The following is a 109,752-nucleotide window of genomic DNA, read 5'->3' as shown; positions in this document are numbered from 1 at the left end:
ACCCACCGAACGCGACGCGAAAGTCGATGCCCTGTTGCAGCGGATCGTCCGCCTTGGCGAACACTGCCACGATAGCGGTCTGTTCACGGGCGAGCCGATGCTCTCGGCGGGCGGCTCCTCGCTGTTCGATCGTGTCGCCGAAACATTCGGCGCCGCGCGGAAAGAACGACCGTTTTTCGTGCTGCTGCGCAGCGGCTGTTACCTCATCCACGACAGCCATTTCTACAAGCAGCTCATCGACCAGCTCGAGGCGCGCTCGCCGATCGCTGCAAGCCTGGGCGAAGGACTGCGCCCTGCGCTGGAAGTTTGGGCCTATGTTCATTCGCGGCCCGAACCGACACGGGTGATCGCGGGCCTCGGCAAGCGCGACATCGGGGAGGACGTCGCCCGCCCCACCGCGCTCGCATGGGCTCACCCCGGAGCCGATGCTGCGCCGCTGCCACTCAGCGAAGCACACCGTGTCGTCCGGCTCGACGACCAGCACGCCTATCTCGACGTTCCGGCGGAATCATCGCTGCAACCAGGCGATCTCATCGGCTTCGGCATCTCACACCCCTGCACGACCTTCGACAAATGGAAGCTGCTTTACATCGTCGACGATGCGCTGGTGGTGACGGGGTCGATACGGACCTATTTCTGAACCGCTCCGTTTGATCGGAGTCATGGAACGGGCGTGACGCCCGGTGCAAAAAACTTGTGCCGGACGCTTGCGTTGCAAAACTGCAACACCATATCGCGCTCGGTCCATGATTGCCCGCCAAGGGGGATGTAAACGGTATGAATATCGAGAAATTCAGCGACCGCGCCAAGGGATTCCTGCAGTCCGCGCAAACCGTCGCGATCCGCATGAGCCACCAGCGTGTGGCGCCAGAGCATCTGCTGAAGGCGTTGCTGGAAGACGATCAGGGCATGGCCTCGGGGCTCATCCAGAAAGCAGGCGGCGACGCGCGCGCAGCCGTGCGCGAGGTCGATCAGGCGCTGGCGAAGCACGCGCAGGTTTCCGGCGGCGGCGCGCAGGGCGTGCAGTGGGACAACGACACCGTGCGCGTGCTGACGCAGGCCGAGGAAATCGCGAAGAAGGCGGGCGACAGTTTCGTCACCGTCGAGCGGCTGCTGCTGGCGCTGACGCTGGCCAAGGAAACCGCCGCTGGCAAAGCGCTCGCCGCCGCGGGCGTCACGCCGCAGGGCCTGAACAGCGCTATCGAAGAATTGCGCCAGGGCCGTACCGCTGACACGGCGGGCGCCGAGGACCGCTATGACGCGCTGAAGAAGTTCGCGCGCGACCTGACCGAAGCGGCACGCGCGGGTAAACTCGACCCCGTAATCGGCCGGGACGAGGAAATCCGCCGTACGATCCAGGTGCTTGCGCGGCGAACAAAGAACAACCCGGTGTTGATCGGCGAGCCGGGCGTCGGCAAGACCGCGATCGCGGAGGGGCTGGCGCTACGCATTGCGAACGGCGACGTGCCGGACGGAATCAAGGATCGCACGGTGATGGCGCTCGACATGGGCGCGCTGATCGCGGGCGCGAAATATCGCGGCGAGTTCGAGGAACGTCTGAAGGGTGTGCTCGACGAGGTGAAGGCCGCCGAGGGCGACATCATCCTGTTCATCGACGAGATGCACACGCTGATCGGCGCGGGCAAGTCCGAGGGCGCGATGGACGCCTCCAACCTGCTGAAGCCCGCGCTCGCGCGCGGTGAACTGCACTGCATCGGCGCGACCACGCTCGACGAATATCGCAAGCATGTGGAGAAGGACCCTGCCCTGCAGCGGCGCTTCCAGCCCGTGTTCGTCGGCGAGCCGACCGTGGAGGATACGATCTCGATCCTGCGCGGGCTCAAGGAGAAGTACGAGCTTCACCACGGCGTGCGCATCACCGACGGCGCGCTGGTTTCCGCCGCGACGCTTTCGAACCGCTACATCACCGACCGCTTCCTGCCGGACAAGGCCATCGACCTGATGGACGAGGCCGCATCGCGCCTGCGCATGGAGGTGGAATCGAAGCCCGAGGAGATCGAAAATCTCGACCGGCGCATCATCCAGCTCAAGATCGAGCGCGAGGCACTGAAGAAGGAGACCGACACGGCCTCGAAGGACCGGCTCGCCAATCTGGAGCGCGATCTTGCCGATCTCGAAGAGCAATCGGCGGGGCTGACCACGCGCTGGCAGGCAGAGCGCGAGAAGATGCAGTCCGAGACGAAGCTGAAGGAACAGCTCGACGCGGCGCGCATCGAACTGGAGCAAGCGCAGCGTTCGGGCGATCTCGGGCGCGCGGGCGAGCTCTCCTACGGCGTCATTCCCGGTCTCGAAAAGCAGCTTGCCGAGGCCGAAGGGGCCAGCAAGGGCGCGATGGTGCGCGAAGAGGTGACGGCCGACGACATCGCCGCCGTCGTTTCGCGCTGGACGGGGATTCCGGTCGACCGGATGCTCGAAGGCGAGCGCGAGAAGCTGCTGCAGATGGAGGCGCTGATCGGCAAGCGCGTGATCGGGCAGGAAGACGCGGTGAAGGCCGTTTCCGCCGCCGTGCGCCGCGCGCGCGCAGGGCTTCAGGATCCGAACCGGCCACTCGGCAGCTTCCTGTTCCTCGGGCCGACCGGCGTCGGCAAGACCGAACTCACCAAAGCGCTCGCCGAGTTCCTGTTCGACGACGCGGGCGCGATGGTGCGCATCGACATGTCGGAATACATGGAGAAGCACTCGGTCGCGCGGCTGATCGGCGCGCCTCCCGGCTATGTCGGTTACGACGAGGGCGGCGTGCTGACCGAGGCGGTACGGCGCAGGCCCTATCAGGTCGTGCTGTTCGACGAGGTCGAGAAAGCGCACGCGGACGTGTTCAACGTGCTGCTGCAGGTGCTCGACGACGGACGGCTGACCGACAGCCAGGGCCGCACGGTGGACTTCACCAACACCATCATCATCCTCACCTCGAACCTCGGTTCGCAGTACCTCTCGTCACTGCGCGACGATCAGACCGTGCACGATGTCGAAGACGAAGTGATGGCAGTGGTGCGCGGACATTTCCGGCCCGAGTTCCTGAACCGGCTGGATGAGATCATCATGTTCCATCGGCTGGCGCAGGCGCACATGGGACCGATCGTCGATCTGCAACTGGCGCGCGTACAGACGCTGCTCGCCGACCGCAAGATCAGCATCGACCTCACCCCCGCCGCCCGCGACTGGCTCGGCCGCGTCGGCTACGATCCCGTCTACGGAGCAAGGCCGCTGAAACGCGCCGTACAGAAGTATCTGCAGGACCCCCTCGCCGACAAAATCCTCTCCGGTGAGATCGGCGACGGCACGGCCGTGAAGGTCGATGAAGGCGACGGGGCGCTGGCATTTCAGGTGTCGTGACATCGGGCGGGGACATGGCTAGCAATGACCCATGTCCCCGCCAGCAACGCACTTCGCGCTTAATCCAGATCTCGATACCGTCGCGCTTGCCGAAACCTTTGCGCGTGACGGACAAGTCTCCATCGATGGTTTCCTGACATCGGAATCGGCGAAGGTGCTCGCCGCATATCTGAACAGCCGCGATGACTGGACCGAGGTGCTCAACGCCGGGGAGAAGGTCTACGAAATACCGCAGCAGCGACTCCCCGAACTCGACGCTGCCGCACAGGCACAGCTCGACCGCTCCGTGAACGATGCCGCACGGCACGGCTTTCAGTATCGCTACCGCGCGATCCGAACCGATGATGACCCTGCCGCGCGGACCCGGTCCGGAACACCGCTCGACATGTTTGCGAATTTCCTCTGTTCGGAGACGGTCATATCGTTCTTCCGCACGATCACAGGCACAACACGCATCGATTTCGCGGATGCACAAGCGACGGCATACGGGCCGGGTCATTTCCTGACACGCCACGACGACGACGTCGCGGGAAAGAACAGGTATGCCGCCTATGTCTTCGGCCTCAGCGACGGCTGGCGTCCGGAGTGGGGCGGTCTGCTGATGTTTCACGATGAAAACGGCGGCGTCTCACGGGTGCTGACACCTGCGTTCAACAGTCTGCGTGTGTTCGCCGTGCCTGTGGCGCACAGCGTCAGCTATGTGGCGCCTTTTGCCGGAAAACAGCGCGTATCCGTTACCGGATGGCTGAGAGCGCAGACAGCGCGCTAGCGCGGCACACCTACGTCGAAAGCGACCGTCATGCGCTCGCCCTCACTGAAAGGCGTGGTGCCGTGCCACATGGTTGAAGGAAAGAGCGTGAGATGCCCCTCCTTCGGCTGGATCATTCGCACAGGTGGCAGATCGAGCCCAAGTTCAACCTGCGGCTGGCCAAATGTGAGCCAGCCAGCCTTGCGTGCTGTGTCCGCCGTTTCCGGCGGCACAACGAGATAGAGTGCCGAACTGAGCCACCCGCCGGGGTGGACATGATTGGTATGGTAGCCTGCACCCTGCAACCGGATCGACCATGCCCCGGTAAACCGTATACGCCGATCGCGGCGCGGCGCGAGCAGCGGATGGCCCACTTCTGGCGGCGGAAGCTGCGCAACATGCTCCGCCACAGTTTCCGCAATCGTTTGACGCAGCGCGCAGATTTCCGGTTCGATGCGGGAAAAAAGCGGTCCATCCGTCTGCGTGCCGCCGCGAACGGATTGTTCGAGCGGCTGTCCGGCCGTCACGTGAAGAGCGCGCAAGGTTTCCGCGAGTTTCGGCCAGCAATCGATTTTTTGCCGAAGATCATAGGCACGGACGAAGCGATCATCGCCTTCGAACCAGGCGAAGCGCGGATCGCCGAGCAGCCGCCATATGATCGAGAGGTAGGGCATGATCATGTGCGCATCGCCGCGCTTCATCAGCGGTTCCGCACGCGCAGCGGCCTCCTCGGGCCGCTGCAAGCGCAACAAATGGCGGACCGCGTGGATCGCGACCGACATGTCGCTGGTACGCGGAAGCGCCGCGAAAGCGCGTTCCGCCGCGTCGAGTTGCCAGCTTTCCGTAAGGCAGGCAGCCTCATCGAACAGGAAAGCGGTATCCGGGCCGGCAGCTGCACGCGCACGATCAATGACAGCCAGAGCCTGCTCATGCAGGCCGCCATGCATCAGGATAAATATGTACTGACGCCAATGCACGACACTGCGCGGTGCGCGCTTCACCGCAGCCTCGATCGATGCCGCGAAACCGTCCCGATCTCCCTCGGTCCAGCGCAGTCTTGAGAGCAACCAGTGGCCAACAAGCCAATCAGGGTTCACGCGAAGTTCGGCATGGAGCCTGTCGATTGCAGCGCTGGGACCATTCTCGACAACGAGTGCAGCGGCAATACCCTGCACGACCGGCCCGCGATCCTTCGCTAGCGTAAGAGCGCGTTCAAAGAGCGGCGCAGCGGGAAGCCCAGCTTCGAGGGCAGCGTGGGCATGGCCATGCGCAATTGTCGCGTCCTGCGGTGCAAGCGTAGCAGCGCGCGCGAACGCAACGACCGAGGGCGCAAGCTCTTCCAAGGAACGGTGGAGCAGCGCCTTGACCTGCCAGAGCCGTGCATCATCCGGTGCCGTATCGAGCGCTGCATCGAGAAGGGGCAGAACTTCGATTTCATCCCCTGTATCAAGCGCCCGGAGGCCAGCTCGATAGGCAGCGTCGGCATCAATCTTCAACGCGGCTGCGTTCAAATCCCCGCCCCCTCATTGCCTCCCACGGGCAATACGGGACCATAGCCCAGTTTTTCAGCCCACGGCGACAGAATGGGAAGGACATCCTGCAGGTGCGCACGATAGCGTTCCCAGCGCCCTTTCGCCCGCGAATAAACACGCTCTGTGACCTGCGCATAGCTCGGCGTGCGGATATAGCCGCGATCTGCCGCGGTACGCTGATAATCAAGCACCCGGTCATCCCACGGCAAGCCGAGGAAATCGATGAGCGCGCGTACCTCCACTTCCATATCGGCCACCATAGATTCATAGCGGACGATATGGACATTCAGCGGAAACACGCGCTGACACTGATCCCAATAACCCAGCGTGCGGTCGTAGAAGAGGCTGGCGTTGCGGATATCCAAAAACGTCGCCATTGCCTGGTTGATCTTGAAGTTCTGCATGAAGCAGCTGAGCACCGCATCACAGGGATGACGCGCGGCAAAGATGAATTTCGCGTCAGGAAACAATCGATGGATGAGCGGCGTGCGCAGGATATTGAGCGGCAGTTTGTCGATAACGAGTTTGCCGGGCGCGGCAGGAGAAATCGAATCGAGTTCCTCGAAATAGCGGCTGCGAAGCGCGTTCGCTTCATCCACGCCCACGTCGTGCAGACGTTCAATGCCGCCAAGCATGTCTCGCACGCGCGCAAGCAGTGGTTCTTCCTCGAGCACGTGCGTGTCCGGGTGCCCCATGAGCACAGTATCGAGAAGAGTTGTTCCCGATCGCGGAAAGCCCACCAGAAAGACCGGCGTTGAGGGTGTGGATTCAAGGCTTAGCTGCGGCCAGCGCGCATACCATTCCGGCGTCGTTACCGCCGTCAGGCTTTCGACAAACCGTGTATGTTCCGTTCCATCGAACGGGAGCGCCGCCGGATCACGCGCCATTGCCCGGTTCATGCTGGTAAAGGCCGCAAATGCCGTATCGGCATCGCCAAGCCTATCCGCGAGTTGACCGATGAGCTGTTCGCGCACCAGCGTGTCGATGCTCTCGCTATCCGTCGATTGCACTGCTTCGAGGGCTTCCCTGAATTGCCCCTTCCGAAACTGCGAGAGTGCTTGGAGGTAGGTCAGTTCATCCCGCGCGATGCGGCTGACTTTGGCGGTGGCGATCAACTGGTCGAGCTGGTCTACGCGATTGCTTTGCTCAAGGAGCAGGCCGAGGTTCACATAAGCCTGCGCAAAAGATGGATCAGCCTCGATCGCGAACCTGTAGGCTTGCTCGGCCCGGTGTATTTCTCCGAGTTGCGCAAATGTAAGGCCGATGGCGACAAAAACCTCTGGATTTTTGCGATCGAGTCTGGCCGCACTCCCAAGGAGCGCGAGCGCCTCGTCGCTCTGCCCAGCACGGTTGAGCAGCCGCCCAAGCTCCAGCAGTGCATTCGTATCCTGAGGCGCAATCTCCACTGCCTTTTGAAGCTCGGCAATACTTTCCGGATAACGCCCGGCCGTCGCCAGGGCTTTCGCGAGATTGATGCGTATCACCACCATCTCAGGCTTCAAGGCCTTGGCGCGCTCAAAAGCTGTGATCGCTGCACCGGTGTCACCGGTTTCCAGCCGGACGTTACCGAGATTATTCCATGCCTCGAAGTTCTCGGCATTTCTCGAGACAGTCGCTTCGTATGCCCGCGCAGCCTCATCGAACCTTCGGAGGGATTTCAGAATATCCCCGTGCAGCCGTAACCATTCGGGATCTGCCTCCGCATCGCCGCCCGCGCATATCGCTTCAGCCTGCTCAGGTTTCCCCGCATCGACCAACGCACGAACAAGGTTGAGGCGCGCGGTCATATCATTGGGTGCCTGGCGCAGGCTGCGCTCCAACAACAGAATGCCGCGATCGAGGCGATCTGTCTGGCAACACAATACGCCGACCAAGTGCAAGAGCGCAGGGCTGTCCGATCGGGAACCAAGAAGTTTCTCGCCGAGTTCACGCGCAGCTTCAAGATCGCCGCGCTGATACAGCGCCACGACATCAGCCGCGCTACTGCTCCGGAATCGTGGCGATGTCATCAATCAAGGAACCATTGCGGCTGGTCATCCATGGTGGTCATTCGTCAGGATCACGCATCACTGATCGGCTCACCATTTCAGCAAGGTCGCGCTTCTGCGCTTCTGCAAGAGCCTCACGATCCCGGCGCGTCATGCAGACCTTCTTCTTGAAGCGTGTGTTGGTCTGATCTTCAATCTTGCAGATCACCTCATCAGGATCTGGACGCGCCTTCTTGTCTTCCGCAGCGCCTGCGGCAATGCCAGTTGAAGACAAGAAAAGCATACCAAGCGCTACAGTCGCAGCAATCCGCTTCATGAATCCCGCTCCCTTCCTGAACCGGCAATCTGACAGAAAAACAGAAGGCGGAGCAAGAGCCCCGCCTTCATTTTTGCGTATGTCCGCTGGTTCTTTAGAACCGCAGGCCGACCGACACGTAGCCGCGGCGGCCGATCACGTCGTAGAGTGACGGATCGGTGCCCGATTGCACGTTCGGCTGGTATTCCGGCGGCTGCTTGTTGAACGCATTGTTGAGACCGACACGGAAGGTCAGTGCATCGACGTTCGCCTGGACTGCGAAGTCGAAGTACCAGACCGAACCCGGACCCGTGAACTCTTCGCCCGGGAACTGGAGCGACAAGCGGTTCTTCATGCCGTCGATGTAGCGCACGCGAGACGAAAGCGTCAGCACATCGTTCAGCATCCAGTCGAGGTTCAGAGTCCCCTTCCATTCCGGGAAGCTGGTGCCAAGACCAGCGCCGAAATAGGACGCCGTGCCCGCATAATCGAGCGTGACACCCGGAAGTTCCTGAACCTTGTAGTCGAACAGGTAGTTCATATAGAGGCCGAAGTTCAGCGCGGCGTTCTCATTCACGAACTCAGTCGGCAGACGGTAGCCGAGCTGGAAATCGATACCCGAGGTCTTGATCTTGCCTTGGTTAATCGAAAGGAAGTTCGAGTTTGCATCACCGCCAAGCGAGCCCGGCACGGCAACGTAGCTGAAGTTGCTGCCCGCACGCACCACACCTTGAGCACCGGGGACGCCGGGATCGCCTGTGCAGTACGGGTTGGAAGCAGACAATGTGGGATTAATATTGCCCTGATATCCATAGCAGGCCGCGATGAACATATTCGTATCGGGACCGAAGATCGGATCCTTGATGCGGATGTTGTAATAATCGATCGAGCCCGTGAACCCGGCAACCTGGAAGGCGACACCCACCGTATACGTATCGGCCTTCTCGGGCTTCAGGTTCGGATTACCGGCAAAGCCGGTGTTGACCTGCAGGCCCGGTGTGGCAACGAACGAGTCGACGCCAGACTCCGCTACGAGGGTATCAATACAGAGCTGACGCCCGGCCGCTCCGGTGGTCGCACGATAGTTTGTTGTAATCGAGCAGGGATCGAATGCCTGAACGAACGAAGAACCACCCGAGAACAACTCACCGAAGTTCGGTGCGCGCACGGAATGCTGATAGGTGCCGCGAACGCGAAACTCTGGGATCGGCGCCCAGCTCAACTCAGCCTTGTACGCGTTCGAGCTTTGCGACTTCCCGTCGATACCATTTGCGATATCATTGAAATCGCTCTTGGAATGACGATAGCCGAGCGACAGATCAAGTGAATCCGCCCAGGCCGCGCCCTTGGCGATCGGCACGTAGAGCTCCCCGAAGAAATCGAGGAACTTGTTGGTGCCAAGATCGGGAGACGAGGTGTTGAAGCCGGCGATCGGCCCGGAAAGGGCACCCGGATCAAAAGCGTAACGGAAGCGGCGGCTTTCAACGCCGCCTACTATCGACAGCGTACCCGCAGGCAGCTCGACGAGGTCGCCCTGAACGTACGCCTGCGCGATCTTTTGCGTAAAGGTGGTGCGGGTGACACCGGTTTCATTCAGGTATTCCACGCATTCCGCGGAGACCGGCTGGATACCGAAGGGATTATAGCCGCCCTCGCAAATACTCGCACCGCCGTCCTCCGCCTCCAGAAGTGTCTGAAGATTCTGGACATTGACGTTACCGGTATTCGACGCATCAATGGTCGTCTTGCCCCACGAATAATAAGCTTCGTAGCGCCAGCCTTCGGTGATCTCGCCGCGAAGGCCCGCGAGACCCTGGATAACCCGGTTTTCGAGATTCTGCTGACGCAGACCCGTGCCGAGCGAGCGGATCGACATCCGGATCGGTTCCGTTGCACCGGAGCCGACCAAGCCCGCGTCATCACCTGTACGCGTTGCGAGGAGCGCGGCCAGATCAGCCGGAATGAACGGGTTCGTGACCGGAACAATGCTGTTGGTCACAAAGCCACCGGGCGCAACCAACGCGGATGTTGCAAAGGTTGGGCCACCGGGATTTGCAGGATTGTAGATACGAACGCCCACCGGCGTTGGCGCCAAAGCGGTGGCCGATTTATACTCGGTATAGCCCGCCTGCGTAAAGAACTCGAACGACGGGCTGATCTCGTAATGACCGCGCATGAACGCTGACTTACGCTCAAGCGGGAGAACGAGGAGATTGATGGCATCAAAGTTATACGAATAGAAATCCGGGAAGAAGTTCTCGTTCGCAGCGGCCGCGCCACCGACACCATAACGATAGTTGGAAACATCGAGCGGGTTATTGAAAGTACCACCGCCGAACAATGTGCCATCCGAGTTGAAGTGCATCTGGCTGAGACCGGCAATCGGCGCCTGCGCAGCATCTACTCCGTAAGAGGCGAACAGAGAATTGATCGCAGCCTGGGATATGCCGTTCGCACTCGCTTCCACGAGACGGCCCACCGGCGGAGTACCCGTCGTGGACGTCGCCTGCTCTGCGAAAGCGCGCTGCCCCTTTACGAGGCCCTGACGCTTCGAATATTCGGCCGAGAACGCAATATTGCCGCGACCATCGGCAAAGTTGCCACCGATCACGCCGCCAATCTGATACTCGCGCGCATCGGTACCCGGCACCGAATTGGAATAGGTGGCGCGAAGATCGATACCTTCGAAATCTTTCTTGAGACGGATGTTGACGACGCCGGCAATGGCGTCCGCACCATATGTCGCGCCGGCGCCGCCGGTGATGACATCAATACGCTCAATGAGCTGCTGCGGAATCGTGTTGAGGTCGACCGACTGATCGGACGCCGACACCATCGGACGGCGACCATCAACCAGAACGAGGTTACGGTTGGCACCGAGACCGCGAAGGTTGACGTTCGATTGGCCGCCGTTGCCGGGGTTGTTCGACGTGCTAGTACCCGCCGGGTTCACTTGTGGCAGCGTGTTGAGGAAGGTGTCGAGTGTAATGTCGGCGTTTTTGACCGTGTCGACACCAGTCACCACAGTGATGGGGCTATTTGCCTCCATGTTCGGGCGCACGATGCGCGATCCGGTGACGACGATAGTCTCTTCAACAGCGTCGGCCACCTCCTGCTCCTGCGCGAGCGCAGGAATAGCAATGGAGGTCGCGGCAACGAGTACGCTGCTTGAACACAGCGCACGACGATAAAGCGAAATTTTCGCGTTGTTCACGTCCCAGTCCTTTAACAGTTTGTCCCAGTTTTGTCGTCGATACCTGTTGCATGAATGCACCGGTGTGGATTGACCTTGTTTCGGTCCGTCGTCCCCTTTCCGATGCCGAAACACGTATCGACGCAGTCCATTTTGGACTTATGCGTTTGTCCCGAAATGTTGTTGAAGTGTAAAGCAGGTCAAAGACGACCCGATCGCTTCAAACCGGCGGTGTGATGATCACGCAACAGTGAGTGCACACAGGTAACGAAAACGACACTAAAATTGTAATTTTATTACCGTTCAACAGCGCGGCCGCAAGGGCCGTGACAACAATGTGGCAGGATCGAAACGCGCGCGCCGCATCACTCGGCTGGCACCACCGAGGCTGACAATGATTTCATCGTCTTGCAGCCGTGCGGGCGGGGTGGCGCTAGAGGCGGCCCAGCGCCCGCATTTCGGCATAGCGGGCAGCAGCGGCTTCGCCGGAGACATAGGCTTCCTGAAGCTCGTGACTCCAGTAGCGGAGGTTCTGCAGCGGGACGCGCGTGCCGGTGACCGCGCAGGTCACGTGGTCGCCCTGCTGAAGCACGCGATAGGAGCCGGAAAGATACTGGAGCCGCGCCGGGCGGCCTTCACCGAGTTTGAGCATAGCGGGCATAATGTCGCCTACAGGAGCTTCGCCTGCAAGGGCGCATCGCTCTCGCGAGTGGATTTGCGGGGCTTTCCGCCAACCATGACCTCCACCGAATCGCGGCTGTCGCCGAAGCGGAGGCCGAGGCGGACTTCGCGGCGGGCCTCGTCCGCGCTCTTAACTAGGCTGCCGTCCGGGCGCGTGACCACAGCGTAGCCGCGCGCGAGGATGGCGAGCGGATTGAGCGACTCGAGGAGGCGACCCGACGATCCGATGCGGTCGGCAGTGCGCTGGGCGAGGCCGGATAGCAGTGTCGGGCGGAGGCGCGTGGCGGCGCTGGCGAGATCGTGGCGAGCGTCGGCGATGCGGCTGCGCATGGCGGCGCGGAGAGGTTCGGCGGCGCGGGCGTAGCGGGACTGCCACTGGTTCGCGGCGGCGCGGAGGGCGCGGGGGAGGCGTTCACCGATATCATCGAGACGCTGCGTCTTCATGCCGAGGATTGCCGCAGGGGTTGGGAGGCGGGCGGACCAGAGGTGGAGGCGCTCCCCACGCGTCTCGGTCGCGGACGCGATACAGCGGTCGAGGCGGGCGGCGAAGGATGAGACGCCTGCGACCAGCTCGGCGCGGACGGGCACGGCAAGCTCGGCGGCGGCGGTGGGCGTCGGCGCGCGGCGATCCGAGGCGAAATCGATGAGCGTGGTGTCAGTCTCGTGGCCGACGGCGCTGATGAGCGGGATTTCGGACGCAGCCGCAGCGCGCACGACGATTTCTTCGTTGAAGGCCATCAGGTCCTCGATCGAGCCGCCGCCGCGTGCGACGATGATCACGTCCGGGCGGCGCGGCATGGCGTTGAAGCCGCGGATCGCCGCGGCGACCTCGTCCGCCGCACCGTCGCCCTGCACCTTCACCGGCCAGACCAGCACGTCACGCGGGAAACGGTCACCGAGGCGGTGGAGGATATCGCGGATCACCGCGCCCGTTGGCGAGGTGACGACGCCGATCAGCTCCGGCAGCCAGGGAATCGGCCGCTTGCGCTCGGCGGCGAACAGCCCCTCGGCAGCGAGCATCGCCTTGCGCCGCTCGATCATCGCGAGGAGCGCGCCCTCCCCCGCAAGCTCCAGCGATTCGACGACGATCTGGTACTTGGAGCGGCCCGGATAGGTGGTGAGACGGCCGGTGGCGACCACCTCCATGCCGTCTTCGGGCCGGAAATTGAGGCGCGCGCGCCCTCCCTTCCACATGACCGCGTCTATGAGCGCCGCATCGTCCTTCAGCGCGAAATAGGCGTGGCCGGAGGCGGGCACCTTCCAGCCCGAAATCTCGCCGCGCAGACGCACATTCCCGAACTGATCCTCGATGCTGCGCTTCAGCGCCGAGGAGAGTTCGGAGACTGTGAATTCATGGGCGTTGTCGGGGGCGTCCATCAGGCGTTGCTAAGCGCTCGGCGCACGCTCTACAAGGCCCGGCCATGAACATCCTCCTTATCGGAAGCGGCGGCCGCGAACATGCGCTCGCCTGGAAAATCACCCAGTCGCCGCTCTGCGACACGCTGTGGTGCACGCCCGGCAATGCCGGGATCGCGGAGGTCTGCGAATGCGTGCCGCTGAACACCGCCGACCACGCAGCCGTGATCGACTTCTGCCGCACGAACGCTGTGGGCCTCGTTGTGGTGGGGCCGGAGCAACCGCTCGTCGAGGGGTTGGTGGATGCGCTGACGGCGGCGGGCATCAAGGCGTTCGGCCCGACCGCGAAGGCCGCGCAACTCGAAGGCTCCAAGGGTTTCACGAAAGACCTGTGCAAGCGCGCGGGTATCCCAACCGCCGCTTATGAACGGTTCACCGACGCGGGCACTGCAAAGGCCTATGCGGCGGCGCGTGGACTTCCCATCGTCATCAAGGCGGACGGGCTCGCTGCGGGCAAGGGCGTGATCATCGCCGAGACGCGCGAAGACGCGGACGCGGCGATTGAGGACATGTTCAGCGGCAGCTTCGGCGCAGCGGGTGCCGAGGTGGTGATCGAAGCGTTTCTGACCGGCGAGGAGGCGAGCTTCTTCGCGCTCGTCGACGGCAAGACCGCCCTCCCCCTCGCCTCTGCACAGGACCACAAGCGCGTCGGCGACGGCGACACCGGGCCGAACACCGGCGGCATGGGCGCCTACTCGCCCGCGCCCGTGCTGACGCCCGAACTCGAAGCGCAGGTGATGCGCGAGATCGTGCAGCCCACGGTGAACACGATGGCGGCGGACGGCATCCCTTATGTGGGCGTGCTCTACGCGGGACTGATGCTGACCGAAACCGGCCCCCAGCTCATCGAATACAATGCGCGTTTCGGCGACCCCGAATGCCAGGTCCTGATGCTGCGCATGAAATCGGACATCGTGCCCGTGCTGCTCGCGGCAGTGGACGGCGGGCTCGAACACGTCGGCATCCAGTGGCACGATGCCCCCGCGCTGACGCTGGTAATGGCGGCCGAGGGCTATCCCGGCACGCCGAAGAAGGGCACGGTGATCGAAGGCGTCGAGACGGCGGCAGGCGAAGGCGTCGTCGTCTTCCACGCGGGAACGACGCGGGATAACGACGGACGGCTGATCGCGAACGGCGGGCGCGTGCTGAATGTCACCGCCACCGGGCCCACCGTCCGCGAGGCGCGCGACCGGGCCTATGCGGCTGCCGAAAAGATCAGGTGGCCGGAGGGCTTCTACAGGTCAGATATCGGCTGGAGAGCCATAAAGCGGGAGGAACAAACGGCGTGACCACCAAGCAGGAGCAGTTCTCCGGAACGCAGGCCGTCCGCGAGCAGCACCGCTTCGACGAGGCCCGGCTTGCGGACTGGATGCGGGCCAACGTGGAGGGCTACGCGGGACCGCTGACGGTTGAGCAGTTCAAGGGCGGCCAGTCGAACCCGACCTACAAGCTGGTGACGCCCGCGAAGAGCTACGTGATGCGCCGCAAGCCGCCGGGGCAGCTCCTGAAGTCCGCGCACGCCGTCGACCGCGAGTACCGCGTGATCAGCGCGCTCTGCGCGCAGGGCTTCCCCGTCGCGCGCGCCTACGGGCTCTGCACCGACGAGGATGTCATCGGCACGTGGTTCTACGTGATGGACTGCGTCGACGGGCGCGTGGTGTGGGACACGTCCTTCCCCGGCGAATCGCCCGAAAGCCGCGCCGCGCACTTCGATGCGATGAACAAGACCATCGCCGACCTGCACAATTTCGACCCCGAAGCGATCGGCCTTGGCGATTTCGGCAAGCCCGGCAACTATTTCGCCCGCCAGATCGGGCGCTGGGCCGGACAATACAAGGACGACGAACTGGCCGGGCATTTCGAGGAGATGGACCGGCTGTGCGAATGGCTGCCCGCGAACATCCCGCCGGGTGACGAGACGAGCGTCGTCCACGGTGACTACCGCGCCGACAACATGATCTTCCACCCCACCGAGCCCAAAGTGCTTGCGGTGCTGGACTGGGAGCTTTCGACGCTCGGCCACCCGCTCGCCGACTTCACTTATCACCTGATGATGTACCGGATGCCGCCGGAAGAAACAGCGGGCCTTGTCGGCAAGGATCTGGTGGCGCTCGGTATTCCGAGCGAGGCCGAATATGTCGAGGCCTATTGCCGCCGCACGGGACGCAGCGGCATTCCCAATCTCGATTTCTATGTCGCTTTCAACATGTTCCGCCTTGCCGCGATCATCCACGGCATCAAGGGGCGGTACATTCGCGGCACCGCCTCCAACGCCCACGCCGCCGCGATGAGCGAACGGCTGGTGCCGCTTGCGAAGCTCGCCTGGACGCAGGCGGAAAAGGCGATGCGCTAGACAGCGCCAGATGCGCTACCGCGTCATCAAGAACTGGACGACGGTCTACAGCGATCCCATCGCAGTCGGCGCGGGAGAATGCATCGTGTTGAGCGGCAAGGAAGATATCTGGGAAGGCCACCGCTGGCTGTGGGCGCGCAGCGCAGCGGGAAAAGAGGGCTGGGTGCCGGATTCGCTGATCGCCGCGGGCCCGGAAGGCTCAATCGCGGGCAGTGATTACACGGCGGTCGAACTGGACTGCGCGGCAGGCGATGTATTGGAAGCCTTAAACGAAACCCATGGCTGGGTGATGTGCCGTGCCCCAAGCGGGCGTGCAGGATGGGTCCCTCGCAGCCACCTTGAGCCTGCCGAATAGAAATGGGGCGACCGTTACCGGCCGCCCCCCAAAGATCAGCGTCCGCCGTCACCGGCCACACGCGACACAGGCTTCCAGTTGCGCACGAAGCTGTCGAGCAACTGCACGCCGTAACCCACCGCGCCCTTCGGCGCCTTGGGCTGGCCCTTGTCCGTCCAGACCGTGTAGGCGACATCGAGATGCGCCCACGCTGTTTCGGGTTTCACGAACGCGCCGATGAAATATGCACCGAGGCCCGCGCCCGGCCTGCCGCCTTCGGCCGAATTCAGGATATCGGCGACGCCCGATTTCATCGTTTCGGCGTAGACGGGATTGAGCGGCAGTTGCCAAAGCGGTTCACCGACCGTCTTGCCCGCCGCCGTGAGCTGCGCGGCGAGTGCGTCGTGGCGGCTGAAGAGCCCGGCATACTCGTCTCCGAGCGCGCCGCCGACCGCGCCGGTGAGCGTTGCGATATCGACGATCGCCGCAGGGCTGTAGCGCGCGTCCGCATAGGAGACGGCGTCGGCGAGCACGACACGGCCTTCGGCATCAGTGTTCGTCACCTCGATCGTCTTGCCGTTGTAGGCCTTCACGACATCGCCGGGGCGCGTCGCGCCGCCGTCGGGCATATTTTCCGCCAGTGCGGCAACGGCCACCACGTTGACGGGCGCGCCGCTCTTCGCAAGCGACAGCGCAGTGCCGACAACCGCGGCGGCGCCGGCCATGTCCGTCCGCATCCGCCACATGCCCGCGCCGGGCTTCAGCGAAATGCCGCCCGAATCGAAGGTGATGCCCTTGCCCGCGAGCACGATCGGCGCCTCGCTGCCGCCGCCGCGATAGTCGACGATCAGCATCCGCGGCGGGCGCGGCGAGCCCTTGCCGACGCTGAGGATCGCGCCCATGCCGAGCTTTTCCATCTCCGGCACGCCGAGCGCCTCGATCCGCACCCTGGCGACGCCTTTGAACGCTTCGCGCACGCGCTCCACGAACACTTCGGGGTATTTGACGTTCGAGGGCTCGCTGACGAGATCGCGCGTGAGCGTGACGCCCTCGACAAGCGCCCTGCCCTGTCCGGCGTAGCTTTCCGCACCGGCTGCGCCGACCACGGTGAGCGGCGCATCCCGGCCCGCCGCGCGCGGCTTTGCGGAAGGCGCCTTGTAGCGATCGAAGCTGTAGCCGCCGAGGTCCGCGCCGATGGCGAGATTGGCGGCGGCATCCGCCACGCCCGGCCCGAGGCCTGCGGCGAGAAGCGCCACAGGACCGTCCGCCGATCCCGTCTCCCGTGCGGCAAGGCCCCCGATGTCCTGAAGCCCGGCAGGTGTCACCCCATCCTTTGCACCGATGACGACGATCTGTTGCCAAGCGCCGATGCCGCGCAGGACGAGCGTCGATTTCGCCTTGTAGTCGAACGCCGCGGCATCGAGCGCACGGCCGATGGCATCCCGGGCCGCGGCATCGAGCGAAGCGCCGCGCACAGCCAGATCCTCTTTTGCAGCAAGCGGCAGAACGATCGCCGCGCTGCCAGCGGGCGCACGATCGGCAAAGGCGACCGGGCGCGCTTCGGCTGCCGTTGTCCCAAGAAAACCTGCAAGCAACACCGCAGCAACAACATTACGCATTCGTAGACACTCCTCACGACAAGTCGCCGACAATGCCAGCCCACCTTGCTTAGATGCAAGTCCATGAACGCAGCGAAGAATTCGCAAGGTTTACGAGGATGTTAACCTTAACCGTCAGCGTCTCGTTCAAGGCTGGTGTGCCATAAGCTGTTCGGGGCAAGGCGCAGGCTGCGTCTGAAAGAGAACAGGGATTGCGGGTGTTAAAGCGAATTCGGCGCGACCAGATCAGGTCCGGCATGTTCATCCATGCGATCGAGGGGTCGTGGTTCTCGCATCCCTTCATGAAGGCCGGATTCCTGCTGACCGAAGCCGACGACGTGGCGGCGCTGCGCACGAGCCGCGCCGATGCCGTAGTGATCGATACGGAGCGCGGCGTTGACGTCGATCAACCGCCGAAAGCGGTGCCGGTTGCAGCGGAAGCGGCAGTGGAAGAGGTAACGGCCGAAGCCATCGCCCGGCAGGCCGCGACGGCCGCCGAAGACGCGCCGCCGGAAGCCACGGTCGTTCCTCTGCACACGCCCGGCCCGGCGCCATCGGCAACGGAGCCGGCGGACGGACCCTGCAGCCTTGCCGAGGAGTTCGGGCGGGCGAGCCGCATTGCCGAGAACGCCAAGCTCGTGATGACTGAGCTTTACGATCAGGCGCGACTCGGCCGCATCGTGGAAGCGGAGATGCTGGTGCCGCTGGTGGACGAGATCGCGGCCTCCATCGCGCGCAACCAATCGGCGCTGACCAGCATCCTCCGGCTGAAATCCAAGGACGAATATACGTACGTCCATTCGGTGGCGGTGGCGGCACTGATGATCAATCTCGGCCGTGAGGTCGGCGGCTTCGACAGGGATTCGCTTCGCGATGCCGGGGTCGCGGGGCTGCTGCACGATATCGGCAAGATGGCGATGCCGGCCGAGGTGCTGGGCAAGCCCGGCGATCTCACCAGCGCCGAATATTCGATCATGAAGACTCATACCGAACGCGGCCACCATCTGCTCTCGCAGAGCCGCGACGTGCCCGAAATGGCGTTCGACGTGTGCCTCCATCACCACGAACGGATCAACGGCACGGGCTATCCGAAACGGTTGAAAGGCAGCCAGATCACGCTCGTCGCGCGCATGGGCGCGGTTTGCGACGTCTACGACGCGCTCACATCCAACCGCCCCTACAAGGAGGCATGGGTGCCGAACATGGCGCTGAAGACGATGTTCGGCTCGCGCGGCCATTTCGATCCCGATATCCTCACCGCATTCATTCGCAGTGTAGGTATCTATCCCGTCGGCACGGTCGTGCGGCTGCGTTCGGAGCATCTTGCGGTCGTCACCGACGTTAACCCGGCCGATCTGACCCGCCCGGTCGTGCGCATCTTCTTCTCGATCGCAAAGCAGACGTCGATCGCCCCACAGGATGTGAACCTGCTGACGGATGCAGTTGGCGACGCAATCGTTTCCTCCGAAAACCCGGAGGACTGGGGCCTCCAAGGCTGGGAAGGCCGCTGGGGCGTTCTCGCCGCCTGATTGCGGGGGATGGATCGGGGCCGCGGCGTTTTCTAAAGTCGGCGCGAACCAGCAAGAGGCCATCCCATGCGTCCGATCGATATCGCCGAAGTTTCGAAGCGTCTGCTCGGCAGCGCACCGGAAAATCTCGGGCACCACGAAAAACGCGTTCTCGAGCATGTTTCGAAGCGAACGCCGATCAGCCGCGATGCGGGCCTGCTCGCCGAAGAGGACGCAACAGTCGGAGATAGACTGGCGGACCGTGTCGCCGAGGTCGGGGGCTCGTGGGGCTTCATCATCGCGTTCGCGGTTATTCTGTTCGGCTGGATGCTGTTGAACAGTGGGATCCTCAAGGAACTGGGCCTTGCCTTTGATCCTTACCCCTACATCTTTCTCAACCTGATGCTATCGACGCTCGCCGCCATCCAGGCCCCCGTCATCATGATGAGCCAGAACCGGCAGGCGGACAAAGACCGGCTCGCCGCACGGCTTGACTACGAGGTGAACCTGCGCGCCGAGCTGGAAATCCTGCGCCTTCACGAAAAGCTCGACATGGCGGTGATCGATACGCTGCACCGGCTGGAGACCGAGGTGGCGGCGCTGAGGGCGCAGCGTTAGGGTTCGGGGTTCGCCGCTGGCGCCGCGAGGAGCCGGTCGATCTTTCGGCCGTCCATGTCGACGATCTCGAAGCGCCAGCCATCGTAGGCGAAGGTCTCGCCGATTTCGGGCAGGTGCGTGAGCACACTGAGCGCAAAGCCGGCGACGGTCTGGTAGTCGCGGTCGGCGGGGAGGCGCGTGCCGAGCGTTTCGGCCATCTCGTCGGCGGGCATCGAGCCGGCGAGCAGCCAGCTGCCGTCGGCGCGCTCCACGGCATCGGGTTCGCTGCCCTCGTCGAGATCGGACTTGAACGCCCCCGCGATCGCCGCGAGCAGATCGGCCGGGGTGAGGATGCCTTCGAAATGGCCGTACTCGTCGTGAACGAGCGCGATCGGCACGTCGGCGCGCCGCAAGACTTCGAGCGCGTCCGCCGCATCCATCGCATCGGGAACGACGGGCGCGGGCCGGAGCAGCGCCTTCAGATCGAGCGGGCGGCCATCGAGGATCGCGGCTACGACATCGCGCGCCTGCACGACGCCGACGATCCGGTCGACGGAGCCTTCCGCCACCGGCAGCCGCGTGTGCGGGGTCGCGATCAGTTCGGCGCGAAGCTCGGCCTCGTCGGACTCGATATCGAGCCAATCGATTTCGGTGCGCGGCGTCATCACCGCGCGCACCGAGCGGTTGGCGAGGCGCATGACACCGCTGATCATCTGGCGCTCGCTCTCCTCGATCACCCCGGCGTTGGTCGCTTCGGAGACGATGAGGTGGAGTTCCTCGGCAGTAACATGATCGGCGTTTTCCGCGGCCGCGCCGAACAGCCGCAGAAGCGTCTTCGTCGACCGCTCGAGCACCCAGACGAGCGGCGCGGTGACGCGTGAGAGCACAGACATCGGCGCCGCGATCAGCACGGCGATGCGTTCCGGGCTGCGCAGCGCGAGCTGCTTCGGCACCAGCTCACCCACCGTGAGCGACAAATAGGTGATCAGCGAGACGACGACCACGATCCCGGCTTCGCCGGACAGCCTTTCCGGCACACCGAGCGCATGGAGCCGCTCCGCCACTGGCCCGCCGAGCGTCGCGCCCGAATAGGCGCCCGCGATGATGCCGACGAGCGTGATGCCGATCTGCACGGTGGAGAGAAAGCGCGAGGGTTCGTCGTGGAGCGACAGCGCGATGCGCGAGCCGGACTTTCCGGCGTTCACCATGGCCTGCAGTCGTGCCCTTCGCGAGGAGACGACAGACATCTCCGACATGGCGAACACGCCGTTCAAAGCAATGAGAACCAGGATGATCCCGACGTCGGACCAGGGGAAAGGTTGCATGATCACCTTTCCTTATACGGCGGAAACAGGCATTTGAAGCCCGGACTTGGGGGAAAGGACCGCAATGCTGAATGTCGTTACGCGCGAGGGCAAGGAACCGGCGCTCGCGCTCGTCCACGGCTGGACCTGCGACCACCGCGCCATGCAGCCCGTCGCGGATGCGTTCCCGGCGCAGAAGACGGTGATGCCGGACCTCCCCGGCCACGGCGCGAGCCCGAAGACGGGCGACTATGCGATCCCGGCACAGACGGACGCCGTGCTGGCGGCGATGCCCGAGCGCGCGATCTGGGTGGGCCATTCGATGGGCGCGCAGATCGTGGTGGAAGCCGCAGCGCGCGCGCCGGAGCGCGTGATGGCCGCCGTGCTGCTCGACCCGGCGGCGATCCAGCCAATGGAAGCGGCCTTCGCGGGGCGGGACCGAATGAAGACGGACCTTGCGACGACGGACGACTTCCCCGCGCTGATGCGCCGCTTTTCGGGTGGCATGATGATCGCGCCGACTGATGCGGAGGCCGTGCGCGCACTTGCCGACACGCAGGCTGCCGGCGATCCCGATGTCGCACGCGCAGGCTGGGACGCGATCTGGAACTGGGACGGCCCGTCGGCGTTCGCGGCGCTTTCGGTGCCGACCCTCGTCATCACCGTCGAGCGGACGATGAACCGGCTTTCGGACCTTTCGAAGCTCAATCGCCGCATCGCGACCGCGCAGGTGACGGGATCGGGCCATATGCTGCAGTTCGAGGTGATGGATCAGGTGGCGGCGATGATGCGCCGGTTTTTTGATCTGAACGGTCTGCTCAGCGCGCGTTAATCTGAACTGCTGTTGGAACAAGCACGCGGCTTCCCGCGTATTTGCGGCGCAAACGGAAATGGAGATCAGGGGCTTATGTCTATCCGAGCGAAACTGATTGCAGCCACCGGGGCCACGGCCCTGCTGCTGACGACGGCCTGCGTGACCAACCCGGAAACCGGCAAAAAGGAAATCTCGAAGACCGCGATCGGCGCCGCGCTCGGCGCGGGCGCGGGTGCGGGCCTTGGTGCGATCATCGGCGGCAAGCGCAATCGCACCGAAGTTCTGGTCGGCACCGGCATCGGCGCGCTCGCGGGCGCAGCGGTCGGCGCCTACATGGACAAGCAGGAGAAGGAACTGCGCGAGAAGACCGCGGGCACGGGCATCGACGTCGTGCGCCAGGGCGACGAAATCGTGCTCAACATGCCTTCGAAGGTGACGTTCGACGTCGATTCAGCACTCGTCAACGCGCAGTTCCAGCCGACGCTGAACGAGGTCGCGCGTGTGCTCTCGCAGTACGAGAAGACCTTTGTCGACGTGGTCGGCCACACCGATTCGACGGGTTCAGACGCCTACAACATGACGCTCTCGCAGCGCCGCGCGGACAGTGTCGCCACTTATCTGTCGTCGAACGGCGTGCTGCGCGCGCGCATCGCGACACAGGGCCTGGGCGAAAGCCAGCCGATCGCGAACAACGACAGTGAAACCGGCCGCGCGCAGAACCGCCGCGTAGAGATCAAGCTGGTGCCGGTGACGGAAACCGCGACGAGCTAGGGAAGATTGCCGACAAACAATTGGGCCGAACAAACCGCCCGGCCCAGTTGGCGACCCATATTTGGGGTTCGCACATCATCGCAGAACGGGATTTTGCGAGCACTATCAATACTCGGAGGCCCGTTCGGCATGAGTCAGGCGAGCCCATTTTTTCTTATTGAGAACGATTCTCAAATAGAATAGAAGCCGGTTCATGAAGAACGCACCCCAAATCGACGACTGGAACGGCGCGACCGGCGCGCGCTGGGTGGATAATCAGGAACGGCTCGACCGCATCCTCGCGCCTTACGGCGACGCGGCGCTGGCGGCGGCCGCCGCGAAACCGGGCGAGGCGGTGCTCGATATCGGCTGCGGCGCGGGCGTCACGACGCTGGCGCTTGCCGCAAGCGTGCAGCCGGGCGGCCTCATTGTGGGCGTCGATATCTCGGAGCCGCTCGTCGTGCGCGCACGGGAACGCGCCGCAGCCGCAGCGCTGCCGATCGACTTCCGGCTGGAGGATGCGAGCCGCGCCGCCCTGCCCGCCGCCGCCTTCGACCTGCTCTTTTCCCGCTTCGGCGTGATGTTCTTCGACGCGCCGACGGAAGCCTTCCGCCACATGCGCGCCGCGCTGAAACCCGGCGGACGCCTTGCCTTCATCTGCTGGCGCAGCGCAGCGGAAAACGATTGGGCGAAGCTGCCGATCGCAGCGCTGCGCGGCATCGTGCCGATCCCGGAATCGAACCCCGAAGCACCCGGCCCCTATGCGTTCGGCAACCGCGCCCGGCTTCAGGGCATTCTCGAGGACGCCGGTTTCATCGATATCGAAATCCAGCCGTTCGACGCGCCGCTCATCTACGGCATCGGCGCGGACAGAGAGGCGGCACTCGACGACGCACTCGATTACATGACGCAGATCGGACCGGTCCCGCGCCTACTCGCGGACAAGCCTGCAGACATGCGCGAGAAGGCCATGGCTGCAGTGCGTGCAGCGCTCGAATCCCGGCTCGGCGATGATGGTGTCGTTATCGATGGCGCGGCATGGGTGGTGACCGGCCGCAATCCCTGATCCGTTACGGTTGCCAAATGGCATCATATGAATTATATGATGCCAAAAGGAGACACCGTGACACCCTCGCTCCAGCTTGTCGACACCGCCCCGCAGGTGTTTCGCCCCGCACCCATCACCGATGCGGAAGGCGCGGCCATGTTCCGCGCGGCACTGAACCTGTTTCGCGCGTGGGAAATCACGGACGAGGCAGCCGCAACGCTGCTCGACCTGCCGCTTCGCACCTACCGCCGATGGAAGTCGGAAGGCCCGGGCCGCATGGGCCGCGACGGCAAGGCGCGGCTTTCCAACCTGATGGGCATCCACAAGGCGCTGCGCATCATCTTCCGCGAACCGCATCGCAGCTACGCATGGGTAAAGGCGCCGAGCACCGTCTTCGGGGGTGAGAGCGCGCTCGACATCATGCTTGGCGGCGAACTCACCGATCTGATGCGCGTGCGCCGCTACCTCGATGCCGAGCGGGGCGGATGGTGAATGATGCAGAGATTCCGGTCGCAGAGGTAGACTGGAAAGGCGCGGTGCGGATCATCCGCAGCGCCTGGCCGCCGATCGACCTGTTCGAGGACATTGCCGACCCCGCCGACTGGCCGCTGCTGATCGCGGCAGAGCAGAAGACCAACCCGCGCCTGATGGCCACCATCGGCACAATCGACCTCGTGCCGCCGACGCGGCGTGTTTCCGGGCCGGGCGCGAGCTATCTGATGGCGCCCTTCACGCACATCAGCACCGACCGGCCGAGCCGGTTCAGCGACGGGCGCTACGGCGTCCTCTACATCGGCGACAGCTTCGAAACGGCGCTGTTCGAAACGGCGCACCACCACGCGCGCTTCATGGCCGCAACCGCCGAGCCGCCGGGCTGGACCTCGCAGTTCCGGGAGATCGTGCTCGACGTTTCTGCGCCGCTTCACGATCTGCGCAGCGGCGCCGGGGCCGTGCTTTCTCCAGACGATTACGGCCCTGGCCAGACGCTCGGTATGCGATTGAGGGCGGCAGGATCCGAAGGCGTCATCTATCCAAGCGTGCGCCGCGCGGCTGGCACCTGCGTGGGCCTGTTCTACCCAGACCGCGCGTCCCTGCCGCGGCAAGGGCGGCATCTCGATTATCATTGGGACGGCGCGCGCATCGACATGGTGCGCGATGCAGGCAGCGGGCACGTGTATCGGATCGTGTAGGGCGGATCGACATTCAGCCCTAGAGCAATAGGGCTAGCTAAGCGGCCTGATCCTTGGCCTCTTCAGCCCGCGCAGCAAACTGTTCCGCGAGCGATTCATGGATTTTCCGCAAGGCGGGCGCAACGGCACGGGCCGCCATCTCACGACATTCGGCCTCCCTCCGCAGGAGATATTCACGCACTTCAGGAGCTGACATGAGACTCTCCTGGTACCGCGGCTGACGCCGCGGGGCCGAGCGGTTCGGGAATGAGTCGCTGGTGTGCGCACCTTATAACACAGGCGGCGGGATGTACCGAATCGGGACAGATTTGAAGGGGTTGCAGCGCGGGCGACAACGCGGGATGCTTACCGCACGACAGGAGACCCGAATGAAACAGCGCGCGCTCGGCGCCAGCGGCCTTTCGGTCGCCCCCATCATGCTCGGCGGCAACGTCTTCGGCTGGACCGCCGACGAGAAGACGAGCTTCGCGGTGCTCGACGCTTTCGCCGAGGGCGGCGGCGATTTCATCGACACGGCAGACGTTTATTCGGCGTGGGTACCGGGCAACAGCGGCGGCGAATCCGAGGCCCTGATCGGCAAATGGCTGAAGGCGCGCGGCAGACGCGACCAGACGGTGATCGCCACCAAGGTCGGGATGCTGGACGGCGAAGGCGGCAAGGGATTGAAGGCGAGCCGCATTGCGGCAGCCTGCGAGGCCTCCTTGAAGCGCCTGCAAACCAATGTGATCGACGTTTACTTCGCGCACAAGGACGATCCCGAGACGCCTCTGGAGGAGACTCTGGCCGCGTTCGATGCGCTGGTGAAGGCTGGCAAGGTGCGCGCGATCGGCGCCTCGAACTACAGTCCGGAACGGCTTGCCGAAGCACTGGCGATCAGCGACCGGAACGGCTGGGCGCGCTTCACCGTGCTGCAGCCGCAATACAACCTGTTGAAACGCGACGAATATGAAGGCGCACTGCAGCGGCTCGCTATCGACGAGACGATCGGCGTGGTGCCCTACTACGGCCTTGCGAGCGGGTATCTCTCCGGCAAATACCGGACGCCCGCCGACCTCTCCGGCGCACGCGCGGGCGCCGTGAAAAAATGGATGGAAGGCCAGGGCCCCGCTGTCCTCGCCGCGCTGGACACGGTTGCCGCCGAAACCGGCGCCAGCCTCGCCGCCATCGCACTCGCATGGCTGAAAGAACAGCCCGGCATCACCGCACCGATCGCCAGCGCGAGCCGGCCGGAACAGGTCGCGGATTTGATTGCCGCGGCGACGCTGACGCTAACGCCCGATCAGCTTGGCCGCCTGACGGCTGCGGGGCGTTAGTAAACGCGTGCCTTCGGCTTGATGTACTCGATCTCGTCGGTGAGCGTGTAGGTATGGACCGGGCGGTAATCGAGCTTCACGCCGCCGCCCTTGCCGCCCCAGCCGTCGAACCATGAGACGGTGTGCCGCATGAAGTTCTCGTCGTCGCGGTTCGGGTAGTCCTCGTGCATGTGCGCGCCGCGGCTTTCCTTGCGGTTCGCCGCGCCGTGGATCGTCACCATCGCCTGACTGATCAGATTGTCGAGTTCCAGCGTTTCGACGAGGTCGGTGTTCCAGACAAGACCCTTGTCGGTGACGCGGATGTCCTGCACGCGCTCGTAGGTCTTGGTGAGCTTGCCGATGCCTTCCTGCAGCAGCTCGTCGGTGCGGAACACCGCGCAGTGCGCCTGCATGGTCTTCTGCATCTCGAGCCGCACATCCGCCGTGGGCGATCCGCCCTGCGCATTGCGGAAGTGATCGAGACGGCCGAGCGCCATGTCGTTCGAGTCCGCCGGGAGCGGCTTGTGCGCCGTGCCGGGCTTGATGATCTCGGCGACACGGTGCGCGGTAGCGCGGCCGAAGACGACAAGATCGATGAGGCTGTTGGAGCCGAGGCGGTTGGCGCCATGCACCGAAACGCACGCGGCCTCGCCGACCGCGAACAGGCCGGGGACGACCGTGTCCGGGTTGCCGTTCTTCAGCGTGACGACCTCGCCGTGATAGTTCGTGGGGATGCCGCCCATGTTGTAGTGCACGGTCGGCACTACGGGGAGCGGCTGGCGCGTGAGGTCCACGCCCGCGAAGATCTTGCCCGTTTCGGTGATGCCGGGCAGGCGCTCGTGCAGAATCTTGGCGTCGATGTGGTTGAGGTGAAGGTAGATATGGTCCTTCTCCTTGCCGACGCCGCGGCCTTCGCGGATTTCCATCGCCATGGAGCGCGAGACGACGTCGCGGCTGGCGAGGTCCTTCGCGGAGGGCGCATAGCGCTCCATGAAGCGCTCACCTTCGGAGTTGGTGAGATAGCCGCCCTCGCCGCGCGCGCCTTCGGTGATGAGCACGCCCGCGCCATAGATGCCGGTCGGGTGGAACTGCACGAACTCCATGTCCTGCAGCGGGAGCCCTGCGCGCAGCACCATACCGCCGCCGTCGCCCGTGCAGGTGTGCGCGGAGGTGGCGGAGAAGTAGGCGCGGCCATAGCCGCCCGTCGCCAGCACGACGCTGTGCGAGCGGAAGCGGTGGATGGTGCCGTCTTCCATGCAGAGCGCGATGACGCCCCGGCACTCGCCGTTCTCCATGATGAGATCGAGTGCGAAATACTCGATGAAGAAATCGGCGCTGTAGCGCAGCGACTGCTGGTAGAGCGCGTGCAGCATGGCGTGGCCGGTGCGGTCGGCGGCGGCGCAGGTGCGCTGCGCGGGCGGGCCGGCGCCCATGTTCTGCATCATGCCACCGAACGGGCGCTGATAGATCTTGCCTTCGCTGGTGCGGCTGAACGGCACGCCCGCGTGCTCCAGCTCGTAAACGGCGGCGGGCGCCTCGCGGCAGAGATATTCGATGGCGTCCTGATCGCCGAGCCAGTCCGACCCCTTCACGGTGTCGTACATGTGCCAGGTCCAGTGGTCCGGGCCCATGTTGCCGAGCGAAGCGGCGATGCCGCCCTGCGCCGCGACGGTGTGCGAGCGCGTGGGGAACACCTTGGTGATGCAGGCGGTCTTGAGGCCCGCCTCGGCGATGCCCATCGTAGCGCGCAGGCCCGAGCCGCCGGCGCCGACGACGACGGCGTCATAGGTGTGATCGATAATCTGATAGCTGCTGGTCATGCGTATTCAGTCCGTCAGGCGCCGAGCGCGATCTTGAGAATGGAGAAGACGCCGACGAGACCGCCGGCAACCGCGAAGGCATTCAGCGCGAGGAGCGACGCCACCTTGGCGCCCTCGTGCAGATAGTCTTCGATCAGAACCTGAAGACCAAGCCGCAAGTGCCAGAAAACACTCACCACGAACAGGATCAGCGGCACCGCGACGAGCGGCTGCCCGATCCAGTCCGTGACCGTCTTGTGGCCAAGGTCCGGCAGGCGAACGAGCGACACGATGAACCAGACGACGAGCAGCAGGTTCGCAATCGCGGTGACGCGCTGCAGCCACCAATGGTGCACGCCGGTCTTCGCCGCGCCGAGGCCGCGCACGCGGCCGATTTCGGTTCCACGTCCCATGGGTCGACTCCTCAGACGTACAGGATAATCGCCCAGGTGATCGCGGTGAGCGTCAGCGAGGCGAGGATGGTGAGGATGGCGGTCAGCTTCGAGGTGGCGAGGTCATAGCCCCAGCCGGTGTCCATCGCGAGGTGGCGGATGCCCGACATCATGTGCTGGTAAACGGCCCACGTCAGCGCGACGAGGATCGTGATGCCCACCCAGCCCGACGCGATCGACAGGAAGGTCTCGTAGGCCTCGGGGCCGGTGGCGGCTGCGACCAGCCACCAGAGGAACAGCAGCGTGCCGCCGATGGCGAGGCCGTCGCCCGTGGCGCGGTGCAGGATCGAAACCAGCATGTGGACGCGCCAGCGCCAGATGCCGAGGTGCGGTGAAAGCGGCCGGTTCACGGATGCCACGCTTTTATCCCCAGTTGAGTGCCCTTTTCACGGGTGCTTTTAGGGCGCGCGGCGAGTCGTGCAACTCTTATGCTTGCGAACGATTCTCAACTATGCCGATTCAGGCACCGCGAAGGCGCTGGAGCGTCGAGAAGCGCGGGTTATCAACGGCAAGACGCGCCGTGACCCCTACCTCCAGCGCATCAAGAAGCCCTGGCGTTTCGGTTGTCCACGCGCCCGAACGAATGCGCGCGCAAGCGGCGGCCAAACGTTCGTCGAGCGCGGCATCAGGAAGCAGCGCACCAAGAGCCTCCGCTTCAACCGCACCGGGTCGTTCGCGCAGTTCACGGACGGCGATGGCGAGCGCATTGGCGGCGACCTTGGCGTGAAAGGCCATGTGGCCCGAGAGTTCGGCTTCGGCCTCTTTCAGGAAGGCGGCGGCAGCTTCGACAAGGTCGACGGCTTCGATTCTGGACCGCATCGTTCAAAGCGCTCCGTTCTTCAGCATGAAGAGAATATCGGCTTCAGTTTCCGAGACGCGGCGGGCGATCGCGGCGCGTTCGACGGACGCCACCTCGCCCGAAAGATGAGCGGCACCCATCTGCATACACATCACGCCCCAGCGCAGCGAACCCAGCATTTCGAACGCGAGGGCAAGATCGCGATCCACCGGCCTGCCTCCGGCCGCCTCGTAGGCCGCGTAAAACGCCTCCCGCTCCGCGAAGCCGCCAACGGGCATCTGCGTCTGGCCGAAGCGCCATGTATTGGTGGAAAGCCAGCCGATATCGAGCAGCGGATGGCCGACATGCGCGAGTTCCCAGTCGACAACCGCCGCAAGGCCGGTATCGCCGACAATGAAGTTCCCCGAACGGAAATCACCGTGGACGAGCGCAAGATCGCCATTTTCCGGCAAGCGATCGGCCAGCACGGCAAACGCCAGCTCGAACACCGGCACGGTGCCCTCGCAGCGATCATAGGTCTCGCGAAGCGCGCGAAGCTGCGCCTGCGGCGTCAGCACCGGAAGCCGGAGGTCGGCGACGGCTTCGGCGCCGATCGCGTGGATGCGGGCGAGCGATTCCGCGCAATCGGCGAGCATCGCAGCCCGCGCCTCGCCATAGGAATCGTCGCGCAGCCAGCGCGGCGCGAGCGTTTCACCCTCCACGAACGCCATGACGAAGCCCTCGCCGAGCCCGTCTTGCGGCGTCAGCACAGCAACCACCTCGGCAACGCGGACGCCCGCATTTCCGGCCCGTGTCTGCAGTGCCGCCTGCACTGCCCGCGACATGCCATCCGCCGTCTGGCCGGGCGGCGTTACCTGCAGGATAAGCCGCCACGTCTGGCCTTCGCGAATGGCATCGACCGCATAGGTGAGCGAACTGGCCCCGCCCGAAAGCGGGATGACCGCCTCGACATCGACATGGCCGGGTACGGCCCGCTCGAGCACACGGGCAAGGCGCGCACGCGCTGCCCCCGGATCGGTCCTGTCCTGTTCCATTATGGATACGGTAGCGCCTCTTCGTAGCGCCGCAACTGCGCGATCTAACGGGGCGTTAACCCCGCTCGGCTATATCGTTTCGCACTCGGCACCCCTATTTGCGCGAAAAGCAGGCGACAGAACCAACGCATGATCGACAACGAAACGGTCTCCTGGCGGGAGCGGCTGCGCTCTTATCGGATCACGGACGAGGATCAGCGTCTGATGCCCGAGCTTTGGCACGCGCTGGAGCCGGTCGCGCCGCAGATGGCGCAGGCGTTCTGGGAGGTCTTCGGGCCTTCAGCGGGCGCGGGCGACGACCTGACGCCCGAACACAAGCGCATCATGATCGAAAACAGCGTTGCCTATACGCGCCAGAACCTCACCGATCCGCTCGATGCCGCGTGGATGGAGCGCGTGGCGCTGCACGGCAACGGCGTGTTCGCGGCGGGTGCCAAAAGCCATGAGGCGGTGGGGGCGTTCAGCTGCGCCTACGATGTCGCCTACGAACATCTGCCGCACATGATCGAGGACCGCACGAAGCTCGCCAAGATGCTGCGCGTGCTTTCCAAAATCTGCGAGCTTGAAGTGGACCTCGTGCTGACGCGCGTGCTGGTGCTGCGCGACAAGCAGCGCACCGATGAGATTCATGCCTACGGCGAGAAATTCCGCACGCTGATCGCAAGCGCCGTCGAGCGCACCTCGCAGCGCTCCGCCGCCGTGCGCACGCAATCCGCGACCGCCGCGATCAAGGCGCGCGACATGCTTTCGAAATCCGCCGAGGTCGCCGCCGCCGCCGAGCAGTCCGCGATGGCGATGCGGCAGGCCGCCGAGACCGCCGCAGGCCTGATCCGCACGATCGAGGAAACCCGCGCGGAGGTGGACGGCGCCGCGACCGTCGCCGACCGTGCGACAGCGCAGGCCGGCGATGCGGTCGATTCCGTGACGCTGCTCGCCAAGCACAGCGAGACGATCGAATCGATCGTGAGCCTCATCCGCGACATTGCGGGGCAAACGAACCTCCTCGCCCTCAACGCCACGATCGAGGCGGCGCGCGCGGGCGATGCCGGGCGCGGCTTTGCCGTGGTTGCGCAGGAGGTGAAGTCGCTCGCCGGACAGACGGCGCGCGCGACCGACGACATCGCCAAGCAGATCGCCGCGATTCAGGCCGCGACGCAGAGCACGGTTGCTGCGAACGGTTCGATCCGCGAGACGGTGGACGGCGTGCGCAAGTCCGCCGACCGCATCAAGGGCGCGATGGACAATCAGGCGGCAACGGTGACGATGATTACCGGCTCCGTCGACGAGACCGCGCTTTCCGCCGACGCCATGTCCGCCGCCATCGCCAGCATCCGCCTTTCGACCGAAAGCGTCGCGAGCGAGGTGGATACGGTGCGCGTGGTGTTCGCCGAGGTGGACGAACAACTGACGCAGCTTCAGAGCGCGGTCGGCGAGTTCATGGCGGCCATCGCCGCCTGACGCATCCCCCCATCGGGAATGGTGACAGGGCAGCCACGCGGCGGATAGACTCGCGCGCATGGCACGTCCCCACATCTTCATCACCGGCGCTTCGCGCGGCATCGGCGCGGCAACCATGGCGCTTATCCGCGAGGAAGACGCCCGCGTCGTCGGCCACGCCACCAGCGATGGCGGCGGGCTGATCGGCACCGATCTCAGCCTGCCGGGCGCTGGCCGGGCACTCTGGGAGAGGGCGCTGGAGGCGCTGGATGGGCGCATCGACGTGCTCGTGAACAACGCGGGCGTATTCGAGGACAATCCGCTGGGCGCGAGCGATCCGGACTGGGACGCGCAGTGGGAACGCGGCCTTGCCATCAACCTGAAAGCGGCGGCGGACCTGTCGCGCGCGGCGATCCTGCACTGGCGCGAACGCGGCAGCGGCGGGCGCATCGTCAACGTGGCGAGCCGCGCCGGGCACCGGGGCGATTCGCCCGCGCACTGGCACTATGCGGCGGCGAAGGCGGGCATGATCGCCATGACGAAAACAATCGCGCGGGCCCATGCGAGCGAAGGCATCCTCGCCTACGCAGTCGCGCCCGGCTTCACGATGACCGGCATGGCGGAAGACTATCTTTCGAGCCGCGGCGGCCAGCAGCTTCTCGCCGATATCCCGCTCGGCCGCGTAGCCGACCCCGGCGAGGTGGCGAACGCGATCATCTATCTGTCGCTGAAGGCACCCGCTGCGATGACAGGTGCGACGCTCGACATCAACGGCGCGAGTTACGTCCGCTGATTATCGTCAGGCTTCGATGAGCACCTTGCCCATCGCCTTGCGATCCATCATCCAGCGGATCGCCTCGGCGCCATCGTCCAGGCTGAAACGCCGGGAGATGTGAGGGTGCAGCTTGCCCTCGGCGAGCCACCGGATCAGCTCGGCCATGTTCGCGGCGTGAACCTTCGGCTCGCGCATCGTGAACGCGCCCCAGAATACGCCGACGATCGACGCGCCCTTGATGAGGGCGAGGTTGAGCGGCAGCTTCGGGATCTCGCCGCCCGCGAAGCCGACGACGAGGTAGCGGCCGTTCCAGCCGATCGAGCGGAACGCAGGCTCGGCGAACTTGTCGCCGACGGGATCGTAGATCACGTCCGGCCCGGCACCGCAGGTACGCTTGATGCCCTCGCGCAGGTCTTCGGCGGAATAGTTGATCGTCTCGTCCGCGCCGTATTCGCGGCAGAGCGCGAGTTTCTCATCGGAAGAAGCAGCGGCCACGACCCGCGCACCCATCACCTTGCCGAGTTCGACCGCCGCGAGCCCGACGCCGCCCGCCGCGCCGAGCACGAGCAGCGTCTCGCCCGGCTGGAGGTTCGCGCGCTGTTTCAGTGCGTGGTGCGAGGTCGCGTAGGTCATGGTGAAGCCCGCCGCGATGTCGAGCGGCATCGAATCGGGCAGCGGCACGGCCTTCGAAGCTTCCGCGATCAGATATTCGGCGAAACCGCCCGTGCCGGTCATCGCGAGCACGCGGTCGCCGGGCTTCAGGTGCGTGACCCCCTCGCCCACCGCATCGACCGTGCCCGCCGCCTCGCCGCCCGGCGAGAACGGCAGCGGCGGTTTGAACTGGTAGAGGTTCTGGATGATGAGCACGTCCGGGAAGTTCACGCCCGCGGCGGCAACGCGGATGCGGACCTCGCCCTTGCCGGGTTCCGGCGTCGGCACATCGCGTACGACCAGCTTTTCAGGTGGACCGTGCTCCACGCAAAGCAGCGCCTTCATAATCTGTCCCTTTCACGATCCGCAGGTTGCCATTCGGCGTTCGCTCGGCACAATAACCGCATGAAGGGTGGGGACAATGCACGACAAAGATAGGCTTACCGTTGCGGTGATGGGCGCCGGACTCATCGGCTGTTACATCGGCGGGGCGCTGGCGGCGGGCGGCGCGCGGGTGACGCTGATCGGCCGCCCGACCTACATGGACGCGATCCGCGCGGAGGGCCTGCGCATTTCCGACGCGAGCGGGCGCGATACACTCGTTCCGGCCTCCGACGTTGTGCTGACGGAGAACCCGGCGGCCGCAGCGGGCGCGGACGTGGTGCTGGTGACGGTGAAGAGCGACGCGACGGCGGAGGCGGCCGCAGCGCTCGCGCCGTACCTCGCGGCGGGAACACCGGTGCTGTCGCTGCAGAACGGCGCGGACAACGTTGCCGCCATCGCTGCTGCACTCCCGGAGGCGCGCGCCTTTGCGGGCATGGTGCCGTTCAACGTCGCCGCGCGCGGCCCCGCCCATTTCCATCAGGCGACGGGCAGCCCCGTGCAGATCGATGCCGACCCGGCGCTTGCAAGGTTCGCGGACGTGCTTGCCGCAGGCGGCCTCCCGCCCGTGCGAAGCGCCGACATGGAGGGCGTGCTGTGGGGCAAGCTGCTCGTGAACCTCAACAACGCGATCAACGCGCTTTCGGGCAAGACGCTGGCGCAGGAGTTCGCCGACCGCGACTACCGGCGCGCGTGGGCGCTTTCGATGCGGGAAGGGCTCGGGCTCGTGAAGGCGGCAGGCATTCGCCCGGCGAGCGTGCTGCCGCTCCCGATCGAGCGGATGCCGTTCCTGCTGTCGCTGCCGAATTTTCTCTACCGACGCATCACCGCGCGGCAGAAGACTACAGTGGACCGGCATGCACGCTCATCGATGGCGGACGACCTTGCGCGCGGGCGGCGCACCGAGGTCGATCACCTGAACGGTGCCGTCGTGCGGCTGGCCGCAAGGCTGGGGCGCAAAGCGCCCGTGAACACGAAGCTCGTCGAACTGGTGCGCGCGGCGGAAGCAGGGGCGCCGCCGATCCCCGGCAAAATGCTGCGTCAGACGCTCGCGGCGTCGACGAGGGCCTGAGCGAGCAGGCGGAACTCCTCCTCGCGCGGGCTCGATTTGCGCCAGACGAGCGCGATCTCGCGGAACGGCTTCTCGCCGTCGATGGGCCGCGTCTCGACATCAGTGCCATTGAGGATGCCCGCCTTCAGCGCCATGTCCGGCACCAGCGTGGTGCCGAGACGATTGTCGACCATCTGGATGAGCGTGTGCAGCGAGGTGCCGACGACCGACGTTTCCGCGCGGTATTCGGGACGTCCGCAGGCGGCGAGCGCGTGCTCCTTGAGGCAGTGCCCGTCCTCCAGCAGCAGCAGCCGGTCGGTATCGATGTCTTCCGGGTGGATCACCTTGCCCGCGCCGTGGATATCGTCCTTGTGCGCGGCGATGTGGAAATAGTCGCGGAACAGCTTCACGCTGGCCACGTCGCCGCACGGAAACGGCAGCGCGAGCAGCACGCAGTCGATCTGCCCCCGCCCGAGCGCATCGCACACCGAGGCGCTCGTCTCCTCGCGCAGGTAGAGCTTGAGATCGGGCCAGGAGGCGCGCAGGCGCGGCAGCGCCTTCGGCAGGAAGAACGGCGCGATCGTGGGGATCACGCCCATGCGGATTTCGCCCGTCAGCGGCCGCGCCTCTGCCTGCGCCAGCGCGGCGAGGTCTTCGGCCTCGCGCAGCACGAGGATCGCCTTGCGCGCGATCTTCTCGCCGAGCGGCGTGAATCGCACGACGCGCCGCGTGCGCTCGACGAGCGCGGCGTCTAGCAGGGTCTCGAGCTCGCGGATTCCCGAAGAGAGCGTCGACTGGGTGACGAAGCAGGCATCGGCGGCGCGGCCGAAGTGCTGGTGCTCATGAAGCGCCGCGAGGTATTGAAGCTGCTTGAGCGTGGGCAGAAATGTCATCGGCGTTTTCGATCAGTCTGACCAGAATTATCCATTGGCTCCATAATACGCCAGGCGGATATACACAAGTCACTGAAGCCCCCGCGGCCCGCCGGATCATCCCCCCTCCCGGCGGGCCGCATCCGTTTTGGGAGACTAGAAGAAGGCGCGCCAGATACCAAAGCCGCTGGTGAGCGTCAGCACCACGCCCACGATCATGAGCAGCGGGCGAGGAGCGATCCTTTTCGCCAGCCATGCGCCGAACGGCGCAGCGATCACACCACCGATAAGCAGCCCGAGCATTGCCTTCGTAAAGAACTCGACGCCGAGCGTGAGAAGGAACGTGGCCGAAACCGTGAGGGTCAGGAAGAACTCGGCGGTGTTGACCGTGCCGATCGTCTTGCGCGGCGAGGCGCCCTGGATCAACAGGTTCGAGGTGACGACCGGGCCCCAGCCCCCGCCGCCCGCGGCATCGAGAAAGCCGCCTGCAAGGCCGAGCGGCTCGACGATACGCGGATTCTTGATCTTCGGCGGATAGCGCCAGCTCCGCCAGATCAGCAGGATGCCGATGCACGAGAGATAGGCGAGCACGATCGGGCGCGCAGCTTCGGCAGGAACCTGCGTGAGAAGGTAAGCGCCAAGGACACCGCCGATCACACCGGGAACGACAAGGCGCGCAAACAGCTTCCAGTCGACATTGCGATGGATCGCGTGGCTGATGCCCGAAACCGCGGTCGTGAACGTCTCCACCGTATGGACGCCCGCCGACGCTGCCGCAGGCGGAACGCCGAGGCTGACGAGCAGGGTGGAGGAAATGACACCGAACGCCATGCCGAGAGCGCCGTCGACGAGCTGGGCCGCGAAACCTACCGCGATATAAGGCAAAAGGTCCGCAAGAACGTCCGTTGGCATGAAAGATATGATCCTCAGTGTATGGCGGCCCGCACGCGGCAGATGGCACACAGAGGCTTCGGGGCAAACGACTTTTTCTTTCGCACCGGCAAGCCCGCCCTTGTGGCGGGGCTGGTAATTTGGCCTCGAAGCGCCTAGATTCCGCCGATCAGGAAGGTCCCGGGGAAGCGCTCGCCACTATGTTCGATACACTTATCGCCTACCTCGATTCGGTGAAGGCGCGCGACCCCTCGCCGCGCTCGCGCTGGGAAATCCTGCTGTATCCGGGCGCCCTCGCGCTCGGCCTGCACCGCGTGGCGCACTGGCTCTATCGCGGCGAGATGTTCTTCCTCGCGCGCTTCGTGAACCATCTTTCGCGCGCGCTGACCGCCATCGACATTCACCCCGGCGCGAAGATCGGCGAGCGGCTGTTCATCGATCACGGCTTCGTGGTGATCGGCGAAACCGCGGAGATCGGCGACGACGTGACCATGTACCAGGGATCGACGCTCGGTGGCACGAACCCCACCAACGGCATCGGCGGCAAACGCCATCCTACGATCGGCGACGGCGTCATCATCAGCCTCGGCGCGGCGATCCTCGGCCCGATCACGGTGGGTGCGGGCGCGCGCATCGGCGCGAACGCGGTCGTCACCAAGGACGTGGCGGAGGGTGCGACGATGGTCGGCATCCCGGCACGCTCCACGCTTGTCGAGGTGAAGCCGGAAACGCAAGACTTCGTGCCCTATGGCACGCCGTGCAGCGAAAAGTTCGATCCGCAGACCCAGCAGCTCGAAATCCTGCGCTGCGAGGTGGAAACGCTGCGCAAGCGGCTGGCGGAGCTCACGCCCGCCGACCTCAAGCCCGCTGCCAAGCCGGGGGCCTCCGCCCGGAAGGCATGAACAACGTCACGCCCCTTTTCGCGGGGCGTGGCCCCACTCAGGTCCTCTTCGACCGCCAAGAGCTGAACCACATCATGAGCCTTTACGGCCGCATGGTGGCCGCGGGCCTGTGGCGCGACTACGCCGTGGACATGACGCGCGAGGAAGCGGTGTTCTCGGCCTTCCGCCGCGCCTCGGAGCGCCCGGAGATCCGTGTGGTGAAAAGGCCCGAGCTGCGCACGCGGCAGGGGCAGTACCTGCTGATTGGCGAAGCGGGCGTCGTACTGCGCCGCGGCCACGAACTGCCGCCGCTGCTCGCCCCGCTGGAGCGCAAGCTGCTGAAGCTGGTCGAAGTCTAGCCCTTCAGCTCGCCCAGCCGCGACATGACGAGACCGCCCTGTTCGGCGCCGTTCGTCGGCACGGTTTCGCCGGTGCAGTCGGTGATCTCGGCGATCCGTGCCGCGACGGTTTCCACCGTGCGATCGGCTTCGGGCACCATGATGCCGTGCGTCAGCGTAACGTGCGCGGCGTGGAAGCCCCCTGCCCCGGCGCCGAGGATCGTGCTCGTCGGCGCTGCGTTGCTGACGAGGTAGAGCGCCGCAGGAACCACGTTTTTCGGCGCGAGCAGCCGCAGCATCTCTTCGGGCATGATGTCCTCGGTCATGCGCGTGCCCGCGACCGGGAAGATCGAATTGACGTGGATGTTCGACTTGGCGCCCTCAAGCGCGAGCGTCTTCATCAGGCCGACGAGGCCGAGCTTCGCCGCGCCGTAGTTTGCCTGTCCGAAATTGCCGTAGAGGCCGGTCGACGACGAGGTCATCAGGATGCGGCCGTAGCCGGCGTCGCGCATCGCATCCCACACCGCCTTGGTGCAGTTCACCGAACCCATCAGGTGCACATCGAGCACGAAGCGGAAATCATCGAGCGTCATCTTCGCGAAGCTCTTGTCGCGCAGCACGCCCGCGTTGTTAATGAGGATGTCGACGCGGCCCCAACGCGAGAGCGTATCGGCGACCATCGCCTCGACTGCGCCGAAATCGGTGACGCTCGCAGGGTTCGCGACCGCCGTGCCGCCCTTCGCCTCGATCTCCGCGACCACGACTTCCGCCGCACTCGCCGATCCGCCGCTGCCGTCGCGCGCGCCACCGAAATCATTCACGACGACCTTCGCGCCGCGCGCGGCCAGCTCCAGCGCATATTCACGGCCGAGACCGCCGCCAGCGCCGGTAACGATGGCAACGCGGTCCTTGAAATCGATGGTCATGCCCTGCTCCCCGAAGACGAAATCGGGGATTGCCTAGCGAAGCACCACGCTCGCGAAAACCCGTCTTATGCGACAGCTTCCCGGCGGCCATCCGTATCGAGCGAATAGCCCGCCGAGCGCACCGTGCGGATCACATCGGGCAGGCCATCGAGATTGATCGCCTTCCGGAGCCGGCGGATATGCACGTCGACCGTGCGCTGCTCCACGTACACGTCGCGGCCCCAGACGGAATCCAGAAGCTGCTCGCGCGAGAAGACACGGCCCGGATGCTCCAGGAAGTGGCGCAGCAGGCGAAACTCCGTGGGCCCGAGCGCCACGGGCTGGCCGTCGCGCGTCACCTTGTGCGCGGTCGTATCCATGAAGATGCCCGCATATTCGAGGTTGCCCCCGGCAAGCGCCGGGCGCAGGCGGCGCAGCACGGCGCGGATGCGCGCGACGAGCTCGCGCGGGCTGAACGGCTTCGTGATGTAATCGTCGGCGCCGATTTCGAGGCCGCGGATGCGGTCCGCTTCCTCAGTGCGCGCCGTCAGCATGATGATCGGCAGGTTCGCGGTCGCGGGCTCGCGGCGCATACGTCGGCAGACCTCGATGCCCGAAAGGTTCACGATCATCCAGTCGAGAAGGACGAGATCGGGCTTTTCCTCATCCGCCAGCACCAGTGCTTCCTCGCCGTCTTCGGTGCTGACGACCGCGAAATCTTCCTGCTCCAGATTGTACCGGATCAGCTCGACAAGGTTCGCGTCGTCCTCGACCACCAGAATCTTGGGCTTCATGTCGCTACCGCTCCTGTTCGCCTTCGACGTCCTCGCTGACCGTATAAACGGTCTCGTCGGCCTTCTGCCGATCGGTCAGATGCTCGCCCGTGGCGGAATAATAGACGACCTCGGCGATATTGGTGGCGTGGTCGCCGATCCGCTCGAGGTTCTTGGCAATGAACAGCATGTGCGTGGAGGGCGTGATGTGATGGGGATTTTCCATCATGAAGGTGAGCAGCGCCCGGAACAGGCTGTTGTAATATTCATCGACCGAATTGTCGCGCTTCCACACGTCGCGCGCGAGTTCGGGATCGCGGCGCGCATAGGCATCGAGCGCATCGTCCACCATCTGCGAAACGATACGCGCCATTTCGGGCACGATCACCATCGGGCGGATCGGCGAATCCTGCGCGATCGAATTCACGCGCTTGGCATTGTTCTTGGCGTAGTCGCCAATACGCTCGATCACCGCGGAAATCTTGAGCGCAGCGATCACTTCGCGAAGATCGTCCGCAAGCGGGGCGCGGCGCGCGATCGTGGCGATGGCAAGCTGCTCGACCTCCGCCTCGATCCTGTCGATGCGCGAATCGGACTGGACGACCGCCTGCGCGGCCTCCGCATCACGCGCGACTATGGCGGCAACCGAGCGATCAACCTGATCCTTCGCAAGGCCGCCCATCTCGCCGATGAGCAGGCGCAACTGGCGCAGATCGTCGTCGAAGGATTTGACCGTGTGCGCGGTGGGCGTGGTGTTCATGGCGTTCCTGCCTTCTAGCCGAAGCGGCCGGTAATATAATCCTTGGTACGCTGCTCGCGCGGATTGGTGAAGATTTCCGCCGTATCTCCATATTCGACGAGCGTGCCGAGGTGGAAAAAAGCCGTACGCTGGCTGACGCGCGCCGCCTGCTGCATGTTGTGCGTGACGATCACGATCGCGTAGCGGCCGCGCAGATCGTCAATCAGCTCCTCGATCTTCGCAGTGGCGATGGGATCGAGCGCCGAGCACGGCTCGTCCATCAGGATTACCTCGGGATCCACGGCGATGGCGCGCGCGATGCACAGGCGCTGCTGCTGGCCGCCCGAAAGCGCCGTGCCGCTGTCCTGCAGGCGGTCCTTCACCTCGTTCCAGAGGCTGGCGCGCACGAGGCTCTGTTCGACGATGGCATCGAGTTCCGCCTTGCTGGAGGCGAGTCCGTGGATACGGGGCCCGTAGGCAACGTTCTCGTAGATCGATTTCGGGAACGGGTTCGGCTTCTGGAACACCATGCCGACACGGGCGCGGAGCTGCACCACGTCCATGTCGGGCGCGTAGATGTCGTGCCCTTCGAGCTCGATGCGGCCTTCGATGCGGGCCGCGTCGATGGTGTCGTTCATGCGGTTCAGGCAGCGCAAGAAGGTGGACTTACCGCAGCCCGACGGACCGATGAAGGCCGTGACGAGATCGGTGTGTACGTCGATCGACACGCCGTTCAGCGCCTGCTTCTCGCCGTAGAAGACCTTGACGTCGCGCGCCGTCATTTTCGGCTGCGACGACACAGTCGCCTCCGCACTCGCCGTCATGGTCGCCATCATATCGTTCACCAGCGTTTCTCGAACTTGTTGCGGAGGTATATCGCGAGGCCGTTCATCAGCATCAGGAAAACGAGGAGCACCATGATCGCCGCCGAGGTCTTCTCGACGAAACCGCGCGCCACCTCGTCCGACCACAGGAAGATCTGCACCGGAAGGACCGTCGCGGGGGTCGTGAGGCCGCCCGGCACATCGGTGACGAAGGCGCGCATACCGATCATCAGCAGCGGCGCCGTCTCGCCGAGCGCGCGCGCCATGCCGATGATCGTGCCGGTGAGGATGCCGGGCAGCGCCAGCGGCAGCACATGGTGGAAGACCACCTGAATCTGCGAGGCGCCGACGCCGAGCGCAGCGTCGCGGATCGACGGCGGCACCGACTTGATGGCGATGCGCCCGGCGATGACGATCACCGGCAGCGTCATCAGCGCGAGCGTCAATCCGCCGACTATAGGCGCCGAGCGCGGCATCCCGAAGAAATTGAGGAACACGGCAAGGCCGAGCAAGCCGAAGATAATCGAAGGGACCGCGGCGAGGTTGTTGATGCTGACCTCGATCATGTCGGTGATGCGGTTCTTCGGCGCGTACTCTTCAAGATAGATCGCCGTCATGACGCCGATCGGAAAGCAGAGGAGCAGCGTGACGATGAGCGTGAGTAGCGAGCCCTTCGCCGCGCCCCAGATGCCGGCAAGCTCGGGGCTTGTAGAATCCGCCATCGTCAGGAAGGTCGTGTTGAGCGTGGTGCGCACGGCGCCATCGGACTTGAGCGTGTCGAACGCCGCGACCTCCGTGTCCGACACCGGCCGATTCGCTTCGGGCACGGCGCGGTCGATGAGGCCCTTGCCGAGCAGATCGAAATCGCCCGAGGTCGGCACCCATACGTCGACCCGCTTGCCGATGAGGCCGGGATCGGCACGCACGGCCTCGCGGAGCGCGAGCCATGCACCGTCGCTGACGAGATCCTTCGCGGCGATACCGAGGGTCTGCGCGCGCGCGTTCGCCGCTGCGGTCATCACACCCTGGAAATTCGCCGTGTTGAGCGCGTTCTCGGCGCCCGGTCCTGCAAGCGCACTGCTGTCGATGCCGAGCGTGAACGGATCATATTCGACCGCGAGCTTAACCTCGGTACGCAGGAAGCCCGTGTAACCGTTGGCGAAGATCGTGCCGAGGAGAAACAGCAGGAAGGCGCCCGCCAGCGCCAGCGCGGCGAATCCCATGAAGCGGAAGCGGCGTTCCTTCGCATAGCGGCTGCGCACGCGCTCCTGCATGACAGGCGAGGCCCAGTCGGTCTGTACGCGCGGGCTATTCATAAGCTTCCCGGTAGCGCTTCACGACCGCGAGCGCGTAGATGTTGAGGCACAAGGTCACCGCGAACAGCACGAGGCCGAGCGCGAAGGCGGAGAGCGTCTTCGCCGAATCGAATTCCTGGTCGCCGGTAAGAAGTTGCACGATCTGCGCAGTGACGGTCGTCACCGACTGGAACGGGTTCGCCGTGAGATTGGCGGCAAGACCGGCGGCCATCACCACGATCATCGTTTCGCCGATCGCGCGGCTGACGGCGAGCAGCACGCCGCCGACGATACCGGGAAGCGCCGCCGGTATAAGCACACGCTTGATCGTCTCCGAGGTGGTGGCACCCATCGCGAGGCTGCCGTCGCGCATCGCGGCGGGTACCGCGGTGATCGAATCGTCCGCCATCGACGACACGAACGGGATGATCATGATGCCCATGACGACACCAGCCGCGAGCGCGCTTTCAGAGCTAGCGTTCGAAATGCCGATCGAGAGCGCGAACTCGCGCACTGCGGGCGCCACGGTGAGCGCCGCGAAATAGCCGTAGACGACCGTGGGTACGCCCGCGAGCACCTCCAGCATCGGCTTCATGATCTTGCGCGCCTTCGGCTTTGCATACTGCGTCAGGTAGATCGCCGACATGAGCCCGAGCGGGATCGCGACGATCATCGCGATGATCGCGCCGATGAAGATCGTGCCCCAGAACAGCGGCACCGCACCGAACGCGCCCGACGAGCCGACTTGATCAGCGCGGATCGCCGTCTGCGGGCTCCAGTTCGTGCCGAACAGGAACTCGATCGGCGAGACGCGGCGGAAGAACTCGACGCTCTCGTAGATGAGCGAGAGCACGATCCCGAACGTGGTGAGGATCGCCACCAGCGACGAGAGGATCAGCACGATCATGATGAAGCGCTCGACCCGAGGCCGGGCGCGGAAGTGCGGACGCACGCGCAGCCACCCGAAGCCGCCACCGGAGACAGCGAGCAGCGCGGCGAGCCCCGCAATCACCAGCGACCACTGTGTCTTGATCGAGCGGTAGATCGGCACCGCCGCATCGGCTGCGGGATTGAACGCGCCCGCGAGCTGGCCCGAGACGACGCCGCGCACCTCGGTGAGGAAGGCCTGCCGGTCGAGCGTCGTCTGCGGCTGGCTTTCGGCCGGAAGCGAAGCGATCGTACGATCCGCAACGATACTTTCGCCAACAACCGACCACGCCAGGACGAGGATGAGCGCCGGCACCAACGCCCAGAGCGCGACGTACCAGCCGTGATAGGCTGGGCGCGAATGAATGGAAGATATCCGGTCCGCGGCGTTCGCGAACGTACGTCCAGCGAACGCGGCGGCACGGGCGCGAGCAGCGAGATACGCCGCGACGGCCAGACCAAGCAGGGCAAGGATCAGGGCAGCTGCTGACATGATCGAACGGCGCGCATTGCCGACCTTTCGGCACGCACGCCTTCATCCTTTCCCGTTGATACGCTCACTGCCGCGACGGTGCGGCGGATTGATTCGCCCGGTTGCTCGTTCCGCGCGCTTGTGTGGTGTCATCTTTTCAGATTTGTGACACCGACGCAGGCAAAGTGAAGCTGACGGTAGTGCCGACCCCCTGTTCGCTGGTGATTTCCAGCGTTCCGCGATGCCTTTCGACAATGTGTTTGGCGATCGCCAGCCCGAGCCCGGTGCCGCCGAGGCGGCGCGAACGACCCGTGTCGACGCGATAGAAGCGTTCGGTAAGGCGCGGGATATGCTCGGCGGCGATGCCGTCGCCGACATCGGCGATGGCGATGCGCACGACTTCGCCCTGCAAGGCCTTCGCCCGCTCGGCAGTGACGGTGATCGGCGTGCCGGCGCGGCCATATTTGATTGCGTTGGTCATCAGGTTGTGAAGCACCTGAAGCACCTGGTCCTTGTCCGCGATCACCTGCGGCAGCTCGGGCTCGATGGTCATCACGAGCTGGCGCTTGTCCGCCTCCAGCGACACGGCGGAGGTCGTCGCGACGTTTTCGAACAGCGGCGCAAGGTCGATGATCTCGCGCGGGCGGATGTTCTTGTCGAGCTCGATGCGCGACAGCGACATCAGGTCGTCGACGAGCCGCGTCATGCGCGCGGCTTCGTTCGCCATCACGTCGAGAAAGCGTGCACGCGCCGCCGGATCGTTCGCGGCCGGGCCCTGCAGGGTCTCGATGAAGCCGACAAGCGTCGCAAGCGGCGTCCTGAGTTCGTGACTGGCGTTCGCCACGAAGTCGGCACGCATCCGCTCGGCGAGCCGTGCGGGCGACACGTCGGCGAAAGACAGCAACAAGCGCGCGTCCCCCGCAGGCCCTGCGCGCAGGCGAAACACCGTGGAATGCCGCCCGATCCCCTCGATCTCGCGGATCGAATCACGGTTTTGCCGCATTGCCGTCGTCACCGTCTCGATTACGGCGGGATGCCGGATGGCAATGCGGATATCCTCGCCAAGCGCATGGGCGCCGAAGGCGTCCACCGCCTCGGCATTCATGGAGAGAATGCCGAAGTCGCGATCGACAAGCACGGCGGCGTTCTCAAGCGAATCGAGCGTGATCGAGGGCTGCGCATTGTCGGGGCTCGCAGCGCTCTCCTCGGCAGGCCGGGGAAGCGTTCGCGAGGCGCGCGCTGCGAACGCCCCGGCGGCGGCCGCAAGCAGCGCGAGGACGACCGCCCCGAGCACCTCGTGCCACGCAAACGCATAGCCCGCCGCCGCCGCGAGCACGACCGCCGAAGCGACCGCGATCCACCGGTTCCGGCCGGCGCCGTCAGCGTCCAGGGCATCGCCCGCAGATGTCGGCACGTTTTACAACTTTCGCTTTTCCGGTCGCCGTTTACTTCGCAACCCATTAGAAACGCAGCAATGGTATGGTCCTTGCTTCCCATGAGGGCAAGACGGCGTATAGTGTGTATTCGAGGGATTTCGGGACAGGCATATGACAGACGAACGCAAAAGCGACGAGATGGAGCTGGCAGCCGGCAAGGCCTCGCGGCGCGCCCTCCTGCGGCTTGGCGCGGTGGCAGCACCGGCGGTCGTCACGCTGCGTCCCGCATGGGCGACCGGCGGCCATCACGGTGGCGGCGGTGGTGGTGGCGGCGGTGCCACGACATCGCTCGCCATGTGCCAGATCCCGATCGACAAGGTCTGCGACAAGGACGGTAAGAGCTACGACGCCTACGGCTACGACATGTCCTCGGCCGACGACGAAGGCATGGTCGCCTATGGCGGCAGCAGCACGAGCAGCAAGGACAAAGACAAGGGCAAGTGCTACGCTCCCCCGCCGAAGGGCTACTACTACGGTCAGGAACTGATCGACTATCAGGAGTCCGGACGCCTTCCTGACGGCATCTACTCGACGAAGCAGTTCGACGCCCACCTCAAGTACATCAAGAACCTGAAGCCGGGTCAGAGCGGGTTCACCTGCCTCACCTCGCTCGTTCACAAGCTCTGACCGGCAGCACCGACCCGCGTTACCGCGCCGCGGCGCGGGACGCTTATGTCGTGCGCCCGGTCGACGACCTGACGCTCGTCTATCATCGGCCTTCGGGGATGACGCACGTCGTCTCCCCCGCTGTCGTCGCCATCCTCGACCTGCTACACGAGCAAACGCTCGATATCGGGGAGGTTTGCGGCGCGCTTGCACAGCATCATGATCTGGACGGCGAAGGCGACGATATCGCGCGCGTCGTCGGCGCGCGGCTCGACGAGATGGCCGCGATGGACATTATCGACCGCATCACATGATTGCTGATCACTGGCCGTCCCGAACGCTGCGGATCGGCCCGGCGTCCTTCCATCTGCGCTCGCCCTTCCGGCGCGTGATCGACGAGGTGAATGCGCTTTACCGCGACTACCCGGCGGCCACCAACGACGGCATCTACGACTATGCCGTGAACGCCGTGCCTTCGAGCCCCTTGCGGCGGTGGATCAAACCGAACCTCCGCCTCGAATGCGATTTCGAACTCTTCGACACGCTGCCGCTGCCCGTGGACCTTGGGATGCTCGGCCTTGAAATGGGCATGAACCTGCAAATGGCGGTCGGCTACCGCCGGCATGTCGTGGTTCATGCGGCCTCATCCGCTGAAGGCGGCAAGGCGGCGCTGCTGATCGGCGATTCGGGCGCGGGCAAGAGTACGCTGTCGGCGCTGCTCGCTTACCGCGAGGGCTGGCGCCATCTTGGCGACGAGTTCGCACTGCTCGATCTCCACGCGCCGCTGCTGCACCCTTTCCCCCGCCCCATCTCGCTCAAGAACGCCTCAATCGACGCGATGGAAGCGCGCGCACCCGCGGATCGTTTCGGACCAGTGCTCGAAGGCACGGTGAAGGGCACGATCCGGCACCTGCTGCCGCCTGCCGCCGCGATCGACGCGATGCAGACGCCCGCCGAGATCGCACTCGTCGTCGCCCCGCATTTCCGCGAGAACGCCGCGCCCGCGTGGCGACCGATGACGCGGACCGAAACCTATGTGCGCCTCGCCGCCTCCTCGACCAATCAGGCACTGATGGGCGAGGCCGGGTTCGAGGCGGTGTGGCGCTGCCTCGCGCACGCCCCCGCGTTCGATATCATATACGGATCGAGCGATGACGCGCTCGAACTGTTCGAAACGCTGTGGCGCAAGGTGACGGCATGACGCCGCCCGCGATTCTGCACCGCGCGCTCGCGGCGCCCGAATCGATGCGGGGACTCTCCGCCGACGACTGGAACGCCCTCATCCGCGTCGGCCGCGCCGAGCGGCTGCTGGGTACGGTCGCGGCGCGCGCCGCGCCGCTGTGGGACGCACTGCCGGAAGGCGCGCGGACGTGTCTTGCCGAGGAACAAGACCTCACGCGCGGCGATCATCTCGCCGCCGGCTGGGAAATCAACCGCGCCGCGCTGGCGCTCAAAAACGTCGGTTGCCCTGTCATCCTGATGAAGGGCTCCGCCTACCTCCATGCCGGGCTTGCGGCCGCCGAAGGGCGACGCATCGGCGATCTCGACATCCTCGTGCCGCGTGCCGCGCTCCCCGCCGTCGAGGCTGCATTGTTGGCACATGGCTGGATTCAGGCGAAGGAAAACGCCTACGACGACCATTATTACCGCACATGGATGCACGAGCTGCCGCCGATGGTGCACAAGGAGCGCGGCGGCGTGATCGACGTGCATCACACGATCCTGCCGCTCACCGCGCGGCTGAGGCCGGATGCGGGCGCGCTCATTGAAAGCCGCGTGGCGGTAGCGGACGGCCTGTTCGTGCTCGGTCCGGCGGAGATGCTGCTGCACAGCGCCGCACACGTCGCCTACGATGGCGAGTTCGAGGGCGGCACACGCAACCTCTGGGACATTCACTGCCTCGCGAGCGATTTCGCGCGCATCGAAGGTTTTTGGGACGGGCTCGCTGCTGCGGCCGAGCAGCACCAGCTTCGCACCCCGCTGTCACGCGCGCTGCGGCTTGCCCGGCGGCTCTACGGAACGGACGTACCGGAAACGCTGGCCGGCCGCATGGACATCGTCGACAGGCTCGCGCTCCGCAAGCTCCACGGGCGCGACCGCTTCGGGCATCAGGGTGCGAAGCTCAGCGACCGGCTGCTCTACATCCGGGGGCACTGGCTGCGGATGCCGCCGCTGATGCTGGCGCAGCACCTCGCGCGCAAGGCGCTCAGGCGAAAAGCGCAGGCGCAACCCGTCTGAGTGTCGGCACCAGCGCATCGAAATGGTCGATCATCGCGTCGGCGCCGAGCGTGTCCGGCGGCACGTCGCTGTAACCGAAGCTGGTGAGCACCACGGGAACGCCCGCCGCGCGCGACGCTTCCACGTCGGGCCGCGAATCTCCCACGAACGCGGCGCGCGCCGGATCGCCGCCCATCCGTGCCAGCGTTTCGAGCACATGCGCGGGGTCCGGTTTCCTGACCGGCAGACTGTCGCCGCCGAGGATCGCATCGAAAAGATCGCCCCAGCCGAGCGCGTGGATGAGGTCGACGGCCAGCCGTTCGGGCTTGTTTGTGCAGATCGCGAGGCGGGCGCCCGCATCCGCGAGGGCGGCCAGCGACGCTTCGACCCCCTCCCATGGGCGGGAGCCTACGCATACGTTCGCGCCGTAAAACTCCAGGAATACCGGCACGCCTGCATCAAGCATCGCCTCGTCGCCGCCGCCGGTCAGCGCGAGGCCGCGCTCGAGCGTTCGGCGCGCACCGTGGCCCACCATGTGGCGTACGGCTTCGGGGTCCACGGGTGCCCGCCCGAAATGCGCCAGAACGTGGTTCATCGCCGCCGCAAGGTCGGGGGCCGTATCGACGAGCGTGCCGTCGAGGTCGAAAACGATGGAGGGTGCTGTCGGATTCATGCAAGCCTTTTGCCCGGCGTTATGGAAATGGCAATCCCGATATGGCACAGCGGCGCGAGGAATCGCCCTAGGGAATCGATTGAGTCTGTGAGAGTTTCATGAGCCGCCGGCCTGTCGCCGCCATCATCCTCGCCGCCGGAATGGGCACGCGGATGAAATCCGAAACGCACAAGGTGCTGCACCCCATCGGCGGGCGGCCGATGCTGCTGCATCTGATGGCGAGCGTGGACGAGATCACGCCCGAGCGCACCGTCGTCGTCGTGGGCGCGCGGCGCGAGCAGGTGGAAACCGCCGTTGCGGGCACCGGCGCCGTCGTCGTGACACAGGAGCCGCAGCTCGGCACCGCCCATGCCGTGCTGCAGGCGAAGGCCGCGCTGGCCGATTTCGATGGCGACATCCTTGTTCTCTACGGCGACGTCCCCTTCATCGAGAGTGCCACGATGCGCATGATGCTGGCGAAGCTGAACAGCGCGGACGCGCCCGCCGCAGTCGTTCTCGGCTTCCGCGCCGCCGATCCCGGCGCCTATGGCCGCATCGACGCAGACGACGGCCTCATCCGCAAGATGGTCGAGTTCAAGGACGCCTCGCCTGCCGAGCGCGGCATCAACCTTTGCAATTCCGGCCTGCTCGCCGTGCGATCCTCCGATCTCTGGCCGCTCCTCGAACGCGTCGGCAACGACAATGCGGCGGGCGAATACTATCTTCCCGACATCATCATGCTGGCAAAGACCGACGGGCGCGCCTCGCGTGTCGTCGAAACCGCCGAGGCCGAGGTGATGGGCATCAACAGCCGCGCCGAGCTCGCGGTCGCCGAGGCGCGCTTTCAGAACGAGCGGCGCGCCTATTTCATGAAGGAAGGCGTCACGCTCACCGATCCCGGCAGCGTGTTCTTCGCCTTCGACACCGAGATCGCCGCGGACGTGAGCATCGCGCCCAGCGTGGTGTTCGGCCCCGGAGTTTCCGTGGGCGCGGGCACGCGCATCCATGCTTTCTCGCACATCGAAGGCGCGAAGGTCGGCGAAAAGGCGGAAATCGGCCCTTACGCACGCCTTCGGCCCGGTACGGACCTCGCGAAAGGCGTCAAGATCGGGAACTTCGTGGAAACGAAGAAGGCCGTTTTCGCCGAGGGTGCGAAGGCGAACCACCTCTCCTACATCGGCGACGCGACTGTCGGCACAAAGGCCAACATCGGCGCAGGCACGATCACCTGCAACTATGACGGCTTCTTCAAGTACAAGACGGAGATCGGCGCGGGCGCATTCATCGGCTCCAACAGCGCGCTCGTCGCCCCGGTGAAGATCGGGGACGGCGCCATCGTCGGTGCGGGCTCGGTGATGACGAAGGACGTGGAGGCCGACGCGCTCGCAGTGGCGCGCGGTGTTGAGGACAGCAAACCCGGCTGGGCCGCGCGATTCCGCGAGGCAATGACGGCCAAGAAGAAAGCGGCGAAGTAATGTGCGGCATCATCGGCATCCTCGGTAAAGGCGACGTCACCGACCAACTCGTGGCGGGCCTCCGCCGGCTCGAATATCGCGGCTACGATTCGGCGGGCGTCTGCACGATCGTCGACGGGCACTTCGATCGCCGTCGCGCCGAGGGCAAGCTCGACAACCTCGCGAAGAAGCTCGCGCTCGACCCCCTGCCCGGCCACATCGGCATCGCGCACACACGCTGGGCGACGCACGGCGCCCCCACAGAGGACAATGCGCATCCGCACATCGTCGGCGACGTGACGCTCGTTCACAATGGCATCATCGAGAATTTCAAGGAATTGCGCGACGAGCTTTCGGCCGAAGGCCGGACCTTCGCGAGCCAGACCGATACGGAGGTCGTCGCCCACCTCGTCGCGCGCGAGCTTGAGCACGGCAAGGCCCCGATCGAGGCGGTGAAGGCCGTGCTGCCGCGCCTCCACGGCGCGTTTGCGCTCGCCATGATGTTCAAGGGCCACGACAACCTGCTCGTCGGCGCCCGCCTCGGCGCGCCGCTCGTTGTCGGGCTCGGCGAGGGCGAGAACTATCTCGGCTCGGATGCACTGGCGCTCGCGCCGATGACGCAGAAGATCGCTTACCTCGAAGAAGGCGACTGGGCCGTGCTCAGCCGCGAGAAGATCGAGATCTTCGACCGCGACAACAAGCCCGTGGCGCGCGAGGTGACACTGTCGGGCGTCTCCGGCGCGATGATCGACAAGGGCAACCACCGCCACTTCATGCAGAAGGAGATCTTCGAGCAGCCGGTGGTCGTGGCGCAAACGCTGCAGGCTTATCTGAAGCCGCTCGACGGCAAGGTGGCGCTGCCCATCCCAGAATTCGATCTCGCCGAAGTGAAACGCGTCACCATCGTCGCCTGCGGCACCAGCTATTACGCGGGCCTCGTTGCCAAATACTGGTTCGAGAAGTTCGCGCGCGTGCCGGTGGACATCGATGTCGCCTCCGAGTTCCGCTACCGCGAGCCGGTGCTGGAGCCGGGCGGGCTCGCGCTCTTCATCAGCCAGTCGGGCGAAACGGCGGACACGCTCGCCGCGCTCCGCCACTGCCGCGCCGAGGGGCAGAAAATTGCCGTCGTCGTCAACGTGCCGACCAGCTCGATGGCACGCGAGGCCGACCTGCTGCTCCCGACCAATGCCGGCCCGGAGATCGGCGTCGCCTCGACGAAGGCGTTCACCTGCCAGCTTGCCGTGCTCGCAGCGTTTGCTGCGAACCTCGCGCGTGCCAAGGGCAAGATGACCGCCGAGGAGGAACGCGGCATCGTCCAGCACCTCGCCGAAGCTCCCGCCGCGCTCAACGCCGCGCTCGCGCATGACGAGGAGATCGAGAAGATGGCGCCGCTCGTCGCGGTTGCCCGCGATGTGCTCTATCTCGGCCGCGGCCCGGACTATCCGATGGCGCTCGAAGGCGCGCTGAAGCTGAAGGAAATCAGCTACATCCACGCCGAAGGCTATGCCGCGGGCGAGATGAAGCATGGCCCGATCGCGCTCATCGACGACAGCGTTCCCGTCATCGTCATCGCGCCTTCGGGGCCGCTTTTCGAAAAGACCGTCAGCAACATGCAGGAAGTCGCCGCGCGCGGTGGCCGCATCGTGCTGATCTCGGACGCGGTGGGCATCGCCAAGGCCGGCGACGGCGCGGTCGCGACGATCGAGATGCCGGACTGCCACCCGCTGATCCAGCCGCTCGTTTACGCGGTGCCGGTGCAGCTGCTCGCCTACCACGTCGCCGTGGCGAAAGGCACGGACGTCGACCAGCCGCGCAACCTCGCCAAATCCGTTACGGTCGAGTGAGCATACGCCCGGCGCGGAGCGACGATCACGACGCCATCTGGTCCATCATCGGACCCATATTCGCCGCCGGTGAGACCTATGTCGTTCCGCGCGACTGGAGCCGGGATCAGGCGCTCACCTACTGGTTCTCGCCCGTGCACCACGTCTTCGTCTACGAGGATGAAGGCGAAGTGCTCGGCACCTACTACCTGCGCGCGAACCAGCAGGGCGGCGGCGCGCACGTCGCGAACTGCGGCTACATGACCGCCCCAGGCGCCACAGGCCGGGGGCTCGCGGCGCGCATGTGCGAACATTCACTGGAAGCCGCGCGGCAGGCCGGCTTCCGCGCCATGCAGTTCAACTTCGTCGTCAGCACGAACGTGCGTGCGGTTGCACTTTGGGAGCGCATGGGCTTTTCCATCGTCGGACGCCTGCCCCGTGCCTTCGATCACCCGTCGGAGGGCGAGGTCGACGCTTTCGTCATGCACCGCTTTCTCTGAGTTTTCGCCATGCACCTGAACCACGATCCCACTGCACCCGCCGCCGATGCCATCGACTTCGAGCAGTTTCTCGCAGTCGATATCCGCGTCGGCACCATCGTAGAGGCCGCGCCTTACCCCGAAGCGCGCAAGCCTTCAATCAAGCTGCTGATCGACTTCGGTCCCGTGATCGGCCGCAAGCGATCATCGGCGCAGATCACTGCGCATTACACGCCCGAAGGCCTTATCGGCCGGCAGGTCGCTGCTGTCGTCAACTTCCCGCCCCGCCAGATCGGCAAGTTCGTGTCGGAAGTGCTGACACTCGGCTTCCCGGACGATACCGGCGAGGTCGTCCTGCTCACACCGGCGCAAAACGTGCCGAATGGCGGGCGGCTGTTTTAGGCGTCGTCGCCGACGATATCCCGCAACAACTGTTCCAGCGCCGCGATCTGGAACGGCTTGCTCACAAGCCGCGCGTCGCAGTGCGCTTCCGGCAACATCGACGCACCATCGTAACCCGTTGCGAACACGAACGGCACGCCGCGCGTCTTGAGCACATCCGCGACGGCCCAGCTCATCTCGCCATCGAGGTTCACATCAAGGAGCGCGATATGGGCGTCCGTCGTCTCGGCAAGCGCGAGCGCCTCCTCAAGCCGGGTGGCCGGGCCCTGCATCTCCCAGTCCATGTCCTCGAACAGCGTTTCGAGCGACATGGCGACGAGGGGCGAATCCTCTACAAGCAGAATCTTGCGCCGGGCAGGTATGTCCTGGGGCGCCGTTGCGACCGTTGTCATCTCACCCTACCTTCCCCCGTAGACGTTGCCGGATGTGTCCGCCAATCGCTACACAGCCGTAATCTACCGCCACAAAGGGCCGGACCGCAAATATGAACGCATACGACTATGACCTCTTCGTCATCGGCGCCGGTTCCGGCGGGGTGCGCGCGGCGCGGATTTCCGCGGGCTACGGCGCGCGCGTGGCCATCGCAGAGGAGTACCGCGTCGGCGGCACGTGTGTGATTCGCGGCTGCGTGCCGAAGAAGCTGCTCGTCTACGGCGCGCATTTTGCCGAAGACCTTGAAGATGCGCGCAACTTTGGCTGGACGGTGGAAGCGAAGCGTTTCGACTGGGCGACGCTGCGCGACAACGTGCTTTCGGAGGTCGACCGGCTCAACAAGGCCTATATCTCGACGCTCGAGAGCCAGAAGGTGACGATCCTCCACGGCCGCGCCGTGCTGGAGGACGCGCACACGGTGCGGATCGGCGACAAGACCGTCACCGCCGACAAGATCCTGATCGCAACAGGTGCGCGGCCGGGCTTCCCTGACTGCGAAGGCGCCGAGTACGGCATCACCTCGAACGAGGTGTTCCACCTGGAGGCGCTGCCGAAGCGCGTGGTGATCGCCGGCGGCGGTTATATCGCCAACGAATTCGCAGGTATCTTCAATGCATTCGGCGTGAAGGTGACGCTGCTGCTGCGCGGTGACCGGCTGCTACGCGAATACGACCAGCAGCTTGCTGAGCGCTTGCAGGCGATCAGCACCGCGAAGGGCATCGACTTCCGCTTCAACGCGCCGTTCCGCAAGGTGGAGAAGCAGGCGGATGGCAGCCTCCTCGTCCACGCCGGGAAGGACGCGCCGATCGAGACGGACCTCCTTATCTATGCGGTCGGCCGGCCGCCAAACAGCGCCGGGCTGGGCCTTGAGGCGATCGGCGTTCAACTTGCCGAAAACGGCGCAATCAAGGTCGATGCGGACAGCCGCACCACTGTCGAGAACATCTACGCCGTCGGCGACGTGACCGACCGTGTGCAGTTGACCCCGGTCGCGATCCGCGAGGGACACGCGTTTGCCGACACCGTGTTCGGCGGCAAGCCGTGGCGGGTCGACCATAGCTGCATCCCGTCCGCCGTGTTCAGCCATCCGCCGATCGCCGCGGTGGGCCTCACAGAATCGCAGGCGCGCAATGCCTATGGTTCGGTGCGCGTCTATGCCTCGGACTTCCGGCCGATGAAGAACGTGCTGGCGGGCCGCACGGAGCGGTCGCTTTACAAGCTTGTCGTCGACGACGCTTCCGGCCGTATCCTCGGCGCGCACATCATTGGGCCGGAGGCGGCCGAGATCATGCAGCCGCTCGCGATTGCCGTGAAGGCCGGGCTCACCAAGGCGCAGCTTGATGAAACCGTGGCCGTTCACCCGACGATGGCGGAAGAACTCGTCTTGATGCGTTAGATGGCGAGCGCGTGATTGGGGTCGACGACGGCCTCGATCATGCGGTCGACCTCGCTGTGCGCGATGCGCAGCTGGCCGTCGATGAGCAGCATGGACAGGCCGTGCACCAGCGACCAGGCGCGCAGCGCCGCCTTGCGCCGCATCGCGGACGAGAAGCGCGGGCCCGCGAGGCGGGCGACGGCATCCTCGATGTTGGCGGTGAGCGGCTCGATCGCGAACATCAGCGCGGCATCGCGGCTGGAATCGATCTGGTCGCTGAACATCAGGCGGAACAGCGCGGGATTGCGGACCGCGAAGCGGACATAGGCGCGTCCCATGTCGGCGAAGCGCACCGGCGTCACCACAGCGTTTGAGACCGGCTCGATCTGCACGGCGGTGAGGCGCTTGAAACCCTCAATAGCCATCGCAGTGAGCAGTGCCTCTTTCGAGGTATAGTGACGGTAGACGGCCGCGGGGCTCACACCCACCTCGCGCGCGACTTCGCGCAGCGCAAGCTCGGCACAACCGCGCCGTTCCAGAAGCTCCAGACCGGCGTTCAGCAGCGCCTCCTGAAGGTTGCCGTGATGGTAGCTGCTTGGTGCCTTGCGTTCAAAAACCGGCGACTGTTTCAGCATCGGAGTTTTCCCTCGTCCCCCCGGAACATGTGAACAATGTACGCATCAATGATTAATATCAAGTGCATTCATTGTCTTAGCCTCATCTTTTGCGATGAATTGTTACAAGAGCGTTAACCATGATGGAAAAATGTCTGCCGCAAATGGCTTGGCGTAAGCATCCGATCCCCAAGAAAGCATTGCTTGCGCTCCTTGAAGTCACACGCCAAAAGGCGCGCGATGAAGACGTCCGAGCGATCCTGGGCCCCGGCCAGCTGGCGCAATTCCGAAGCGCGGCAGCTTCCCACCTATCCGGACGCGGCAGCGCTTGCGGCCGTGGAAGGCGAGCTTTCGAGCTATCCGCCGCTCGTCTTCGCGGGCGAGGCACGCGTGCTCGAAGCGCAGCTTGCCGATGTTGCGGCGGGCAAGGCTTTCCTGCTCCAAGGCGGCGACTGCGCGGAGAGCTTCGCGGAGTTCCACCCGAACCACATCCGCGACACGTTCCGCGTGCTTCTGCAGATGGCGGTGGTGCTGACCTTCGCGAGCCGGATGCCGGTGGTGAAGGTGGGCCGCCTCGCCGGCCAGTTCGCCAAGCCCCGCTCGACGGACATGGAAGAACTGAACGGTGTCTCGCTGCCGAGCTATCGCGGCGATATCATCAACGACATCAACTTCGAAAGCGCGGCGCGCGAACCGAACCCGCAGCGTATGCTTCGCGCCTACATGCAGTCGGCAGCGACGCTCAACCTGCTGCGCGCCTTCGCGCAGGGCGGCTTTGCGAACCTGCATCAGGTCCACAAGTGGAACCTCGATTTCGTCGGCCGCTCGCCGTGGGCGGAGAAATACAAGGACGTCGCCGACCGCATCGGCGACGCGCTCGCCTTCATGGAAGCGTGCGGCATCAGCCCGGAAACAGTTCCGCAGCTGAAGGGCACCGATTTCTACACCAGCCACGAGGCGCTGCTGCTCGGCTACGAGCAGGCGATGACGCGGCAGGATTCGCTCACCGGCCGCTGGTACGACACCAGCGCGCACATGCTGTGGGTGGGCGACCGCACACGCTTCGAGGGCTCGGCGCACATCGAGTTCCTGCGCGGCGTCGGCAACCCGCTTGGCCTCAAGGCCGGCCCGAGCCTGCAGCCGGACGCGCTCATCCGCCTGATCGACACGCTGAACCCGGAAAACGTGCCGGGGCGCATCACCATCATCAGCCGCTTCGGCCACGACAAGGTGGAAGCCGGCCTGCCGCCGCTCGTCCGCGCCGTGAAGCGCGAAGGGCGCCATGTCGTCTGGTCGTGCGACCCGATGCACGGCAACACGATCAAGTCGGGCAGCGGCTACAAGACGCGGCCCTTTGACCGCATCCTCGCCGAGGTGCGCGGCTTCTTCGCGGTGCACCGCGCCGAAGGCACGCACGCGGGCGGCATCCACGCCGAGATGACCGGCCAGAACGTCACCGAATGCACCGGCGGCGCGATGGCGATCACCGACGAGGCGCTCGCAGACCGCTACCACACACACTGCGACCCGCGCCTCAACGCCGGCCAGAGCCTCGAACTCGCATTCCTGCTCGCCGAATGCATCAAGGCCGAGGTTGATCTCGCCGCGCGGAACCAGGCAGCCGCCTAGGAACCTGCCCCTCACCTTTCCGCCCGCTTGCGAAGCGGAGCTGAATAAGAGATCGTCTGCCCCTTCCAAGGGGGAGGGATAATCATGCCGATCGAACTCTATCTGCTGGGCGCTGCCGTGGTGCTGGGCCTTGTCCACATCCTGTGGGCCGTGAACGTGAAGACCGCGCAGTACGGCATCGAATGGAACATGGGCGCGCGCGATGCCGAGATGCCGCCGCTGAAGCCGCTCGCGGGGCGGCTGGCGCGGGCGCAGGCGAACTTCTTCGAGACTTTCCCGCTGTTCGCCGCAGTGCTGCTCGCGGCGATCGCAGCGGACCGGCTCGGCTGGAAGACCGAGCTTGGCGCGCACCTCTATTTCTGGGCGCGTCTGATCTACCTGCCGCTTTACGCTGCGGGCATCCCAAAGCTGCGAACGCTGGTGTGGCTCACCTCGCTGGCGGGTGTGGTGCTGGTACTCTCGGCACTGCTGCTGGGCTAGCGGCACCGTCCCGAAACGGGACGAAGTAGAGGAAGTAGAGGCCCCCGCGCGGAAATCCGATTCCGCCGCAGGGACGCGCTTACGCACTATCGGGAGGGAATGACCAGCCATCGCCTTTGGCTGGCACAGGTTTTCCTATTTCGAAAGCGGCACTACTTCCGCTGCGGCCAGCACTTCTCGCAGCGGCGCCAGCATTTGATGTTCGGCATTACATCGGAGGGCTTCACGCCCGGCGGCGGGTTGAGGCCGATCAGGATTTCGGGGGCGAGACCTTCGGGCGCAGCGCTCTTGTGGCAGAAGAGGCAGCGCTGGCGATAGATTTGCGGGGTGAGCGTCTGCTGCGATTGATGCGGCATCGCGGCGACGGGGGACGAGAGCGCCGCGAACACGCCGAGCGCCAGAAGACGCAAACGGTACTTCCACATCACGGGCACCTCCAGAGACGGGATACTCTGCCCCGGAAGAGAAACTTGTCAACCGTCCTAAATTGATGCCCTACCCCTCGTCGCCCATGCGGAGCGCAGCGATGAAGGCTTCCTGCGGAATGCTGACCGAGCCGTACTCGCGCATCCGCTTCTTGCCTTCCTTCTGCTTGTCGAGAAGCTTGCGCTTGCGGCTGATGTCACCGCCGTAGCACTTGGCGGTGACGTCCTTGCGGAGCGCCGCGATCGTCTCGCGCGCGATCACCTTGCCGCCGATCGCCGCCTGGATCGGGATCTTGAACAGGTGGCGGGGAATGAGATCCTTCAACCGCTCGCACATGTGGCGGCCGCGCGCTTCCGCCGCACCGCGGTGGACGATCATGCTGAGCGCATCGACAGGCTCGTTGTTGACAAGGATCGACATCTTGACGAGGTCGCCCTCGCGGTAGCCGATCTGGTGATAATCGAAGCTCGCGTAGCCGCGGCTGATCGACTTCAGCCGGTCGTAGAAGTCGAACACCACTTCGTTCAGGGGCAACTCGTAGGTGATCTGCGCGCGGCCGCCCACGTATGTGAGGTTCTTCTGGATGCCGCGCCGATCCTGACACAGCTTCAGGAGCGAACCGAGATACTCGTCGGGCACGTAGATCACCGCCTCGATCCACGGCTCCTCGACGAAATCGATCTTCACCACGTCCGGATAATCGGCGGGGTTGTGCAGTTCCTGCGTCGTCCCGTCCGTCATGTGCATTCGGTAGACGACCGAGGGCGCGGTGGTGATGAGATCGAGGTCGTACTCGCGGGTCAGCCGTTCCTGAATGATCTCCAGGTGCAGGAGACCGAGGAAGCCGCAGCGGAAGCCGAAGCCCAGCGCCGCCGACGTTTCCATCTCGAAGCTGAACGAGGCGTCGTTGAGGCGCAGCTTCGAAATGCTGTCGCGCAGCTTTTCGAAATCCGCCGCGTCAACCGGGAACAGACCGCAGAACACAACGGGCTGCACTTCCTTGAAGCCGGGGAGCGCAGCCTTCGCCGGGTTCTTCACGGTCGTGATGGTGTCGCCGACGCGGGTTTCGGAAATGTCCTTGATCTGCGCGGTGATGAAGCCGATCTCGCCCGCCGCGATCTCGTCCAGCGTCTCGATCTTGGGGCGCATACAGCCGACGCGGTCGATCAGGTGCTCGGTGCCGCCGGCCATGAACTTGATGTTCAGCCCCTTGCGGATGACACCGTTCACCACGCGCACGAGGATGACGACGCCGAGGTACGGATCGTACCAGCTATCGACCAGCATCGCTTCGAGCGGGGCATTACGGTCGCCCTTGGGCGGCGGGATCTTGTTCACGACGGCTTCGAGCACATCATCGATACCGATGCCGGACTTGGCGCTGGCGAGCACGGCCTCCGACGCATCGAGGCCGATGATGTCCTCGATCTCCGCCTTCACCTTCTCCGGGTCGGCGGCAGGCAGATCGATCTTGTTGATGACGGGGACGATCTCGTGATCGTGCTCGATCGACTGGTAGACGTTCGCCAGCGTCTGCGCCTCGACGCCCTGCGCGGCATCCACCACGAGCAGCGCGCCTTCGCACGCAGCGAGACTGCGGGAGACTTCGTAGGCGAAATCGACATGGCCCGGCGTGTCCATGAGGTTCAGTGTGTATGTCTCGCCGTTCTTCGCCGTGTATTCGAGGCGCACGGTCTGCGCCTTGATGGTGATGCCGCGCTCGCGCTCGATATCCATGTTGTCCAGCACCTGCTCCGACATCTCGCGGTCGGTGAGCCCGCCGGTGCGCTGGATGAGGCGATCGGCCAGCGTCGACTTGCCGTGGTCGATGTGGGCGATGATCGAGAAATTACGGATGTGCGCGAGATCAGTCATGGGAGGGCCAATTAGGGATGCGCGCGGGTTTGGGCAAGCTGACAGCCGCCCAAGTGTCGCCAAATCTTACAATTCATTGATGAGAAAGCAGTTTCCTTAGAGCTCTCAACAAAAAAAACATTTGTTTTCAATGTGAAAATCCTAACGAGGCGTTCTGGCACGTGTCCTGCTTAGGGACATTCGGCTGCAAAGTCTCCCGGCTGCCAATTGGTCGGGACGTTGCTCAACGATGAAATGTAGGGGATTTTATGCGTAATCTTACGAGTGCAGTGCTTACTGCGTGTGCCACGATTGCCATTTCGGCGGGTGCTCAGGCTGCGACGCTGAGCCACAACGGCCTCACCATGGGCGTCAACAACTACGGCGGCCTGGGTTCGGGCGGCGTCGGCTTTGCGCTGAACGGCACGGATGCCATCACGCCGGGCTGCCTTTGCGAAGGCTGGGGCGTTGCGAGCAACGGCGCCGGTTCTTACACGTATGGCAACGGCAGCACGAACTTTACTTCGGGCGCGCTTTCGGATGTAACCTCGAACACTGGCAAATCGACGGTCACGACCTCGGGCGGCCTCAATGTCACGCACAGCTATTCGCCGGTCGACGGCCAGAAGCTGTTCCGTATCGACATCACGATCAAGAACGACTCCGCGGCCGTCGCCAACGATGTGCGCTATGGGCGTACGCTCGACTGGGACGTGACCCCCGGATATTTCGACAACAACTTCACCACGGTTTACGGCGGAACACCGACCGGCCCGGGCGGCAAGGTGCTCCACACCTCCACCAATCCGTTCGATACGCCGAACCCGATGTTCACGCGCTCGCAGGAAGCGAACACCAACGTTTCCAATTCCATCGGCGACAAGGGTAGCTACTTCATTTTCAGCTTCGGCGACCTCGGGATTGGCGAAGAACTGACGTTCACGACGTTCATCGGCGCGGACACGAGTGCAGCCGGTCTGCTCGCAGCGTTCACCGCTGTCGGCATTGAAGCCTACTCGTACACGACCGGCCGTGGCGGCGAAAACGCCTTCGGCTATGGCTTCACGGGTCTCGACCTGCCGCCGATCGGTGGCGGTGACGTGCCGGAACCGGCCGCGCTCGCGCTGTTCGGCCTCGGCATCGTCGGCGTCGCCGCCGCGCGTCGTCGCCGCAAAGCCTAAACCTTATAGTCTCGTCACGTGAAAGGGGTCGTCCGAAAGGGCGGCCCCTTCTTCATGTCTGAAGCTCGCACACGGCACTTGTCGCCTATTTTTACACTTTGAAAGTGCTCGCAAACCAGGCGAGGATAAATATTCAATCCGTTCAGAATATTAGCGTTCTCCAGCCGAAATGGCACGGGTTATGCTTAACGATTGGCGACGAATAGTCCGCCCCGCAGTGTTCCGCTGGCGTGCGTAAGCAACAAGGGGATACGACAATGCGCTTCACAACTTCTATTCTGGCGGCCTGCGCCACGCTTGCGATTGCGGGCACCGCCCAGGCGACCACCATCACCAACGGCGACATCAGCATGGGCCTGTTCGACAACGGCGGCCTCGGCTCGGGTGGCGTTGGCTTCCGTCTTGCCGGCGCCGGCGATACCGGCGGCGACGCAATCTACCGCGGCTGCCTTTGCGAAGGCTGGGGTGCAGCTGCAAACGGAGACGGCAATCATTACGTTTATGGCGGCAGCGCGACGGGCTTTACGTCGGCCGCTATGTCGGACGTGACGGCGAGCAGCGCCAAGTCCACGGTCGTGACCTCGAACGGCCTCACCATTGTCCACAACTATTCCGCTGTGGACGGTGGCACACTGTTCAAGATCGACGTCGTGATCACCAATACGGGTGGAGCGACAGCCACCGACGTGCGTTATGCTCGCACGCTCGACTGGGACGTGGCGCCAGGCTATTTTGGCGAAAATTACACGTCCATCTACGTTCCGGGCGTCGCGCCGGAAGGCAACATCCTGCACACGTCGTCGAATCCGTTCGACACGCCGAACCCGATGCTGACGCGTTCGCAGGAAGCCAACACCAACATCTCCGACTCGATCGGTGACAAGGGCAGCTACTTCATTTTCGGTTTCGGCGATCTGGAAATCGGTGAATCTGCTGAATTCACGACGTACATCGGTGCCGCGTTCTCGGTTCGCACGCTACTGGCGGCGTTCGGCGCCGTCGATGTCGAAGCCTATTCCTACACGACCGCGAGTGATCGCTCGACCGTGTATGGTTACGGCTTCGCCGGTCTCGGTCTCCCGCCGATCGACGACGTTCCGGAACCGGCTGCGCTGGCGCTGTTCGGTCTCGGTGTCCTCGGGCTGGGGGCAGCCCGTCGTCGCCGCAAGGCCTAAGACTTACAGTCTCGTCACGCGGAAGGGGTCGCCCGAAAGGGCGGCCCCTTCTCATTTGAGACAGCCTCCTGCGCCCAGAGCGGCCAGTCCGCCGGCAGCGGTGCGCTGGCGGAGACGGGCGCTTCCTCGCGGTAGGGGATGACGAGACCCGCCGAATGCAGCCGCATCGGGCCATTGCCATTTCCGTAAACGGGATCGCCCGCGATCGACGCGAGCGCGTGCGCGGCGTGGACGCGGATCTGGTGCGTGCGGCCGGTTTCGGGGAAGAAGGCGATGAGCGCCTGCCCCTCGTGGACGGCGAGCCGCCGCCAGCGCGTGGCGGCGGGCTTGCCGGCCGGGCCCACGACCATGCGCCAGCCCGCATCCGCGCTCGAAACCTTGGCGAGCGGCGCGTCGATGCGGCCTTCGCCCTGCTCCGGCACCCCATCCAGAAGCGCAAGATAGGTCTTGGTGATGCGCCCGTCGGTGAAAAGCTGACCGAGGCGCTTCGCGGCCTTTGGATGCCGTGCGAGCATAAGACAGCCGGAGGTGTCGCGGTCCAGCCGATGCGCGGGTTGCGGCAGGCGATGGAAGCCGAAGGTGAGTTCGCCGAGGCGTTCCTCCAGACTGTGCGGTGTCTTCGGCCCCGGATGCACGGCAAGCCCCGCCGGCTTATCGATCACCAGCATATGCGCGTCGATATGAAGGACGGGCAGCGCCGTCATGCGATCCCGGCAGAGGCGATCGCCGCGACCGCCGCGGCGAACCGCTGCTCAGCGTCACCGGAAACGAGCACCCACGGCACCGAGCGCCGTTCCAGCTCCGCCCGCGACAGGTCCATGAAGCGCGCACGCGCCTGCGGCGTGCGATGCAGCCGGACGCCGTCGTCCACCCACGGGATATCGTCCGCCATCAGCAGGTAAAGATCACCGACATCGGTGAACGCATCGAGCGCCGGCAGGCGGTGCCCGAGCCCCATCATCGCCCACGCCGCGGTCATCAGCGGATCGGTATCCGAGACGACGAGACACGCACCGTGCGCCGCCGCATCGTCCCGCGCGGCCTCCGTGAGCGCGACATGGCCGTGCATGATGGAAACGAGATCGTCGGCATCGGTCTCGCTGCCGCGCACCTCGCAGTAAAGACGCCCGTATTCGGGTATCAGCCGCGTGCCATAGTGCGCCGCCAGGCGGGCGCCGAGCGTCGACTTCCCCGTGCTTTCGGGGCCGTGGAGAACGACGTTCGCGGGCCGCTTCATGCCGCCACCGCCGCGGCGCGGCGCCACTGGAAGAGCCCGGCGAAGGCGAGGCCGAGGAACACAGTATAGAGTGCCGACGTGACGGGAAGATCGCGCCACCAGAACAGCCCGATCGCGAGCATGTTGACGACGATCCAGTAAATCCAGTTCTCGACGAAGCGTCGCACCATGAGGATCTGACCGGCCACGCTGAGACAGGCGACGGCACCATCGACATAAGGCGCGGCGGCATCCGTGAAACGGTGCATCACGCTCGACCACAGGAACCAGAGGACCGCCGTGACCGCAATCACGACGGCATTGCCGCGCAGCCCCATCCAGCGCACGGGAACGGTATCGCGCTGCTGCACGCGCCGCCAGCTGACCCAGCCGTAGACATTGAGAACAAGGAAGAAAATCTGCAGCAGCGCGTCGCTATAAAGCTGCGCCTCGTAGAACACGACCGCGTACAGGCTGACCATCGCGATGCCGAACGGATAGTTCCAGACGCTGCGCCGGACGACGAGCGCGACATTGGCAAGGCCGAGCAGGGCAGCGATGATTTCGATGGCGGACATCCGCCTCCCGCATAGCATTCGCCGCGCCCTGTGCAATGCGCCGAAACGTCTGGATCGGGGCTTTTCCTTGACTCCTGTTGCGCACGCGCCTACATCGCGGCCCTTACGAATTTCCCGATTTTTTGCTGGAGTTTGCCCGATGGCGCGCGTCACCGTCGAAGATTGCGTAGACAAGGTTCCCAACCGCTTCGAACTCGTGCTGCTGGCAGGCCAGCGCGCGCGCCAGATTTCGAGCGGCGCAGAGCTGACCCTCGATCGCGACCGCGACAAGAATCCGGTCGTCGCGCTGCGCGAGATCGCCGAGGAAACCGTGAAGCCGGTGCAGCTGAACGAGGCGCTGGTTTCGGGTATGCAGCGCGTGATCGTGGACGACGAAGACACGGTGGACGAGATCGGCAGCCTCGCCGAGAGCGCCGAAGCCCTGCGCCTCACCGCCGCCGCGCCGCCCAAGCCGACGCCGATCGTTCCCGACTACGACTGATCGGGACGAAGCAGTGAACTGAAACGGCGGGGCCTTCCCCGCCGTTTTCGTTTTGAAGCTGGTGCGCTGAAGTTGGTGCGCTGAAGTTGGTGCGCTTCAGGGCAGTGCGTTCATACCGAGCGCGGCGACAAGCCCGAGAATGCCCAGCCCAAGTCCGTATTCCATCGCGACATGACCTTGCAGACGGCGGCGAAGGCCGACCGTGTCCCCGCCCCGTCGTTCCAGCGCCGCCAGCAGGTGGAAGCGGTTGGCGGCGGCCAGCAGCAGCATTGCCGCGAAGGCGGCGAGCTTCACGGCGAGGAGCCAGCCCCACGTGGTGGAAAGCAGTGCAGAAAGGTCGGTGACGGACAGCAGCATGTTCGTCAGCCCCGTTACGCCCAGCACAGCGACCGCAATGTAGCCCATCGCGGAAAAACGGTGCAGCGCGACGGCAAGCTGGCGGGCATCATTCTCGGTGCGCAGGAACAGCCAGAGCGGCACCAGCCCACCGATCCAGAAAGCTGCGGCGACGAGGTGCAGTGCATCACCGGCCATGTGCCAGTAGCGCACCGGTGGGTCGTTCACCTGTGTGTGCCCCGTCCCCGCGAGCGCAGCGACAAGCACCATCGCAAGAACCGCCCGGAAACGCGGCGTGCGCAGCCCCGTTGCAAGAAGCCCGGCCAGGATCGCGAGCAGCATCAGCCGGGCGAGCCAGAGCCTTCCGAAATCCGTCTCCGTCATCACGTAGGACACGACCGCAGGCTCGGCAGCCTCGAGAGATCCGGCCATGGCGAGCAGGGTGGCCGCCGCCCATGCGAGCGCCCCCACGAGCGCGGCCAACGAAAGCCAGAGCATCACCGGCCGCAAACGCAACTCCACCACCTGAGCCGTCGGCGCCCCGGCCGTTCCGTAAAGCCGCCAAGCGAGAATCCCGGCGAGCGGGACCAGCGCTATGTAGTGGACAAGACGCGCGCCGTAGAGCGCCCACTCCATCAGCGCACGCTGAAGCCGTAATGGCCCTCGACACGGTGCGTGTCGGACGAAACCACGTGCCACTGGACGTGATAGCTACCCGCCGGAAGCGGACCCGAAAGCGGCACGATCAGCTCCTTGCCGTCCGCACCGGCTCTCGCCTTGCCCGTCTGCGCCGCCTTGCCCTTGGCATCGATTACCTTGATGCCGGAAAGCGGCAGCATCACCGCTTCGCTAAACACGAGCTTCACTTCCTTCGGGGCCGCTCCCGCCGCATCGGGCGCCGGACTGGCCTTCAATACCGACGGATGCGCAAGCGCGGCACTGGCCGTGAACATGGCGGCGAGCACTGTGGCAGTGCGAAACAGAGGTATTCGCATGGTCATTCTCCTATATGCGCGCAGCGTTACTGTGGCGCGGTAACGGTCAGTGTTGGTGCGGGGTAACGCAGCCCGGTCTGCGCGTTCGACGCATCCGGCACCTCGATCCAGCGCTTCTCACCCGCAGCACAGGTCTGCACTGCGGGGAAACGCAGCGGACCCGGCGTTCCAGGCAGCCGCAACAGCACCGTGAACTGCTCGAAATGGCTATCCGGCACCGCAGGGCCGCCGGACCATGTGATGCGTGTCACGCGTTCGCGCTGCACGACACCTTCATTGATGATCGGATCGGCAAGCGGCACGTGTTCAAGCCGAATGTCCCAACCGGCTTTCAGCTGCGGCTTCGCAAAGACAATACCCGCGGGAATTTCGATACTCAGCGCCGTGGTAGCCTGCCCCGCGCATCCTTCCGGCACCCAGAACGCCAGCGCTACCGGCCGCCCGGCTTCCGCCGTGCGCGGCATTGTGACGACATGTGCGGATGCCGCGCTCGCCGAAAGCATCATTGCAGCGCCAAGGAACCAAGGGTTTCTACGCATCTTCACCGACCTCACGACTCTGACACATGTCAATGTTATTTCGAAATTTTCGCACGGTTCGGCAGCGATCTCAAACCCCTTCGCAATAGTTTCGAAATTATCGCGAAATATGCCGCCGGCTTCGCGTTGCATTTTCCGCAACCGCGGGATCCCCGAGATGCCCCTTCTCAAAGCACCGCATCACTTCCACATAGTTTTCATGACACATGCAACCCAACCCGCGCTTTTCATCCCGCACGGCGGCGGCCCGTGCTTCTTCATGGACGACCCCCGCGGCATCTGGCGCGGCATGGAGACGTATCTCCAGAGCATCGCGGCAACCCTGCCCTCCCGGCCCCGTGCGATCCTCGTCGTTTCCGGCCACTGGGAAACGGAAGGCTTCGCCTTCACCGGGGCGGAACGCCCGGCGCTGGTCTACGACTATTACAACTTCCCGCCGCATACCTACGAACTGCGCTACGACGCACCCGGCGACCCCGCACTCGCGGCGCGCGCCGCGGCGCTTTTACGCGATGCCGGACTGCCGGCGACGATCGACGCGGAGCGCGGGCTCGATCACGGCGTCTTCATTCCGCTGAAGGTCGCCTTCCCGGACGCGGCGATACCGGTCGTCGAAATGTCGGTCGATCTCAGCCTCGATCCCGCGCTTCACCTCGCAGCGGGCCACGCGCTCGCACCCTTGCGCGACGAGGGCGTGCTCATCGTCGGCTCAGGCATGAGCTTCCACAACATGCGCGGCTACGGCGACCAACGCTTCACCGCGCCTTCGGACGCGTTCGACGCCTGGCTGACGAAGGCCGTGGAAGCGGATGCGGCAACCCGCGCGGCAGAGCTTAACCGTTGGGAAGACGCCCCCGCCGCCCGCGCCAGCCACCCACGCGAGGAGCACCTGATCCCGCTGATGGTCGCCGCCGGCACCTCGGATGCGCCGGGCCAGAGCGACTATCGCGAGCATGTTCTCGAAACGGCGATCTCCGGCTTCCGGTTTAACTGATATGCGAAAGCAACTCCCCCCTTGCCCCGCACCGCCCCGTGACCCCAAATAGCGTTGGGAGGATCGTGGAAAGGGACGTGTGCTCAGGCAGTTCGAACTCGTTGAGAAGGTAAAGGCCTACGATCCGGGCGCGGACGAGGATTTGCTGAACCGTGCCTATGTGTTTTCGGTGAAGGCGCACGGCAGCCAGCTTCGCGCGAGCGGCGACCCGTATTTCTCGCACCCCATCGAAGTGGCCGGCATCCTTACCGACCTGAAGCTCGACGACGAGACGATCGCCACCGCCATTCTGCACGATACGCTGGAGGATACGGTCGCGACCCCGGAAGAGGTCGAGGCGCTGTTCGGCAAGAATGTCGCGCGGCTGGTGGACGGCGTTACCAAGCTGTCGCGCATCGAGGCGCAGACCGAAAGCGAGCGGGCGGCCGAGAATTTCCGCAAGTTCCTGCTCGCGATGTCGGACGATATTCGCGTGCTGCTGGTGAAGCTCGCCGACCGGCTGCACAACATGCGCACGCTGCACTTCATCAAGGACCCCGAGAAGCGCAAGCGCATCGCCCGCGAAACCATGGACATCTACGCGCCGCTCGCCGAGCGGATCGGCATGTACGAGTTCATGGACGAGATGAAGCAGGTGTCGTTCCGCGAGCTGGAACCCGAAGCCTATCAGTCCATCACCACGCGGCTGGAGCGGCTTCGCGCGGCGGGCGGCGATCAGCTAACGCGGATCAGCGCCGAGATCACGGACGTGCTCGGCAGCCACGGCGTCGACGCCGATGTGGCGGGGCGCGAGAAGCGGCCGTTTTCGATCTGGCGCAAGATGCAGGAACGGCACATCCCGTTCGAGCAGCTTTCGGACGTGATCGCGTTCCGCGTGATCGTGAACAGGCCAGACGACTGCTACCGTGCGCTTGGCGTTATCCACCAGCGCTGGCCGATGGTGCCGGGGCGGTTCAAGGATTTCATCTCGACGCCCAAGCGAAACGGCTACCGTTCGCTGCACACCACGATCATCCACGGCGAACAGATGCGCGTGGAGATCCAGATTCGCACGCGCGCCATGCACGAACAGGCGGAAATGGGCCTCGCCGCGCACTGGGCCTACAAGCAGGACGAGAACGCGCGCGCCTCCGAACGCTATCCCTGGCTTTCGGACCTTCTCGAAATTCTCGATCAGGCTGGGAGCCCCGAGGAGCTGATGGAGAACGCCAAACTTGGCCTCTATCAGGATCAGGTGTTCTGCTTCACCCCCAAGGGCGAACTGATCCAGCTGCCGCGCGGCGCGACGCCGGTCGATTTCGCCTATGCGGTCCATTCCAAGATCGGCGAGACGACCGTGGGTGCCAAGGTGAACGGGCGTGTCGTGCCGCTGCGCACCACGCTTGCGAACGGCGATCAGGTGGAAATCCTGCGCTCCGCCCGCCAGCAGCCGGACGCGACGTGGGAGAGCTTCGTGGTGACCGCGAAGGCGCGCGCCGCGATCCGCCGCTTCATCCGCCACAAGGAGCATGAGGAGCAGGCCGCGCTCGGCGAACGCCTGCTCGCGGATATCATCAAGCGGCTCGACGTGAAGCTGAACGACACGGCGATCAAGGACGCGCTAGGGCGCCTTGGCCTGCAGGACCGCGACGACCTCGTGATGGGGCTCGCCGCGCACCGCATCGAAGACGACGCCGTGATCGACGCGCTGCTGCCGGGTCGCATCCTCAACGCCCGCGCCAAGCGGCGGGCGAAGCGCAACCCCAAGGCGAAGCTTTCGATCAAGGGGCTGACACCCGGCGTCTCGGTGCATCTCGCGCAGTGCTGCAGCCCGATCCCCGGCGACCGCATCATCGGCATCCGCCGCCAGAGCGGCAGCATCGACGTGCACACGATCGACTGCTCGACGCTGGCCGACGCGGACGGGCGCGAGTGGCTCGACCTCGGCTGGGGCGACGACAACGACGGCGCGGTCGTGCGGCTTTCCGCCGTGCTCCGCAACGAGACGGGCAGCCTTGCCACGATGACCGGCGTGCTCGCAAAGCAGGGCGCCAACATCGTGAACATGCGCACGCACCACCGCGACCGCGACTTCCACACGTTCGTGGTCGATGTCGAGGTGGACAATCTGGCGCATCTCACGAATATCATCGGTGCGTTAAGGGCGACCGACGCCGTGACATCCGTGGAGCGCATGAAGGCATGACAGACGAAGAGGTTCTTGGGGAATTCCGCGCCGCCGAAGCGCTGCTTGAAGGGCATTTCATCCTGTCCTCCGGCCTGCGCTCGCCGATGTATCTGCAATGCGCGCGCGTCCTGATGGACCCGGCGCGTGCCGAGCGGCTCGCGAAGGCGCTCGCAGCGAAGATTCCAGCGGACCTGCGTGGGCAGATCGAGGCCGTTGTGGCGCCCGCGATGGGCGGGCTCATCGTCGGTTACGAGGTCGCGCGCGCGCTCGGCGTCGATTCGATGTTCGTCGAACGGCCCCAGGGAACCTTCGAACTTCGGCGCGGTTTCCGGCTGGAACCGGGCACGAAGGTGCTGATGATGGAAGACGTGGTGACGACCGGGCTCTCTTCGCGCGAGGCGATCGGTGCGATCGAGGCGGCAGGCGGTGAAGTGATCGCGGGCGGCTGCCTCGTCGACCGCTCGAACGGCACCGCCGACATCGGCGTGCCGCTCTATTCGCTGATCCGGCTCGACGTCCCCACCTACAGCGCCGACAAGCTGCCGCAGGACCTCGCCGCACTGCCCGCGGTGAAACCGGGATCGAGGGCCGCCGCGTGAGCACGCTGCGCCTTGGCGTGAACATCGATCACGTCGCCACGATCCGCAACGCACGCGGCGGCGTGCATCCCGATCCCGTGAAGGCGGCGCTGATCGCGGCGGCGGCGGGCGCGGACGGCATCACCGCGCACCTGCGCGAAGACCGGCGCCACATCAGCGACGACGACATCGCGCGGCTTTCGAACGAGATCGACCTGCCGCTCAACCTCGAAATGGCGGCGACCGAGGAGATGCTGGACATCGCGCTGCGCCATGCACCGCACGCCGTGTGCATCGTACCCGAGCGGCGCGAGGAGCGCACGACCGAGGGTGGACTCGACGTCGTCGGCAACCAGCCGAACCTGCGCACGTTCGTGGAGCGGCTTTCGGCGCGCGGCTGCCGCGTCAGCCTGTTCATCGAAGCCGATCCCGAGCAGATCGAGGCCTCGGCCGCGATCGGTGCCGCCGTCGTCGAACTTCACACCGGCCGCTACGCGCTGACCGAAGGCATTTCGCGTGACGAGGAGCTGGAGCGACTGACCGCAGGCGCGGCGCTTGCCGCGAAACGCGGTCTCGAGGTTCACGCGGGACACGGGCTTCGTTTCGACAACGTGGCACCGATCGCGGCAATCCCCGAGGTTGCCGAACTCAATATCGGACATTTTCTTGTCGGCGAGGCGGTGTTCATCGGCCTCGACGCCGCGATCCGCGAGATGCGGCGGCTGATGGACGAAGCGCGCAGCGCGTCGACCAGCACCGCGGGAGCCTGATCCTGCCCCACGTCGTCGGCCTCGGCTCTGACCTCTGCAACATCGAGCGTATCCAATCGAGCCTCGACCGGTTCGGCGCGCGCTTCATCAACCGCGTGTTCACCGAGATCGAGATCGCGCGGTCCGAACGCCGCGTGCTGACGCGCGCCGCCTCCTACGCCAAACGCTTCGCGGCGAAGGAAGCCTGCTCCAAGGCGCTCGGAACCGGGTTCCGGCGCGGCGTGTTCATGCGGGACATGGGCGTCATCAACCTCCCCTCCGGCCAGCCGACGCTGGCGCTGACCGGCGGCGCGGCGCTGCGGCTCGCCGAGATCACGCCCGATGGCCACACGCTCGACATCCACCTGACGCTGACCGATGACCATCCGTGGGCGCAGGCGATGGTCCTCATCACGGCGCGGGCGCTGTGAGCGGCGGCAAGCCCCGCATCGACTGGAAAAAGGAGCTGCGCTACGCGGCGCTCCTTGGCATCGCGGTGATGGGCATCTGGTCGTTCGTCGCCAAGCCCTTCTTCATTCCTTCCGAATCGATGGTGCCGACGCTGCTCGTGGGGGACCGGCTCGTCGTCAGCAAATATCCCTACGGATTTTCCTACCTCTCGCCATTCCTGCCCGTGCTGCCGAAGATGGAGGGCCGCGCGTTCGGCAAGCTGCCCGAACGCGGCGACATCGTGGTGGTGAAGTCGCCGAGCGACCACAAGGACTGGATCAAGCGCGTGATCGGCCTTCCGGGCGACACGGTGCAGATGCAGGACGGCGTGCTCTATCTCAACAACACCGCCGTGCCGAAGCGGGCGGCATCGCCCACGATGATCCCGGAAACCGAGAACATGCCCTGCGCACGGGCGGAATTTCGCGTGGTCGAGGCCGATGGCGCACGCTTCTGCCGCTATCCGCGCTTCATCGAGACGCTGCCCGGAAAGGAAGGATCCGGGCGCAGCTATGCCGTGCTCGACCTTCTGTTCAGCTACGCCGACGATACGCCGCCGGTGCTCGTGCCGCAGGGCCATGTGTTCCTGATGGGAGACAACCGCGACCGCTCCGCCGACAGCCGCTTCTCGCCCGAGGAAGGCGGGCTCGGCCTGCTGCCGATCGAAAACGTCATCGGCCGCGCCGAGTTCACAACCTTCTCGCTCGACGGCAGCCAACGCTTCTGGAACCCCGTGAGCTGGTTCACCGCGCTGCGCGGGGAGCGGGCCTGGGTGTCATTGCGGGACGGGGAAGAGTAGGCCTCCACCTTCCATCCACCCTCACCAACTCCGCCTAACCAGCAAGCTGGCAAGGTTCCATATCCTCTCCCATCAAGGGAGAGGATTTATTGCGGCGGCATACCCTGTTCGAGGGCCTCGCGCGGCGCGATTTCGAGGAGTTCGACGTCGAATTCCAGCGTCGCGTTCGGCGGGATGACACCGCCTGCGCCTTCCGCGCCGTAAGCGAGCTGCGGCGGGATGCGGAAGCGGTACTTGGAGCCCTTCGACATCAGCTGGATGCCTTCCTGCCAGCCGGGGATCACGGCGTTCACCGGGAAGGCTGCGGGCTGGCCGCGATCGTAGCTCGAATCGAACTTGGTGCCGTCAACGAGGCGACCTTCATAGTGGACGAGCACCACATCGTCGGCGGTCGGCTTCTGGCCGGCGGCCTCGCGGATCACCTCGTACATCAGGCCCGAAGCTGTCGTTTGCATATTGGCAGGCACCGCGAATTTCTGTGTTCCGGCCCATGCGAGCGCGCCCATGCCGACGAGAAGAACCGCGATGAGCAGAACCCAACGGCCAAGGCCGCTACCGCGCGTCGCAACAGTCGCCATCAGCGCACACTCCAGACCTGAAACCTGAACGAGATCCGGCCCTCATTTCAGGACCGGAGGCCGGCTTAACGAACGCCGTCGCGCTCGGCGCGCTTGCGCTCCAGCTTGCGGGCGCGGCGGACGGCGGCAGCCTTCTCGCGGGCACGCTTTTCAGAGGGCTTCTCGTAGTGACGGCGCAGCTTCATCTCGCGGTAGACGCCTTCACGCTGCAGCTTCTTCTTGAGCGCACGAAGGGCCTGATCGACGTTGTTGTCGCGAACGATGATTTGCATTGCGGCCGTCTACTCCAATCCAGTTTGCCGTTTGCCCGGCACAATAAAACAAGCCGCCGGAGGCAAGCCTCGGCGGAAAGAGCGCGCGATCTAGCAGATTCGGGCCAGTGCGGCAAGGGTCTGCGGGTAGCGCCCGAAGCAGGGCTGACGCTCCGGCACGGCTCGTGTATCACATCGCCATGACCGACACCATCGCGCCCGCTGACATGACGCTCGACGAGCTTCGCCCCGTGCTGGTGGAAGCCCTGCTTCCCAACGTGGCGTTCGACGGCTGGAGCCCGGCCGCGCTCGATGCCGCCGCCGCCGCGATCGGCATCCCGGCGGACCGGGCGCGGCTGGTGTTCCCGGGCGGTGCGACCGAGATGATCGACGCCTGGATCCTGAAAACCGACAGCGACATGACCACCGAAATGGCGCGGCGCGGCGCGGCAGCGATGAAAATCCGGGATCGCATCACGACAGCGATCCGCATCCGCATCGACCAGGCACGCCCGCACAAGGAAGCCGTGCGCCGCGCGTTCGCCGTGCTGGCACAACCGCAGAACGCCGCACTTTCGGCGCGTACGCTGTGGCGCAGCGCGGATGCCATGTGGCGCGCCGCGGGCGACACGGCGACCGACTTCAACCACTACACCAAGCGCCTCTCGCTCGGCGGCGTCTATGCCGCGACATTGCTCTATTGGCTGCAGGACGAGAGCGAGGACGACGTGGACACGTTCGCGTTCCTCGGCCGCCGCATCGACACGATCATGCAGGTGGAAAAGGCCAAGATGCGGTTCCGCGAGCAGGCGAACAACCGCCCGCGCCTCTCCCGATTCCTCGGCCGACTGCGCTATCCTGCCGCGTAGGGCACGCTCGCCCTAGTCAAGCCTCATTGAACATGATAATCGCTCGCAACAGTACGGGCAGATCAGAGTGTTCATGCGGATCGAGGACCTCAAGACCGGGCAGAGCGCCAGCGTCGTGAAGATCAGGGAAACCGGCACGCACGCCGCCGAGGCGCTGCGTCTGCGTGAAATGGGCTTCGACGAGGGCATCGAGATCGAATTGCTGCACCGCGGCCTCATCGGCGGCTGCCCGATCGCGCTACGCGTGGGCAACAACGTCATCGCATTGCGCAAGGCCGCGTCGCGGCTGATCGAGGTCAGCGTTACACCTGCCGGGGTACAGGCCGAGGCCGCCGAATGAATGCAGTGACCGCCGCGCCGATGGTGGCGCTGGTCGGCAACCCCAATGCCGGCAAGACATCCCTGTTCAACGCGCTGACCGGCGCGCGGCAGAAGGTCGGCAATTATCCGGGCGTCACCGTGGAGCGGAAGGTCGGCGCCATGCAGCTTCCCGACGGCTCGCACGTCGAGATCGTGGACCTGCCCGGCACCTACAGCCTCAGCCCGCATTCGCCCGACGAGCAGGTGACGCGCGACGTCCTGATGGGCGAGCACGGTATCGAGCGCGCGCCCGACGCCATCATCTGCGTGGTGGACGCCACCAACCTGCGCAACCACCTGCGATTCGTGCTCGAACTCGCACGGCTCGGCCGGCCGATGGTCGTTGCGCTCAACATGATCGACCTTGCCGACCGCGACGGCACGAAGATCGACACGGCGCAGCTTTCGCAGCGTCTTGGTCTTCCCGTGGTGCCGACGGTTGCGGTGCGGCGGCGCGGCCTTGCCGATCTCGGGCAGGAAGCGCTTGCGATGCTTACGCGCGAAGCCGTTCCTCCCGGTCCAGGCGCCGACATCCGCGCGTTGCAGCACGAGGCGCTGCGCATTGCTCAGGCGGTAACGACGCTTTCCGGCGGCGCAGGCGCCGCGACACGGCGCATCGACAATATCGCGCTCCATCCCGTGTTCGGGCCAATGATCCTCGCGGCGCTGCTGTTCATCATGTTCCAGGCGGTGTTCGCGTGGGCGGAAGCACCGATGGCATGGATCGAGGCCGGCATCGCCGCGCTTCAGGAAATCGCCGCCGGTGCGCTTCCCGAGGGCTGGTTCCGATCGATGATCGTGGACGGCGTGCTCGCCGGCGTCGGCGGCGTCGTGGTGTTCCTGCCGCAGATCCTGATCCTGTTTGCGTTCATCCTCGTGCTCGAACAATCGGGCTACATGACGCGCGCGGCGTTCCTGATGGACCGGCTGATGGCGTATGTCGGCCTTAACGGGCGCGCCTTCATCCCTCTCCTCTCCTCCTTCGCCTGCGCCATTCCGGGCATCATGGCGACGCGCAGCATCGACGACCCCAAGGACCGGCTGACGACGATCCTCATCGCGCCGCTGATGACCTGCTCGGCGCGGCTTCCCGTCTATGCGGTGATGATCGCGGCGTTCATTCCCGATCGGCAGATCGGTTTCGCGAACCTGCAGGGCCTCGTGCTGCTCGGCCTCTACGTCTTCGGTATCGTCGGCGCGATGGTCGCGGCGCTGGTGCTGCGTCGCACGGTAGCGCGCGGCGCGGGCAGCGGCTTCATGATGGAGATGCCGAAATACCAGTGGCCGATCCTGCGCGACCTCATCATCGGCCTGTGGCAGCGCGGCATCGTGTTCATGAAGCGCGCGGGCGGTATCATCCTTGCCTCCACCGTGCTGCTGTGGGCGTTCGCGAGCTATCCGGTGCCGCCGGAAGGATCGGACGAATCGCCGATCGAATATTCGATCGCCGGACGCATCGGCAGCGCACTCGAAGTCGTGTTCTCGCCGATCGGCTTCAACCACGAGATCAGCATGACGATGCTGCCGACGCTCGCCGCGCGCGAGGTTTCCGTCGCGGCGCTCGGCACGATCTACAGCCTGCAGACCGACGACGAAGATGCATTGCAGGAAAGCCTCGTCGACCGGCTTCGTTCGGCGTGGCCGCTGCCGACCGCGCTCGCCTTCCTCGTGTGGGTGGTGTTCGCCCCTCAGTGCATCTCGACGCTTGCAGTCGTGAAACGCGAAACGAACGGGTGGAAGTGGCCGATTTTCATGTTTACGTACCTGTTCGCTCTTGCCTATGTCATGGCAGGACTCACTTACTGGATCAGCCGGGCACTCATCGGCTGATTCCCACGCGAACAAGGGAAAAGCATGGCGGGCAGCGTCAACAAGGTCATTCTGATCGGCAATCTCGGCGCAGACCCGGAAACGCGTACGATGGGCAGCGGCGGCAAGGTCGTGAACATGCGCATCGCCACCTCCGAGAACTGGACGGACAAGGCGAGCGGCGAGCGCCGCGAGAAGACCGAGTGGCACACTGTCGTGATCTTCAACGAGAACCTTGCGCGAGTCGCCGAGCAGTATCTGCGTAAGGGCAGCAAGGTCTATGTCGAAGGCCAGCTCCAGACCCGCAAGTGGCAGGACCAGTCCGGACAGGACCGCTACACGACCGAGATCGTATTGCAGCGCTTCCGCGGTGAACTGACGCTGCTCGACGGCCGCGGCGAAGGTGGCGGTGGCGGCGGCAACTATGGCGGCGGCGGCGGATCCGGTGGTGGATCGGGCGGCGGCTTCGGTGGTGGAAGCGGCGGTGGCGGCGGCGGATCGCGCCAGGGCAGCCGGCCGAGCTTCGACGACGATCTCGACGACGACGTGCCGTTCTGATCGCTTGGCTGTCGGCACCGTTTACAGTTTGAAGGGGCGTCCGTTCGGGCGCCCTTTTCGTTAACTATACAAGGGGTTGGCGCCGTTCGATGAAAGGACGCACGACCCTCGCTGGCACGCGGCTTGCAATGAAAGCGTTGTGGGCAACGGCTCTCGCCCACAACAGAGTTCCCAGTCTCTGATCTCAAGCAAGGCCGGGGGGCAAAACTTCCCGGTCTTGCACTCCTTTTTCAGCTGTTGCGCTTCAGCGCAGCGAACGGATTTGCCTGCACCTTTTCCGCAGCCTCGCGCTCCGCCGCTTCCTCTTCGCTGAGCAGACGCCGCCGCGCGGCGGCAAGCACTTCGGCATCCGCGTGCGGGTATGGATCAAGCGCGAGACCGAAGGTCTGCGCCGCAACCTCGCCGAGGTCTATGCTTCGCCCCTCGATGGGCAGCACGTCGCAGTCCCCTTCGTGAAGTTCGATCTCCTCGCCCTGCCCGAGGTCGTGGAGGAACAACAGCTCGACAGGCTCATCGATCCGCGCCGGGACATCCTCGCCCGAAGTGACGCAGGCCTGCACGGCATCGCCCTCGACCCGGCCCGTCACACGCACGCCGCCGGGGGCGGGCGCCGCGGTCAGCGCCGCTTCCAGCCGATCCAGCGCGCGAAGATCGAACCGCGCAGCGAGCGCCGCACGCTCTTCCACGTTCGCCGCAATCCGGCGTTCAACGCCCGCGCCGACCTCGTCGAGAGTGAGCAGCCTCACGAATTCGCTCATCCCAGAATCTCCGAAAGCGGCCGCGCGGTGCAGCGTGCCCATTCCTCGCGCACGCGCGCACCCAGCCAGTCCGGCGCGGCATCCTCGCCGCGCAGCACGTTGCGGGCGAGCGCCGCGCTCAGCAAGGCGGCATCGGCATCGGCAGCGAGCGCCTCGCGATAGCTGCCGAGCCGGCCGCCGAGCGCCTGCATCGCGCGGCCCATGTGCTTGCCGATCACCATGTCGCCGATGCCGATCTCGCGGAAGCTGCCATCCATGTCCGCCGCGAAGCGCTCGACGAGCAGGCTTGAGAGCGCCCGCGCGCGCGCATCGTCCGCATCGCGTTCGAGCCGCACGAGCAGCAGCGACAGCGCCAGCACGACCATGTCGAAACGGCCATCGATGCTGTCGGGCACGCCGCCCTCGACGTACCAGTCCGGCCGGCGCGCCACCGCGACGATCTCGTCATAGAGTTCCGCCGCGCGCACCTCTCCATCGGTCCCGGCATTTCGCCTTTGCAGCCATTTCAACATGGTTCAGTCTCGTTTCATCCCGTATGCGCTAGCGAAAGAGGCGCGGCTCCAGCTTGCGGGGCCGCGGCAACATGCATATTGAGTGGCGAGGCCGCGAGGTCAATGCGCGAGGCCTCTGCCAAGGTCAGGAGTGTTCATGTCGGTGAAACGGGTTGTCGGAACGCTTGCGATCGTTGTCGCGCTCGGCGCGTGCACGCGGATCACCGACCGGCAGGGCTTCCTCGCCGATCAGGAACTGATCGCCGCGATCTCGCCGGGCGTGGATAATCGCGCCTCGGTTGAAAAGACGCTGGGCCGCCCGACCTTCGTTTCCAAGTGGGACGAGAACAGCTGGTACTATCTCGCCCGCACGACAAGCCAGCTCGCCTTCCTGCCATCGAAGCCGACATCGCAGGACATGCTGAAGATCACCTTTGACAGTGCGGGCAACGTCACCGCCGTCAACCGCGACCAGACGCTCGCCCAGATCGTTCAAGTGATGCCGTCCGGCGACAAGACGCCGGTCTATGGCCGCGACTCGGGCTTCTTCGAGGACATCTTCGGCAACATCGGCGCCGTCGGCGCCGTGGCCCCCGGCCCGAGCCGAGACCAGTAAGCCACCCTTCCCGTCCAAGGGCAAAAAAGAACCCCGCCGGAACGATCCGGCGGGGCTTTTTGTTTGCGCTGAAGCGCGGATCAGTGCGCGGCGAGGCTCGCGAGGAGGAGCAGCGCCACGATATTGGTGATCTTGATCATCGGGTTTACCGCCGGGCCGGCCGTATCCTTGTACGGATCGCCCACGGTGTCGCCGGTAACCGCGGCCTTGTGGGCTTCGGAGCCCTTGCCGCCGTGGTGACCGTCTTCGATGTACTTCTTGGCGTTGTCCCACGCGCCGCCGCCCGAGGTCATCGAGAGCGCCACGAAGAGACCCGACACGATCACGCCGAGGAGCAGCGCGCCGAGGGCCGCGAAGCCCTGCGCCTGACCCGCGAGGGCGGTGATGATGAAGTACACCGCGATCGGTGCCAGCACCGGCAGCAGCGAGGGGATGATCATCTCCTTGATCGCCGCCTTGGTGACGAGGTCCACCGTGCGGGCATAATCCGGACGGCTGGTGCCCTCCATGATGCCTTTGTTGGTGGCGAACTGGTCGCGCACGTCCTTCACCACGTCGCCGGCCGCGCGGCCGACGGCGGTCATGCCCATCGCACCGAACAGGTACGGGAGCAGTGCGCCGAGCAGCAGGCCAACCACGACGTAGGGGTTCGAGAGGGCGAAATCGACCTGCACGTCCCCGAAGAAGGTGTTGAGGTCCGCCGTGTACGCGCCGAAAAGCACCAGCGCGGCGAGACCCGCCGAACCGATGGCATAGCCTTTGGTGACAGCCTTGGTGGTGTTGCCGACGGCATCGAGCGCGTCCGTGCGCTGACGCACGTCCTTGTCGAGGCCTGCCATTTCGGCGATGCCACCCGCGTTGTCGGTCACCGGCCCGTAAGCATCAAGCGCCACGACCATACCCGCGAGCGCCAGCATCGCCGTCGCCGCGAAGGCGATGCCGATGTAGCCGGCGAGCGCATAGCTGCCGAGCATACCCGCGCAGATGACGAGCGTGGGCAGTGCGGTGGCTTCAAGGCTGATGGCGAGGCCCTGGATGACGTTGGTGCCGTGGCCGGTCTCGGACGCTTTGGCGATGGATTGCACCGGGCGATAGTTCGTGCCGGTGTAATACTCGGTGATCCAGACGATGAGGCCGGTGACGGCAAGGCCGATCAACATGCAATAGAAGAGCGCCCGGCCGGTAAAGCCGCCGATCTCCACATCCATGCCGCCGAGCGCCACACCGGTGACGTACCAGAGCGCCGGGATGGCGAGGATCGCGGAAACCGCGAAGCCCTTGTACATAGCGCCCATGATGTTCTGCGAACCGCCGAGGCGGACGAAGAACGTACCGATGATCGAGGTGATGATGCACACGCCGCCGATGATGAGCGGCAGGCCCATAAGGCCGTAAAGCGCATCGCCCGCAGCAGCACCGACGAGCAGCGCCGTCAGCACCATCGTGGCGCCGACGGTGACGACGTAGGTTTCGAAAAGGTCGGCGGCCATGCCGGCGCAGTCGCCGACGTTGTCACCAACGTTGTCCGCGATCACAGCGGGGTTGCGGGGGTCGTCCTCGGGGATGCCCACCTCGACCTTGCCGACGAGATCGGCGCCGACGTCGGCAGCCTTGGTGAAGATGCCGCCGCCGAGACGCGCGAAGATCGAGATCAGCGAGGCGCCGAACGCGAGCGCGACGAGCGCGTCGATCACGAGCCGGCTATCCGCTGCGTTCCCCGCGATGTTCACGAGGTAGTAGAAGAAGCCCGCGATCGCGAGGAGTGCGAGACCGGCCACGAGCAGACCCGTCACCGCACCGGCGCGGAACGCCATGGTGAGACCCTGCTGGAGTCCCGCACGCGCAGCTTCCGCCGTGCGCACGTTGGCGCGAACGGAAATGTTCATGCCGATGAACCCGGTGAGGCCCGAAAGCACGGCGCCCAGCACGAAGCCGATGGCCGACGTGACCCCCAGAAAATAGCCGACGAGCGCCGCAACGACGACACCGACGATGGCGATGGTACGATACTGGCGGCCGAGATAGGCGGCTGCACCTTCCTGAATAGCGCCCGCGATTTCCTGCATCTTGGCATTGCCCGGTGAGGCGCTTGTTACGCTCTTCGTGGTGACAATGCCGTAGAGCACGGCCGCGAGGCCGCACAATATGGCGACGACAACAACGTCCATGAACGAACCCCTGCTGCTCGCCTTACCCGCCCTTGCCAGGCAGGCAGGCGCGTTTCCCCAAGTTTGACTTTATGTCGGGGCGGAGCATTGCAAATGGAATGGCAACAGGCAAGCCGCGGATTTCAGACAGGAACCGCCGTTAGAATGCGGACCTGCCGGACGTTTGACGGGCCAAGCGCGGAGCGTGCCGCGACGAGCAGCGCCGCACGCATTGCTTCGATGTCGAGCCGATCGGCATTTTCGGCAACGAGACCGGACTGCCACGCCGCTGTATTCACCGCGTGGCGCACCTCCGGCACACGATCGCGAACCCAGGCGCGGCGGGTGCGCGGCACCTCCAGCGTGAACGCGACGACGACGTAGCCTTGCGGGCCGGACGCACCCATTACCGGCAGAGTCATGCGTTCCAAAGGGACATAGGCGATATCGGATGCCTCCGCCGTTTGCCGACGAAAGGTTTCGCCACCGAGCACGCTCGCAGTGACAAGCACGCCGAGCAGCGCGCCGGCGAAGCCCGCCAGCAGCGTGCGCCTTCCCTGCCGCGCTTCATGCCCCATGCTCATACCCCAGACGCGGCACCGGCACGGGCGTGCCGCCCTCGCCGATCACCGAAAACCCCTCGCCGGCCTCCACGCGGCCGACACGCGTGAGCCTAAGCCGTGCGGCTTCTGAAAGCGTTAAGAGCGCAGCGCGGCTTTCCGGCGGCGCAGCGATCAGCAGTTCGTAGTCGTCCCCCGCAGTCGCCGCGGCGAGCCGGCCCGCATCGCCCGGCGCGAGGCGCGCGGCGGCGGCTTCCGAGAGCGGTACATCGGCAAGCGTGATCTCGATACGCACGCCCGATGCCTTCGCCATGCGCGAGGCATCGATGAGGAGGCCGTCCGACACGTCCATCGCCGCGTGCGCGCCCGCGGCGGCAAGCCCCTGCCCCATCGCAAGACGCGGAACGGGCAGCCGGTAGCGGCGGAGCAGCGCGGGCTCGGCGGGCGCTTCGCCGCGCGCGATAGCGAGGCCGAGACCAGCGTCGCCGATCGTACCGGTCACGTAGAGATCGTCACCCGGCCGCGCGCCAGTGCGCGACAACGATTGCCCGCGCGGCACATGGCCGATCGCCGTGCAGCCCAGCACCGCCGACGCGGCGCCGGTCGTCGTGTCGCCGCCGAAGAGCGCAGTGCCGTGTTCGGCGAGCACGCGGGCGAGGCCCGATGCGAAGCGTTCGAGCCACGCGTCATCCGGCCGCGCAAGGCCGAGGCCGATGAGCACGCCCGCAGGCTCGGCGCCCTTGGCGGCGAGATCGGAGAGGTTCACGGCAACGAGCTTCCACGCGATGTCGGAAGGATCATCCGTGCCGAGATAGTGGACGCCTTCGGCGATGACGTCGTGGGTGAGCACGAGTTCACGGCCCATCGGCGGCGACCACACTGCCGCATCATCGGCAAGACCGCGCGCGGCGGTATGCGTCGCGATCGGACGCAGCAGCCGTTCGATGATTTCGCCTTCGCGCATTTCGCCTTGGTAGCGCGGGCGCGCTATTCGCGCACGTCCTTCGCGATGCGATCGAGAAGACCGTTCACGAAACCGGCCTCGCGTGCTTCGTAGAACGCCTTCGCGACATCCACATATTCGCTGATCGCGGCGGCACGCGGCACATCGAGACGGGCGACGAGTTCATAGACGCCGCAGCGCAGGATCTGGCGCATCGGCCGGTCGAGCCGGTCGAGCGTCCAGCCTTCGGCGAGTGCGCCCGCGATGCGCTCGTCGATCTCCGCCTCGCGCGCGGCAACGCCGGAGACGAGATCATCAAAGAAGTCCGCGTCGGCGGGGGCGAAGGCCGTATCCTCGATGGTGCGGCCGAGGCGGTGTTCATGGAATTCGCGCAGCAGCTTGGGGATCGTATCGCCCGACATCTCGCGCTGGTAGAGCGCCTGAACGGCGGCGAGACGCGCTGTCGCGCGGGACGGTCTTTGCGTTTTCGTCTTGGGGGAGGAGGTCTTGGAGGACATGGCGCGCTATGTAGAGCCGCAGCCTTCGAAACCCAAGCACCAAAGACGTGTCAGCCGAAACGGCTCTTGAGTTCGAGGAGCGTGAGCGCCGCCTTCGCCGCCTCGCCGCCCTTGTCCTTCTGCTTCGGATCGGCGCGGACGAGCGCCTGCGCCTCGTTCTCGACGGTGAGGATGCCATTGCCCACGGCGAGGCCATCCATCGTCAGCGCCATCAGGCCGCGCGCGCTTTCGCCCGCCACGATCTCGAAGTGGTAGGTCTCGCCGCGGATGACGACGCCGATGCCGACAAACGCGTCATAGCGACCGGATTCGGCCGCGAGCGCGATGGCGCCCGGGATTTCGAGCGCACCGGGAACGGTGATCGTTTCGTGGCTGTGCCCCGCATCCTCGATCGCGGCGCGCGTGCCGGCGAGCAGCATGTCGTTGAGGTGGGCATAGAAACGGGCTTCGACGATGAGGACGCGTGCCATGACCGGCCTTTCCGTAATCTCAGTTGGTGGGAATGGGCCGTTCGCCGACGACATTGATACCATAGCCCTCGATCGCGACGATGTTGCGATGCGAATTGGTGAGCAGGATCATGTCATGGATGCCGAGATCGGCAAGGATCTGCGCACCGATACCGTAGGAGCGCAGATCCATGTCGCCGCCACGTTCGCCAGCGATCTCGCGCGTCAGGCTACTCGATTCCGGCGCGATCAGGAGCACGATGACACCTGAACCCGCGCGCCCGATCTCCTCCATCGAACGCTGCAGGATGCGCTTTCGGGGACCGGGCTGGCCGAGCACGTCCGAGAAGATCGAAAGGCCGTGCATACGCACAAGCGTCGGCTCGTCGGCGCTGACCTTGCCCTTCTGGAGCACGACGTTGACCGAACCATCGATCCTGTTGCGATAGGAAAGCACCCGCCAGTCCCCGCCGTAGTCCGACGTGAACGGCGACTGCGCGACGCACTCGACGAGGTGATCGTGGCGGCGGCGATAGGCGATGAGATCGCGGATCGTGCCCATCTTGAGACCGTGCAAACGCGCGAAGGGGACGAGATCGTCCATGCGCGCCATCGTGCCGTCGTCCTTCATGATCTCGCAGATCACGCCCGAAGGATTGAGCCCTGCGAGCCGCGCGACGTCCACCGCCGCTTCGGTATGGCCTGTGCGCACGAGCACGCCGCCGTCGCGCGCGACGAGCGGGAAAACATGGCCGGGCGTGACGATATCGTCGGAGCCGCGCGCGGAATCGATCGCGACCGCGACCGTTCTTGCGCGGTCGGCCGCCGAAATGCCGGTGGTGACGCCCTGCTTCGCTTCGATCGAGACGGTGAAGGCGGTTTCGTGCCGCGTGCCGTTCTGGCGGCTCATCAGGCCGAGGCCGAGCTGATCGACGCGCGCCTTCGTCATCGCGAGGCAGATGAGGCCGCGGCCGTGCGTCGCCATGAAGTTGATCGCGTCGGGCGTCGCCATCTGCGCGGGGATGATGAGGTCACCCTCGTTCTCGCGGTCCTCGTCGTCGACGAGGATGAACATGCGGCCGTTGCGCGCCTCCTCGATGATCTCCTCGATGGGGACGAGCGCCGGGCGGTCGCTGTTCGACGCCATGTACAGCTCCAGCTTGCGGAGCGTTTCGGCGGTCGGGTTCCACTCGGGCGAATCGATGTCGCGGAGCGTGTTGGCATGAAGCCCCGCCGCGCGGGCGAGACCGGAACGCGACACATCGCCCTTGGAGACGATGCCGCGAATCGTTTCGATCAGGATCTGGCTCATGGCGGAACTGCGTATCACATTAAAATGTGATCGCAATACCCATTTGTCACAGGCCTGTGTTCAAGCCGCGACGTCGCGCATCCGGCCGATGTAACGGGCGAGCACATCGATCTCGATGTTCACCGCGTCCCCTGCGCCGGCTCCGCCGAACGTGGTGTGCGCCGCGCTGTGCGGGATCAGGTTGAACGAGAGGACAATGCCTTCCGTCGTATCCTCCACCGTGTTCACGGTGAGCGAGACGCCGTCGAGCGCAACCGAACCCTTGGGCGCGATGAACGCTGCGACGCTTTTCGGAGCGGCGATGCGGAACGTGTGGCTGTCGCCGACTGCCTCGACCGATTCGACACGGCCGACGGCATCGACATGGCCGGTGACGATATGGCCGCCGAGTTCGTCGCCGACCTTGAGCGCGCGTTCCAGGTTGAGCCGTGCGCCCTGCTGCCAGCGCGACGCGGCGGTTTTGGAGAGGGTTTCGGCAGACACGTCGACGGCGAACCAATCCGCGCCCTTGTCCACCACGGTGAGGCAGACGCCCGAACAGGCGATGGAGGCGCCCATGTCGACCCCCGCCATGTCGTAGCCGCAGGCGATGGTGAGCCGCGTGTCGCCGCGCGCTTCAATGCGGGTGACAGTACCGATGTCGGTGATGATGCCGGTGAACATGGCGCCCCTTTAGCGCGTCCGCGCGTAGACTTCGAGTCGGTCGTTGCCAAACGTGCGCGTTTCGTCGAGCCGCCAGCGGCCGTGCGCGTCGGACAAGCGTTCGAGGCCGATGCGGCCCGCGCCTGGTGCGCCGTCGCCGATCACGATGGGCGCGCGGTAGACGAGCATCCGGTCGACGAGATCGGCGGCAAGCAGCGTGCTCGCCGTTGCCGGACCGCCCTCCACGAACACATCGTTCACCGTGAGGCCGCACAGATCGTCGACCGACGCCAGCAGCAGCGGATCGCGCGCGGCGAGCTTTGCCGATGCGGGAATCGCATCGAGTGTCGCGCTGAGCACGGCGGGGCGCGGGCTGCGATCCTGAAGCCCCGGCAGGCGCACATCGAGCGAGGGATCATCGGCTTCGAGCGTACCCCGCCCGACGAGAATCACATCCGCAAGCGCGCGCTGGAGATGGACATGCGCGCGCGCCTCGGGACCTGTGATCCACTGGCTCTCGCCGCCGGGCATCGACACGCGGCCATCAATGGACATGGCGAGCTTGAGCGTGATGCGTGGACGGCCGCGCTCCATGCGCAAGAAGAACCCCGCCATGGCCGCGCGCGCCATCGCTTCGCCAGTGCCGACCGTGACGACGATGCCCGCATCGCGGAGGCGCGCCGCGCCCTGCCCCGTCGTGCGCGGATCGGGATCGAGCACGGCGATGTGAACCGCGGAAACACCCGATGCAGCAACGAGATCGGCACAGGCCGGGCCGCGCGCGCTGACATGCGCGCAGGGTTCGAGGCTGACGTAAAGCTCCGCGCCCCGCGCCGCTTCACCCGCGATCTCAAGCGCGACCGCCTCGGCATGGGGGCGTCCGCCCGGCTGCGTCCAGCCGCGCGCGATCACCATACCATCCTTCACGATGAGGCAGCCGACATTGGGATTGGGCGCGGTGCGGCCAAGACCGCGGTGCGACAGGCGAATGGCGGCTTCCATCAGCCGCACCGCGCTCATTCGCTTGCCGGCGCTTTGGTTTCAGGCGGGGCTGCAACTTCAGGCGCCGCTTTTTCCGCATTGATATCGAGCTGTGCGGCAATGGCGTCCGCCTGTTCCTGCATCAGCCGCTCTTCTTCTTCCTGCTCGGCGAGCGCATCGGCGCGCGAGCGGCCATCCTCCCAGTTCTTGAAGTAGGCAATGATCGGATCGGGCGGGAGGTAGCCGAAGCGGTTCTCGATCAGGAACGTGAACATGATGATGAAGGTCATCAAAACGGACAGGCCGCCGATGATCCACTGCCGCTTTTCGATGGCGGCGATGTGTGCGCGGATGCGCCCGAAAATGGTGGCGTTGCTCATGCGGGGCCACAGATAGGGTTTCGAACGCACCCGCGCCAGTGCCTGCGTTATGCCTTTACGGGTTCAGCACAAATGTCACCGTGATCTGGTGACGGCTCTGGACCGCGACACCGTCGCGCGTGGCGGGCCGGAAGCGCCAGGCCGAAAGCGCCTGCCGGACCGCCGCGCTATCGAGACGCTCGTAACCGCTCGATCGCATCACTTCGGCATCGGCGACGCGACCATCCGTGCCGACGAGCACGCTGACGACGACGCTCCCCGCCTCGCCCGCGCGGCGCGCGGCTGACGGATATGCGGGCTGGAAACGGTCCCGGTAGCGCGGATCGATGCTTGCCGCGACGAGCACCGGATCTGCGGCCTGCGTCTGCCCGGCCAGTCCGACAACATCCGGAACACGCGGCAGAATGGGTGTCGGATCATCGCGCACGATCGGCGCCTGCGGCGCATCCACGACGAGGACGGGTTCGACGACGGTGATGTCCACGCTGTCTTTCATTGCGGGCAACGGCGGCGTTTCAGGCTTTGCAGGCTCGACTTTCTCGATCCAGATCGGCGCCTCTGGGTGAATGATGTTCGGAACCTTGACGATACCCGTGGCGGTGAGCGCCACATAACCGAGGACGAGATGAACGGCTGCGGTGACGAGAATGCCGCTGCTGTCTCGCAGGGCTCGGCGGGTCGGGAACGCTGACTTCATCGAACGGCTCCATCCCAAGGGAGGGCGCCCCATGCGTTGCCGAACGGCAGCGCCGCTCCACCACCGGCAACATGCCGGCCCGCGTGTTATACTATAACAACCCCGCCTCTGCCGAGCAGATCATTCGCGCCGCGCTCAGTTGGTACGGGCGCGTAATCGTTCGAGGGCGCGGTCACGACCGATCAGGAGCAGCAGCCCCGCCATCTCGGGGCCGTGATCGCGGCCCGTGAGCGCGCGGCGGAGCGGCAGGAACAGATCCTTGCCCTTGCGGGCGGTCGCCGCCTTGAGCGCGCCGGTGAGCGCGGACCATATGCCGGGCTCCCACGGGAGCGATTCGAGCGTTTCGGCGGCAAGGGCGAGGTAGTCGCCATCGTCGGCGAGCGGCTCCACCGGGCCTTCGATCACCTGCCACCAGTCGGCGGCATCTGCGATGGTCTCAAGATTGGGACGCAACACCGCCCACGCCGCAGCATCCATGCCCGGCGGCAGACGATCCGCGACAGCGTCATAATCGAGCTGATGCAGGATGCGCGCGTTGAGCTGGCGCAGCTCCGCCTCGTCGAAACGCGCGGCGGAGCGGCCGAAGTGCGCGAAATCGAAATGTTCGACGAGCGGATCGAGACTCGTGACCGGCTCGACGGAATTGGACGTGCCAAGGCGGGCGAGCAGCGCGGCGATGGCGACGGGTTCGATGCCCGCCTCGCGGAAATGCGCCATGCCTGCCGAGCCGAGACGCTTCGAGAGCGCACCCTCGGTGCCGGTGATCAGCGCCTCATGCGCGAAAGCCGGCGGCTGTGCGCCGAGCGCTTCGAACATCTTAATCTGCACGCCCGAATTGGTGACGTGATCCTCGCCGCGGATGACGTGGGTGACGCCCATGTCGATGTCGTCGATCACCGAGGGCAGCATGTAGAGGTAGGAACCATCGGCGCGGCGCACGACGGGATCGCTGAGCGAGGCGGGATCGATGTGCGAGTCGCCGCGGATGAGATCCTGCCAATGGACGTGCGCGCCCGTATCGAGGCGGAAGCGCCAGTGCGGCCGTTCGCCTGCTGTGCGCTTCGCCGCGATCTCATCGGGTGTGAGATTCAGCGCAGCGCGATCGTAAACGGGCGGCAAGCCGCGCGAGAGCTGGATCTTGCGACGAACCTCAAGCTCCTCGGCGGTCTCAAAGCAGGGGTAGATGCGCCCGGCCGCGACGAGCGTTTCGAACTGTTCGTTGTAACGCGCGAGCCGGTCTGACTGACGGTATTCGGCATCGGGCAAGAGGCCGAGCCATGCGAGATCGGCGCGGATGGCGTCGGCGTATTCTTCGCGCGAACGCTCCGTGTCGGTATCGTCGAGACGCAGCAGGAAACGCCCGCCGTGCTTCTTCGCGAACAGCCAGTTGTGGAGTGCGGTGCGGACGTTGCCGACGTGGAGATAGCCCGTCGGAGACGGGGCGAAACGGGTGGTGAGGGTCATGAGGTCCGGAAAGCGTTGGTGATCGGATAGCGGCGGTCTCGCCCGAAATTGCGGATGCCGATCTTGACGCCGGGGGGCGACTGGCGGCGCTTGTATTCGGCGACGTAGAGCAGGCGCTCGATGCGGATGACGGTGTCGCGATCGAAGCCGCGCGCGACGATGTCGGCGACCGAAAGCTCCTCCTCGACGAGGCCGTGCAGGATCGGATCGAGGATTTCGTAAGGCGGCAGCGAATCCTGATCCTTCTGGTTCTCGCGCAGCTCGGCCGTGGGCGGCTTGGTGATGACACGCTCCGGCATCACCGGGCCATTCGGTCCCAGCGCCAGTTTCGGACGGTTCGCATTCCGCCAGCGCGAGAGCGCGAACACGGTGGTCTTGTAGGCATCCTTCAGCACCGAATAGCCGCCCGCCATGTCGCCGTAGATCGTGGCATAGCCCACCGACATCTCGGACTTGTTGCCGGTGGTGAGCAGCATGTGGCCGAACTTGTTGGAGAGCGCCATCAGCGTGACGCCCCGAATGCGCGACTGGATATTCTCCTCCGTGATGTCGCGCGGCTTGCCTTCGAACACGGGCGCGAGCATCGCGTCGAACGCTTCCATGGCAGGCGTGATGGCGATGGTATCCAGGCGGCAACCGAGCATCCGCGCGCACTCCGCCGCATCGTCCAAACTGTCCTGCGACGTGAAGCGCGAGGGCATCATCACGCACCACACACGGTCCGCGCCGAGCGCATCCACCGCCACCGCCGCCGACAGCGCCGAATCGATGCCGCCCGAAAGTCCGAGCACGACGCCGGGGAAGCGGTTGCGGTTCACATAGTCGGCAAGGCCGATCTGCATCGCGTGGTAGATGTCCTCCGGATACGGATCGAGGCGGTGCTTGTGTCCCTCCTCGCACACCCAGCCCTTCGCGGTGCGGAACCACGTGGTGAGCGTGACGCGCTCCTCCCAATCCGGGAACTGCACGGCGATGCGGCGATCCGCGTTCATCACGAAGCTGGCGCCGTCGAACACGATCTCGTCCTGCCCGCCGACGCGGTTCAAATACGCGAGCGGAAGGCCGGTTTCGGCGACGCGCATCGCGGCGAGCGAAAGCCTTTTGTCGTCCTTGTCCAGCTCATAAGGGCTGCCGTTCGGAACGAGCAGGATTTCCGCGCCCGTCTCGGCGAGGCATTCGCACACGTCCGGGAACCAGATGTCCTCGCAGATCGGCACGCCGAGGCGTACGCCGCGGAACGCCAGCGGTCCCGGCAGCGGGCCGGGCGCGAACACGCGCTTCTCGTCGAACACACCGTAGTTCGGCAGTTCGTGCTTGCGCGTCCACGCCGCGATCTTGCCGCCATCGAGCAGCGCCATCGCGTTATAGAGCTTGTCGTCTTCGAGGAGCACGCTGCCAACGAGCATGGCAGGGCCGCCATCCGCCGTGGCTTCCGCCATGCGCTGCAGTTCCGCGTCCGCCGCGCGCACCAGCGACGGCTTCAGCACGAGGTCTTCGGGCGGATAGCCGATGAGCGAAAGCTCGCAGGTGACGATGAGGTCCGCTTCCGGCTGACGCGCCCGTGCGGCGAGCATCGCGTCGGCGTTGCCGCGAAGGTCGCCCATGGTCTGGTTGAGCTGCGCGAAAGCGATCTGAAGGCGTTCAGTCATGCGGGGTCTTCTAGGCTGTCGAAACGGCTTTGGCGATGCCTTCACGCCACCGCGCGAAGGGGGCTTTCGAACGCCGCGGGTTCCGTTTAGGTTCCGCGCCGATGTTCACCGACACGCCCCTTCTGGCCAACCCCTGGACCTGGTTCGTCGTCGGCTATCTGCTGGGCGCGATTCCCTTCGGCCTCATCGTCACGCGGCTCGCGGGGATGGGCGATATCCGCCGCATGGGATCGGGCAATATCGGCACGACCAACGTGCTGCGCACCGGCGGCAAGAGCCTTGCGGCGCTGACCCTGCTGCTCGATGCAGGCAAGGGTGCGCTTGCCGTCTGGCTCGGTCACACATTTGCGTACGGCGGCGACATCCTCGGCGGCATGGGCGCGTTCATCGGCCATCTGTTTCCGGTGTGGCTGCTGTTCCGCGGCGGCAAGGGTGTCGCCACCATGCTCGGCATCGCGCTCGCCATCCATCCGCCCGCGGGGCTCGTCTTCGCGGCTGTCTGGCTGCTCGTCGCGGGTGTAACACGCTACTCCTCGCTCGCCGGGCTGATGGCGGTGACGCTGACCCCGCTCGCGCCCGCGCTCGCCGGACGCTGGGATGCCGCGCTGCTGTTCGCGGGCATGGCCGTGCTGGTGATCGCGAAGCACGACGAAAACATCGCGAAGCTGCGCGCGGGCACCGAAAGCAAGATCGGTGGGCGCGGCGGCGCGCCCGATCCGAATGGCTGACCGGCCGGGCAGCGACATCGAACGCATCGCAAAGCTGCGGCTGATTCGCAGCGAAAACGTGGGGCCGGTGAGCTACCGGCATCTCACCGCGCGTTACAGAAGTGCATCGGCGGCGCTTGAAGCCCTTCCCGACCTCGCTCGGCGTGGTGGCCGTCGTGACTTCCGGATTGCAAACCTCGCCGCTGTCCAGCGCGAAATGGAAGCCGTGGACGCGGCCGGGGCACGCCTCGTGTTCCTCGGCGAGGCCAATTATCCGCCGCTGCTCGCCGAGATCGAGGACGCGCCGCCCGCGCTTGCCGTGCGCGGCGATATCAAGCACGCGCACCGTCGCACGATCGGCATCGTCGGTGCGCGCAATGCGTCGGCCGCAGCGATCCGGTTCGCGCGGGGGCTTGCCGCCGATCTTGGCGCCGCCGACATCGTCGTCGTCTCGGGGCTCGCACGCGGTATCGACGCCGCGGCGCACGCGGGTGCGCTTTCGGGCGGCACGATCGGCGTGATCGCAGGCGGCATCGACAATATCTACCCGCCCGAGAATGCCGAGCTTTATGCCGCGCTCTACGAACGCGGCCTCGTGATCGCCGAGCAGCCCTTCGGCACCGAACCGCAAGCACGCCACTTCCCGCGCCGCAATCGGCTGATCTCGGGGCTCTCGGCAGGCATCGTCGTCGTGGAGGCCGCACCGCGCTCTGGCTCGCTCATCACCGCGCGCTTCGCAGGCGAACAGGGCCGCGAGGTGATGGCGGTGCCCGGCTTCCCACTCGATCCGCGCGCGCAGGGCTGCAACCAGCTGATCCGCGACGGCGCAACGCTCGTGCAGTCCGCCGCCGACATCGCCGAGACGATCGCGCCTTTCGGGGCGGCACGACTCGCGGCGGGCGGAAGCCGCTTCTCGGCCCCGCCCCCAACCGACGCCGACGACAGCGCGCGCGGCGCCGTGACCGCGCTGCTCAGCCTCACGCCCGTCGCCGTCGATGAACTCGTCCGCCTGTCGGGCGAACCACCCGCCGTGGTGCAGACCGTGCTTCTCGAACTCGAACTCGCCGGGCGCCTCGCGCGCCACGCCGGCGCGCGCGTGGCGCTCATATGAGTTCGCGGCAGAAGCGCGGTGCGGCGCTCGATCCCGAGCTGCTGCTTCGCGCCTATTCGATCGGCATCTTCCCGATGGCGGAAAGCCGCGACGCCGAGGACGTGTTCTGGGTGGAGCCGCGCGAGCGCGCCATCCTGCCGCTCGAAAACTTCCACCTGTCGCGGAGCCTCGCCAAAACGCTGAAGCAGGAGCGTTTCATCCACAGCGTCGACCGCGCCTTCGACGCGGTGATCGACGCCTGCGCCGAGCCCGCGCCGGACCGCGCCGACACGTGGATCAACCGGCAGATCCGCGAAGCCTACACGTTCCTCCACCGCATCGGCCACGCGCACAGTGTCGAATGCTGGGAGGACGAAACGCTCGTGGGAGGGCTTTACGGCGTCAGGATCGGCGGCGCGTTTTTCGGCGAAAGCATGTTCAGCCGCCGCACCGACGCATCGAAAGCCGCGCTCGCGCATCTCGTCGCCCGGCTGCGCGTCGGCGGTTTCCGGTTGCTCGATTGCCAGTTCATGACGGGTCACCTCGCCAGCCTCGGCGCGGTGGAGATCAACCGCGAAGCCTATCTGCAGTTGCTTGGCGTCGCGACCGGCATCGCCGATGCGGATTTTAGCGCGCTTGATACAGACGCCGACGCCGGGATTTCAGGGGCGCGTATCGCAGCGTCGCTACGTTCCGGGCGCTGAAAACGATCAGCTTTCGGGTTCGCGCTTTTCCATTCCCGGAAGCGTCGGCGTGGCTGCGCTGCCCGCACCTTGATTGAAAGCACTGAGGGCGCTCATGCGCTCCATATCCGCCGCCGTGCCCGGCGCAACGATCATCGACTGACCTTCGGAGAAGCGGACGAGCGCGCCGATCGTTGCATCGGCGGTCTCCTGCGGGCCGGACATGCCGTAAATCGAGCGATCCCCGTCTTTTCCGAACGTAACCGTTTCAAGGTCGGTCACCCAGAGCGTGAGCGTGAGATTTTCGACATTCACGACGCGTTTCTGCGTGCTGTAGTTCCCCGTGAACTGGTTGCCCACCGCCGCCGAAGCCGTGTTGTAAACGCCGGTAAGCTCCATCCAGACCAGCCGGGACTGGAAATCGAAGCGGCCCCAGAGCACATGCGCCGCACGCCGTGCGGCCGTTGCGATGGTATAGGCGACGATCGCCCATGCCCCGGTCTCCAGCGTGCCGGTTTCGCCCCACGCCAGACCGGCGAAACGATAGACGAGGAAAACGCACGCCAGCCCCGCCAGCGTCATCAGCACCGTGAGCACGACGAGCCAGAGCCGGCGCGGCGAGCCAAGCACTTCCTGCGCCGTTTCCCGCCGCCCGGCGCTCACGGGCTGCGTCTCTTCGAGGAACTCGGCCCGGAACTCACCCGCCTCGCGGGATGAATCGAGCTGGAACGGCGTACGGATGTAGCGCCGGTTCGGCAGCCGCGTCGGATTCGATCGCAGCACCAACCGTTCCAACTCGCCGATCAGTTCGGAAGGGTTGAAATTCACGGAGAGCACCGCCTGCTTCATCGCGGGCGGCGTATTGACGCCGGAACCGAGCTGGCTCTTCACCGCCGCAAGGAAGAGCCCGTAAACCGCGAGCAGCGCCACCAGCATGAAACCGACGTGCCAGTTCACCGCGACCTCGCCGAGCGTCGGCAGGCTTTGCCCGACCAGCAGGAAAACGACGGGGAAGAAAATCGCGAAAACCGTGAGGACGATCAGCGGCCGCATCGAAACCTCGGCTGTGGCATTCGCATTGATCGTCCGCAGCAGCCAGATGACCATGACGACACCGTAAGCGACGCCGAGCCAGTTTTCGAAAGGCGTCGTACCCATCAGGAACAGGCTGAACAGGTAGCTCGCGAGCGCAAGCGCGACCGCGCAGAAATTGCCGAAGTTGTAGCGCGCGAAATACTGGAGCTGGATGGGTGCGCGCGTGATCCCCTTGACCAGCGTGTAGAGCAGGTTGCTGACGGCATCCTGCGGCGGCACGAACAGAAGCGCGTTCTTGCGAATCTGGTCTTTCAGGTTTTCCGCGGCATTGCTGGTGCCAGACGCGTTATCGGCGACAACCGGGCACAGCGATTTCGGATAATCCACCGGCAGGATGAAGCGCAGTTGCGAAAGCGCCGAGGCCGCCAGCCGAAACGCGACGCCCCAGAGCGCGACACCGATCAGGATCGGCGCGAGTGAAGCTCCGGCCCCGGCCGCAAGCCACTGCGCGCGGCCGTCGAGAAGAATCATCAGACCGGCAACGAAGGCGGTCACCGCGACGATGAGCAGTGCCCAGTTCTCGATCACGTAAGGATTCGGAATCTCGTTGACCCGGTCCCGATCCTCGATTTCGACGCTCATGAGCCCCTCCTGTCCGCCAGAGGCATATGCGCGAAATTCTGCTGATCCAGCAACCCTCTATGGATCGATTCGGGAACGTGACGATCAGTTCGCGGGGCGTTCGGGCTGCGTGGGTGCAGTCGTCGTGACGGGCGCCGCGGATTTACCGACCACGACCGTGCGCGGGCCGGTTTCCGGGAAGCGCATCGCGCAGCTTCTAACCCAGACGTCGTAGCGTTCATTGTCGAAGCTGTTGAGCGAGGGGCTTTCGGCGAAGAGCCAGCCTGAAAACAGGCGTTTCAGCTTGTTGTCTCGCGCGGGCCCATCGATCTGAAGAAAGGCGCCGGTGTGGGGACGCTGCCACGGCGGCGATGCCTCGCAGGTGCGCGCCGCGATGCGGAGCTTGCCGAAGCGCACGGTCTCGCCCGGCTTCAGGGTCAGGTCGCGCGTCTCGCTGCTCACCTTGTCGAGCACGCCGATCACGAGCACGCGCTCCGCGTTCGGTGTCGGAAGTTTCGCCGGTGCCGGCTTGGGCGTGGCGGGCGCAGTCGTCGGAGCGGGCGTTGGCACCGGTTCGGCTGCAGGCGCAGGCTGCGCAGCCGCCGGCGCGGCGAGCAGCACCATGCCGAGCGCGGCGCGGGCCGCCGAACGGATCACGGCGCGGCGGTCTCCGCAGGCGCAGAAGCAGCACCGGCCTTGTCTTCAGACTTGCCGGTCTGGTTGATGAAGCCGCCGATCAGCGTCATCAGGTCGACCGAACCCTGCGTGTCGAGGATCTCGTCGCCCTCGCGCATCATCTCGCTGTCGCCGCCCGGCGTGAGCGAAATGTAGCTGCCGCCGAGGATACCTTCGGAGGTGATCGCGGCGCTGCTGTCGAGCGGCAGCTTGATTCGCTGATCGATCGAAAGGCCAAGCCGCGCTTGGAATGTGTCCGGATCGAGCGACTGGTCAACGACCGAGCCCACCTTGATGCCGGAGACGCGCACATCGGTGCCGACCGCGACGCCCGTGGCGTTCGGGAACAGCGCAGAGACGCGATAGCGATCCGCGCCGACATTGCCCGATGTGCGCTGATACGAGAACAGCACGAACACGACCGCGATGCCGACGACGAGCGCGCCGACGATCGCTTCGATCAGGTTCTGCCGGAACAGCGCGGTCATGCCTCTTCGGGGCTCCACGCTTCATAGTCGCCGGTAGCACGGGCGCGCGGCGCCTCGCTAGCGAGCGTGCCCGGCCGGTGCCATGCGGCGACGGTGCCGGTGTGGTTCGCCTGGTGCGGCTTTTCCCAAGTCCTGCGCGGCAGCTTCGAGTCGCTCGGCAGCACGTCCGTCGATTTGTGCAGCCAGCCGTGCCATTCGGGAGGCACGCGGCTCGCCTCGTTGAGACCGTTGTAGATCACCCAGCGGCGCTCGACCCGCTTTCCGGGCTTGCGGAAATAGCGGTTGCCCTCCGCGTCCTGGCCGACCTCCTCGCCGTGGAAGCGCGTCATGTAGCGCGTTCCCCACGTCGGGCCGTCCCACCAGGTGAAAATCGACTTGAACAGACCCATTGCCGGCTCCGCTGACTTCAGTTGGCGCCTTAGAGCCTTATTCCGCGCCGCCTTGCAAGTCCCGAAGGTCGTATTCGACGAGATCGCCCGGCGTCACGCCGATCCGTGCAGCCTCTCCGGCATTGAGTTCGAGCACGGCGGCGACGGGGCCGAGCGAGCTGCGCTGCGCCTCGTTGAGCGGCGGAACATCGGCGAGGATGCTCTCGATGCGCCCGTCGGCAAGCAGGAACACCATGTCGAGTGGGATGTAGGTGTTGCGCATCCAGAACGTCGCCGGGCGTGGCGCCGGGAACGGGAAGATCATGCCCGCATCCTTCGGCATCGTGCGGCGATACATGAGGCCTTGCGCCTGCTCGTCCGACGTGTGCGCGACCTCGACTGTGTAGCTGTGCCGCTTGCCATCGTTCGTGACGATGGTGAGCGGGATGGTGCGAAGCTTCTGGACCGTGGGCTCCCCAGCGGCTTGCGCTGCGGGCTCCTGCGTGGCGGCGGAGGGCGTGCTGCCGCAACCCGATACGGCGGCCGCGAGCAGGATGGCCGCGAGAAACGGCCGATGACGAACGGAAATCATGAAAAGGGCTCTATGCCTCTCCAACCGTGATGGCAACGGCCAGCGGCCCCTTGTCGCCGTCCGCGATGCGCGCCATCACGTACTGGCCCGGCGTGAGTTCGATGAGGCCCGCGCGGCGCACGGTTTCCATGTGCACGAAGATGTCGTGCGAGCCTTCGCCGCGCGTAAGAAATCCGTAGCCTTTCAGGCGGTTGAACCACTTGACTTCAAGCCGCTCGTAATCGCCGGCATCATCGATGAGCTGCATCGGATCGACACGCGACGCAGCACGCTGCACGACGAGTTCGGGATCGGGCCCGATTGCCGTGGTCAAATCGAGTTCAATGATGCGTCGCGCCTGCCGGCCCCGTTCCCGCGCGACCGCCATGCAGACGACTGTCGCGCCTTCAGGAAGCGTGCGGCGACCAACCTCGCGCAACGTGGAAAAGTGTACCAACACATCGCCGCTCCCATCACTGGGAACGATGAAGCCATATCCCCGTACCGCATCGAACCACTTTACAGTGCCATCAACGCGGAATTCCTCGGCGACTTCGGCAAGGTCGGACACGTGCTCACCCTCTGGCAGCAACGCGTGCTCGGCCATTACCCCCTCCGACGCACATTTAATTATCCGAGAAAGAACGCTACCACAAAACCCCGTAATCACGAACTATATAGTTAATTTTCAAAGCGACAAGACAAAGGATTGCGCCGATGGAACTGAACGGTGAGACCCTGATCGCAGCGCCGCGCGAACGGGTCTGGGCGGCGCTCAACGATCCCGATGTGCTCGCCGCCTGCATCGAAGGCGTGGAACGGCTTGAGCGCGCAGGGGAAAACCGCTTCGAAGGCACGATGAACGCCAAGGTCGGGCCCGTGCGCGCGAAGTTCACGGGCGCGGTGGAGCTGTCCGAAATCGATGCACCGAACGCCTATGTGATCTCCGGCGAGGGCAAGGGCGGCGTCGCCGGTTTTGCGAAGGGCAAGGCTTCAGTAAGGCTCGAAGACGCCGTCATCGAAGGTACTGGGGGCACGCGACTCACCTGGCGGGCAAGCTCGACCGTGGGTGGCAAGCTTGCACAGCTCGGCGCGCGGCTGATCGAAGGCACGGCAAAAGCCTACGCCGAGTCCTTCTTCGCCGCCTTCAAGGCACGGGTGGAGAGCGTTGAAACGGTGGAACCCGCGCCGGTCTTGCTCCCCGAAGTCGACCTCGCCGAGGGCACGGACGAAACCCCCGGCCTCTCCCCCGCCGCGTGGGGCGGCATCGTCATCGCGCTCGTCGCCGCGCTGGTGCTGTGGCTGGTGCTGTGAACGGAGACGACACCGCCGCGCTGATCGCCACGCTCCGCAACTGGATTGCCGCCGGGCACAAGGCGGCGATCGCCACGGTGATCGAGACGTGGGGTTCCGCGCCGCGCCGCACGGGCGCGCATCTCGTGATTCGCGACGATGGGCTGTTCGAAGGCTCTGTGAGCGGCGGGTGCGTGGAGGGCGACGTGATCGCCGCGGCTGCCGACGTGATTGCGGACAATGCGCCGAGGCGCCTCGAATACGGCGTCGCCGATGCCCGCGCCTGGGAGGTCGGCCTTGCGTGCGGCGGCCGGATCGCGGTGCTGGTGCAGCCGGTTTCCGAAGAAGGCTTCGCCCCTGCCCTTGCCGACCGCCTCGGCAAAGCCCTCACGAACGGCGAGAGCGTACGCGTCACCACCGATGCAGATGGCGTTTCCCGCGAGGGCGAACACGAAGGCTTCGCACGCCTGTATGAGCCGGCCGGGCGCCTGATGATTATCGGCGCGGTCCACATCGCGCAGGCGCTCGTGCCGATGGCGGAATTGCTCGGCTATGTGCCGCTCGTCGTCGATCCGCGCGGCAGCTTCGCCGCTGCCGAGCGATTCTCGCACATCACCGTCGATACGCGCTGGCCCGATGAAGCGCTCGCCGACTGGAAGCCGGACAGCGCGAGTGCGATCGTGGCGCTGACCCACGATCCCAAGCTCGACGACCCGGCATTGATCGCAGCGCTGAATTCGCCGGCGTTCTACATCGCCGCGCTCGGATCGCGGAAGAACCAGGCGATCCGCCGCGAACGACTCGCCGCTGTCGGATTCAACGATACGGCATTAGCACGTGTTCATGGCCCCGCCGGGCTTGCCATCGGCGCGGCGAACCCCGCCGAGATCGCCCTTTCGATCGCCGCCCAGATGATCGCGGTGCGGCGCGGCGCGTGAAGTTCGGCCCCGTCCCCCTCGAGCGCGCGGAGGGCGCGTATCTCGCCCACGCGGTCCACACCGGCGCGCGACGGATCGCCAAGGGCAAGCGCCTTGATACGGCGGACATCGCCGATGCCCGCGCGGCAGGCCTAACCGAACTCGTCGTGGCAGCTCTCGAAAGCGATGATTTGCACGAGGATGCCGCCGCCGCCCTGCTCGCATCCGCCGCTGCGGGGCCCGGCCTCACCGCCCAGCCGCCCGCGCACGGCCGCGCCAACATCGTTGCCGATGCTGCCGGACTTCTGCTCGTGGAAGCCGCCGCGATCGATGCCGTGAATGCCCATGACGAGGCGGTAACGCTGGGAACGCTCGCGCCGTTCGCGCCCGCCGCAAAGGGCGAGATCGTCGCAACGGTGAAGATCATCCCCTTCGCCGTGCCCGAGCCCCTGACCCGAAGCGCGGCGGACAGCGCGCGAGGCGTGCTGCGGCTGGCACTGTTCGGCAGGCGCCGCGTCGCCTTCATCCAGACGACGCTCCCCGGCACATCCGCCAAGCTGCTCGCGAAAACCGCCGAGGTGACGGAGGCACGCTGCGTCGCGCTCGGCCTTGCCGCATGGCGCGAAATGCGCTGCGCACATACGGCGGACGCGCTCACGGCCGTGCTCGCGGAGACGGCGGACGCCGACATCGTCCTCATCAGCGGCGCCTCGGCGATCAGCGACCGGCGCGACGTGATCCCCGCCGCGATCGAACAGGCAGGGGGCGCGGTGCTGCGGCTCGGGATGCCGGTCGATCCCGGCAATCTCCTGTGCCTCGCGCGTATCGGCGCGCGACCGGTGATCGGCCTTCCCGGCTGCGCGCGGAGCCCGCGCCGCAACGGCTTCGACTGGGTTCTGGAGCGGCTGTGGGCGGGCCTCGACGTGACCGGCGCAGACATCGGCCGCATGGGCGCGGGCGGGCTTCTCGCCGACGTCCCTCGCCCCGAACCACGCCCGAAACCGGTCGCGAGCGGCCTCACAGGCGCCGTGGTGCTCGCAGCAGGGCGATCGGTGCGCATGGGCGCCAACAAGCTGCTCGCGGACCTCGGCGGCAAACCTGTGCTCGCGCACGTGCTTGAGGCGGTGAAAGAGGCCGGACTTCCCGCGATCGTCGTCACCGGCAATGCAGAGGCCGAGATCGCCGCGATGGCGGATCGATTCGGTTTTCCGAGCATCCATGCCGCGCGCTACGCAGACGGGCTGAGCCAGTCGCTCGCGGCGGGAATCGCCGCCGTGCCCGATGACTGGTCGGCAGGGCTGGTGATGCTCGGCGACATGCCGGGGGTGAGCGCAGAGCATATCGCAAGCCTCGCCGCCGCGGCGGATGCGAACCGCATCGCGGTGCCCGTGCACAACGGTAAGCGTGGCAACCCGGTGGCATGGGGCCGGCGCTATTTCGCGCGGCTGCGCGGTCTTGAAGGCGATGTGGGCGGCAAGGCGTTGCTCGCCGAGTTCGCGGACGACATCGTGGAAGTGCCGATTGAGAGCGACGCGATCTTCATGGATGTCGATACGCCCGAGGCGCTGGCGGCGGCGCGGACGCGCTACTCGTAATCGAGTTCCACGTCGCGCATGTCGAGAATCTCGGCGGCGGTCCGGGCGTCATGGCCTGCGCGCAGCATTGCGGCGAACTGCTTCTGCCGCACCGCCCGATCCGGCGCTTCCCGCGCGAACGGACCGAAGCGTTTGCGGCGCGCATAAGCCATCGCGGCACCGCGCGCATCGACCGCGCCCGTGATCTCGCCCCGCAGCTCTTCGGCAAGGCCGGCCGCACGCAGATCCTGCCCGATACGCCGCGCGCCGTAGCCGCGCCGTTCGAGACCCCGCGCCCGCGACTCCCCGAACGTGCGGTCGTCGACGTAGCGCAGGTCCGCGAAACGCGCGACGATGGCTTCGATGTCGGCGGGCTGCTCCCCCGCCCAGCCGCGCTCGCGCAGCTTGCGCGCGAGATAGGCCGCGAGCTTCGCTTCCGAGCTCGCGTAGCGCTCGACATAACGAAGGCCGAGCGCGCGAAGCGTCTCCTCATCGAGCGGCCGGGGCGGTTTTCGGCTTTTTTCGGTGCGCACGCCATGTTCCTGCCATAGTCGGACCCAATTTTGAACGTCACATTCCGGCAAAGACTGACGATGGCCTGTTTTGCAAGTGGCCAAGGAGTCGTGTATCTGGCGAGGTTTATGAGCGGCGGGAAAAGCCGTCGCCGCGCCGGGAAGAGCTGAGGAGGTTCGGGGACTTGCTGAATCGCACTTCGGATTCGAGCGCGCTTGCGCTGTCCGGCGCCGATGAAACGGCGCTGGCGCCAACGCCGACGCTCGACGATTTGCCGCGCCGTCTGGCGGATTTCAACACGCTTGGCGAGGCGCTGGACTATGCGGCGCAGGGCAAGCGCGGCCTTAACTTCTTTGATGCGCGGGCACGGCTCGCGCGCGTCCTGAGCTTCGCCGACCTCAAGGCCGATGCGACCGCGAACGCCTACCGCCTGATCGCCGCGGGCATCAAGCCGGGCGACCGCGTGGCGCTGATCGCCGAGACGGGCGCGGATTTCGTCAGCCTGTTCTTCGGCGCCATATACGCTGGCGCCCTCCCCGTGCCGCTGCCGCTGCCGACCTCGTTCGGTGGGCGCGAAGGCTATGTGGAGCAGATTCGCAGCCAGCTGATGTCGTGCGACCCCGAGATCGCGCTTGCGCCCTCCGGCCTTGCCGCAATCGTCGCGGAAGCCGCGCACGGCCTGCGCTGCCGCACCGCGCACGACTGGCTTGATTTCATGGCGCGCGACGCAAAGCCCGCTCCGCTGCCGTCCGCGCGCAAGAGCGACATCGCCTATCTCCAGTATTCGAGCGGCTCGACACGCTTTCCGCACGGCGTGGAGATCACGCATGAAGCGCTGCTCGCCAACCTCAACGGCCATGCCGTGGGCGTGAAGCTGCAGCGTGACGACCGCGTCATTTCGTGGCTGCCTTATTATCACGACATGGGCCTCGTCGGCTGCCTGATGGCGCCGATCGCGAACCAGGTTTCCGCCGACTACCTCGCCACCGAGGATTTCGCGCGCCGGCCGCTCTCTTGGCTTGCGCTCATCACGCGCAACGAGGGCCACAGCCTCTCTTACTCGCCGACCTTCGGCTACGACATCTGCGCGCGGCGCGTTTCGAGCCAGACCGATGTCGCCGAGCGCTTCGACCTGTCGCGCTGGCGCGTGGCGGGCAACGGCGCCGACATGATCCGTCCGGACGTGATGAGCGCCTTCGTCGAGGCCTTCGCGCCCGCGGGCTTTTCGGGCGGCGCGTTCCTGCCGAGCTACGGGCTTGCCGAAGCGACGCTCGCCGTCACCATCTCGCCGCCGGGCACCGGCATCGTCACCGATCTCGTCGACGAACGCCTGCTTTCGGGCGAGCGTGAAGACACGGGCACCGGCACAGGCCGGATGCGCGCGATCGTGAACTGCGGCGTTGCGCTGCCGGGCATGGAAATCGAAATCCGGGACGAATCGGGCCGCCGCCTCGGCGACCGCCAGATCGGCAAGGTGTTCGTGGCCGGCCCCAGCATCATGACCGGCTATTTCCGCGACGAGATCTCGACCCGCGCCGCGCTTCAGGGCCAATGGCTCGATACCGGCGACATGGGCTACATGCTGGAGAGCGCGCTCTACATCGTCGGCCGCGCCAAGGACATGATCATCATCAACGGCAAGAACCACTGGCCGCAGGACATCGAGTGGGCGATCGAGCAGCTTCCGGGCTTCAAGGCGGGCGACATCGCCGCCTTCTCGATCACCACGGAGGGCGGCGAAGAATCGCCAGCCGTGCTCGTCCAGTGCCGCACCAGCGATGCGGCCGAGCGTGCCGACCTCCGCGAGACGATCAAGGCCAAGGTGCGCACAATCACCGGCATGAACTGCATCGTCGAACTGGTCCCGCCGCGCACGCTGCCGCGCACCAGCTCGGGCAAGCTCAGCCGCTCCAAGGCCCGGGCACTATACCTCTCCGGCCAGATCCAGCCCTTCGACATCGCGGCCTAGCCGCCTCCCGTCGATGACCCGCATCGCGATCACCGGCGGAACCGGCTTCGTCGGTACGAAGCTGATCGACCTTGCGCTTGAAAAGGGCCACGCGGTCCGCGCACTCGCCCGCCGCGCACAGCCCGCGCGCGCCGGTCTCGAATGGATTGCGGGCGACCTCGCCAATACCGATGCGCTCGCGCGCCTCACGACAGAGGCGGACGCCGTGATCCATGTCGCGGGCGTCATCAACGCCCGCACGCCGCTGGAGTTCGCGGCCGGAAACATCGAGGGCACGCGCGCGATGCTGGAGGCGAGCCGCGAAGTGCCGCGCTTCGTGCATGTCTCCTCGCTCGCGGCGCGCGAGCCGACGCTTTCGATTTACGGAAACACCAAAGCGGCAGCTGATGCGCTCGTCGAAACCGCGCGGCCCGATGCGGCGATAGTACGTCCGCCCGCCGTCTACGGCCCCGGTGACCGCGAGACGGCGAACGTCTACAAGCTCGTCGCGCGCGGCTGGGCGCTGCTGCCGGGCAGTGGACGCTTTTCGATCGTGGAGGTTTCAGACCTCGCGCGCGCACTGTTGGCACTTGCCGAAAACCCGGCACCGAGCGGCATTTTCGAGATCGACGACGCCACGCCAGGCGGGCTCAGCCACCGCGAGATGGCCGCGTACATCGCCGCCGCACTCGGCAAGACGCCGACTTACGTTCCGCTTCCGCCTGCCGCGCTGAGGCTCGGCGCCGCGATCGATACGCTCGGCGCGAAGCTTGCCGGGCGCCTGCCCGCGCTCAGCTTCGACCGCGCGCGTTACCTCGCGCATCCGGACTGGGTGGCGGACAGCGCGCCACTGCGCGCGCTCGGCATCTGGGCGCCCGAGGTTCCCGCTGCGGAGGGCATTGCGCGCACGGCGGAATGGTACAGAAACGCAGGCTGGATTTAGGCCGCGCGCCTGCCTATCCCCTGCCACAATCTGTTGGCATCGAACCGCAACGACATTTCAGGACACACGCATGGCGCACACACGCGACACCATCCTTCCGAAGCTGATGGAACTGATCGAGCCCCTGAACCGCAAGGCGATCGCGCTTACGGCTGATACGAGCTTCGCGAGTGACCTCGAACTGGACTCGCTGACCGTGATGGACCTCGTCGCCAACATCGAGGACGAGTACGACATCATCCTGCCGATGAACCTGCTCCCCGAGCTGGAGACGATCGGCCAGCTCGCCGACGCCGTCGCCAAGATCGTGAACGGCTGAGGCGGACGATGGGCGACCTTTTCGATAAATTCGACCCGATCATCGCCGAGAAGGCAGCGCTGCTGGCGACGGGCGTGAACGACCCGTTCAACCTCGTCATGGAAAAGGTCCACTCGCCGACCGAAGCCACGGTGAACGGGCGCGAGACGATCCTTGTCGGCACCTACAACTACATGGGCATGACCTTTGACCCGGACGTGATCGCGGCGGGCAAGGAGGCACTCGACCAATACGGTGCGGGGACGACGGGCAGCCGGGTGCTGAACGGAACATATCAGGGCCACCGCGAGGTCGAGGAGGCGCTGAAGGATTTCTACGGCACCAGCCACGCCATGGTGTTCTCCACCGGCTATCAGGCGAACCTCGGCCTGATGGCGACGATGGCGGCGCGCGGGGAATACATCATCCTCGACGCGGACAGCCACGCCTCCATCTACGACGGCTGCGCGATGGGCAATGCGGACATCGTGCGCTTCCGCCACAACAGCGTGGAAGACCTCGACAAGCGTCTCGGTCGATTGCCGGCGGAGGCGGGCAAGCTTGTTGTGCTCGAAGGCGTCTATTCGATGCTGGGCGACATCGCGCCGCTGAAAGAGATGGTCGCGGTCGCCAAGAAATACGGCGCGATGGTCGTTGTTGACGAGGCGCACGGCATGGGCTTCTTCGGCCCGAACGGACGCGGCGTCTATGAAGCCGCAGGCGTCGAGGCGGACGTCGACTTCGTCGTCGGCACCTTCTCGAAGTCGGTTGGCACGGTCGGCGGCTTCGTCGTCTCCAACCACCCGAAGTTCGAGGTGCTGCGCCTCGTCTGCCGGCCCTACGTGTTCACCGCCTCGCTGCCGCCGAGCGTCGTCGCCACGGCGGCAACCTCGATCCGCAAGCTGAAGCACGCGCACAACAAGCGCCAGCATCTGTGGGAAAACAGCCGCAAGCTGCATTCCGGCCTCAAGGCCAAGGGCTTCAAGATCGCGACCGAGACGGCGGAAAGTGCGATCATCGCGGTGCTAATGCCGGGCCAGGAAGCCTGCGCACGCATGTGGAGCGCGCTCATCGAGCTTGGCGTCTACGTCAACATGGCGCGCCCGCCTGCGACACCCGCAGGCATGTTCCTGCTGCGCTGCTCGCTTTGCGCCGAACACCGCGCGGAGCAGGTCGACATCATCATCGACCGTTTCGTGCAGGCGGCGGAGATCGCCGGAATCCCTCTGAACGACTAGGGGCGAGGCCTCCGCCCGACCCTAGCGGACGGGCGCAACGTTCAGGCGGCGTTCGTATTCGTCCGCAAGGCTCCGAAGTGCCCCCGCGCCGTCTCCGCGGAAGCTTGAGCCGTGCATTATCGCGAGCAGCGCCGGTGCAAGTTCGGCCAATTTTCTCAGTGTTGGTGCAGTCAGCGGGGTGATGCTGGTCGCCCCGAACATGTCTTCTGCCGCCATGGCTGTCGGAACAATGTTGCTTTCTGTGACGGGCTCGCCGTCGCCGACCTGCGTGAACACGTCTCCGCAAAACAGCGTGGCCGTGGTTTCTTCGTAAAGCACCTGTGCTTCCCAGCCGTGGGGTACATGGGGTGTCGGAATGAATCTAACGCGCTTGCCGCCAAGATCCAGCACCTCTTCCTCGGCGACCGCTCGCGGCGGACGGTCCGCGAGATCATTGACCGAGATGTTGCATCCGAGCGGGCTGTAGACAACCTGCGCGTGCGGCGCGGCTTCGAGCCACAGGTTCATCGCGCCACATTCATCCGCCTCGATGTGGCCGAAGCTGATCCAGCGTAGGCGATCAAGCGGGACGAGCGCCGCGACGGACGATGACACCAGCGGGAACAGTGACCGAGGCCCGCAATGAAAAAGTAGCGGTTGATCGGCCAGGATCAGGAACTGATTGAACGTAAAGCCCGCAGGCGGCGCAACATCGGTTACATGCGTCGACAGGCGGTAGATGCCAGGCGCAATCTCGGTGGTTCGCGTTTCGATAATGGCCTCCCCCCGGCACAATCTCACAACGGATTTTTCACTTATTTGACGAAGCTGCAACGGAAGTCGAGCGCTGCTTTTCGTCGCCCAACCTACGCTCGACTAACGCACTGCGCCCTTGCGGATCAGCCTGGGCAGCAGCACCAACCCGGCTAGGATCGGGAAACGCCGGTGCCACGGCTTCACGACGATGCCGGCGCCCGCATGGCGGTTCACCTTCCACGCGATGTAATCGACGCCGCCCTTGAAGGTGAAACTCGCCTTCGCGAGCCGCAGCACCGAAAGCCATTTGCCCCGGCGGCGCAGCTTCGCCCAGACGCGCTCGCCTGCGCGGCGATCGGCGTCGGCGCGAAAATGGACGATACCGCCGCGCACTTCCGCCGCGAGATCGCTATCCGCGATCGCGGGCGCGGTGAACGCAGTGTAGCGCGCGGGATCGGTTTCGAAGATCGACTGGCCGCGCCCTGCACGCTCCGACCTGAGTTCGGAGGCGTAGGTGAGTGCGAAAGCGCCGGTCCACAGCGCCTCGACACTGAGATCATCGTCGAGCATCGGCCGCGCGGTTTTGAGCAGCGTCGGCGCGGCCGTCGCGACCGCACGGATTACGCGGGCGCGGGCCGCATCGCCGCGCACCCAGACGAGCCGCGAGGGCTGCGCGAAGCGTGCCCACACCGAGACGTTGTCGCAATCGGGCGAGCAAGCGTGCGCGAAGTCTTCAACCGTCATCACCGCGAACTTGGCGCGCAGCCCTTCATGCTCCGCATAATAGACATTCGGCGGGATCAGGCGGTTGGCCGTCGCCATCCAGCGGCGCGTGTACGCGCGGTCGTAGGAATCGACGAGCAGATAGAAATCGAGCAGCGAATCGCCGAGGTCTTCGCTTCTGAGGCACGAGCCGTAGAACAGCACCGCCTGCGCGGCGCCGCCGCAGCGCCCGGCGATCGCTTTGGCGAAATCGGCGACTTCGGGAGCGGCGGGCGTTTCCAGCTCGGCCGCAACGAGCGGCACGAGCGCCGTCATGCTGCGAGGCTGAGGAAGGACACCGGCGCGGTGGGCGTCAGCACGATCGAACGCCCCTCGCCCGCTTCGTAAAGCTCGCCGTCGAGAATGACGCTGGCGCGCTTGCCCTCGATACGGATTTCGTCGCCGCGCCGGAGGTGCAGTCCGCTGAAGCGCGCGCTGCCGAGCCGCCCGGCGAGCGCGGACACCAGCGCCTTCAGCACCGTCGTGCGACGCTGCTCGATCGCCATCAGCTTCAGGGGACCAGCGCGGTCGCTGAACGGCGTGGCGAAATTGAGCAGCAAACGCTCAAGCGTCGTTACCATCAGCACGAGGAAGCTGCCTTCGACCGGCACGCCATCGCGCTGCAGCGAGACGCGCATCGGGCTTGGCCGCACCGGATTCCATCGCGCACCCGCGCCGACGAGCACGCTCGCGATGACCACGATCGTGGCGATCAGGTGGCTGACCCAGTTCGGCAGGCCAAGCGGGTAGATCTTGTTGCGGCAGAACAGAATCGCCTCGGCAAGGCCCGCGCCGCCAAGGAACATGCCGAACACCGGCCGCGCCGCGATACCGTCGCTGAGCGCAATGAGCTGCCGCGCGACAACATGCGGATCAACGCCCGTCTCGACGATCTTGAGGATGTTCCCAAGCGCCTCGACCGGATTGGCACCCGCGCCGAGATCGAGCGCGATGAGGTTGGTCTTGCCGTTCGGCAGCACCGCAAGCGGCGGAACCGCGCCCTTGAAGTGGTGGCCGTTGTAGATTTCGGTGAGCGCCGCCTGCACGGTGCCGTCGCCGCCGTTGATGACGAGCACGGCGGGCTTCACGCGCGCGATCATGGCGAGCGCATCGGGCACCTCGGAGATATCGCCCACTTCGTAGTGGAAGATGTTCGGATGCTGCGCCACGAACTCCCGAATGCGCGGCAACGCGGCCTTGTTGCCGGTCGAGCGCGGATTGGAAAGGAGTGCGACGCAGGCCATGTCAGTCGCGCCTTGCCACAAGGGGCTTCACGGTGAGCAGCCCCTGCCTGTAGTTCAGGATCACATCGACGACCGTGACGCCATCGCGCGCGACGAACATCGCGTCTTCATAATCGGGCTTCGACAGGCCGAGCTTCGGATTGCCCGAAAAGCCGACCCCATCCTTCGAAACCGAAAGCCGGCCGTTCATGTCGCGATCGTGAAGCACGGCCATCGAGAACTCGCCGAAGCGCGGCAGCACCATGCAGATATTCATGTCGCCGGACGGCGTCGTCGGGATTTCGATGCGCTTCAGCTTCTTGCCGGAAGCGAGAAATTCGTCGGGATTGTCGCTGTAGAGCTGGACCCGGAGATTGCCGCCGCGGTCCTTGAAGCCATAAATGCGCACAAGCGCGGCCGGGCCGCGCGCACCAGGCGCGCAGGCAGCCGCTTCAGGACCAATGATCGTCTGGGCGGCTGCGGGCGCTGAAAATGCACCAAGAACCGCCGTCGCCGCGATCAGCGAACGGACAAGCCCCCGGAAAGACGCATTGGAACGCTTCAGCACCATGAACCTCCTCGACCTTCCCCCTTCTCGAATCACCAAATAGTTGATGCATCGCTGCTCTCCCGTGGTATCGGGTCCGCTTGCGGCCAAAATTTGACCAAGGATCGACAAAACCAAGAGATGCTGGCCCGGTTCGACAGGTACATGGCGCGGCTGATCGCGGTGCCGCTGTTCGCGACACTGATGATCGCGGCCATGCTGCTATTGCTGGAGAAGATGCTGAAATTGTTCGACTTCGTGGTGAACGAAGGCGGGCCCGCATCGGTCGTCTGGCGTATGCTCGGCAACCTTATTCCGCAGTATCTCGGCCTTGGAATCCCCGTTGGCCTTCTTCTTGGCATATTGCTCGCTTTCCGGAATCTGGCGCTTTCGAGCGAACTCGATGCGCTGCGCGCCGTGGGAATCAGCTACATGCGGATGCTGCGCGTGCCCTACATGTACGCGCTGCTGCTCGGCCTCCTGACGCTGCTCATCGTCGGTTTCATCCAGCCGATCAGCCGCTATGCCTATGAAGGCTTGGAGTTCGAGCTGCGCTCTGGCGCGCTCGGCGCCACCATCGATGTAGGCGAATTCGTGCAGGTGGCGCGCAATACCACGCTCCGCGTCGAGGAAAGCCGCAATCATGGCCGCGACCTGCGCGGCATCTTCGTCAGCGGCCAGAGCGCAGACGGCAAGACCGTTTCCGTCACCGCCGCGCGGGGCACCTTCCTCGCCACCGACGACCCGGACGTGATCCTGCTGCGGCTCACCGACGGCACGCTCGTGCACGATGCGCCCGGCTACAAGCAGCCGCGCGTGCTCACCTTCCGTATGCACGACCTGCCGATCGACCTGCCGCAGATCGAGCTGTTCCGCATTCGCGGCGCCGAAGCCGACGACAACGAGCTGACGCTGCCCGAGCTCTACCGTGTCGGCTATCTCGGCCAGGGCACCACGACCGAGGAGAACCGGCACGCCGTGCGCGCGAACCTGCACCGGCGGCTGGTGCAGGTGTTCGCTGTGATGGTGATCCCGCTGCTCGCCGTGGCGCTCGCGGTGCCGCCGAAGCGTTCGACATCGGCGGTCGGCGTGTTCGCCGCGCTCACCATCCTCATCGTCTACAACGAGATTTCAGAGGCCGCCGAGCGATCCGGCGCCTCAGGGAAAGCCGATATCGTGCTCAGCCAGTGGGGCAGTTTCATCGCGTTCAGCCTGCTCTGCGCGTGGTTCTTCCATGTGCTCGCGAATGTGCCGGGCGGCCAGCCGATCGCGATGATCGAGCGCGGCGCGGGCATCGTCACCAAGTGGATCGTCAGCCTGTGGCGCCTGATCCGCCGCCGCTTCGGAAAAGCGCAGGCCGCATGAGCAGCGCGCTCTCGCTCTCGCTCTGGCCCTCGCCGACCATCGCGACCTACGCGGCGCGCCTGTTCATGATGCGCACGCTCGCGTTCGCGATAGGCCTCGTCGCCATATTGCAGACGCTCGACCTGCTCACCGAATCGAACAAGATCCTTGCCATCGACGGCAACGGCAACGCCGAGCTGCTGCGCTACGTGCAGCTTCGCATACCGCAGCTCATTTCGCAGTTCCTGCCCTTTTCCGTGCTGCTCGGCGCGCTGGTGACGATGGCGACGCTGAGCCAGAACAGCGAAGTGACGATCTTCCGCGCCGCCGGGCTTTCCGCACACCAGATCCTCTACCCCATGATGGCCGCGGCGCTCGGCGTTTCGCTGTTTCACTTCGCGTTCAACGAGATGGTGCTGGTACGGACGAACGCCGAACTCATCGCGTGGGAGAAGGCCGAATACCGGCGCGACGCGGAAATCGACACGAATCCGCTCACCGACGTGTGGGTGCGCGAGGGGCGCGAGATCATCCATGCCGACAGCGTGACCGGAAATGGCGCGGCGACCGTGCTGCACGGCGTGCGCGTCGACCGCCGCGACGGCAGCCGCCTGCGCCAGATCATCAACGCGCAAAGCGGTCGCCCGGACGGCAACGCCTGGCTGCTGAACGACGTCCGCATCTTCACGGTGCGCACGGGCGCGCTCTCCCGCGTACCGGAAATCCGGCTCGGCTCGGG

At 65.4% G+C, this 109,752-nt stretch carries 117 protein-coding genes (2 of these 117 only partly in view); 56 read left to right on the top strand and 61 right to left on the bottom strand.

Going from position 1 to position 109,752, the window contains the following annotated elements; all coding sequences use genetic code 11:
• The 3 genes from ACFQ00_RS05345 to ACFQ00_RS05335 all read left to right on the top strand — a co-directional run.
• A protein-coding gene (locus ACFQ00_RS05345) for an alanine racemase (protein ID WP_381487263.1) crosses the window boundary here: on the top strand, nt 1–640 show its 3' portion. Its footprint begins 647 nt before the window's first position; only the last 640 of its 1,287 coding nucleotides appear in the window; its start codon lies beyond the left edge, outside the window; its stop codon occupies nt 638–640.
• 137 nt (nt 641–777) lie between these two features.
• A complete protein-coding gene (gene clpB / locus ACFQ00_RS05340; RefSeq protein ID WP_381487259.1) occupies nt 778–3,354 on the top strand; it encodes an ATP-dependent chaperone ClpB in 2,577 nt (858 codons plus the stop codon).
• A 31-nt stretch (nt 3,355–3,385) separates the two neighbouring features.
• The gene (locus tag ACFQ00_RS05335; protein ID WP_381487256.1) at nt 3,386–4,123 is read left to right on the top strand and encodes a 2OG-Fe(II) oxygenase; all 738 of its coding nucleotides are present in this window, start codon (nt 3,386–3,388) and stop codon (nt 4,121–4,123) included.
• Here ACFQ00_RS05335 and ACFQ00_RS05330 read toward each other — a convergent pair.
• The 6 genes from ACFQ00_RS05330 to xseA all read right to left on the bottom strand — a co-directional run bounded on the left by ACFQ00_RS05330 (nt 4,120) and on the right by xseA (nt 13,168).
• Complete coding sequence (locus ACFQ00_RS05330) at nt 4,120–5,613, bottom strand: 2OG-Fe(II) oxygenase family protein (RefSeq protein WP_381487253.1); 1,494 nt, start codon at nt 5,611–5,613, stop codon at nt 4,120–4,122. The two genes, ACFQ00_RS05335 and ACFQ00_RS05330, sit on opposite strands and share 4 nt — an antisense overlap.
• Nucleotides 5,610–7,601, bottom strand: coding sequence for a tetratricopeptide repeat-containing sulfotransferase family protein (locus ACFQ00_RS05325; RefSeq protein WP_381487250.1), 1,992 nt, complete (start codon nt 7,599–7,601; stop codon nt 5,610–5,612). The genes ACFQ00_RS05330 and ACFQ00_RS05325 overlap by 4 nt, the downstream gene beginning before the upstream one ends.
• 79 nt (nt 7,602–7,680) lie before the next feature.
• Nucleotides 7,681–7,938: a hypothetical protein gene (locus tag ACFQ00_RS05320; protein WP_381487247.1), complete on the bottom strand. Its 258-nt coding sequence runs from the start codon at nt 7,936–7,938 to the stop codon at nt 7,681–7,683.
• Nucleotides 7,939–8,032: 94 nt separating this feature from the next.
• Nucleotides 8,033–11,131 (bottom strand): TonB-dependent receptor domain-containing protein, encoded by a 3,099-nt coding sequence (locus tag ACFQ00_RS05315; RefSeq protein WP_381487245.1) that lies wholly within the window; start codon nt 11,129–11,131, stop codon nt 8,033–8,035.
• Nucleotides 11,132–11,543: 412 nt separating this feature from the next.
• Complete coding sequence (locus ACFQ00_RS05310) at nt 11,544–11,762, bottom strand: DUF2093 domain-containing protein (protein ID WP_381487868.1); 219 nt, start codon at nt 11,760–11,762, stop codon at nt 11,544–11,546.
• A 17-nt stretch (nt 11,763–11,779) separates the two neighbouring features.
• A complete protein-coding gene (gene xseA / locus ACFQ00_RS05305) occupies nt 11,780–13,168 on the bottom strand; it encodes an exodeoxyribonuclease VII large subunit (RefSeq protein WP_381487241.1) in 1,389 nt (462 codons plus the stop codon).
• A gap of 44 nt (nt 13,169–13,212) precedes the next feature.
• Between xseA and purD the strand changes: the two genes are divergently transcribed.
• The 3 genes from purD to ACFQ00_RS05290 are packed head-to-tail and all read left to right on the top strand — an operon-like array spanning nt 13,213 to nt 15,915.
• The gene (purD, locus tag ACFQ00_RS05300) at nt 13,213–14,496 is read left to right on the top strand and encodes a phosphoribosylamine--glycine ligase (protein WP_381487239.1); all 1,284 of its coding nucleotides are present in this window, start codon (nt 13,213–13,215) and stop codon (nt 14,494–14,496) included.
• Nucleotides 14,493–15,560 (top strand): phosphotransferase family protein, encoded by a 1,068-nt coding sequence (locus ACFQ00_RS05295; RefSeq protein ID WP_381487236.1) that lies wholly within the window; start codon nt 14,493–14,495, stop codon nt 15,558–15,560. Before purD ends, ACFQ00_RS05295 begins: the two co-directional genes overlap by 4 nt.
• Nucleotides 15,561–15,570: 10 nt before the next feature.
• Nucleotides 15,571–15,915, top strand: a complete 345-nt coding sequence (locus ACFQ00_RS05290; protein WP_381487233.1) for an SH3 domain-containing protein — start codon at nt 15,571–15,573, stop codon at nt 15,913–15,915.
• Between the two features lie 35 nt (nt 15,916–15,950).
• Here the strand turns inward: ACFQ00_RS05290 and ACFQ00_RS05285 are convergent, their stop codons facing one another.
• A complete protein-coding gene (locus ACFQ00_RS05285; protein WP_381487230.1) occupies nt 15,951–17,513 on the bottom strand; it encodes a leucyl aminopeptidase family protein in 1,563 nt (520 codons plus the stop codon).
• A 197-nt stretch (nt 17,514–17,710) separates the two neighbouring features.
• On the opposite strand from ACFQ00_RS05285, the gene ACFQ00_RS05280 reads away from it, so the two are divergent.
• Both ACFQ00_RS05280 and ACFQ00_RS05275 read left to right on the top strand, forming a co-directional pair.
• Nucleotides 17,711–19,021 carry an HD-GYP domain-containing protein gene (locus ACFQ00_RS05280; RefSeq protein WP_381487227.1) on the top strand — a complete coding sequence of 437 codons (1,311 nt, stop codon included), beginning with the start codon at nt 17,711–17,713 and terminating at the stop codon, nt 19,019–19,021.
• Between the two features lie 66 nt (nt 19,022–19,087).
• On the top strand, nt 19,088–19,618 hold the full coding sequence (locus tag ACFQ00_RS05275; protein WP_381487224.1) for a DUF1003 domain-containing protein: 531 nt from the start codon (nt 19,088–19,090) through the stop codon (nt 19,616–19,618).
• On the opposite strand, the gene ACFQ00_RS05270 is transcribed toward ACFQ00_RS05275, so the two are convergent.
• Nucleotides 19,615–20,922, bottom strand: a complete 1,308-nt coding sequence (locus ACFQ00_RS05270) for a hemolysin family protein (RefSeq protein ID WP_381487221.1) — start codon at nt 20,920–20,922, stop codon at nt 19,615–19,617. The genes ACFQ00_RS05275 and ACFQ00_RS05270 overlap by 4 nt on opposite strands.
• A gap of 64 nt (nt 20,923–20,986) precedes the next feature.
• Between ACFQ00_RS05270 and ACFQ00_RS05265 the strand changes: the two genes are divergently transcribed.
• The 6 genes from ACFQ00_RS05265 (at nt 20,987) to ACFQ00_RS05240 (ending at nt 26,016) form a co-directional block, all read left to right on the top strand.
• On the top strand, nt 20,987–21,733 hold the full coding sequence (locus ACFQ00_RS05265; protein WP_381487218.1) for an alpha/beta fold hydrolase: 747 nt from the start codon (nt 20,987–20,989) through the stop codon (nt 21,731–21,733).
• Between the two features lie 75 nt (nt 21,734–21,808).
• The gene (locus tag ACFQ00_RS05260) at nt 21,809–22,486 is read left to right on the top strand and encodes an OmpA family protein (protein WP_381487215.1); all 678 of its coding nucleotides are present in this window, start codon (nt 21,809–21,811) and stop codon (nt 22,484–22,486) included.
• A gap of 193 nt (nt 22,487–22,679) precedes the next feature.
• Nucleotides 22,680–23,531 (top strand): class I SAM-dependent methyltransferase, encoded by an 852-nt coding sequence (locus tag ACFQ00_RS05255; RefSeq protein ID WP_381487212.1) that lies wholly within the window; start codon nt 22,680–22,682, stop codon nt 23,529–23,531.
• 96 nt (nt 23,532–23,627) lie between these two features.
• A complete protein-coding gene (locus tag ACFQ00_RS05250; RefSeq protein ID WP_381487864.1) occupies nt 23,628–24,005 on the top strand; it encodes an MbcA/ParS/Xre antitoxin family protein in 378 nt (125 codons plus the stop codon).
• Nucleotides 23,999–24,703, top strand: coding sequence for an RES family NAD+ phosphorylase (locus ACFQ00_RS05245; RefSeq protein WP_381487209.1), 705 nt, complete (start codon nt 23,999–24,001; stop codon nt 24,701–24,703). The genes ACFQ00_RS05250 and ACFQ00_RS05245 overlap by 7 nt, the downstream gene beginning before the upstream one ends.
• Nucleotides 24,704–25,071: 368 nt before the next feature.
• Complete coding sequence (locus ACFQ00_RS05240; RefSeq protein ID WP_381487206.1) at nt 25,072–26,016, top strand: aldo/keto reductase; 945 nt, start codon at nt 25,072–25,074, stop codon at nt 26,014–26,016.
• Here ACFQ00_RS05240 and sdhA read toward each other — a convergent pair.
• The 5 genes from sdhA to ACFQ00_RS05215 form a co-directional block, all read right to left on the bottom strand.
• Complete coding sequence (gene sdhA, locus ACFQ00_RS05235) at nt 26,013–27,815, bottom strand: succinate dehydrogenase flavoprotein subunit (protein WP_381487203.1); 1,803 nt, start codon at nt 27,813–27,815, stop codon at nt 26,013–26,015. The genes ACFQ00_RS05240 and sdhA overlap by 4 nt on opposite strands.
• 14 nt (nt 27,816–27,829) lie before the next feature.
• Complete coding sequence (gene sdhD, locus ACFQ00_RS05230) at nt 27,830–28,207, bottom strand: succinate dehydrogenase, hydrophobic membrane anchor protein (protein WP_381487200.1); 378 nt, start codon at nt 28,205–28,207, stop codon at nt 27,830–27,832.
• An 11-nt stretch (nt 28,208–28,218) separates the two neighbouring features.
• Nucleotides 28,219–28,605, bottom strand: coding sequence for a succinate dehydrogenase, cytochrome b556 subunit (gene sdhC / locus ACFQ00_RS05225; RefSeq protein ID WP_339706847.1), 387 nt, complete (start codon nt 28,603–28,605; stop codon nt 28,219–28,221).
• A gap of 100 nt (nt 28,606–28,705) precedes the next feature.
• The gene (locus tag ACFQ00_RS05220; protein ID WP_381487197.1) at nt 28,706–29,065 is read right to left on the bottom strand and encodes a DUF6285 domain-containing protein; all 360 of its coding nucleotides are present in this window, start codon (nt 29,063–29,065) and stop codon (nt 28,706–28,708) included.
• A 3-nt stretch (nt 29,066–29,068) separates the two neighbouring features.
• Nucleotides 29,069–30,079, bottom strand: coding sequence for a phosphotransferase family protein (locus ACFQ00_RS05215; RefSeq protein ID WP_381487195.1), 1,011 nt, complete (start codon nt 30,077–30,079; stop codon nt 29,069–29,071).
• 129 nt (nt 30,080–30,208) lie between these two features.
• Here ACFQ00_RS05215 and ACFQ00_RS05210 point away from each other — a divergent pair, with 129 nt between their 5' ends.
• Nucleotides 30,209–31,537: a methyl-accepting chemotaxis protein gene (locus ACFQ00_RS05210; protein ID WP_381487192.1), complete on the top strand. Its 1,329-nt coding sequence runs from the start codon at nt 30,209–30,211 to the stop codon at nt 31,535–31,537.
• Nucleotides 31,538–31,595: 58 nt separating this feature from the next.
• Nucleotides 31,596–32,309, top strand: coding sequence for an SDR family NAD(P)-dependent oxidoreductase (locus tag ACFQ00_RS05205; RefSeq protein ID WP_381487189.1), 714 nt, complete (start codon nt 31,596–31,598; stop codon nt 32,307–32,309).
• Nucleotides 32,310–32,315: 6 nt separating this feature from the next.
• On the opposite strand, the gene ACFQ00_RS05200 is transcribed toward ACFQ00_RS05205, so the two are convergent.
• On the bottom strand, nt 32,316–33,287 hold the full coding sequence (locus ACFQ00_RS05200) for an NADPH:quinone oxidoreductase family protein (RefSeq protein WP_381487186.1): 972 nt from the start codon (nt 33,285–33,287) through the stop codon (nt 32,316–32,318).
• A gap of 76 nt (nt 33,288–33,363) precedes the next feature.
• Between ACFQ00_RS05200 and ACFQ00_RS05195 the strand changes: the two genes are divergently transcribed.
• Nucleotides 33,364–34,395 carry a 2-dehydropantoate 2-reductase gene (locus ACFQ00_RS05195; protein ID WP_381487183.1) on the top strand — a complete coding sequence of 344 codons (1,032 nt, stop codon included), beginning with the start codon at nt 33,364–33,366 and terminating at the stop codon, nt 34,393–34,395.
• Here the strand turns inward: ACFQ00_RS05195 and ACFQ00_RS05190 are convergent.
• Both ACFQ00_RS05190 and ACFQ00_RS05185 read right to left on the bottom strand, forming a co-directional pair.
• Nucleotides 34,365–35,267 carry a hydrogen peroxide-inducible genes activator gene (locus tag ACFQ00_RS05190; RefSeq protein ID WP_374594275.1) on the bottom strand — a complete coding sequence of 301 codons (903 nt, stop codon included), beginning with the start codon at nt 35,265–35,267 and terminating at the stop codon, nt 34,365–34,367. The two genes, ACFQ00_RS05195 and ACFQ00_RS05190, sit on opposite strands and share 31 nt — an antisense overlap.
• Nucleotides 35,268–35,402: 135 nt before the next feature.
• Complete coding sequence (locus tag ACFQ00_RS05185) at nt 35,403–36,158, bottom strand: sulfite exporter TauE/SafE family protein (RefSeq protein WP_381487179.1); 756 nt, start codon at nt 36,156–36,158, stop codon at nt 35,403–35,405.
• A gap of 179 nt (nt 36,159–36,337) precedes the next feature.
• Here ACFQ00_RS05185 and epsC point away from each other — a divergent pair, with 179 nt between their 5' ends.
• Both epsC and ACFQ00_RS05175 read left to right on the top strand, forming a co-directional pair.
• Entirely contained in the window at nt 36,338–37,039 is a 702-nt protein-coding gene (epsC, locus tag ACFQ00_RS05180; RefSeq protein WP_381487176.1) for a serine O-acetyltransferase EpsC, read from the top strand.
• Nucleotides 37,036–37,377 carry a DUF2794 domain-containing protein gene (locus tag ACFQ00_RS05175; protein WP_381487173.1) on the top strand — a complete coding sequence of 114 codons (342 nt, stop codon included), beginning with the start codon at nt 37,036–37,038 and terminating at the stop codon, nt 37,375–37,377. Before epsC ends, ACFQ00_RS05175 begins: the two co-directional genes overlap by 4 nt.
• Here ACFQ00_RS05175 and ACFQ00_RS05170 read toward each other — a convergent pair.
• From ACFQ00_RS05170 to ACFQ00_RS05140, 7 genes are all read right to left on the bottom strand, one after another.
• Nucleotides 37,374–38,282: an SDR family NAD(P)-dependent oxidoreductase gene (locus ACFQ00_RS05170; protein ID WP_381487170.1), complete on the bottom strand. Its 909-nt coding sequence runs from the start codon at nt 38,280–38,282 to the stop codon at nt 37,374–37,376. The two genes, ACFQ00_RS05175 and ACFQ00_RS05170, sit on opposite strands and share 4 nt — an antisense overlap.
• 65 nt (nt 38,283–38,347) lie before the next feature.
• Nucleotides 38,348–39,055, bottom strand: a complete 708-nt coding sequence (gene phoB / locus ACFQ00_RS05165) for a phosphate regulon transcriptional regulator PhoB (RefSeq protein ID WP_121051814.1) — start codon at nt 39,053–39,055, stop codon at nt 38,348–38,350.
• Nucleotides 39,056–39,059: 4 nt separating this feature from the next.
• Nucleotides 39,060–39,794, bottom strand: coding sequence for a phosphate signaling complex protein PhoU (gene phoU / locus ACFQ00_RS05160; RefSeq protein WP_381487165.1), 735 nt, complete (start codon nt 39,792–39,794; stop codon nt 39,060–39,062).
• A gap of 14 nt (nt 39,795–39,808) precedes the next feature.
• A complete protein-coding gene (gene pstB / locus ACFQ00_RS05155; protein WP_374599307.1) occupies nt 39,809–40,609 on the bottom strand; it encodes a phosphate ABC transporter ATP-binding protein PstB in 801 nt (266 codons plus the stop codon).
• Nucleotides 40,610–40,614: 5 nt separating this feature from the next.
• Nucleotides 40,615–41,913, bottom strand: coding sequence for a phosphate ABC transporter permease PstA (gene pstA, locus ACFQ00_RS05150; protein WP_381487163.1), 1,299 nt, complete (start codon nt 41,911–41,913; stop codon nt 40,615–40,617).
• The gene (pstC, locus tag ACFQ00_RS05145; RefSeq protein WP_381487160.1) at nt 41,906–43,312 is read right to left on the bottom strand and encodes a phosphate ABC transporter permease subunit PstC; all 1,407 of its coding nucleotides are present in this window, start codon (nt 43,310–43,312) and stop codon (nt 41,906–41,908) included. Before pstC ends, pstA begins: the two co-directional genes overlap by 8 nt.
• Nucleotides 43,313–43,448: 136 nt before the next feature.
• Nucleotides 43,449–44,705 carry a sensor histidine kinase gene (locus ACFQ00_RS05140; RefSeq protein ID WP_381487158.1) on the bottom strand — a complete coding sequence of 419 codons (1,257 nt, stop codon included), beginning with the start codon at nt 44,703–44,705 and terminating at the stop codon, nt 43,449–43,451.
• A 133-nt stretch (nt 44,706–44,838) separates the two neighbouring features.
• On the opposite strand from ACFQ00_RS05140, the gene ACFQ00_RS05135 reads away from it, so the two are divergent.
• Genes ACFQ00_RS05135 through ACFQ00_RS05120 form a run of 4 tightly spaced genes read left to right on the top strand, consistent with a single transcriptional unit; the run spans nt 44,839 to nt 47,571 of the window.
• Nucleotides 44,839–45,354, top strand: coding sequence for a hypothetical protein (locus ACFQ00_RS05135; RefSeq protein WP_381487155.1), 516 nt, complete (start codon nt 44,839–44,841; stop codon nt 45,352–45,354).
• Between the two features lie 50 nt (nt 45,355–45,404).
• Nucleotides 45,405–45,647, top strand: a complete 243-nt coding sequence (locus ACFQ00_RS05130) for an HPr-rel-A system PqqD family peptide chaperone (RefSeq protein WP_381487153.1) — start codon at nt 45,405–45,407, stop codon at nt 45,645–45,647.
• Nucleotides 45,644–46,534 carry an HprK-related kinase A gene (locus ACFQ00_RS05125; RefSeq protein WP_381487149.1) on the top strand — a complete coding sequence of 297 codons (891 nt, stop codon included), beginning with the start codon at nt 45,644–45,646 and terminating at the stop codon, nt 46,532–46,534. Before ACFQ00_RS05130 ends, ACFQ00_RS05125 begins: the two co-directional genes overlap by 4 nt.
• Nucleotides 46,531–47,571 (top strand): nucleotidyltransferase domain-containing protein, encoded by a 1,041-nt coding sequence (locus ACFQ00_RS05120; RefSeq protein ID WP_381487147.1) that lies wholly within the window; start codon nt 46,531–46,533, stop codon nt 47,569–47,571. Before ACFQ00_RS05125 ends, ACFQ00_RS05120 begins: the two co-directional genes overlap by 4 nt.
• Here the strand turns inward: ACFQ00_RS05120 and gph are convergent.
• The gene (gph, locus tag ACFQ00_RS05115; RefSeq protein ID WP_381487144.1) at nt 47,540–48,223 is read right to left on the bottom strand and encodes a phosphoglycolate phosphatase; all 684 of its coding nucleotides are present in this window, start codon (nt 48,221–48,223) and stop codon (nt 47,540–47,542) included. The genes ACFQ00_RS05120 and gph overlap by 32 nt on opposite strands.
• A gap of 98 nt (nt 48,224–48,321) precedes the next feature.
• Between gph and glmU the strand changes: the two genes are divergently transcribed.
• The 4 genes from glmU to ACFQ00_RS05095 are packed head-to-tail and all read left to right on the top strand — an operon-like array spanning nt 48,322 to nt 52,360.
• Nucleotides 48,322–49,677, top strand: a complete 1,356-nt coding sequence (glmU, locus tag ACFQ00_RS05110; RefSeq protein WP_381487141.1) for a bifunctional UDP-N-acetylglucosamine diphosphorylase/glucosamine-1-phosphate N-acetyltransferase GlmU — start codon at nt 48,322–48,324, stop codon at nt 49,675–49,677.
• The gene (glmS, locus tag ACFQ00_RS05105) at nt 49,677–51,500 is read left to right on the top strand and encodes a glutamine--fructose-6-phosphate transaminase (isomerizing) (RefSeq protein ID WP_381487138.1); all 1,824 of its coding nucleotides are present in this window, start codon (nt 49,677–49,679) and stop codon (nt 51,498–51,500) included. Before glmU ends, glmS begins: the two co-directional genes overlap by 1 nt.
• Complete coding sequence (locus ACFQ00_RS05100) at nt 51,497–51,979, top strand: GNAT family N-acetyltransferase (protein WP_381487135.1); 483 nt, start codon at nt 51,497–51,499, stop codon at nt 51,977–51,979. Before glmS ends, ACFQ00_RS05100 begins: the two co-directional genes overlap by 4 nt.
• Nucleotides 51,980–51,988: 9 nt before the next feature.
• The gene (locus ACFQ00_RS05095) at nt 51,989–52,360 is read left to right on the top strand and encodes a tRNA-binding protein (RefSeq protein WP_381487132.1); all 372 of its coding nucleotides are present in this window, start codon (nt 51,989–51,991) and stop codon (nt 52,358–52,360) included.
• Here the strand turns inward: ACFQ00_RS05095 and ACFQ00_RS05090 are convergent.
• Nucleotides 52,357–52,752: a response regulator gene (locus tag ACFQ00_RS05090; protein WP_381487129.1), complete on the bottom strand. Its 396-nt coding sequence runs from the start codon at nt 52,750–52,752 to the stop codon at nt 52,357–52,359. The genes ACFQ00_RS05095 and ACFQ00_RS05090 overlap by 4 nt on opposite strands.
• 92 nt (nt 52,753–52,844) lie before the next feature.
• Here ACFQ00_RS05090 and gor point away from each other — a divergent pair, with 92 nt between their 5' ends.
• On the top strand, nt 52,845–54,188 hold the full coding sequence (gor, locus tag ACFQ00_RS05085) for a glutathione-disulfide reductase (protein WP_381487126.1): 1,344 nt from the start codon (nt 52,845–52,847) through the stop codon (nt 54,186–54,188).
• Here gor and ACFQ00_RS05080 read toward each other — a convergent pair.
• Nucleotides 54,185–54,802, bottom strand: a complete 618-nt coding sequence (locus tag ACFQ00_RS05080) for a TetR/AcrR family transcriptional regulator (RefSeq protein ID WP_374594312.1) — start codon at nt 54,800–54,802, stop codon at nt 54,185–54,187. The two genes, gor and ACFQ00_RS05080, sit on opposite strands and share 4 nt — an antisense overlap.
• Before the next feature lie 219 nt (nt 54,803–55,021).
• On the opposite strand from ACFQ00_RS05080, the gene ACFQ00_RS05075 reads away from it, so the two are divergent.
• Both ACFQ00_RS05075 and ACFQ00_RS05070 read left to right on the top strand, forming a co-directional pair.
• Nucleotides 55,022–56,410: a class II 3-deoxy-7-phosphoheptulonate synthase gene (locus tag ACFQ00_RS05075; protein WP_381487122.1), complete on the top strand. Its 1,389-nt coding sequence runs from the start codon at nt 55,022–55,024 to the stop codon at nt 56,408–56,410.
• Between the two features lie 84 nt (nt 56,411–56,494).
• The gene (locus ACFQ00_RS05070) at nt 56,495–56,890 is read left to right on the top strand and encodes an MAPEG family protein (protein WP_381487119.1); all 396 of its coding nucleotides are present in this window, start codon (nt 56,495–56,497) and stop codon (nt 56,888–56,890) included.
• Between the two features lie 152 nt (nt 56,891–57,042).
• On the opposite strand, the gene ACFQ00_RS05065 is transcribed toward ACFQ00_RS05070, so the two are convergent.
• Complete coding sequence (locus tag ACFQ00_RS05065; RefSeq protein WP_381487116.1) at nt 57,043–57,315, bottom strand: hypothetical protein; 273 nt, start codon at nt 57,313–57,315, stop codon at nt 57,043–57,045.
• 70 nt (nt 57,316–57,385) lie between these two features.
• Nucleotides 57,386–59,191: a translation elongation factor 4 gene (lepA, locus tag ACFQ00_RS05060; protein WP_381487114.1), complete on the bottom strand. Its 1,806-nt coding sequence runs from the start codon at nt 59,189–59,191 to the stop codon at nt 57,386–57,388.
• A gap of 248 nt (nt 59,192–59,439) precedes the next feature.
• On the opposite strand from lepA, the gene ACFQ00_RS05055 reads away from it, so the two are divergent.
• Both ACFQ00_RS05055 and ACFQ00_RS05050 read left to right on the top strand, forming a co-directional pair.
• Nucleotides 59,440–60,351 (top strand): PEP-CTERM sorting domain-containing protein, encoded by a 912-nt coding sequence (locus ACFQ00_RS05055; protein WP_381487111.1) that lies wholly within the window; start codon nt 59,440–59,442, stop codon nt 60,349–60,351.
• Nucleotides 60,352–60,608: 257 nt separating this feature from the next.
• Nucleotides 60,609–61,526, top strand: coding sequence for a PEP-CTERM sorting domain-containing protein (locus tag ACFQ00_RS05050; RefSeq protein WP_381487108.1), 918 nt, complete (start codon nt 60,609–60,611; stop codon nt 61,524–61,526).
• A 14-nt stretch (nt 61,527–61,540) separates the two neighbouring features.
• Here the strand turns inward: ACFQ00_RS05050 and ACFQ00_RS05045 are convergent, their stop codons facing one another.
• Genes ACFQ00_RS05045 through pnuC form a run of 3 tightly spaced genes read right to left on the bottom strand, consistent with a single transcriptional unit; the run spans nt 61,541 to nt 63,320 of the window.
• Nucleotides 61,541–62,230: an RluA family pseudouridine synthase gene (locus tag ACFQ00_RS05045; protein ID WP_381487105.1), complete on the bottom strand. Its 690-nt coding sequence runs from the start codon at nt 62,228–62,230 to the stop codon at nt 61,541–61,543.
• Nucleotides 62,227–62,763, bottom strand: coding sequence for an AAA family ATPase (locus ACFQ00_RS05040; RefSeq protein WP_381487102.1), 537 nt, complete (start codon nt 62,761–62,763; stop codon nt 62,227–62,229). Before ACFQ00_RS05040 ends, ACFQ00_RS05045 begins: the two co-directional genes overlap by 4 nt.
• Complete coding sequence (gene pnuC / locus ACFQ00_RS05035) at nt 62,760–63,320, bottom strand: nicotinamide riboside transporter PnuC (protein ID WP_381487099.1); 561 nt, start codon at nt 63,318–63,320, stop codon at nt 62,760–62,762. Before pnuC ends, ACFQ00_RS05040 begins: the two co-directional genes overlap by 4 nt.
• A gap of 139 nt (nt 63,321–63,459) precedes the next feature.
• Here pnuC and rpoZ point away from each other — a divergent pair, with 139 nt between their 5' ends.
• Nucleotides 63,460–63,801, top strand: coding sequence for a DNA-directed RNA polymerase subunit omega (gene rpoZ, locus ACFQ00_RS05030; RefSeq protein ID WP_374594329.1), 342 nt, complete (start codon nt 63,460–63,462; stop codon nt 63,799–63,801).
• A 96-nt stretch (nt 63,802–63,897) separates the two neighbouring features.
• Here rpoZ and copD read toward each other — a convergent pair whose 3' ends face one another.
• The 3 genes from copD to ACFQ00_RS05015 are packed head-to-tail and all read right to left on the bottom strand — an operon-like array spanning nt 63,898 to nt 65,671.
• A complete protein-coding gene (copD, locus tag ACFQ00_RS05025; RefSeq protein WP_381487095.1) occupies nt 63,898–64,773 on the bottom strand; it encodes a copper homeostasis membrane protein CopD in 876 nt (291 codons plus the stop codon).
• Complete coding sequence (gene copC / locus ACFQ00_RS05020; protein ID WP_381487091.1) at nt 64,773–65,132, bottom strand: copper homeostasis periplasmic binding protein CopC; 360 nt, start codon at nt 65,130–65,132, stop codon at nt 64,773–64,775. Before copC ends, copD begins: the two co-directional genes overlap by 1 nt.
• A gap of 26 nt (nt 65,133–65,158) precedes the next feature.
• Complete coding sequence (locus ACFQ00_RS05015) at nt 65,159–65,671, bottom strand: YcnI family protein (protein ID WP_381487088.1); 513 nt, start codon at nt 65,669–65,671, stop codon at nt 65,159–65,161.
• A gap of 199 nt (nt 65,672–65,870) precedes the next feature.
• On the opposite strand from ACFQ00_RS05015, the gene ACFQ00_RS05010 reads away from it, so the two are divergent.
• The 6 genes from ACFQ00_RS05010 (at nt 65,871) to lepB (ending at nt 71,408) form a co-directional block, all read left to right on the top strand.
• Nucleotides 65,871–66,665 carry a DODA-type extradiol aromatic ring-opening family dioxygenase gene (locus tag ACFQ00_RS05010; protein ID WP_381487085.1) on the top strand — a complete coding sequence of 265 codons (795 nt, stop codon included), beginning with the start codon at nt 65,871–65,873 and terminating at the stop codon, nt 66,663–66,665.
• Between the two features lie 79 nt (nt 66,666–66,744).
• The gene (locus ACFQ00_RS05005) at nt 66,745–68,850 is read left to right on the top strand and encodes a RelA/SpoT family protein (protein ID WP_374594335.1); all 2,106 of its coding nucleotides are present in this window, start codon (nt 66,745–66,747) and stop codon (nt 68,848–68,850) included.
• Complete coding sequence (gene pyrE / locus ACFQ00_RS05000; protein ID WP_381487081.1) at nt 68,847–69,431, top strand: orotate phosphoribosyltransferase; 585 nt, start codon at nt 68,847–68,849, stop codon at nt 69,429–69,431. Before ACFQ00_RS05005 ends, pyrE begins: the two co-directional genes overlap by 4 nt.
• A complete protein-coding gene (locus ACFQ00_RS04995) occupies nt 69,428–70,180 on the top strand; it encodes a pyridoxine 5'-phosphate synthase (protein ID WP_381487079.1) in 753 nt (250 codons plus the stop codon). Before pyrE ends, ACFQ00_RS04995 begins: the two co-directional genes overlap by 4 nt.
• 2 nt (nt 70,181–70,182) lie before the next feature.
• Nucleotides 70,183–70,590: a holo-ACP synthase gene (gene acpS / locus ACFQ00_RS04990; protein WP_381487860.1), complete on the top strand. Its 408-nt coding sequence runs from the start codon at nt 70,183–70,185 to the stop codon at nt 70,588–70,590.
• On the top strand, nt 70,587–71,408 hold the full coding sequence (lepB, locus tag ACFQ00_RS04985) for a signal peptidase I (RefSeq protein ID WP_381487076.1): 822 nt from the start codon (nt 70,587–70,589) through the stop codon (nt 71,406–71,408). Before acpS ends, lepB begins: the two co-directional genes overlap by 4 nt.
• A gap of 86 nt (nt 71,409–71,494) precedes the next feature.
• On the opposite strand, the gene ACFQ00_RS04980 is transcribed toward lepB, so the two are convergent.
• Both ACFQ00_RS04980 and rpsU read right to left on the bottom strand, forming a co-directional pair.
• A complete protein-coding gene (locus tag ACFQ00_RS04980) occupies nt 71,495–71,986 on the bottom strand; it encodes an FKBP-type peptidyl-prolyl cis-trans isomerase (protein ID WP_381487073.1) in 492 nt (163 codons plus the stop codon).
• 65 nt (nt 71,987–72,051) lie between these two features.
• Nucleotides 72,052–72,258 carry a 30S ribosomal protein S21 gene (rpsU, locus tag ACFQ00_RS04975; protein ID WP_004208618.1) on the bottom strand — a complete coding sequence of 69 codons (207 nt, stop codon included), beginning with the start codon at nt 72,256–72,258 and terminating at the stop codon, nt 72,052–72,054.
• A gap of 179 nt (nt 72,259–72,437) precedes the next feature.
• Between rpsU and ACFQ00_RS04970 the strand changes: the two genes are divergently transcribed.
• The 4 genes from ACFQ00_RS04970 (at nt 72,438) to ssb (ending at nt 75,833) form a co-directional block, all read left to right on the top strand.
• Nucleotides 72,438–73,106 (top strand): COQ9 family protein, encoded by a 669-nt coding sequence (locus ACFQ00_RS04970; protein WP_381487069.1) that lies wholly within the window; start codon nt 72,438–72,440, stop codon nt 73,104–73,106.
• A 73-nt stretch (nt 73,107–73,179) separates the two neighbouring features.
• Entirely contained in the window at nt 73,180–73,446 is a 267-nt protein-coding gene (locus ACFQ00_RS04965) for a FeoA family protein (RefSeq protein WP_381487066.1), read from the top strand.
• Between the two features lie 5 nt (nt 73,447–73,451).
• The gene (feoB, locus tag ACFQ00_RS04960; protein ID WP_381487858.1) at nt 73,452–75,296 is read left to right on the top strand and encodes a ferrous iron transporter B; all 1,845 of its coding nucleotides are present in this window, start codon (nt 73,452–73,454) and stop codon (nt 75,294–75,296) included.
• 24 nt (nt 75,297–75,320) lie between these two features.
• The gene (ssb, locus tag ACFQ00_RS04955; protein WP_381487063.1) at nt 75,321–75,833 is read left to right on the top strand and encodes a single-stranded DNA-binding protein; all 513 of its coding nucleotides are present in this window, start codon (nt 75,321–75,323) and stop codon (nt 75,831–75,833) included.
• 230 nt (nt 75,834–76,063) lie between these two features.
• On the opposite strand, the gene ACFQ00_RS04950 is transcribed toward ssb, so the two are convergent.
• Both ACFQ00_RS04950 and ACFQ00_RS04945 read right to left on the bottom strand, forming a co-directional pair.
• Nucleotides 76,064–76,591, bottom strand: coding sequence for a YceD family protein (locus ACFQ00_RS04950; protein WP_381487060.1), 528 nt, complete (start codon nt 76,589–76,591; stop codon nt 76,064–76,066).
• Entirely contained in the window at nt 76,588–77,103 is a 516-nt protein-coding gene (locus ACFQ00_RS04945; RefSeq protein WP_381487057.1) for a ubiquinol-cytochrome C chaperone family protein, read from the bottom strand. Before ACFQ00_RS04945 ends, ACFQ00_RS04950 begins: the two co-directional genes overlap by 4 nt.
• Before the next feature lie 136 nt (nt 77,104–77,239).
• Here ACFQ00_RS04945 and ACFQ00_RS04940 point away from each other — a divergent pair, with 136 nt between their 5' ends.
• A complete protein-coding gene (locus tag ACFQ00_RS04940) occupies nt 77,240–77,698 on the top strand; it encodes an outer membrane protein assembly factor BamE (protein WP_381487054.1) in 459 nt (152 codons plus the stop codon).
• Nucleotides 77,699–77,778: 80 nt separating this feature from the next.
• Here ACFQ00_RS04940 and ACFQ00_RS04935 read toward each other — a convergent pair whose 3' ends face one another.
• The 12 genes from ACFQ00_RS04935 to ACFQ00_RS04880 form a co-directional block, all read right to left on the bottom strand.
• Nucleotides 77,779–79,866 (bottom strand): sodium-translocating pyrophosphatase, encoded by a 2,088-nt coding sequence (locus ACFQ00_RS04935; RefSeq protein ID WP_381487051.1) that lies wholly within the window; start codon nt 79,864–79,866, stop codon nt 77,779–77,781.
• Between the two features lie 122 nt (nt 79,867–79,988).
• Nucleotides 79,989–80,423 (bottom strand): hypothetical protein, encoded by a 435-nt coding sequence (locus tag ACFQ00_RS04930; RefSeq protein ID WP_381487048.1) that lies wholly within the window; start codon nt 80,421–80,423, stop codon nt 79,989–79,991.
• Complete coding sequence (thiL, locus tag ACFQ00_RS04925) at nt 80,413–81,369, bottom strand: thiamine-phosphate kinase (protein ID WP_381487045.1); 957 nt, start codon at nt 81,367–81,369, stop codon at nt 80,413–80,415. Before thiL ends, ACFQ00_RS04930 begins: the two co-directional genes overlap by 11 nt.
• Before the next feature lie 23 nt (nt 81,370–81,392).
• On the bottom strand, nt 81,393–81,866 hold the full coding sequence (gene nusB, locus ACFQ00_RS04920) for a transcription antitermination factor NusB (RefSeq protein ID WP_381487043.1): 474 nt from the start codon (nt 81,864–81,866) through the stop codon (nt 81,393–81,395).
• A 50-nt stretch (nt 81,867–81,916) separates the two neighbouring features.
• Nucleotides 81,917–82,336: a 6,7-dimethyl-8-ribityllumazine synthase gene (gene ribH, locus ACFQ00_RS04915; protein WP_374594368.1), complete on the bottom strand. Its 420-nt coding sequence runs from the start codon at nt 82,334–82,336 to the stop codon at nt 81,917–81,919.
• A gap of 19 nt (nt 82,337–82,355) precedes the next feature.
• Nucleotides 82,356–83,627, bottom strand: coding sequence for a 3,4-dihydroxy-2-butanone-4-phosphate synthase (gene ribB, locus ACFQ00_RS04910; protein ID WP_381487039.1), 1,272 nt, complete (start codon nt 83,625–83,627; stop codon nt 82,356–82,358).
• Nucleotides 83,628–83,687: 60 nt separating this feature from the next.
• A complete protein-coding gene (locus ACFQ00_RS04905) occupies nt 83,688–84,290 on the bottom strand; it encodes a riboflavin synthase (RefSeq protein WP_381487036.1) in 603 nt (200 codons plus the stop codon).
• A gap of 9 nt (nt 84,291–84,299) precedes the next feature.
• Nucleotides 84,300–85,289 carry a bifunctional diaminohydroxyphosphoribosylaminopyrimidine deaminase/5-amino-6-(5-phosphoribosylamino)uracil reductase RibD gene (gene ribD, locus ACFQ00_RS04900; RefSeq protein WP_381487033.1) on the bottom strand — a complete coding sequence of 330 codons (990 nt, stop codon included), beginning with the start codon at nt 85,287–85,289 and terminating at the stop codon, nt 84,300–84,302.
• The gene (locus tag ACFQ00_RS04895; protein ID WP_381487031.1) at nt 85,286–85,630 is read right to left on the bottom strand and encodes a hypothetical protein; all 345 of its coding nucleotides are present in this window, start codon (nt 85,628–85,630) and stop codon (nt 85,286–85,288) included. The genes ribD and ACFQ00_RS04895 overlap by 4 nt, the downstream gene beginning before the upstream one ends.
• A 55-nt stretch (nt 85,631–85,685) precedes the next feature.
• Nucleotides 85,686–86,327, bottom strand: a complete 642-nt coding sequence (locus ACFQ00_RS04890; RefSeq protein WP_381487028.1) for an energy transducer TonB — start codon at nt 86,325–86,327, stop codon at nt 85,686–85,688.
• A gap of 135 nt (nt 86,328–86,462) precedes the next feature.
• The gene (gene gltX, locus ACFQ00_RS04885) at nt 86,463–87,791 is read right to left on the bottom strand and encodes a glutamate--tRNA ligase (protein WP_381487024.1); all 1,329 of its coding nucleotides are present in this window, start codon (nt 87,789–87,791) and stop codon (nt 86,463–86,465) included.
• Nucleotides 87,788–89,440 (bottom strand): NAD+ synthase, encoded by a 1,653-nt coding sequence (locus tag ACFQ00_RS04880; protein ID WP_381487021.1) that lies wholly within the window; start codon nt 89,438–89,440, stop codon nt 87,788–87,790. Before ACFQ00_RS04880 ends, gltX begins: the two co-directional genes overlap by 4 nt.
• A 101-nt stretch (nt 89,441–89,541) precedes the next feature.
• Between ACFQ00_RS04880 and plsY the strand changes: the two genes are divergently transcribed.
• Genes plsY through aat form a run of 3 tightly spaced genes read left to right on the top strand, consistent with a single transcriptional unit; the run spans nt 89,542 to nt 91,941 of the window.
• Nucleotides 89,542–90,168, top strand: a complete 627-nt coding sequence (plsY, locus tag ACFQ00_RS04875) for a glycerol-3-phosphate 1-O-acyltransferase PlsY (protein WP_381487018.1) — start codon at nt 89,542–89,544, stop codon at nt 90,166–90,168.
• Entirely contained in the window at nt 90,161–91,258 is a 1,098-nt protein-coding gene (gene dprA, locus ACFQ00_RS04870; RefSeq protein WP_381487015.1) for a DNA-processing protein DprA, read from the top strand. Before plsY ends, dprA begins: the two co-directional genes overlap by 8 nt.
• A complete protein-coding gene (aat, locus tag ACFQ00_RS04865) occupies nt 91,255–91,941 on the top strand; it encodes a leucyl/phenylalanyl-tRNA--protein transferase (protein ID WP_381487012.1) in 687 nt (228 codons plus the stop codon). Before dprA ends, aat begins: the two co-directional genes overlap by 4 nt.
• A gap of 6 nt (nt 91,942–91,947) precedes the next feature.
• Here aat and ACFQ00_RS04860 read toward each other — a convergent pair whose 3' ends face one another.
• From ACFQ00_RS04860 to ACFQ00_RS04835, 6 genes are all read right to left on the bottom strand, one after another.
• Entirely contained in the window at nt 91,948–93,597 is a 1,650-nt protein-coding gene (locus tag ACFQ00_RS04860; RefSeq protein WP_381487009.1) for a hypothetical protein, read from the bottom strand.
• Nucleotides 93,598–93,681: 84 nt separating this feature from the next.
• Nucleotides 93,682–94,233 (bottom strand): DUF2155 domain-containing protein, encoded by a 552-nt coding sequence (locus ACFQ00_RS04855; RefSeq protein WP_381487006.1) that lies wholly within the window; start codon nt 94,231–94,233, stop codon nt 93,682–93,684.
• Complete coding sequence (gene mlaD / locus ACFQ00_RS04850) at nt 94,230–94,739, bottom strand: outer membrane lipid asymmetry maintenance protein MlaD (RefSeq protein ID WP_381487003.1); 510 nt, start codon at nt 94,737–94,739, stop codon at nt 94,230–94,232. The genes ACFQ00_RS04855 and mlaD overlap by 4 nt, the downstream gene beginning before the upstream one ends.
• Entirely contained in the window at nt 94,736–95,128 is a 393-nt protein-coding gene (locus ACFQ00_RS04845) for an NADH:ubiquinone oxidoreductase subunit NDUFA12 (RefSeq protein WP_381487000.1), read from the bottom strand. The genes mlaD and ACFQ00_RS04845 overlap by 4 nt, the downstream gene beginning before the upstream one ends.
• A 37-nt stretch (nt 95,129–95,165) precedes the next feature.
• Nucleotides 95,166–95,699 carry a DUF192 domain-containing protein gene (locus ACFQ00_RS04840; RefSeq protein WP_381486997.1) on the bottom strand — a complete coding sequence of 178 codons (534 nt, stop codon included), beginning with the start codon at nt 95,697–95,699 and terminating at the stop codon, nt 95,166–95,168.
• 10 nt (nt 95,700–95,709) lie between these two features.
• On the bottom strand, nt 95,710–96,285 hold the full coding sequence (locus ACFQ00_RS04835) for a cold-shock protein (RefSeq protein ID WP_381486995.1): 576 nt from the start codon (nt 96,283–96,285) through the stop codon (nt 95,710–95,712).
• A 110-nt stretch (nt 96,286–96,395) separates the two neighbouring features.
• Here ACFQ00_RS04835 and ACFQ00_RS04830 point away from each other — a divergent pair, with 110 nt between their 5' ends.
• From ACFQ00_RS04830 to ACFQ00_RS04820, 3 genes are read left to right on the top strand one after another with little or no spacing between them, the layout of a single operon-like run.
• On the top strand, nt 96,396–96,992 hold the full coding sequence (locus ACFQ00_RS04830; protein WP_381486992.1) for a CoxG family protein: 597 nt from the start codon (nt 96,396–96,398) through the stop codon (nt 96,990–96,992).
• The gene (locus ACFQ00_RS04825; RefSeq protein WP_381486989.1) at nt 96,989–97,909 is read left to right on the top strand and encodes an XdhC family protein; all 921 of its coding nucleotides are present in this window, start codon (nt 96,989–96,991) and stop codon (nt 97,907–97,909) included. The genes ACFQ00_RS04830 and ACFQ00_RS04825 overlap by 4 nt, the downstream gene beginning before the upstream one ends.
• Nucleotides 97,906–99,483 (top strand): NTP transferase domain-containing protein, encoded by a 1,578-nt coding sequence (locus tag ACFQ00_RS04820; protein WP_381486987.1) that lies wholly within the window; start codon nt 97,906–97,908, stop codon nt 99,481–99,483. The genes ACFQ00_RS04825 and ACFQ00_RS04820 overlap by 4 nt, the downstream gene beginning before the upstream one ends.
• Here ACFQ00_RS04820 and ACFQ00_RS04815 read toward each other — a convergent pair.
• Nucleotides 99,474–99,995 (bottom strand): regulatory protein RecX, encoded by a 522-nt coding sequence (locus ACFQ00_RS04815; RefSeq protein ID WP_381486984.1) that lies wholly within the window; start codon nt 99,993–99,995, stop codon nt 99,474–99,476. The genes ACFQ00_RS04820 and ACFQ00_RS04815 overlap by 10 nt on opposite strands.
• Nucleotides 99,996–100,162: 167 nt before the next feature.
• Here ACFQ00_RS04815 and ACFQ00_RS04810 point away from each other — a divergent pair, with 167 nt between their 5' ends.
• The 4 genes from ACFQ00_RS04810 to spt all read left to right on the top strand — a co-directional run bounded on the left by ACFQ00_RS04810 (nt 100,163) and on the right by spt (nt 104,402).
• Complete coding sequence (locus ACFQ00_RS04810; protein WP_381487855.1) at nt 100,163–101,944, top strand: fatty acyl-AMP ligase; 1,782 nt, start codon at nt 100,163–100,165, stop codon at nt 101,942–101,944.
• 13 nt (nt 101,945–101,957) lie between these two features.
• Nucleotides 101,958–102,866: an NAD-dependent epimerase/dehydratase family protein gene (locus ACFQ00_RS04805; RefSeq protein WP_381486981.1), complete on the top strand. Its 909-nt coding sequence runs from the start codon at nt 101,958–101,960 to the stop codon at nt 102,864–102,866.
• 70 nt (nt 102,867–102,936) lie between these two features.
• A complete protein-coding gene (locus ACFQ00_RS04800; protein ID WP_381486978.1) occupies nt 102,937–103,185 on the top strand; it encodes an acyl carrier protein in 249 nt (82 codons plus the stop codon).
• Between the two features lie 8 nt (nt 103,186–103,193).
• Nucleotides 103,194–104,402 carry a serine palmitoyltransferase gene (gene spt, locus ACFQ00_RS04795; RefSeq protein ID WP_381486975.1) on the top strand — a complete coding sequence of 403 codons (1,209 nt, stop codon included), beginning with the start codon at nt 103,194–103,196 and terminating at the stop codon, nt 104,400–104,402.
• Between the two features lie 21 nt (nt 104,403–104,423).
• Here spt and ACFQ00_RS04790 read toward each other — a convergent pair whose 3' ends face one another.
• Genes ACFQ00_RS04790 through ACFQ00_RS04775 form a run of 4 tightly spaced genes read right to left on the bottom strand, consistent with a single transcriptional unit; the run spans nt 104,424 to nt 107,693 of the window.
• Nucleotides 104,424–105,215, bottom strand: coding sequence for an MBL fold metallo-hydrolase (locus tag ACFQ00_RS04790; protein WP_381486972.1), 792 nt, complete (start codon nt 105,213–105,215; stop codon nt 104,424–104,426).
• Nucleotides 105,216–105,257: 42 nt separating this feature from the next.
• Complete coding sequence (locus tag ACFQ00_RS04785) at nt 105,258–106,175, bottom strand: hypothetical protein (protein WP_381486969.1); 918 nt, start codon at nt 106,173–106,175, stop codon at nt 105,258–105,260.
• Nucleotides 106,172–107,143, bottom strand: coding sequence for a diacylglycerol/lipid kinase family protein (locus tag ACFQ00_RS04780; protein ID WP_374594416.1), 972 nt, complete (start codon nt 107,141–107,143; stop codon nt 106,172–106,174). The genes ACFQ00_RS04785 and ACFQ00_RS04780 overlap by 4 nt, the downstream gene beginning before the upstream one ends.
• Nucleotide 107,144: 1 nt before the next feature.
• The gene (locus tag ACFQ00_RS04775; protein WP_381486966.1) at nt 107,145–107,693 is read right to left on the bottom strand and encodes a DUF2141 domain-containing protein; all 549 of its coding nucleotides are present in this window, start codon (nt 107,691–107,693) and stop codon (nt 107,145–107,147) included.
• A gap of 117 nt (nt 107,694–107,810) precedes the next feature.
• On the opposite strand from ACFQ00_RS04775, the gene ACFQ00_RS04770 reads away from it, so the two are divergent.
• Nucleotides 107,811–109,034 (top strand): LptF/LptG family permease, encoded by a 1,224-nt coding sequence (locus ACFQ00_RS04770; protein WP_381486963.1) that lies wholly within the window; start codon nt 107,811–107,813, stop codon nt 109,032–109,034.
• Nucleotides 109,031–109,752: the 5' portion of an LPS export ABC transporter permease LptG gene (lptG, locus tag ACFQ00_RS04765; RefSeq protein ID WP_381486960.1), read on the top strand. It continues 388 nt past the right edge of the window; 722 of the gene's 1,110 nt are visible here — the first part of the coding sequence; its start codon is at nt 109,031–109,033; its stop codon lies beyond the right edge, outside the window. The genes ACFQ00_RS04770 and lptG overlap by 4 nt, the downstream gene beginning before the upstream one ends.

The organism is Sphingosinicella xenopeptidilytica (genome assembly GCF_042676985.1).
GTDB lineage: Bacteria > Pseudomonadota > Alphaproteobacteria > Sphingomonadales > Sphingomonadaceae > Sphingosinicella > Sphingosinicella xenopeptidilytica.
This window is presented reverse-complemented; position numbering and strand designations above follow the sequence as displayed.

What these genes read in the sequence shown, in the direction of transcription:
- clpB (WP_381487259.1), top strand. Translation starts at nt 778, where the DNA reads ATGAATATCGAGAAATTCAGCGACCGCGCCAAGGGATTCCTGCAGTCC.
- ACFQ00_RS05335 (WP_381487256.1), top strand. Translation starts at nt 3,386, where the DNA reads ATGTCCCCGCCAGCAACGCACTTCGCGCTTAATCCAGATCTCGATACC.
- ACFQ00_RS05320 (WP_381487247.1), bottom strand. Translation starts at nt 7,938, where the DNA reads ATGAAGCGGATTGCTGCGACTGTAGCGCTTGGTATGCTTTTCTTGTCT.
- ACFQ00_RS05310 (WP_381487868.1), bottom strand. Translation starts at nt 11,762, where the DNA reads ATGCTCAAACTCGGTGAAGGCCGCCCGGCGCGGCTCCAGTATCTTTCC.
- xseA (WP_381487241.1), bottom strand. Translation starts at nt 13,168, where the DNA reads ATGGACGCCCCCGACAACGCCCATGAATTCACAGTCTCCGAACTCTCC.
- purD (WP_381487239.1), top strand. Translation starts at nt 13,213, where the DNA reads ATGAACATCCTCCTTATCGGAAGCGGCGGCCGCGAACATGCGCTCGCC.
- ACFQ00_RS05290 (WP_381487233.1), top strand. Translation starts at nt 15,571, where the DNA reads ATGCGCTACCGCGTCATCAAGAACTGGACGACGGTCTACAGCGATCCC.
- ACFQ00_RS05285 (WP_381487230.1), bottom strand. Translation starts at nt 17,513, where the DNA reads ATGCGTAATGTTGTTGCTGCGGTGTTGCTTGCAGGTTTTCTTGGGACA.
- ACFQ00_RS05275 (WP_381487224.1), top strand. Translation starts at nt 19,088, where the DNA reads ATGCGTCCGATCGATATCGCCGAAGTTTCGAAGCGTCTGCTCGGCAGC.
- ACFQ00_RS05270 (WP_381487221.1), bottom strand. Translation starts at nt 20,922, where the DNA reads ATGCAACCTTTCCCCTGGTCCGACGTCGGGATCATCCTGGTTCTCATT.
- ACFQ00_RS05265 (WP_381487218.1), top strand. Translation starts at nt 20,987, where the DNA reads ATGCTGAATGTCGTTACGCGCGAGGGCAAGGAACCGGCGCTCGCGCTC.
- ACFQ00_RS05260 (WP_381487215.1), top strand. Translation starts at nt 21,809, where the DNA reads ATGTCTATCCGAGCGAAACTGATTGCAGCCACCGGGGCCACGGCCCTG.
- ACFQ00_RS05255 (WP_381487212.1), top strand. Translation starts at nt 22,680, where the DNA reads ATGAAGAACGCACCCCAAATCGACGACTGGAACGGCGCGACCGGCGCG.
- ACFQ00_RS05245 (WP_381487209.1), top strand. Translation starts at nt 23,999, where the DNA reads ATGGTGAATGATGCAGAGATTCCGGTCGCAGAGGTAGACTGGAAAGGC.
- ACFQ00_RS05240 (WP_381487206.1), top strand. Translation starts at nt 25,072, where the DNA reads ATGAAACAGCGCGCGCTCGGCGCCAGCGGCCTTTCGGTCGCCCCCATC.
- sdhA (WP_381487203.1), bottom strand. Translation starts at nt 27,815, where the DNA reads ATGACCAGCAGCTATCAGATTATCGATCACACCTATGACGCCGTCGTC.
- sdhD (WP_381487200.1), bottom strand. Translation starts at nt 28,207, where the DNA reads ATGGGACGTGGAACCGAAATCGGCCGCGTGCGCGGCCTCGGCGCGGCG.
- ACFQ00_RS05220 (WP_381487197.1), bottom strand. Translation starts at nt 29,065, where the DNA reads ATGCGGTCCAGAATCGAAGCCGTCGACCTTGTCGAAGCTGCCGCCGCC.
- ACFQ00_RS05215 (WP_381487195.1), bottom strand. Translation starts at nt 30,079, where the DNA reads ATGGAACAGGACAGGACCGATCCGGGGGCAGCGCGTGCGCGCCTTGCC.
- ACFQ00_RS05210 (WP_381487192.1), top strand. Translation starts at nt 30,209, where the DNA reads ATGATCGACAACGAAACGGTCTCCTGGCGGGAGCGGCTGCGCTCTTAT.
- ACFQ00_RS05205 (WP_381487189.1), top strand. Translation starts at nt 31,596, where the DNA reads ATGGCACGTCCCCACATCTTCATCACCGGCGCTTCGCGCGGCATCGGC.
- ACFQ00_RS05200 (WP_381487186.1), bottom strand. Translation starts at nt 33,287, where the DNA reads ATGAAGGCGCTGCTTTGCGTGGAGCACGGTCCACCTGAAAAGCTGGTC.
- ACFQ00_RS05195 (WP_381487183.1), top strand. Translation starts at nt 33,364, where the DNA reads ATGCACGACAAAGATAGGCTTACCGTTGCGGTGATGGGCGCCGGACTC.
- ACFQ00_RS05190 (WP_374594275.1), bottom strand. Translation starts at nt 35,267, where the DNA reads ATGACATTTCTGCCCACGCTCAAGCAGCTTCAATACCTCGCGGCGCTT.
- ACFQ00_RS05185 (WP_381487179.1), bottom strand. Translation starts at nt 36,158, where the DNA reads ATGCCAACGGACGTTCTTGCGGACCTTTTGCCTTATATCGCGGTAGGT.
- epsC (WP_381487176.1), top strand. Translation starts at nt 36,338, where the DNA reads ATGTTCGATACACTTATCGCCTACCTCGATTCGGTGAAGGCGCGCGAC.
- ACFQ00_RS05175 (WP_381487173.1), top strand. Translation starts at nt 37,036, where the DNA reads ATGAACAACGTCACGCCCCTTTTCGCGGGGCGTGGCCCCACTCAGGTC.
- ACFQ00_RS05170 (WP_381487170.1), bottom strand. Translation starts at nt 38,282, where the DNA reads ATGACCATCGATTTCAAGGACCGCGTTGCCATCGTTACCGGCGCTGGC.
- phoB (WP_121051814.1), bottom strand. Translation starts at nt 39,055, where the DNA reads ATGAAGCCCAAGATTCTGGTGGTCGAGGACGACGCGAACCTTGTCGAG.
- phoU (WP_381487165.1), bottom strand. Translation starts at nt 39,794, where the DNA reads ATGAACACCACGCCCACCGCGCACACGGTCAAATCCTTCGACGACGAT.
- pstB (WP_374599307.1), bottom strand. Translation starts at nt 40,609, where the DNA reads ATGATGGCGACCATGACGGCGAGTGCGGAGGCGACTGTGTCGTCGCAG.
- pstA (WP_381487163.1), bottom strand. Translation starts at nt 41,913, where the DNA reads ATGAATAGCCCGCGCGTACAGACCGACTGGGCCTCGCCTGTCATGCAG.
- pstC (WP_381487160.1), bottom strand. Translation starts at nt 43,312, where the DNA reads ATGTCAGCAGCTGCCCTGATCCTTGCCCTGCTTGGTCTGGCCGTCGCG.
- ACFQ00_RS05135 (WP_381487155.1), top strand. Translation starts at nt 44,839, where the DNA reads ATGACAGACGAACGCAAAAGCGACGAGATGGAGCTGGCAGCCGGCAAG.
- ACFQ00_RS05125 (WP_381487149.1), top strand. Translation starts at nt 45,644, where the DNA reads ATGATTGCTGATCACTGGCCGTCCCGAACGCTGCGGATCGGCCCGGCG.
- ACFQ00_RS05120 (WP_381487147.1), top strand. Translation starts at nt 46,531, where the DNA reads ATGACGCCGCCCGCGATTCTGCACCGCGCGCTCGCGGCGCCCGAATCG.
- gph (WP_381487144.1), bottom strand. Translation starts at nt 48,223, where the DNA reads ATGAATCCGACAGCACCCTCCATCGTTTTCGACCTCGACGGCACGCTC.
- glmU (WP_381487141.1), top strand. Translation starts at nt 48,322, where the DNA reads ATGAGCCGCCGGCCTGTCGCCGCCATCATCCTCGCCGCCGGAATGGGC.
- glmS (WP_381487138.1), top strand. Translation starts at nt 49,677, where the DNA reads ATGTGCGGCATCATCGGCATCCTCGGTAAAGGCGACGTCACCGACCAA.
- ACFQ00_RS05095 (WP_381487132.1), top strand. Translation starts at nt 51,989, where the DNA reads ATGCACCTGAACCACGATCCCACTGCACCCGCCGCCGATGCCATCGAC.
- ACFQ00_RS05090 (WP_381487129.1), bottom strand. Translation starts at nt 52,752, where the DNA reads ATGACAACGGTCGCAACGGCGCCCCAGGACATACCTGCCCGGCGCAAG.
- gor (WP_381487126.1), top strand. Translation starts at nt 52,845, where the DNA reads ATGAACGCATACGACTATGACCTCTTCGTCATCGGCGCCGGTTCCGGC.
- ACFQ00_RS05080 (WP_374594312.1), bottom strand. Translation starts at nt 54,802, where the DNA reads ATGCTGAAACAGTCGCCGGTTTTTGAACGCAAGGCACCAAGCAGCTAC.
- ACFQ00_RS05075 (WP_381487122.1), top strand. Translation starts at nt 55,022, where the DNA reads ATGAAGACGTCCGAGCGATCCTGGGCCCCGGCCAGCTGGCGCAATTCC.
- ACFQ00_RS05070 (WP_381487119.1), top strand. Translation starts at nt 56,495, where the DNA reads ATGCCGATCGAACTCTATCTGCTGGGCGCTGCCGTGGTGCTGGGCCTT.
- ACFQ00_RS05065 (WP_381487116.1), bottom strand. Translation starts at nt 57,315, where the DNA reads ATGTGGAAGTACCGTTTGCGTCTTCTGGCGCTCGGCGTGTTCGCGGCG.
- lepA (WP_381487114.1), bottom strand. Translation starts at nt 59,191, where the DNA reads ATGACTGATCTCGCGCACATCCGTAATTTCTCGATCATCGCCCACATC.
- ACFQ00_RS05055 (WP_381487111.1), top strand. Translation starts at nt 59,440, where the DNA reads ATGCGTAATCTTACGAGTGCAGTGCTTACTGCGTGTGCCACGATTGCC.
- ACFQ00_RS05050 (WP_381487108.1), top strand. Translation starts at nt 60,609, where the DNA reads ATGCGCTTCACAACTTCTATTCTGGCGGCCTGCGCCACGCTTGCGATT.
- ACFQ00_RS05045 (WP_381487105.1), bottom strand. Translation starts at nt 62,230, where the DNA reads ATGACGGCGCTGCCCGTCCTTCATATCGACGCGCATATGCTGGTGATC.
- ACFQ00_RS05040 (WP_381487102.1), bottom strand. Translation starts at nt 62,763, where the DNA reads ATGAAGCGGCCCGCGAACGTCGTTCTCCACGGCCCCGAAAGCACGGGG.
- pnuC (WP_381487099.1), bottom strand. Translation starts at nt 63,320, where the DNA reads ATGTCCGCCATCGAAATCATCGCTGCCCTGCTCGGCCTTGCCAATGTC.
- rpoZ (WP_374594329.1), top strand. Translation starts at nt 63,460, where the DNA reads ATGGCGCGCGTCACCGTCGAAGATTGCGTAGACAAGGTTCCCAACCGC.
- copD (WP_381487095.1), bottom strand. Translation starts at nt 64,773, where the DNA reads ATGGAGTGGGCGCTCTACGGCGCGCGTCTTGTCCACTACATAGCGCTG.
- copC (WP_381487091.1), bottom strand. Translation starts at nt 65,132, where the DNA reads ATGCGAATACCTCTGTTTCGCACTGCCACAGTGCTCGCCGCCATGTTC.
- ACFQ00_RS05015 (WP_381487088.1), bottom strand. Translation starts at nt 65,671, where the DNA reads ATGCGTAGAAACCCTTGGTTCCTTGGCGCTGCAATGATGCTTTCGGCG.
- ACFQ00_RS05010 (WP_381487085.1), top strand. Translation starts at nt 65,871, where the DNA reads ATGACACATGCAACCCAACCCGCGCTTTTCATCCCGCACGGCGGCGGC.
- pyrE (WP_381487081.1), top strand. Translation starts at nt 68,847, where the DNA reads ATGACAGACGAAGAGGTTCTTGGGGAATTCCGCGCCGCCGAAGCGCTG.
- ACFQ00_RS04980 (WP_381487073.1), bottom strand. Translation starts at nt 71,986, where the DNA reads ATGGCGACTGTTGCGACGCGCGGTAGCGGCCTTGGCCGTTGGGTTCTG.
- rpsU (WP_004208618.1), bottom strand. Translation starts at nt 72,258, where the DNA reads ATGCAAATCATCGTTCGCGACAACAACGTCGATCAGGCCCTTCGTGCG.
- ACFQ00_RS04970 (WP_381487069.1), top strand. Translation starts at nt 72,438, where the DNA reads ATGACCGACACCATCGCGCCCGCTGACATGACGCTCGACGAGCTTCGC.
- ACFQ00_RS04965 (WP_381487066.1), top strand. Translation starts at nt 73,180, where the DNA reads ATGCGGATCGAGGACCTCAAGACCGGGCAGAGCGCCAGCGTCGTGAAG.
- ssb (WP_381487063.1), top strand. Translation starts at nt 75,321, where the DNA reads ATGGCGGGCAGCGTCAACAAGGTCATTCTGATCGGCAATCTCGGCGCA.
- ACFQ00_RS04950 (WP_381487060.1), bottom strand. Translation starts at nt 76,591, where the DNA reads ATGAGCGAATTCGTGAGGCTGCTCACTCTCGACGAGGTCGGCGCGGGC.
- ACFQ00_RS04945 (WP_381487057.1), bottom strand. Translation starts at nt 77,103, where the DNA reads ATGTTGAAATGGCTGCAAAGGCGAAATGCCGGGACCGATGGAGAGGTG.
- ACFQ00_RS04940 (WP_381487054.1), top strand. Translation starts at nt 77,240, where the DNA reads ATGTCGGTGAAACGGGTTGTCGGAACGCTTGCGATCGTTGTCGCGCTC.
- ACFQ00_RS04935 (WP_381487051.1), bottom strand. Translation starts at nt 79,866, where the DNA reads ATGGACGTTGTTGTCGTCGCCATATTGTGCGGCCTCGCGGCCGTGCTC.
- ACFQ00_RS04930 (WP_381487048.1), bottom strand. Translation starts at nt 80,423, where the DNA reads ATGGGGCATGAAGCGCGGCAGGGAAGGCGCACGCTGCTGGCGGGCTTC.
- thiL (WP_381487045.1), bottom strand. Translation starts at nt 81,369, where the DNA reads ATGCGCGAAGGCGAAATCATCGAACGGCTGCTGCGTCCGATCGCGACG.
- nusB (WP_381487043.1), bottom strand. Translation starts at nt 81,866, where the DNA reads ATGTCCTCCAAGACCTCCTCCCCCAAGACGAAAACGCAAAGACCGTCC.
- ribH (WP_374594368.1), bottom strand. Translation starts at nt 82,336, where the DNA reads ATGGCACGCGTCCTCATCGTCGAAGCCCGTTTCTATGCCCACCTCAAC.
- ribB (WP_381487039.1), bottom strand. Translation starts at nt 83,627, where the DNA reads ATGAGCCAGATCCTGATCGAAACGATTCGCGGCATCGTCTCCAAGGGC.
- ACFQ00_RS04905 (WP_381487036.1), bottom strand. Translation starts at nt 84,290, where the DNA reads ATGTTCACCGGCATCATCACCGACATCGGTACTGTCACCCGCATTGAA.
- ribD (WP_381487033.1), bottom strand. Translation starts at nt 85,289, where the DNA reads ATGAGCGCGGTGCGGCTGATGGAAGCCGCCATTCGCCTGTCGCACCGC.
- ACFQ00_RS04895 (WP_381487031.1), bottom strand. Translation starts at nt 85,630, where the DNA reads ATGAGCAACGCCACCATTTTCGGGCGCATCCGCGCACACATCGCCGCC.
- ACFQ00_RS04890 (WP_381487028.1), bottom strand. Translation starts at nt 86,327, where the DNA reads ATGAAGTCAGCGTTCCCGACCCGCCGAGCCCTGCGAGACAGCAGCGGC.
- gltX (WP_381487024.1), bottom strand. Translation starts at nt 87,791, where the DNA reads ATGACCCTCACCACCCGTTTCGCCCCGTCTCCGACGGGCTATCTCCAC.
- ACFQ00_RS04880 (WP_381487021.1), bottom strand. Translation starts at nt 89,440, where the DNA reads ATGACTGAACGCCTTCAGATCGCTTTCGCGCAGCTCAACCAGACCATG.
- plsY (WP_381487018.1), top strand. Translation starts at nt 89,542, where the DNA reads ATGTTCACCGACACGCCCCTTCTGGCCAACCCCTGGACCTGGTTCGTC.
- dprA (WP_381487015.1), top strand. Translation starts at nt 90,161, where the DNA reads ATGGCTGACCGGCCGGGCAGCGACATCGAACGCATCGCAAAGCTGCGG.
- aat (WP_381487012.1), top strand. Translation starts at nt 91,255, where the DNA reads ATGAGTTCGCGGCAGAAGCGCGGTGCGGCGCTCGATCCCGAGCTGCTG.
- ACFQ00_RS04860 (WP_381487009.1), bottom strand. Translation starts at nt 93,597, where the DNA reads ATGAGCGTCGAAATCGAGGATCGGGACCGGGTCAACGAGATTCCGAAT.
- mlaD (WP_381487003.1), bottom strand. Translation starts at nt 94,739, where the DNA reads ATGACCGCGCTGTTCCGGCAGAACCTGATCGAAGCGATCGTCGGCGCG.
- ACFQ00_RS04845 (WP_381487000.1), bottom strand. Translation starts at nt 95,128, where the DNA reads ATGGGTCTGTTCAAGTCGATTTTCACCTGGTGGGACGGCCCGACGTGG.
- ACFQ00_RS04840 (WP_381486997.1), bottom strand. Translation starts at nt 95,699, where the DNA reads ATGATTTCCGTTCGTCATCGGCCGTTTCTCGCGGCCATCCTGCTCGCG.
- ACFQ00_RS04835 (WP_381486995.1), bottom strand. Translation starts at nt 96,285, where the DNA reads ATGGCCGAGCACGCGTTGCTGCCAGAGGGTGAGCACGTGTCCGACCTT.
- ACFQ00_RS04830 (WP_381486992.1), top strand. Translation starts at nt 96,396, where the DNA reads ATGGAACTGAACGGTGAGACCCTGATCGCAGCGCCGCGCGAACGGGTC.
- ACFQ00_RS04805 (WP_381486981.1), top strand. Translation starts at nt 101,958, where the DNA reads ATGACCCGCATCGCGATCACCGGCGGAACCGGCTTCGTCGGTACGAAG.
- ACFQ00_RS04800 (WP_381486978.1), top strand. Translation starts at nt 102,937, where the DNA reads ATGGCGCACACACGCGACACCATCCTTCCGAAGCTGATGGAACTGATC.
- spt (WP_381486975.1), top strand. Translation starts at nt 103,194, where the DNA reads ATGGGCGACCTTTTCGATAAATTCGACCCGATCATCGCCGAGAAGGCA.
- ACFQ00_RS04785 (WP_381486969.1), bottom strand. Translation starts at nt 106,175, where the DNA reads ATGACGGCGCTCGTGCCGCTCGTTGCGGCCGAGCTGGAAACGCCCGCC.
- ACFQ00_RS04780 (WP_374594416.1), bottom strand. Translation starts at nt 107,143, where the DNA reads ATGGCCTGCGTCGCACTCCTTTCCAATCCGCGCTCGACCGGCAACAAG.
- ACFQ00_RS04775 (WP_381486966.1), bottom strand. Translation starts at nt 107,693, where the DNA reads ATGGTGCTGAAGCGTTCCAATGCGTCTTTCCGGGGGCTTGTCCGTTCG.
- ACFQ00_RS04770 (WP_381486963.1), top strand. Translation starts at nt 107,811, where the DNA reads ATGCTGGCCCGGTTCGACAGGTACATGGCGCGGCTGATCGCGGTGCCG.